The organism is Pseudomonas sp. NBRC 111143 (genome assembly GCF_001320965.1).
GTDB classification, from domain to species: Bacteria; Pseudomonadota; Gammaproteobacteria; order Pseudomonadales; family Pseudomonadaceae; genus Aquipseudomonas; species Aquipseudomonas machongensis.
The window spans coordinates 1-114480 of record NZ_BCBT01000004.1 but is presented as its reverse complement, the minus strand read 5'-3'; the positions used below and the strand labels follow the sequence as shown (position 1 = coordinate 114480).

The 114480-nt window shown below is 63.8% G+C and carries 101 protein-coding genes and 4 pseudogenes (1 of these 105 only partly in view); 51 read left to right on the top strand and 54 right to left on the bottom strand.

Translation table 11 applies throughout. From position 1 onward, the window contains the following. The 4 genes from doeA to APH44_RS03740 all read right to left on the bottom strand — a co-directional run. Positions 1-1169: the 5' portion of an ectoine hydrolase DoeA gene (gene doeA, locus APH44_RS03755; protein ID WP_054891358.1), read on the bottom strand. It extends 22 nt beyond the left edge of the window; the window shows 1169 of its 1191 coding nt (coding positions 1-1169); it begins with the start codon at positions 1167-1169; its stop codon lies beyond the left edge, outside the window. A 54-nt stretch (positions 1170-1223) separates the two neighbouring features. Next, on the bottom strand, positions 1224-2216 hold the full coding sequence (gene eutC, locus APH44_RS03750; RefSeq protein WP_054891357.1) for an ectoine utilization protein EutC: 993 nt from the start codon (positions 2214-2216) through the stop codon (positions 1224-1226). A gap of 36 nt (positions 2217-2252) precedes the next feature. Next, on the bottom strand, positions 2253-3224 hold the full coding sequence (gene eutB / locus APH44_RS03745) for a hydroxyectoine utilization dehydratase EutB (protein WP_054891356.1): 972 nt from the start codon (positions 3222-3224) through the stop codon (positions 2253-2255). A gap of 106 nt (positions 3225-3330) precedes the next feature. Next, positions 3331-4725, bottom strand: a complete 1395-nt coding sequence (locus APH44_RS03740; protein ID WP_054891355.1) for a PLP-dependent aminotransferase family protein — start codon at positions 4723-4725, stop codon at positions 3331-3333. Positions 4726-5005: 280 nt separating this feature from the next. On the opposite strand from APH44_RS03740, the gene ehuB reads away from it, so the two are divergent. The 9 genes and pseudogenes from ehuB (at position 5006) to APH44_RS03700 (ending at position 12945) form a co-directional block, all read left to right on the top strand. Beyond that, the gene (ehuB, locus tag APH44_RS03735) at positions 5006-5863 is read left to right on the top strand and encodes an ectoine/hydroxyectoine ABC transporter substrate-binding protein EhuB (RefSeq protein ID WP_054891354.1); all 858 of its coding nucleotides are present in this window, start codon (positions 5006-5008) and stop codon (positions 5861-5863) included. Between the two features lie 65 nt (positions 5864-5928). Then, the gene (ehuC, locus tag APH44_RS03730) at positions 5929-6588 is read left to right on the top strand and encodes an ectoine/hydroxyectoine ABC transporter permease subunit EhuC (RefSeq protein WP_054891353.1); all 660 of its coding nucleotides are present in this window, start codon (positions 5929-5931) and stop codon (positions 6586-6588) included. Further along, complete coding sequence (ehuD, locus tag APH44_RS03725) at positions 6585-7241, top strand: ectoine/hydroxyectoine ABC transporter permease subunit EhuD (RefSeq protein WP_054891352.1); 657 nt, start codon at positions 6585-6587, stop codon at positions 7239-7241. The genes ehuC and ehuD overlap by 4 nt, the downstream gene beginning before the upstream one ends. An 80-nt stretch (positions 7242-7321) precedes the next feature. After that, on the top strand, positions 7322-8116 hold the full coding sequence (gene ehuA / locus APH44_RS03720) for an ectoine/hydroxyectoine ABC transporter ATP-binding protein EhuA (RefSeq protein WP_054891351.1): 795 nt from the start codon (positions 7322-7324) through the stop codon (positions 8114-8116). A gap of 347 nt (positions 8117-8463) precedes the next feature. Beyond that, positions 8464-9990 (top strand): catalase, encoded by a 1527-nt coding sequence (locus APH44_RS03715; RefSeq protein ID WP_054891350.1) that lies wholly within the window; start codon positions 8464-8466, stop codon positions 9988-9990. 59 nt (positions 9991-10049) lie between these two features. Beyond that, positions 10050-10688, top strand: a complete 639-nt coding sequence (locus APH44_RS03710) for an ankyrin repeat domain-containing protein (RefSeq protein ID WP_054891349.1) — start codon at positions 10050-10052, stop codon at positions 10686-10688. Between the two features lie 95 nt (positions 10689-10783). Beyond that, positions 10784-11137 (top strand): gamma-glutamylcyclotransferase family protein, encoded by a 354-nt coding sequence (locus APH44_RS03705; RefSeq protein ID WP_054891348.1) that lies wholly within the window; start codon positions 10784-10786, stop codon positions 11135-11137. Between the two features lie 70 nt (positions 11138-11207). Continuing rightward, positions 11208-11324 (top strand): annotated as a pseudogene (locus APH44_RS30625) (integrase); the annotation flags it as partial. Between the two features lie 34 nt (positions 11325-11358). After that, positions 11359-12945 (top strand): ABC-F family ATPase, encoded by a 1587-nt coding sequence (locus APH44_RS03700; protein ID WP_054891347.1) that lies wholly within the window; start codon positions 11359-11361, stop codon positions 12943-12945. 116 nt (positions 12946-13061) lie between these two features. Here the strand turns inward: APH44_RS03700 and APH44_RS03695 are convergent, their stop codons facing one another. Both APH44_RS03695 and APH44_RS03690 read right to left on the bottom strand, forming a co-directional pair. Beyond that, complete coding sequence (locus tag APH44_RS03695; RefSeq protein WP_054891346.1) at positions 13062-14360, bottom strand: ATP-binding protein; 1299 nt, start codon at positions 14358-14360, stop codon at positions 13062-13064. 6 nt (positions 14361-14366) lie between these two features. Then, positions 14367-15068 carry a response regulator transcription factor gene (locus tag APH44_RS03690; RefSeq protein ID WP_054891345.1) on the bottom strand — a complete coding sequence of 234 codons (702 nt, stop codon included), beginning with the start codon at positions 15066-15068 and terminating at the stop codon, positions 14367-14369. A 260-nt stretch (positions 15069-15328) separates the two neighbouring features. Here APH44_RS03690 and APH44_RS03685 point away from each other — a divergent pair, with 260 nt between their 5' ends. From APH44_RS03685 to mobA, 3 genes are all read left to right on the top strand, one after another. Beyond that, on the top strand, positions 15329-16498 hold the full coding sequence (locus APH44_RS03685; RefSeq protein WP_054891344.1) for an efflux RND transporter periplasmic adaptor subunit: 1170 nt from the start codon (positions 15329-15331) through the stop codon (positions 16496-16498). A gap of 11 nt (positions 16499-16509) precedes the next feature. After that, positions 16510-19632 (top strand): efflux RND transporter permease subunit, encoded by a 3123-nt coding sequence (locus APH44_RS03680; RefSeq protein ID WP_054891343.1) that lies wholly within the window; start codon positions 16510-16512, stop codon positions 19630-19632. A gap of 61 nt (positions 19633-19693) precedes the next feature. Beyond that, the gene (mobA, locus tag APH44_RS03675; protein ID WP_054891342.1) at positions 19694-20266 is read left to right on the top strand and encodes a molybdenum cofactor guanylyltransferase MobA; all 573 of its coding nucleotides are present in this window, start codon (positions 19694-19696) and stop codon (positions 20264-20266) included. Here the strand turns inward: mobA and APH44_RS03670 are convergent. From APH44_RS03670 to peaA, 5 genes are all read right to left on the bottom strand, one after another. Then, positions 20263-21945: a fatty acid CoA ligase family protein gene (locus tag APH44_RS03670; RefSeq protein ID WP_054891341.1), complete on the bottom strand. Its 1683-nt coding sequence runs from the start codon at positions 21943-21945 to the stop codon at positions 20263-20265. The genes mobA and APH44_RS03670 overlap by 4 nt on opposite strands. Positions 21946-22083: 138 nt before the next feature. Beyond that, a complete protein-coding gene (peaD, locus tag APH44_RS03665) occupies positions 22084-23211 on the bottom strand; it encodes a quinohemoprotein amine dehydrogenase subunit beta (protein ID WP_054891340.1) in 1128 nt (375 codons plus the stop codon). A 32-nt stretch (positions 23212-23243) separates the two neighbouring features. Next, the gene (gene qhpC, locus APH44_RS03660; RefSeq protein WP_054891339.1) at positions 23244-23567 is read right to left on the bottom strand and encodes a quinohemoprotein amine dehydrogenase subunit gamma; all 324 of its coding nucleotides are present in this window, start codon (positions 23565-23567) and stop codon (positions 23244-23246) included. A gap of 1 nt (position 23568) precedes the next feature. Next, complete coding sequence (peaB, locus tag APH44_RS03655) at positions 23569-24999, bottom strand: quinohemoprotein amine dehydrogenase maturation protein (protein WP_054891338.1); 1431 nt, start codon at positions 24997-24999, stop codon at positions 23569-23571. Between the two features lie 48 nt (positions 25000-25047). Next, a complete protein-coding gene (gene peaA, locus APH44_RS03650; RefSeq protein WP_054891337.1) occupies positions 25048-26613 on the bottom strand; it encodes a quinohemoprotein amine dehydrogenase subunit alpha in 1566 nt (521 codons plus the stop codon). Between the two features lie 482 nt (positions 26614-27095). On the opposite strand from peaA, the gene APH44_RS03645 reads away from it, so the two are divergent. Further along, entirely contained in the window at positions 27096-28589 is a 1494-nt protein-coding gene (locus tag APH44_RS03645) for an aldehyde dehydrogenase (protein WP_054891336.1), read from the top strand. Between the two features lie 83 nt (positions 28590-28672). Then, positions 28673-29986: a hypothetical protein gene (locus APH44_RS03640; protein ID WP_054891335.1), complete on the top strand. Its 1314-nt coding sequence runs from the start codon at positions 28673-28675 to the stop codon at positions 29984-29986. A 55-nt stretch (positions 29987-30041) separates the two neighbouring features. Here APH44_RS03640 and APH44_RS03635 read toward each other — a convergent pair whose 3' ends face one another. Genes APH44_RS03635 through APH44_RS03620 form a run of 4 tightly spaced genes read right to left on the bottom strand, consistent with a single transcriptional unit; the run spans position 30042 to position 35650 of the window. Continuing rightward, positions 30042-31382: an NAD(P)/FAD-dependent oxidoreductase gene (locus APH44_RS03635; protein ID WP_054891334.1), complete on the bottom strand. Its 1341-nt coding sequence runs from the start codon at positions 31380-31382 to the stop codon at positions 30042-30044. Next, entirely contained in the window at positions 31336-32013 is a 678-nt protein-coding gene (locus APH44_RS03630; RefSeq protein WP_054891431.1) for a S8 family serine peptidase, read from the bottom strand. The genes APH44_RS03635 and APH44_RS03630 overlap by 47 nt, the downstream gene beginning before the upstream one ends. Continuing rightward, a complete protein-coding gene (locus APH44_RS03625; protein ID WP_054891333.1) occupies positions 32003-33736 on the bottom strand; it encodes an ABC transporter ATP-binding protein in 1734 nt (577 codons plus the stop codon). The genes APH44_RS03630 and APH44_RS03625 overlap by 11 nt, the downstream gene beginning before the upstream one ends. Positions 33737-33739: 3 nt before the next feature. Beyond that, positions 33740-35650: a sigma-54-dependent Fis family transcriptional regulator gene (locus APH44_RS03620; RefSeq protein ID WP_054891332.1), complete on the bottom strand. Its 1911-nt coding sequence runs from the start codon at positions 35648-35650 to the stop codon at positions 33740-33742. 284 nt (positions 35651-35934) lie between these two features. Here APH44_RS03620 and alkB point away from each other — a divergent pair, with 284 nt between their 5' ends. Next, a complete protein-coding gene (gene alkB / locus APH44_RS03615) occupies positions 35935-36579 on the top strand; it encodes a DNA oxidative demethylase AlkB (RefSeq protein ID WP_054891331.1) in 645 nt (214 codons plus the stop codon). Between the two features lie 44 nt (positions 36580-36623). On the opposite strand, the gene APH44_RS03610 is transcribed toward alkB, so the two are convergent. Together APH44_RS03610 and APH44_RS03605 are read right to left on the bottom strand one after the other, a co-directional pair. After that, the gene (locus tag APH44_RS03610; RefSeq protein ID WP_054891330.1) at positions 36624-37559 is read right to left on the bottom strand and encodes a peptidylprolyl isomerase; all 936 of its coding nucleotides are present in this window, start codon (positions 37557-37559) and stop codon (positions 36624-36626) included. Further along, positions 37556-38026 carry a YbjN domain-containing protein gene (locus APH44_RS03605; protein WP_054891329.1) on the bottom strand — a complete coding sequence of 157 codons (471 nt, stop codon included), beginning with the start codon at positions 38024-38026 and terminating at the stop codon, positions 37556-37558. Before APH44_RS03605 ends, APH44_RS03610 begins: the two co-directional genes overlap by 4 nt. 294 nt (positions 38027-38320) lie before the next feature. On the opposite strand from APH44_RS03605, the gene APH44_RS03600 reads away from it, so the two are divergent. Together APH44_RS03600 and APH44_RS03595 are read left to right on the top strand one after the other, a co-directional pair. Next, a complete protein-coding gene (locus APH44_RS03600; protein ID WP_054891328.1) occupies positions 38321-39328 on the top strand; it encodes an aldo/keto reductase in 1008 nt (335 codons plus the stop codon). Between the two features lie 236 nt (positions 39329-39564). Next, positions 39565-40671, top strand: a complete 1107-nt coding sequence (locus APH44_RS03595) for an alkene reductase (RefSeq protein ID WP_054891327.1) — start codon at positions 39565-39567, stop codon at positions 40669-40671. Positions 40672-40749: 78 nt separating this feature from the next. Here the strand turns inward: APH44_RS03595 and APH44_RS03590 are convergent, their stop codons facing one another. The 3 genes and pseudogenes from APH44_RS03590 to APH44_RS03580 form a co-directional block, all read right to left on the bottom strand. After that, positions 40750-41028: a DUF6555 family protein gene (locus tag APH44_RS03590; protein WP_054891326.1), complete on the bottom strand. Its 279-nt coding sequence runs from the start codon at positions 41026-41028 to the stop codon at positions 40750-40752. 128 nt (positions 41029-41156) lie between these two features. Beyond that, positions 41157-41312: pseudogene (locus APH44_RS03585) on the bottom strand (general stress protein); the annotation flags it as partial. A 231-nt stretch (positions 41313-41543) separates the two neighbouring features. Beyond that, a complete protein-coding gene (locus APH44_RS03580) occupies positions 41544-42095 on the bottom strand; it encodes an ATP-dependent Clp protease proteolytic subunit (RefSeq protein WP_054891324.1) in 552 nt (183 codons plus the stop codon). Positions 42096-42345: 250 nt separating this feature from the next. On the opposite strand from APH44_RS03580, the gene APH44_RS03575 reads away from it, so the two are divergent. After that, complete coding sequence (locus tag APH44_RS03575) at positions 42346-43257, top strand: LysR substrate-binding domain-containing protein (protein WP_054891430.1); 912 nt, start codon at positions 42346-42348, stop codon at positions 43255-43257. 22 nt (positions 43258-43279) lie between these two features. On the opposite strand, the gene madM is transcribed toward APH44_RS03575, so the two are convergent. Genes madM through mdcA form a run of 9 tightly spaced genes read right to left on the bottom strand, consistent with a single transcriptional unit; the run spans position 43280 to position 50498 of the window. Further along, the gene (gene madM / locus APH44_RS03570; RefSeq protein ID WP_054891323.1) at positions 43280-44044 is read right to left on the bottom strand and encodes a malonate transporter subunit MadM; all 765 of its coding nucleotides are present in this window, start codon (positions 44042-44044) and stop codon (positions 43280-43282) included. A 1-nt stretch (position 44045) separates the two neighbouring features. Beyond that, positions 44046-44468, bottom strand: coding sequence for a malonate transporter subunit MadL (gene madL / locus APH44_RS03565; RefSeq protein ID WP_054891322.1), 423 nt, complete (start codon positions 44466-44468; stop codon positions 44046-44048). Between the two features lie 60 nt (positions 44469-44528). Beyond that, positions 44529-45449, bottom strand: a complete 921-nt coding sequence (mdcH, locus tag APH44_RS03560) for a malonate decarboxylase subunit epsilon (protein WP_054891321.1) — start codon at positions 45447-45449, stop codon at positions 44529-44531. Next, positions 45446-46060, bottom strand: a complete 615-nt coding sequence (locus APH44_RS03555; protein WP_054891320.1) for a malonate decarboxylase holo-ACP synthase — start codon at positions 46058-46060, stop codon at positions 45446-45448. Before APH44_RS03555 ends, mdcH begins: the two co-directional genes overlap by 4 nt. Before the next feature lies 1 nt (position 46061). Next, positions 46062-46853 (bottom strand): biotin-independent malonate decarboxylase subunit gamma, encoded by a 792-nt coding sequence (mdcE, locus tag APH44_RS03550; RefSeq protein ID WP_054891319.1) that lies wholly within the window; start codon positions 46851-46853, stop codon positions 46062-46064. Further along, positions 46853-47698: a biotin-independent malonate decarboxylase subunit beta gene (locus APH44_RS03545; protein WP_054891318.1), complete on the bottom strand. Its 846-nt coding sequence runs from the start codon at positions 47696-47698 to the stop codon at positions 46853-46855. Before APH44_RS03545 ends, mdcE begins: the two co-directional genes overlap by 1 nt. Further along, positions 47691-47990 (bottom strand): malonate decarboxylase subunit delta, encoded by a 300-nt coding sequence (locus APH44_RS03540; protein ID WP_054891317.1) that lies wholly within the window; start codon positions 47988-47990, stop codon positions 47691-47693. Before APH44_RS03540 ends, APH44_RS03545 begins: the two co-directional genes overlap by 8 nt. 1 nt (position 47991) lies before the next feature. Then, positions 47992-48837, bottom strand: coding sequence for a triphosphoribosyl-dephospho-CoA synthase (locus tag APH44_RS03535; RefSeq protein ID WP_054891316.1), 846 nt, complete (start codon positions 48835-48837; stop codon positions 47992-47994). Then, a complete protein-coding gene (gene mdcA, locus APH44_RS03530; protein WP_054891315.1) occupies positions 48837-50498 on the bottom strand; it encodes a malonate decarboxylase subunit alpha in 1662 nt (553 codons plus the stop codon). The genes APH44_RS03535 and mdcA overlap by 1 nt, the downstream gene beginning before the upstream one ends. Before the next feature lie 322 nt (positions 50499-50820). Here mdcA and APH44_RS03525 point away from each other — a divergent pair, with 322 nt between their 5' ends. Continuing rightward, complete coding sequence (locus APH44_RS03525; RefSeq protein WP_054891314.1) at positions 50821-51576, top strand: PIG-L deacetylase family protein; 756 nt, start codon at positions 50821-50823, stop codon at positions 51574-51576. A 25-nt stretch (positions 51577-51601) separates the two neighbouring features. On the opposite strand, the gene APH44_RS03520 is transcribed toward APH44_RS03525, so the two are convergent. Continuing rightward, positions 51602-52501, bottom strand: a complete 900-nt coding sequence (locus APH44_RS03520) for a helix-turn-helix domain-containing protein (protein WP_054891313.1) — start codon at positions 52499-52501, stop codon at positions 51602-51604. A 199-nt stretch (positions 52502-52700) separates the two neighbouring features. Here APH44_RS03520 and APH44_RS03515 point away from each other — a divergent pair, with 199 nt between their 5' ends. From APH44_RS03515 to APH44_RS03500, 4 genes are all read left to right on the top strand, one after another. Next, positions 52701-54059, top strand: a complete 1359-nt coding sequence (locus APH44_RS03515) for a glutamine synthetase family protein (RefSeq protein ID WP_054891312.1) — start codon at positions 52701-52703, stop codon at positions 54057-54059. 105 nt (positions 54060-54164) lie between these two features. Beyond that, a complete protein-coding gene (locus APH44_RS03510; protein WP_054891311.1) occupies positions 54165-55253 on the top strand; it encodes a polyamine ABC transporter substrate-binding protein in 1089 nt (362 codons plus the stop codon). Positions 55254-55267: 14 nt separating this feature from the next. After that, positions 55268-56563 (top strand): FAD-binding oxidoreductase, encoded by a 1296-nt coding sequence (locus APH44_RS03505; RefSeq protein WP_054891310.1) that lies wholly within the window; start codon positions 55268-55270, stop codon positions 56561-56563. Positions 56564-56708: 145 nt separating this feature from the next. Next, positions 56709-57386: a DUF3313 domain-containing protein gene (locus APH44_RS03500; protein ID WP_054891309.1), complete on the top strand. Its 678-nt coding sequence runs from the start codon at positions 56709-56711 to the stop codon at positions 57384-57386. Between the two features lie 11 nt (positions 57387-57397). Here the strand turns inward: APH44_RS03500 and APH44_RS03495 are convergent. The 4 genes and pseudogenes from APH44_RS03495 to APH44_RS03480 form a co-directional block, all read right to left on the bottom strand. Continuing rightward, positions 57398-57673 (bottom strand): annotated as a pseudogene (locus APH44_RS03495) (C4-dicarboxylate transporter DctA); the annotation flags it as partial. An 8-nt stretch (positions 57674-57681) separates the two neighbouring features. Beyond that, positions 57682-58563 carry an alpha/beta fold hydrolase gene (locus APH44_RS03490; protein ID WP_054891307.1) on the bottom strand — a complete coding sequence of 294 codons (882 nt, stop codon included), beginning with the start codon at positions 58561-58563 and terminating at the stop codon, positions 57682-57684. Between the two features lie 127 nt (positions 58564-58690). Continuing rightward, positions 58691-59998, bottom strand: coding sequence for a serine/threonine transporter (locus tag APH44_RS03485; protein ID WP_054891306.1), 1308 nt, complete (start codon positions 59996-59998; stop codon positions 58691-58693). 107 nt (positions 59999-60105) lie between these two features. Further along, positions 60106-61482, bottom strand: a complete 1377-nt coding sequence (locus APH44_RS03480) for an L-serine ammonia-lyase (protein ID WP_054891305.1) — start codon at positions 61480-61482, stop codon at positions 60106-60108. 146 nt (positions 61483-61628) lie between these two features. Here APH44_RS03480 and APH44_RS03475 point away from each other — a divergent pair, with 146 nt between their 5' ends. Then, positions 61629-62564, top strand: coding sequence for a LysR substrate-binding domain-containing protein (locus APH44_RS03475; RefSeq protein ID WP_054891304.1), 936 nt, complete (start codon positions 61629-61631; stop codon positions 62562-62564). A gap of 67 nt (positions 62565-62631) precedes the next feature. Here the strand turns inward: APH44_RS03475 and APH44_RS03470 are convergent, their stop codons facing one another. The 5 genes from APH44_RS03470 to APH44_RS03450 form a co-directional block, all read right to left on the bottom strand. Continuing rightward, complete coding sequence (locus tag APH44_RS03470; RefSeq protein WP_054891303.1) at positions 62632-63966, bottom strand: LLM class flavin-dependent oxidoreductase; 1335 nt, start codon at positions 63964-63966, stop codon at positions 62632-62634. Between the two features lie 16 nt (positions 63967-63982). Further along, entirely contained in the window at positions 63983-66091 is a 2109-nt protein-coding gene (locus APH44_RS03465) for a TonB-dependent receptor domain-containing protein (RefSeq protein ID WP_054891302.1), read from the bottom strand. A 397-nt stretch (positions 66092-66488) separates the two neighbouring features. Beyond that, positions 66489-67904 (bottom strand): aspartate ammonia-lyase, encoded by a 1416-nt coding sequence (locus APH44_RS03460; protein WP_054891301.1) that lies wholly within the window; start codon positions 67902-67904, stop codon positions 66489-66491. After that, a complete protein-coding gene (locus APH44_RS03455; protein ID WP_054891300.1) occupies positions 67891-68880 on the bottom strand; it encodes a LysR family transcriptional regulator in 990 nt (329 codons plus the stop codon). Before APH44_RS03455 ends, APH44_RS03460 begins: the two co-directional genes overlap by 14 nt. Before the next feature lie 22 nt (positions 68881-68902). Next, positions 68903-70255, bottom strand: a complete 1353-nt coding sequence (locus APH44_RS03450) for an MFS transporter (RefSeq protein WP_065862813.1) — start codon at positions 70253-70255, stop codon at positions 68903-68905. Positions 70256-70523: 268 nt separating this feature from the next. Between APH44_RS03450 and APH44_RS03445 the strand changes: the two genes are divergently transcribed. Beyond that, positions 70524-70841 (top strand): DUF2388 domain-containing protein, encoded by a 318-nt coding sequence (locus APH44_RS03445; protein ID WP_054891299.1) that lies wholly within the window; start codon positions 70524-70526, stop codon positions 70839-70841. 81 nt (positions 70842-70922) lie between these two features. Here the strand turns inward: APH44_RS03445 and APH44_RS03440 are convergent, their stop codons facing one another. Beyond that, positions 70923-71741 carry an AraC family transcriptional regulator gene (locus tag APH44_RS03440; RefSeq protein WP_054891298.1) on the bottom strand — a complete coding sequence of 273 codons (819 nt, stop codon included), beginning with the start codon at positions 71739-71741 and terminating at the stop codon, positions 70923-70925. A 124-nt stretch (positions 71742-71865) separates the two neighbouring features. Here APH44_RS03440 and APH44_RS03435 point away from each other — a divergent pair, with 124 nt between their 5' ends. The 5 genes from APH44_RS03435 (at position 71866) to APH44_RS03415 (ending at position 79601) form a co-directional block, all read left to right on the top strand. Further along, positions 71866-72384 (top strand): carboxymuconolactone decarboxylase family protein, encoded by a 519-nt coding sequence (locus APH44_RS03435; RefSeq protein ID WP_054891297.1) that lies wholly within the window; start codon positions 71866-71868, stop codon positions 72382-72384. A gap of 166 nt (positions 72385-72550) precedes the next feature. Further along, positions 72551-73564, top strand: coding sequence for a zinc-binding alcohol dehydrogenase family protein (locus APH44_RS03430; RefSeq protein WP_054891296.1), 1014 nt, complete (start codon positions 72551-72553; stop codon positions 73562-73564). A gap of 191 nt (positions 73565-73755) precedes the next feature. Beyond that, positions 73756-74997, top strand: a complete 1242-nt coding sequence (gene mexE / locus APH44_RS03425; RefSeq protein ID WP_054891295.1) for a multidrug efflux RND transporter periplasmic adaptor subunit MexE — start codon at positions 73756-73758, stop codon at positions 74995-74997. Positions 74998-75009: 12 nt separating this feature from the next. After that, the gene (locus APH44_RS03420) at positions 75010-78189 is read left to right on the top strand and encodes an efflux RND transporter permease subunit (RefSeq protein ID WP_054891294.1); all 3180 of its coding nucleotides are present in this window, start codon (positions 75010-75012) and stop codon (positions 78187-78189) included. Next, positions 78186-79601 (top strand): efflux transporter outer membrane subunit, encoded by a 1416-nt coding sequence (locus APH44_RS03415; RefSeq protein ID WP_054891293.1) that lies wholly within the window; start codon positions 78186-78188, stop codon positions 79599-79601. The genes APH44_RS03420 and APH44_RS03415 overlap by 4 nt, the downstream gene beginning before the upstream one ends. Positions 79602-79721: 120 nt before the next feature. Here the strand turns inward: APH44_RS03415 and APH44_RS03410 are convergent, their stop codons facing one another. Continuing rightward, on the bottom strand, positions 79722-80270 hold the full coding sequence (locus APH44_RS03410) for a TetR/AcrR family transcriptional regulator (protein WP_054891292.1): 549 nt from the start codon (positions 80268-80270) through the stop codon (positions 79722-79724). Positions 80271-80455: 185 nt separating this feature from the next. Here APH44_RS03410 and leuC point away from each other — a divergent pair, with 185 nt between their 5' ends. The 3 genes from leuC (at position 80456) to APH44_RS03395 (ending at position 83903) form a co-directional block, all read left to right on the top strand. Beyond that, positions 80456-81880 carry a 3-isopropylmalate dehydratase large subunit gene (gene leuC / locus APH44_RS03405; RefSeq protein ID WP_054891291.1) on the top strand — a complete coding sequence of 475 codons (1425 nt, stop codon included), beginning with the start codon at positions 80456-80458 and terminating at the stop codon, positions 81878-81880. 3 nt (positions 81881-81883) lie between these two features. Beyond that, positions 81884-82492, top strand: coding sequence for a 3-isopropylmalate dehydratase small subunit (gene leuD / locus APH44_RS03400; RefSeq protein ID WP_054891290.1), 609 nt, complete (start codon positions 81884-81886; stop codon positions 82490-82492). A gap of 82 nt (positions 82493-82574) precedes the next feature. Then, entirely contained in the window at positions 82575-83903 is a 1329-nt protein-coding gene (locus APH44_RS03395; RefSeq protein WP_054891289.1) for a 2-hydroxycarboxylate transporter family protein, read from the top strand. Between the two features lie 32 nt (positions 83904-83935). On the opposite strand, the gene APH44_RS03390 is transcribed toward APH44_RS03395, so the two are convergent. Both APH44_RS03390 and APH44_RS03385 read right to left on the bottom strand, forming a co-directional pair. Beyond that, the gene (locus tag APH44_RS03390) at positions 83936-84850 is read right to left on the bottom strand and encodes a LysR substrate-binding domain-containing protein (RefSeq protein ID WP_054891288.1); all 915 of its coding nucleotides are present in this window, start codon (positions 84848-84850) and stop codon (positions 83936-83938) included. A gap of 82 nt (positions 84851-84932) precedes the next feature. Next, on the bottom strand, positions 84933-86252 hold the full coding sequence (locus tag APH44_RS03385) for a Na+/H+ antiporter family protein (RefSeq protein ID WP_054891287.1): 1320 nt from the start codon (positions 86250-86252) through the stop codon (positions 84933-84935). A 243-nt stretch (positions 86253-86495) separates the two neighbouring features. Here APH44_RS03385 and APH44_RS30620 point away from each other — a divergent pair. From APH44_RS30620 to APH44_RS03370, 4 genes and pseudogenes are all read left to right on the top strand, one after another. Continuing rightward, a pseudogene (locus tag APH44_RS30620) lies at positions 86496-87791 on the top strand (HAMP domain-containing protein); the annotation flags it as partial. Positions 87792-87893: 102 nt separating this feature from the next. Continuing rightward, positions 87894-88649: a methyl-accepting chemotaxis protein gene (locus APH44_RS30615; RefSeq protein ID WP_371105596.1), complete on the top strand. Its 756-nt coding sequence runs from the start codon at positions 87894-87896 to the stop codon at positions 88647-88649. A gap of 122 nt (positions 88650-88771) precedes the next feature. Beyond that, a complete protein-coding gene (locus APH44_RS03375; protein ID WP_054891285.1) occupies positions 88772-89797 on the top strand; it encodes an ABC transporter substrate-binding protein in 1026 nt (341 codons plus the stop codon). 150 nt (positions 89798-89947) lie between these two features. Next, complete coding sequence (locus APH44_RS03370) at positions 89948-91033, top strand: TerC family protein (protein WP_054891284.1); 1086 nt, start codon at positions 89948-89950, stop codon at positions 91031-91033. 23 nt (positions 91034-91056) lie between these two features. On the opposite strand, the gene APH44_RS03365 is transcribed toward APH44_RS03370, so the two are convergent. Continuing rightward, the gene (locus APH44_RS03365; protein WP_054891283.1) at positions 91057-92286 is read right to left on the bottom strand and encodes an acyl-CoA dehydrogenase; all 1230 of its coding nucleotides are present in this window, start codon (positions 92284-92286) and stop codon (positions 91057-91059) included. A gap of 142 nt (positions 92287-92428) precedes the next feature. On the opposite strand from APH44_RS03365, the gene APH44_RS03360 reads away from it, so the two are divergent. The 4 genes from APH44_RS03360 (at position 92429) to APH44_RS03345 (ending at position 96556) form a co-directional block, all read left to right on the top strand. Then, a complete protein-coding gene (locus tag APH44_RS03360; RefSeq protein WP_054891282.1) occupies positions 92429-93367 on the top strand; it encodes a LysR family transcriptional regulator in 939 nt (312 codons plus the stop codon). 93 nt (positions 93368-93460) lie between these two features. Beyond that, positions 93461-94504: a hypothetical protein gene (locus APH44_RS03355; RefSeq protein ID WP_054891281.1), complete on the top strand. Its 1044-nt coding sequence runs from the start codon at positions 93461-93463 to the stop codon at positions 94502-94504. A 159-nt stretch (positions 94505-94663) separates the two neighbouring features. Further along, positions 94664-95818: a cysteine desulfurase family protein gene (locus tag APH44_RS03350; RefSeq protein ID WP_054891280.1), complete on the top strand. Its 1155-nt coding sequence runs from the start codon at positions 94664-94666 to the stop codon at positions 95816-95818. 105 nt (positions 95819-95923) lie between these two features. Further along, positions 95924-96556, top strand: a complete 633-nt coding sequence (locus APH44_RS03345) for a LysE family translocator (protein ID WP_054891279.1) — start codon at positions 95924-95926, stop codon at positions 96554-96556. Positions 96557-96562: 6 nt separating this feature from the next. On the opposite strand, the gene APH44_RS03340 is transcribed toward APH44_RS03345, so the two are convergent. From APH44_RS03340 to APH44_RS03320, 5 genes are read right to left on the bottom strand one after another with little or no spacing between them, the layout of a single operon-like run. Continuing rightward, on the bottom strand, positions 96563-96940 hold the full coding sequence (locus APH44_RS03340) for a response regulator (protein WP_054891278.1): 378 nt from the start codon (positions 96938-96940) through the stop codon (positions 96563-96565). 44 nt (positions 96941-96984) lie between these two features. Next, a complete protein-coding gene (locus APH44_RS03335; RefSeq protein WP_054891277.1) occupies positions 96985-98211 on the bottom strand; it encodes a hybrid sensor histidine kinase/response regulator in 1227 nt (408 codons plus the stop codon). Further along, on the bottom strand, positions 98205-98780 hold the full coding sequence (locus tag APH44_RS03330) for a chemotaxis protein CheB (protein ID WP_054891276.1): 576 nt from the start codon (positions 98778-98780) through the stop codon (positions 98205-98207). Before APH44_RS03330 ends, APH44_RS03335 begins: the two co-directional genes overlap by 7 nt. After that, the gene (locus APH44_RS03325) at positions 98777-99598 is read right to left on the bottom strand and encodes a protein-glutamate O-methyltransferase CheR (protein ID WP_054891275.1); all 822 of its coding nucleotides are present in this window, start codon (positions 99596-99598) and stop codon (positions 98777-98779) included. The genes APH44_RS03330 and APH44_RS03325 overlap by 4 nt, the downstream gene beginning before the upstream one ends. Next, the gene (locus APH44_RS03320) at positions 99595-103062 is read right to left on the bottom strand and encodes a response regulator (RefSeq protein WP_054891274.1); all 3468 of its coding nucleotides are present in this window, start codon (positions 103060-103062) and stop codon (positions 99595-99597) included. Before APH44_RS03320 ends, APH44_RS03325 begins: the two co-directional genes overlap by 4 nt. Positions 103063-103322: 260 nt before the next feature. Between APH44_RS03320 and APH44_RS03315 the strand changes: the two genes are divergently transcribed. Beyond that, entirely contained in the window at positions 103323-103673 is a 351-nt protein-coding gene (locus tag APH44_RS03315) for a response regulator (protein ID WP_054891273.1), read from the top strand. Positions 103674-103681: 8 nt separating this feature from the next. On the opposite strand, the gene cobF is transcribed toward APH44_RS03315, so the two are convergent. Both cobF and APH44_RS03305 read right to left on the bottom strand, forming a co-directional pair. Beyond that, entirely contained in the window at positions 103682-104431 is a 750-nt protein-coding gene (cobF, locus tag APH44_RS03310; protein WP_054891272.1) for a precorrin-6A synthase (deacetylating), read from the bottom strand. A gap of 65 nt (positions 104432-104496) precedes the next feature. After that, on the bottom strand, positions 104497-105786 hold the full coding sequence (locus APH44_RS03305) for an OprD family porin (protein WP_054891271.1): 1290 nt from the start codon (positions 105784-105786) through the stop codon (positions 104497-104499). Between the two features lie 353 nt (positions 105787-106139). Between APH44_RS03305 and APH44_RS03300 the strand changes: the two genes are divergently transcribed. From APH44_RS03300 to APH44_RS03290, 3 genes are all read left to right on the top strand, one after another. Continuing rightward, entirely contained in the window at positions 106140-106508 is a 369-nt protein-coding gene (locus APH44_RS03300; protein WP_054891428.1) for a histone-like nucleoid-structuring protein, MvaT/MvaU family, read from the top strand. Between the two features lie 227 nt (positions 106509-106735). Further along, complete coding sequence (gloA, locus tag APH44_RS03295; RefSeq protein WP_054891270.1) at positions 106736-107263, top strand: lactoylglutathione lyase; 528 nt, start codon at positions 106736-106738, stop codon at positions 107261-107263. A 98-nt stretch (positions 107264-107361) separates the two neighbouring features. Further along, positions 107362-107604, top strand: a complete 243-nt coding sequence (locus APH44_RS03290; protein ID WP_054891269.1) for a hypothetical protein — start codon at positions 107362-107364, stop codon at positions 107602-107604. Between the two features lie 42 nt (positions 107605-107646). On the opposite strand, the gene APH44_RS03285 is transcribed toward APH44_RS03290, so the two are convergent. Continuing rightward, positions 107647-108468 (bottom strand): shikimate 5-dehydrogenase, encoded by an 822-nt coding sequence (locus APH44_RS03285; RefSeq protein WP_054891268.1) that lies wholly within the window; start codon positions 108466-108468, stop codon positions 107647-107649. Positions 108469-108629: 161 nt separating this feature from the next. On the opposite strand from APH44_RS03285, the gene APH44_RS03280 reads away from it, so the two are divergent. From APH44_RS03280 to pbpG, 3 genes are all read left to right on the top strand, one after another. Then, a complete protein-coding gene (locus APH44_RS03280; RefSeq protein WP_054891267.1) occupies positions 108630-108968 on the top strand; it encodes a hypothetical protein in 339 nt (112 codons plus the stop codon). A 105-nt stretch (positions 108969-109073) separates the two neighbouring features. Continuing rightward, the gene (locus APH44_RS03275) at positions 109074-109256 is read left to right on the top strand and encodes a hypothetical protein (RefSeq protein ID WP_054891266.1); all 183 of its coding nucleotides are present in this window, start codon (positions 109074-109076) and stop codon (positions 109254-109256) included. Between the two features lie 271 nt (positions 109257-109527). Further along, complete coding sequence (gene pbpG, locus APH44_RS03270; protein WP_226938311.1) at positions 109528-110454, top strand: D-alanyl-D-alanine endopeptidase; 927 nt, start codon at positions 109528-109530, stop codon at positions 110452-110454. 48 nt (positions 110455-110502) lie between these two features. Here pbpG and APH44_RS03265 read toward each other — a convergent pair whose 3' ends face one another. Then, complete coding sequence (locus APH44_RS03265; protein ID WP_054891264.1) at positions 110503-110934, bottom strand: hypothetical protein; 432 nt, start codon at positions 110932-110934, stop codon at positions 110503-110505. Between the two features lie 65 nt (positions 110935-110999). Further along, positions 111000-111701, bottom strand: coding sequence for an NUDIX domain-containing protein (locus APH44_RS03260; RefSeq protein WP_054891263.1), 702 nt, complete (start codon positions 111699-111701; stop codon positions 111000-111002). Between the two features lie 135 nt (positions 111702-111836). Here APH44_RS03260 and APH44_RS03255 point away from each other — a divergent pair, with 135 nt between their 5' ends. From APH44_RS03255 to APH44_RS03245, 3 genes are all read left to right on the top strand, one after another. Beyond that, entirely contained in the window at positions 111837-112487 is a 651-nt protein-coding gene (locus APH44_RS03255) for a nicotinamidase (protein WP_054891262.1), read from the top strand. Further along, positions 112484-113686: a nicotinate phosphoribosyltransferase gene (gene pncB / locus APH44_RS03250; protein ID WP_054891261.1), complete on the top strand. Its 1203-nt coding sequence runs from the start codon at positions 112484-112486 to the stop codon at positions 113684-113686. The genes APH44_RS03255 and pncB overlap by 4 nt, the downstream gene beginning before the upstream one ends. A gap of 121 nt (positions 113687-113807) precedes the next feature. Beyond that, positions 113808-114480: pyrimidine/purine nucleosidase domain-containing protein (locus APH44_RS03245; RefSeq protein WP_156343716.1), on the top strand; the 673-nt coding region annotated here is incomplete at its 3' end.

Here is a 114480-nt window from a genome sequence, read left to right as displayed (position 1 = left end):
CGTGGCACGTTGCACAGGGTTTCGACACCGGTGTCGGTGATCAGAATACTTTCGGTGATTTCCAGGCCCCAATCGTCCATCCACAGGCCCGGCATGAAGTGGAAGGTCATGCCCGGTTGCAACACGCTGGTGTCGCCAGGACGCAGGCTCATGGTGCGCTCGCCCCAATCCGGCGGATAACTGATACCGATCGGGTAGCCACAACGGCTGTCCTTGTGGATGCCGAATTTCTCCAGCACCTTGAAGAACGCTACGGCGATGTCACCGGTGGTGTTGCCCGGCTTGGCCGCTTCCAGGCCGGCGGCGATGCCTTCGACCACGGCTTTCTCGCCCTCGAGGAAATGCTGCGGCGGCTTGCCCAGGAATACCGTGCGCGACAGCGGGCAGTGGTAACGCTTGTAGCAACCGGCAATCTCGAAGAAGGTCCCCGCGCCCTTTTCGAACGGCGAATCATCCCAGGTCAGGTGCGGCGCACTGGCGTCGGCACCGGTCGGCAACAAGGGCACGATGGCTGGGTAATCACCGCCATGGCCATCGGCACCCTGGATGCCGCTGCTGTAGATTTCGGCCACCAATTCGTTCTTGCGCAGGCCCGGTTCGATCCGTTCAAGGATCCGCCCGTGCATGTTTTCCACGATGCGTGCGGCAATGCGCATGTAGGCGATTTCCTGCGGCGACTTGACTGCCCGCTGCCAGTTCACCAACCCGGCCGCATCGATCAGCCGGGCCTTGGGCAGATGTTTCTGCAACGACAGGAAGGCTGCGGCGCTGAAATAGTAGTTATCCATTTCGACGCCGATGGTCAGCGCGTCCCAACCACGGGCAGCGATCACTTCCCGCGACAGGTAGTCCATGGGATGCCGCTCCCGGGACTGCACGTAGATGTCCGGGTAACCGACGATGTTGTCCTGCTGCATGAACACCGTGCGCCTGGCGCCGTTGGCGTCCTGGCCGCGGCCGAACCAGACCGGCTCGCCATCCATCGCCAGCAGCACGCACTGGTGAACATAAAACGACCAACCGTCGTAGCCGGTCAGCCACGCCATGTTCGACGGATCGGTGACCAGCAACAGCTCGATGCCCTGGGCCTGCATGGCCATTCGCACCTTGGCCAGCCGCTGGGCGTATTCCTCCCGGCTGAACGGGAGATTGACGACTCTCTGAGACATGCACCTGCCCTCTTGTAGATGAAGCGGGGTAAATGACGCGCGGACAAAAAACCCTTAGCTGCCGAACTGGACGCCCTTGCCCGCCGAGCGCGCTCGCTTGAACGCGAGATTGGCCATGGCGGTATCCTGGGCGCCGGTACCGGTGAGGTCGCACAGGGTGACCTGCGAGGCGTCCGTGCGACCGGGGCGTTGACCGGCCAGCACCTGGCCCAATTCGGCGAAGTTCGATTCGTCGCTGACGACGCCCGCCGCGAGGGCGTGGTGCAACTCGCCGAGGATGCGGGTCTGGCTCAGTCGATCGGCCACGTAGCGGTCGACCTGTGCCAGCACCTGTGGGGAGATTTCGTTCTTGTGCTCGGCATCCGAGCCCATGGCGGTGATGTGCAGACCGGGATGCAGATGGCGCACATCGATCAACGGCTCGCGACTTGGCGTGCAGGTGATGGCGATATCCACCTCGACCATGGCTTCGTCGAGGGTAGCGCAGGGCTTGACCGCCAGACCGGTGTCACGGGTCAATTCCACGCTGAAGGCCTGCGCCTTGGCCAAGTCCCGCGCCCACACCCGCACGTTGTCGATGGGGCGCACCAGGCGCAGGGCCTGCAACTGCAACGCGGCTTGCTCGCCAGCGCCGATCAGCGCCACGCTGCGGCTGTCCGATCGCGACAATGCCCGCGCCGCCACCGCTCCGGCAGCGGCCGTACGCACCGCGGTCAGGTAACCGTTATCCAGCAACAAGGCATCCAGCAGACCGGTGCGCGCCGACAACAGCATCATCATGCCGTTGAGGCTGGGCAGACCGAGTTTCGGGTTGTCGAAAAAGCCCGGGCTGACCTTGATCGCAAAGCGCTCCAGCCCCGGCAGGTAAGCGGTCTTCACGTCCACTTCGCCGTTGTGCTCGGGGATGTCCAGACGCAGGATCGGTGGCATCGCCACGGCGGCAGTGGCCAGCAGCACGAAGGCCTGCTCGACGGCTTCGATACTGGGCAGATCAAGCGCCACACAGGCGCGCAGATCGGCTTCGCTCAACAGGGTGATTTCACTCATCAACGGGCGCTCCCATGACGTCGTTATTGTTCGGTTTCATGCCTCGGCTCCGGCAAGTACCCGCAGGTGCTGATCGGTGTCGACGTTACGTCCGCTGATCACCACCACCACAGGGCCACGAGGCTCGATCAGGCCTTCGAGCAGCGCGGCGATTCCCACAGCAGCCGCGCCTTCCAGCACCTGGCGCTCTTCGCGATAGGCGTGGCGGATAGCGTTGGCGATGGAGGTTTCGCTGAGCAAATGCAGGTGATCGCAGGTGTCACGGGTCATGCTGAAGGTGTATTGGTTGTCCAGACCGATACCTCCGCCGAGGGAATCGGCCAGCGTCGGGAGCTCTTCGACTTCCAGCGGTTGGCCGGCTGCCAGGCTGGCGTGCATCGCCGCGCCACGCTGCATGCTGATGCCGTGGGTGACGATCTGCGGGTTGGCGGTTTTCAGCGCCAGCGCCACGCCGGCGAACAGACCACCGCCGGACAACGGCACCAGGACCTGGGCGACGTCCGGTCGCTGCTCGAGGATCTCCAGCCCTAACGTGCCCTGGCCGGCGATGATCGCCGGATGATCGAACGGCGGCAGCAGGATCGCACCCTGCTCGGCGGCAAGGCGCTCGGCTTCGCGCTGGGCGTCATCCTGGGAGTTGCCGACGATGCATACGTGGGCCCCAAGATCGCGAATCGCCCGCACCTTGTTTGCCTGTACCCGTTGCGACAGGCAGATCGTCGCCTTCACGCCCTGGCGGGAAGCCGCGTAAGCCAATGCGCGACCGTGATTACCGGTCGACGCCGCCACAACACCTCGTTGTTTTTCTTCAGCACTGAGTTGCGCCACGGCATTGCTCGCACCGCGCAACTTGAAGCTGCCGGTGATCTGCTGGGACTCGAGCTTGAGGTAGACCGGCACGCCCACCAGCCGAGACAGGCTGGGCGAATGCTCCATGGGCGTGCGTCGCACCAGCGCTTCGATACGCTGGCGGGCGAGGTAGATATCGTTGAGCTGTGGCGTTGGCATGACCGCGTCCCGATAAGATATTGGGCGCAGTCTAAGAGGCCAGGATTGTCGCGCTGAATGTACTAGGTCAATTCAGGACAACTTTTTTCGGCGTCTGTTTTTCCGCTCAAAAGTCATGGATACGTGGGTACTGACCAAAGATTTCACGCATGTTGATCAAGGCTTCGCGCGCGTCCTCGTCGCTGCATTCGGCGCCAACACACACCCTCACCGCCCGTGCCCTGGGTGTGCCACGCACGGTGAACGGGTCAGGCGGCGTGACGGCAATATGCCGATGGCGCAGGGCCCGCACGAGGCTGTCGACCTCCCAATGCGGCGGGATACCGACCCAGGCATTCAAGGCATGGGGATGTTGGCCCAGCACGAACTCCCCCAGGTATTCGCTGACCATCGCCTGGCGCACCGAGAGCAACTGGCGCTGCAAGCGCAGCAGCGTGTCGGCGCGACCATCGCGAATCCAGCGCGTGGCAATCTCCGAGACCATCGGCGTGCCCATCCAGCTGTTGACCCGCAGGATGCTTTCGGTACGCAGTGCCAGGCGCTTGGGCATCACCAGATAACCCACGCGCAAACCGGTCAGCACCGACTTGGTCATGCTGGTGCAGTAGAAGGACAGCTCCGGCAGGTAATGACTGATCGGCGGAGCGTGGCGCTCTTCGAGCAACGGGCCGTACACATCATCCTCGATGATGTGCACGCCGAAGCGCCGGGCAATCTCGGCGATCTCCCGGCGGCGACTGTCCGGCATCAGCGTGGTGGTGGGGTTGTTCAGGTTCGGCGTGCACACCAGCGCAGTAATGCGCTCATTGCTGCACATGTCTTCGAAGTGCTCGGGATCGATGCCGTGGCGGTCCATTTCGAGCCCCTTGAGGGTGAACCCCAGCACTTGGGAATTGCCGATGACGCCGTGATCGGTTCTGCCTTCGCACAACACCACATCGTCGGGCCCGGCCAGTGAGGCCAGGGCGAGGAAGATCGCATGGGCCGCGCCGTTGGTGATCAGGATGTCGTCACGTTCGACCCGCAGGCCCAGGCGGCCAATCCATTGCATGGCCGCCTCGCGGTGGGATTCGAACCCGGCGATGGGGCGAAAGGCGTGAATCCACGGCTGATCTTCCTCGGTGCTGAGCTCCCGGCAGGTATCGCGCCAGACCTGGTCGTGCTCGCGGGTATGGAGGATGCGTGCGATGGAAAAATCCACCAGCGCTCGCTCGGGGCTGTCGAGAATATAAGTCGCGACCCGGTCGCTCATGCGCCGCGAAACGAAGCTGCCGCGCCCTACTTCACAACGCACCAGGCCCTGGCGCTCAAGCTCCTTGTAGGCATTGGTCACGGTCTGCACGCTGATGCCCATGGCATCGGCCACATTGCGCTGCGCAGGCAGGCGTTGATCGTTGGCCAACAAGCCCTGTTCGATGTCTTCGGCAATCGCCTGAACCAGAATCTTGTATTTCGACTCGCCACTGCGGGCGATTTCCAGTGCTGCTTTCCACTTGTCCATCGGCGTAGAACCCGCGTGTTCCCCAGTGCCGACAGCATCCCGCGAGAATCCGTGCAAAGCAATTGTCCTAGTGCAATGCAATGTCGTGTAGGGCTTTTGTATGCTCGTTCCTAGGTCGATGCCCGGACTTCTCAGCAAGCCCGAAAAATAAAACCAATCGATCTGTACGGCTGCAGTGCCCAAGCCCTGGTATCAGCTTTCGTGCGCTTTGCTCTTGTCACACTGCCTCCTAACACAGAGCCGTCATCGACGGGTCCACAAGAAACAGGAGATTTTATCGATGAGCAATTCCTTTCCCCGCAAGCCCAATGGTTTACGCCACCTGTTCGTGGCGTGCGCAATGTTCGGCCTCGCCGCCGGCGCCCACGCCGCCACGACGCTGGAAACCATCACCAAAAACAGCAAAATCCGGATCGGCTACGCCAACGAAACCCCGTTCGCCTTCACCGAAACCGACGGCCGGGTCACCGGTGAATCGCCGGAAATTGCCAAGGCCATCTTCGCCAAGATGGGCATCAAGCAGGTCGACGGCGTGTTGACCGAATGGGGCTCCCTGATCCCGGGCCTGCGTGCCGGGCGTTTCGATGTGATTGCCGCCGGTATGTACATCACCCCGGAACGCTGCAAACAGGTGATTTTCACCGACCCGCAATACCAGCTGCCCGATGCGCTTCTGACCGCCAAAGGCAACCCGAAGAATCTGCACAGCTATGAAGACATCGTGAAGAATCCGGAGGTGAAACTGGCGATCATGGCCGGTACCGTTAACCTGAAATATGCCCGGGATTCCGGCGTGAAAGAGGCTCAGATCCTCCAGGTACCGGACACCACTGCCCAGTTGCAAGCCGTGCGCGCCGGCCGCGCCGATGCCGCCGTGGGCACCCAGCTCACCATGAAGGGCCTCGCCGCCAAGGGCGGTGAAAAGGTCGAAGCGGTCACCGAGTTCAAGGACGATCCGTCACACACCGGCTACGGCGCCCTCGCCTTCCGCCCGGAAGACAAGGACCTGCGCGATGCGGTCAACGCCGAACTGAAAAAGTGGCTGGGCTCCGAAGAGCACCTCAAGGCGGTCGCGCCATTCGGTTTCGACAAATCCAACGTGACAAGCAAAACGGCTGCAGAGCTCTGCGCTCAATAGTCGAAACAGGCATGGCGCTGGCATGGCGCGATGCCTATTTCCCTGCTTAATCGGGATGCTGAACCATGGGTGAGTTACTTCCGCTGTTGATGCAGGGCGCCTGGGTCACTATCCAGGTGACGTTCTTCGGTTCGCTGCTCGCGATCGTCGCGGCCATTCTTGCGGCACTCGGGCGCATGTCGCCGTGGCGGCTGGTGAGCTGGTTCTCGGTCACTTACATCGAAGTGTTTCGCGGTACTTCGTTGCTGGTGCAACTGTTCTGGCTGTTTTTCGTGTTGCCGCTGCCGCCGTTCAACCTGGAGCTGAGCCCCTACGCCGTGGCGATTGTTGGACTCGGCCTGCACATCGGCGCTTACGGTGCGGAGGTGATGCGCGGTGCGATCAGCTCCGTGGCCAAGGGTCAATACGAAGCGGCGACCGCGTTGAACTTCAGTGCCTACAAGCGCTTTCGCCGGATCATTTTGCCCCAGGCGCTGCTGGCCGCGATTCCCCCCGGCACCAACCTGCTGATCGAGCTGCTGAAAAACACCTCGCTGGTGTCGCTGATTACCCTGTCCGACCTGAGCTTCCGCGCTCGGCAACTGGATCAGGCTACCTTCCAGACCCTGGAAATTTTCAGCCTGGCACTGGTGATGTATTTCATCCTCGCCCAGGCGATCAACCTCGGCATGCGCGCAATTGAGCGTCGCCTGGCACGTGGCCGGATGCGTGGAGGCCTGTCATGAATCTGTTCGACTGGACCTATGCCTGGCAGATCCTGCCCGATCTGCTGCGCGCCTCGCTCAACACCGTGGGCATTACCCTGATCGGCTTCCTCATCGCCATCGTGCTGGGGCTGTTCCTCGCCATCGGCCGGCGCAGCCGCCTGTACTGGCTGTCGTGGCCGATCGCCGGGACGATCGAGTTCATCCGCAGCACGCCGCTGCTGATCCAGGTGTATTTCCTCTACTACGTGCTGCCCAACTACGGGGTGAGCATGACCGCCATGCAGGTGGGAATCATCGGCATCGGCGTGCATTACGCCTGCTACATCGCCGAGGTTTACCGCGGTGGGCTGGACGCGGTGCCACGGGCGCAATGGGAAGCCGTCACCGCGCTGAACATCGCGCCGTACAGCGCCTACCGCAACATCATCCTGCCCCAGGCCCTGCGGCCGATTCTGCCGCCACTGGGCAACTATCTGGTGGCGATGCTCAAGGACACACCGGTGCTGTCGGCCATTACCGTGGTGGAAATCATGCAGCAGGCCAAGAACATCGGCTCCGAGAGCTTCCGATACCTGGAACCGATCACCATGGTCGGCCTGTTTTTCCTCGCCCTGAGCATCGCCCTGGCTTATCTGGTACGGCGCCTCGAACTGCGCCTGGAGCTACGCTAATGACTTCTCCACTCTCGACTTCCCATGACCTTTCCCGGCGCGGCAATCTGACACCGCTGCATTTGCAGGAGGCCACGGCCATGCATCAACCGAAGGCAGTCCAGCCGATCGTCAGCTTCCAGGATGTCACCAAGAGTTATGGCAGCTTCACGGTGCTCGACCACTTGAACCTGGATGTCACGCCGGGCGAGAAAGTCGCGATCATCGGCCCCAGCGGCTCGGGCAAATCCACGTTGTTGCGGGTGCTGATGACCCTGGAAGGCATCGATGACGGGGTGATCCGCATCGAAGACGACCTGCTGACCCACATGCCCAACCGCAATGGCGTGTTGGTGCCGGCCAATGACCGGCATATCCGTCGCGTGCGCGGCAAGGTCGGCATGGTGTTCCAGAGTTTCAACCTGTTTCCGCACATGACCGCGTTGCAGAACGTCATCGAGGCGCCGGTGCAGGTGCTGGGCATGAAGCCTGCCGAAGCCCGTGAGCGAGCAGCGGATCTGCTGGAGCTGGTGGGGCTGGGCAGCAAGCTGGGGCACTACCCTTCGCAGTTGTCCGGTGGACAGCAGCAGCGGGTGGCGATTGCGCGGGCTTTGGCGATGCGGCCGAAGGTCATGCTGTTCGACGAAGTGACTTCGGCGCTCGATCCTGAGTTGTGCGGTGAAGTGCTCAACGTGATCCGCAAGCTCGGCGCCGAGCACAACCTGACGATGCTGATGGTCACTCACCAGATGGGCTTCGCCCGGGAGTTCGCTGATCGCGTGTGCTTCTTCTACAAGGGGCAGATCCACGAACAGGGCACACCAGCGCAGGTCTTCGAGCATCCGCAACAGGAGCGTACGCGTGCGTTTCTCAGTGCGGTGAAAGAAGCTAACTAGGGCCTGTCGGGTTCTAGTCCATTTCCACGGACGGTTTGAAATCCGGCACTGACGGTCTGATCAGATAAACCCAGAACATGGCAAGCCCGTATATATCTGCCCGTAGACGAACTTGCCATGCACTGTCAATTAAATCCACATGAAAACCTAAACTACAAAGTGCGACAGGGGTCACAACTATCCAACCCATAAAAAATGCCGAAAACTTCCCGCCATTAACATGCGGCTCCCGCCCTTCGGCAACCCAATGATTTAGCACTATTAATACAATTGAAAGCTTATATTGGTGCACGTTCTGCGCAGCGATTCATCATTTTGATTCCAATCAAAAAAAGAAGGATCGTTGTATGCGTCATTCACGCTTGAGACTTCCCCTGTGCCTGTTATTTACCAGTTTGAGTGTCGGTGCATTCGCGGCCAATGAATTCACTCGCGATTCGGGTGCACCAGTGGGCGATAACCAGAACTCTCAGACAGCAGGTGCCGATGGCCCGGTACTTCTGCAAGATGCCCACCTGATCGAAAAACTTCAGCGTTTCGATCGCGAGCGAATCCCCGAACGCGTGGTTCATGCGCGCGGCACAGGTGCCTACGGCACCTTCGAACCCACCGCAGACATTACCGATCTGACCCGCGCCGAAGTGTTCAAGAGCGGCACGAGTACCCCGGTCTTCGTGCGGTTCAGCACCGTGATGGGGTATCGCGGCTCACCCGAGCAAGCCCGTGATCCGCGGGGCTTCGCCGTCAAGTTCTATACCACCCAGGGCAACTGGGACATGGTTGGCATCAACGTGCCGGTGTTCTTCATCCGTGACGCCATCAAGTTCCCGGACTTCGTTCATGCCAACAAGCCCAGTGCTGTCACCGGTGTGCAGGACCCCAACCTGGCCTTCGACTTCTTCGCCCACAGCCCCGAAGCGACCAACATGCTGACCCACATGTACTCGCTCGAAGGCATGCCGGACTCCTACCGGCACATGAACGGCTCGGCGGTGCATGCCTTCAAGTTCGTCAACGCCCAAGGCGAGGTGCACTACGTCAAGTTCGCCTGGAAGACCCAGCAAGGCCTGCACAGCCTGGAGCCCGGGCAGATCAGCGAGTCCATCGGCAAGGACCCGAACATGATGACCAACGACCTGTACGGCGCGATCAACAAAGGCGACTTCCCCAAGTGGGACCTGTACGTCCAGGTGCTCAAGCCCTCGGAACTTGGCCAGTTCGCGTTCAATGCACTGGATGACACCAAGGTCTGGACCGGCGTGGCCGAGCGCAAGGTCGGCACCATGACCTTGAACAAGGTTCCGGACAACTACTTCGAGTCCACCGAAGAGTCCGCGTTTGCCCCCTCCCGCCTGGTGCCAGGTATCGAGGCCTCCGAGGACCGCATGCTGCAAGGCCGCCTGTTCGCCTACGCCGACACCCAGATGTACCGCCTGGGCGCCAACTATCAGCAGATTCCGGTCAACCAGCCGCGTAACAAGGTGAGCAACAACTCGCAGGACGGCGCGATGAACAGCAGCGGTCGCAAGGGCGAGGTCAACTACGAGCCTTCCGGTATCGCCGAAATCCCGCAGGACCCGCAATACAAGTACGCCAGCACCCCGGTCAGTGGCGTCACGCAGCAGTTGGCAATCAAGAAACAGGCGAACTTCCTGCAGGCTGGCGAGTATTACCGCGCCCTCTCCTCCAAGGAAAAGGAGCTGCTGATCGAAGCCCTCAGTGGCGACCTGAACCATGTGACAAACGAAAGCAACAAGTACGCGATGCTCTCGTACTTCTACAAGGCCGACCCGGACTACGGCACTCGCCTGGCCAAGGCCACCCATGCCGATATCAAGCGCGTGGACACCGCCGCCAAGGCATTGGCGAACTGATCAGCCTGTGAGTGGCAAGCCTGCGCTGTCTGATGGCGCAGGCTTGCGGGAGAGTCCCGATGAGCATTGCACGAATCAAGACCAGCGTCGCCGCCGCCGCGGTGCTGCTGCTTCTGGTGATTGGATACCGGCTCTTGCATCTGTTCGTCCCCGGCCTGTGGCTACCTGCCGACACCGAACAGTTCCAGGCGCAGGCTGGAGTCCAGCGCGTCGATCCGCACCTGTACGACAGCCAGTGGTTCGATGCCGCGCGCGCCGGGCGCAGCGACATCACCGATGCGCTGCTCCAGGCTGGATATCCGGTCGACAGCCAGACCAGCCGAGGCCATACCGCGTTGATCCTGGCGACCTACCACGGCGACCTCGACGAAGTGAACGCGCTGTTGCGGGCCCATGCTGACCCCTGCCTTGCCGACAACAATGGCAACACCGCGCTGATGGGGGCCCTGTTCAAAGGTGAAATGGCCATTGCCCGGCGCTTGATCGACCTGTGCCCCATCGATGCAAGCAACAACGATGGCCAGACTGCACTTTCGTTCGCAGCCCTGTTCGGCCGCCTCGACATCCTTGCCGAGCTGGTACGCCGCGGTGCCGACCTGCAGCACAGGGATGCCAGGGGCAATACCGCGCTGATGATCAGCGAGTCCCAGGGTAACGATGCGGCGGTTGCGGCCTTGAAGGCCATTGCAGGTCATTGATGGAGTGATCAATTGCACAGGGTAGATGCCCATTTCGGCCCCACCTGTCAGAATTGACGCCTCTACCCTCGTGACGGACAACCCCAAGGACAGTCATGACCCAACACCAAGGCTTCGACATATTGCTGTTTTCTTACGGCACCCTGCAGGACAAGGCCGTCCAGTTGGCCAATTTCGGCCGTGAGCTGGTCGGGCTACCTGACCAGATGACCGGCTATACCACCGCCTATGTTGAAATCACCGACCCTGAGGTTATTGCCGCGAGCGGCAAGACCCACCATCCAATCGTCAGCCCAAGCGCGAATGCTGAAGATTCCGTTCCCTGCATGGTCTTCAAGATCACTGCACAAGAGCTGGCTGCGGCGGATGCCTATGAAGTTTCAGACTACAAACGTGTTGCCGTAGGGCTTGTTTCCGGGCTGACGGCCTGGGTGTATGTCAAAGCCTGACACCGCCGTTTGAGGTCGTTCGACATTTCCCGCAGCCCGTCCTTTTGTTTGCCAGCAGAACAAAGATGGGCTGTGGATCAACGAGCCAAGTGTTACACTGCGCCGCTTCAAATCAGCGCTCGATGCGCTGAACATCCGTGACCGCCGCCAGCGCGATACCCGCCTCAGCTTCGCAACCCTGTGCCTGAGGGCTGCGCCATACATTCCCGCAGGACAAGTACTTGATTTCTACAGCCAATATCACGATGCAGTTCGGCTCCAAGCCGCTCTTCGAGAACGTCTCGGTCAAATTCAACAACGGCAACCGCTACGGCCTGATCGGGGCCAACGGCTGCGGCAAGTCGACCTTCATGAAGATCCTCGGTGGCGACCTGGAGCCATCCGCCGGCCAGGTCATGCTCGAGCCCAACACCCGCCTGGGCAAGCTGCGCCAGGACCAGTTCGCCTACGAGCAGTTCAGCGTCATCGACACGGTGATCATGGGCCACGGCCAACTGTGGAAAGTCAAGGCCGAGCGCGACCGTATCTACTCGCTGCCGGAAATGACCGAAGAAGACGGCATGGCCGTCGCCGAGCTTGAAACCGAATTCGCCGAGATGGACGGCTACACCGCCGAATCACGCGCCGGCGAGCTGCTGCTGGGCCTGGGCATTCCGCTGGAGCAACACTTCGGGCCGATGAGCGAAGTGGCGCCAGGCTGGAAACTGCGGGTGCTGCTGGCACAGGCGCTGTTCTCCGATCCGGACGTGCTGCTGCTCGACGAACCGACCAACCACCTGGACATCAACACCATCCGCTGGCTGGAAAACGTGCTCACCGCGCGCAACAGCACCATGGTGATCATTTCCCACGACCGTCACTTCCTCAACAGCGTCTGCACCCACATGGCCGACCTGGACTACGGCGAGCTGCGCCTGTTCCCGGGCAACTATGACGAGTACATGACCGCCGCCACCCAGGCGCGCGAGCAGTTGCTGTCGGACAACGCCAAGAAAAAAGCCCAGATCGCCGAGCTGCAGACCTTCGTCAGCCGCTTCTCGGCCAACGCCTCCAAGGCCAAGCAGGCCACTTCGCGCGCCAAGCAGATCGACAAGATCCAGCTGGCCGAGGTCAAGCCGTCGAGCCGGGTCAGCCCGTTCATCCGCTTCGAGCAGACCAAGAAGCTGCACCGCCAGGCCGTGGTCGTGGAAAAGATGGCGAAAGCCTTCGACGACAAGGTGCTGTTCAAGAACTTCGACATTACCGTCGAAGCCGGCGAGCGCGTAGCGATCATCGGCCCCAACGGCATCGGCAAGACCACCTTGCTGCGCACCCTGGTCGGCGAGCTGCAGCCCGATGCAGGCTCGGTCAAGTGGACCGACAGCGCCGAAGTCGGCTACTACGCCCAGGACCACGCCCACGACTTCGAAGACGACGTCACCCTGTTCGACTGGATGGGCCAGTGGACCAGCGGCGAGCAGGTGATTCGCGGCACGCTGGGGCGCATGCTGTTCTCCAACGACGAGATCCTCAAGTCGGTGAAGGTGATTTCCGGGGGTGAACAGGGCCGCATGCTGTTCGGCAAGCTGACCCTGCAAAAGCCCAACGTGCTGGTGATGGACGAACCGACCAACCACCTGGACATGGAATCGATCGAAGCGCTGAACCTGGCGCTGGAGAACTATCCGGGCACCCTGCTGTTCGTCAGCCATGACCGTGAGTTCGTGTCGTCGCTGGCCACGCGGATCATCGAGCTGTCGGCCGATGGCGTGGTCGACTTCAGCGGCACCTATGACGACTACCTGCGTAGCCAGGGTGTGGTGATCTAAAGCGGCAAGCCTCATCGAGGCACCGTGCAATGCGGTGCCCGTGAGGCAGCGGTGGAATTGCGGTGAGAGCGGTTCCGCTGGTTACGGCCGGTCGCGCGACGATCCCTTACCTTTGATCATCCCGCCGGCAGACGAATCCTGAATTGCGCCCCACCCAATGACGACTGCGCCACGGTCAGCGTCCCGCCCTGCCCTTCGATCGCCCTGCGGCTGATCGCAAGCCCCAAGCCAAAACCACCGGTACTGCGGTCCCGACTGCGGTCCAGGCGGTAGAACGGCTGGAAGATCCGCTCGCGCTCCTCAGGCGGAATACCGATCCCGTCATCCTCTACCGTCAGCAGGCAAGCGCCATCCGCCTCGAGCTTGAGTCGCAGCAGCAGGCTTTCGTCGCAATAGCGCATGGCATTGCGTACCAGGTTCTGCACCGCCCGCGCGGTCAAGCGAGGATCGAGGACGAAACGTGGCAGCCTGTCGTCAGCGCGCACCTCCCATCTGATCCCGCGACCATCGAGTTCTTCGGCAAAGCTGCCCAGCACACTGTCGACCAGTTTCAGCAACGACACCTCGACCCGCTCGCGGACCTGGTCGGCGTTCTCCAGGCGGCTGTACGACAGCAGCTCAAGCACCAGCTCGTCCAGCTCCCGCACATGCCCCACCAGTTCCAACAAACGCTTGCGGCTGGCCGGCGGCACTTCATCGAACAGCAGCACCAGGCCGAAGTCCAGGCGCGTCAGGGGGGTACGCAGCTCATGCGAGACCGCATTGAGCAGCTCGCGTTGCTGGTTGACCTGGCGCTCCAGGTCGCCTGCCATGGTGTCGAACACTCCGGCCAGCTCGCCGATGTTCGAGCGCGGCGAGATCTGCGTACGCTCCGCCATCTCCCCGCGCCCCAGGCGCCGCGCGGTTTCCTTGAGCCGTTCCAGGTCGCGCCAGTGCGGCCAGACCCACAGCAGCAGGCAACCCAGCATGGCGGCACCGATCAGTACCGTGAAGCCCCACGACAACACGTTGATGTCGAGCGGATCCGGCGGCGAGTGCAGGCGCACCAGCCAGTCCTTGTCCAGCGGCGCCAGCACGGTTTCGTAATAGCCCCAGTCGGCGATGCGCACTGCATACAGCCCGTGCTCCAGCCGCGCACGCTCCTGCGGCGCAAGGTCGGCGGCGTCCATGCGCAGCAGTTGCACCTGCAGGGGCGCAAAGGCCGAGGCCAGGTCCTGCTCCACCGAAGGCCATTGCTCGCGCGGGGCCTGATGGAACTGGCGGACGATCAACGACTGCACGCCCTTGGCCTGATCGAGGTTGTACGCCATGAAGCGTTCATGGAACGCGCCGACGATAGCGTCGGGGATCAGCAGCAAGGCACCGGCATAGGCGACGATGATCACCAGGTACAGGCGCACCAGGATCTTGAGCATGGCGCGTCAGTACTCCCACTCGACCCGGCTGAACAGATAGCCCTTGCCCCACACGGTCTTGATCTTGCGGGCTTCGCCGGCATTGTCGTCGAATTTGCGCCGCAGCTTGGAGATGGCCACGTCTACCGAACGGTCGGTACCGTTGAACTCGATGCCGCGCAGTTGCTGGAGGATGCGGTCGCGGCTGAGCACTTCACCGGCATTGCGTGCCAGCACCACCAACAGGTTGTATTCGCCGCTGGACAGCTCCACCTCGCAGCCGCGCCAGCTCACGCTGCGCTCGGCCAGATTGATGCTCAGGCCACCGACCTGGATCAGCTCGCTATCGAGCCGTGGTTCGTTGACATTGCTGCGGCGCAGCAAGGTGCGGACCCGAGCCAGCAGTACGCGGGGCTCGCATGGCTTGGTGACGTAGTCGTCGGCGCCCATTTCCAGGCCCAGCACATGGTCATGGCTGTCATCACGGGCGGTCAGCATCAGGATTGGCAGGCTTTGCGACTCCTGGCGCAGCAGGCGGCACACCTGCAGGCCGTCAAGGCCGGGCAGCATCAGATCGAGCACCACCAGGTCGGGGCGCTGACGACGAAACTCGTCGAGCACATGATCGCCACGGGCGATGACCCGGACGTGGAAGTCGTTGCGCTGCAGGTAGCTGGCAATCAGTTCGGACAGCGCGCTGTCGTCTTCGACCAGAAGGTTGTTTGGCATGTGGGTCGTCATGAACAGATAGGCTTGAGACCTTACCGTCGTCATTGCCGGACAAGCCCGCGCCTACAGAGGCTGCGAACACCTGTGGAAGCGGGCTTGTCCGGCGATGGGGCCAGTGCAGTCAGTTGCTCGCAGGATATAGAATCCTACGCTCCACACGGCACGAGCCTTACACTTTTTCACACACGGCCTACACAGCTTAACAGCCCATGCGCGAGCGCCTGCCTTAGCATAGGGGCGATCCTATCCGGAAGATCCGTATGTCCATTCCCTTCTCCAAGCGCCCTTTGGCGATTCTCGCCTTGCTCACACTGGCCCTGACCGGCTGCAACGACGCCCCCGAACAGGACGCGCAGGCACCCGCCCCCCAGGTGCGGGTCGAAACCGTGCAGTTGCAAGCCATGGCGATCAGCACCGAACTCAGCGGGCGGATTCTCGCGCCACGCACCGCCGAAGTCCGCGCCCGGGTTGCCGGCGTGGTGCTCAAGCGGGTGTATCGCGAGGGCAGCGACGTCAAGCAGGGCGATGTGCTGTTCCTCATCGACCCGGCGCCGTTCAAGGCGGACCATGACAGTGCCCGCGCCGCGCTGGCCAAGGCCGAAGCCACCTTGTACCAGGCGCGCCTGCAGGAACAACGTTACCGCGAGCTGGTCGACGACAAGGCCGTGAGCCGCCAGGAATATGACAATGCCCGTGCCGCCTTCCTCCAGGCGGACGCCCAGGTTGCCGAAGCCCGGGCCGCACTCGAACGCGCGCGACTCAACCTGGGCTATGCCACGGTCACCGCACCAATCTCCGGACGGGTTGGCCGCGCGCTGGTCACCGAAGGGGCGCTGGTCGGACAGAACGAAACCACCGCGTTGGCCGTCATCCAGCAACTGGACCCGATCCACGCCGACGTCACCCAGTCGACCCGCGACCTCAACGCCCTGCGCCGCGCCATGCGCGCTGGCGAGCTGCAGCAGGTCGGCCAGGACCAGGCCCGCGCCACCCTGATCCAGGACGACGGCAGTGCCTATCCGCTGCCGGGCAAGCTGCTGTTCTCCGATATCAGCGTCGACCCGAGCACCAACCAGATCACCCTGCGCAGCGAATTCCCCAACCCCGACCTCGATCTGTTGCCCGGCAGCTACGTGCGTGTGCGCCTCGAACAGGCCCTGCAGCCCAAGGGCATCAGCGTGCCGCAGCGGGCGATCCTGCGTGACAGCGCAGGCGTGCCCAAGGTCCTGGTGGTCGACGCCCAGCAGCGCATCGAGGAACGCCAGGTGGTACTAGGCAATGCCCAGGGCGACCGCTGGATCGTCAGCGAAGGCCTGGCCCCCGGCGAACGGGTGGTGATCGAGGGGCTGCAGCACGTCAAGGTCGGCGATCAGGTCCGGGTCGATGCCGACAAGGCCGCCAACCCCATCGTCCAGCGCAACGGCCAGTGAGGGCCTGATCCATGCCGCAATTCTTCATCGACCGCCCGATCTTCGCCTGGGTGGTTGCGTTGTTCATCCTGCTCGCCGGTGCCTTGGCCATCCCGCAATTGCCCGTGGCGCAGTACCCCGATGTCGCGCCGCCGCAAGTGGAGGTGTACGCCGTCTACCCCGGTGCCTCGGCGCAGACCATGGACGAAAGCGTGGTCAGCGTGATCGAGCAGGAACTCAATGGTGCGGACAACCTGCTGTACTTCGAGTCCCAGAGCAGCCTGGGCAGCGCGACCATCACCGCCACCTTCGAGCCGGGCACCATCCCTGACCTGGCCCAGGTCGATGTACAGAACCGCCTCAAGGTGGTCGAGTCGCGCCTGCCGCGGCCCGTCACGCAGCAAGGCCTGCAGGTGGAAAAAGTCTCCACCGGCTTCCTGCTGCTGGGCACCCTCACCTCCGAAGACGGCAGCTACGACGAGATCGCCCTCAGCGATCTGTTGGCGCGCAACGTGATGAACGAGATTCGCCGCCTCAAAGGCGTCGGCAAGGCACAGCTGTATGGTTCGGAGCGGGCCATGCGCATCTGGATCGACCCGGCGAAGCTGGTCGGCTTCAAGCTCACGCCCCAGGACGTCGCCGACGCCATCGCCGCGCAGAACGCCCAGGTTGCACCCGGCAGCATCGGAGACCTGCCCGCCCGTGCGACCCAGGAAATCACCGCCAACGTGGTGGTCAAGGGCCAACTGAGCACGCCAGAGGAGTTCGCGGCCATCGTGCTGCGGGCCAACCCGGATGGCTCGGTGGTCACCGTGGGTGACGTGGCGCGGGTCGAGATCGGTGCCCAGGAATACCAGTACGGCACACGCCTGAACGGCAAGCCCACCAGTGCCTTCAGCGTCAAGCTGTCGCCGGGGGCCAACGCCATGGAAACCGCGACCCTGGTACGCCAGAAGATGGATGAGCTGGCACGCTACTTCCCGGCCGGCGTGAAGTACGACATCCCCTACGACACCTCGCCGTTCGTCAAGGTCTCGATCCAGCTGGTCATCAGCACGCTGTTCGAAGCCATGCTGCTGGTGTTTGCGGTGATGTTCCTGTTCCTGCAGAACATCCGCTACACGCTGATCCCTACGCTGGTGGTTCCGGTGGCGCTGATGGGCACCTTCGCGGTGATGCTGGCGTTGGGTTTCTCGATCAACGTGCTGACCCTGTTTGGCATGGTGCTGGCCATCGGCATCCTGGTGGACGACGCCATCGTCGTGGTGGAGAACGTCGAACGGATCATGGCCGAGGAAGGCCTGTCGCCGAAGGCCGCGACGCGCAAGGCCATGGGCCAGATCAGCGGGGCTATCGTCGGCATCACGCTGGTGCTGGTCGCGGTGTTCCTGCCGATGGCCTTCATGAAAGGCTCGGTGGGCGTCATCTACCAGCAGTTCTCGTTGTCGATGGCGGTGTCGATCCTGTTCTCGGCCTTCCTCGCCCTGAGCCTCACCCCGGCACTGTGCGCCACGCTGCTCAAGCCAGTGGCCAAGGGCGAGCATCACGTACGCAAAGGCTTCTTTGGCTGGTTCAACCGCCGCTTCGAGGGCATGAGCAATGGCTACCAACGCTGGGTTGCCCACGCCTTGGCACGTAGCGGGCGCTACCTGTTGCTCTACGGGCTGCTGGTGGCGGTGCTGGCCTATGGCTTCAGCCAGCTACCTAGCGCTTTCCTGCCGACCGAAGACCAAGGCTACACCATCACCGATATCCAGCTTCCGCCAGGCGCCAGTCGCATGCGTACCGAGCAGGTGGCGGCGCAGATCGAGGCGCACAATGCCGCAGAACCCGGGGTGGGTAATACCACGCTGATTCTCGGTTTCAGCTTCTCAGGCAGCGGGCAGAACGCCGCGCTGGCGTTCACCACGCTGAAGGACTGGTCAGAACGCGGCGCCGACGACAGCGCACAATCGATCGCCGACCGTGCCACCATGGCCTTCGCCGCGCTCAAGGATGCCGTGGCCTATGCCGTGCTGCCGCCGCCAGTCGATGGCCTGGGCGAGTCCACGGGTTTTGAGTTCCGCCTGCAGGATCGCGGAGGCCTGGGTCATGCCGGGCTGATGGCCGCCCGTGACGAACTGCTGGCCAACGCACGCACGAGCAAGGTGCTGGCCAACGTGCGCGAGGCATCGTTGGCCGAAAGCCCGCAGGTGCAACTGGAAATCGACCGACGCCAGGCCAACGCCCTCGGGGTTTCCTTTGCCGACATCGGCGCCGTGCTCAACACCGCGGTGGGCTCGAACTATGTCAACGACTTCCCTAACCTGGGCCGCATGCAGCGCGTGGTGGTGCAGGCCGAGGGTGACCAGCGCAGCCAGGTCGAGGACTTGTTGAAGATCCACGTGCGCAACAGCAGCGGCAAGATGGTGCCACTGGGGGCATTCGTCCAGGCCCGCTGGCTCAGCGGCCCGGTGCAACTGACCCGCTACAACGGCTACCCGGCAGTGTCTATTTCCGGGGAACCGGCAAGCGGCTACAGCTCTGGCGAGGCAATGGCGGAAATCCAGCGCCTGGTCGATCGACTGCCAACCGGCAGCGCACTGGAATGGACCGGTCTGTCGTTGCAGGAGCGTCTCTCGGGTAGCCAGGCGCCCTTGCTGCTGGGCCTGTCGCTGCTGGTGGTGTTCCTGTGCCTGGCAGCGCTCTACGAGAGTTGGTCGATCCCTACCGCAGTGTTGCTGGTGGTTCCGCTGGGTGTGCTCGGTGCCGTGCTTGCGGTAACCCTGCGCGGCATGCCTAACGACGTGTTCTTCAAGGTCGGCCTGATCACCCTGATTGGCCTGTCGGCAAAGAACGCGATCCTGATCATCGAATTCGCCAAGAGCCTGGTGGATCAGGGGGTCGACGCTGCGGATGCGGCGATGCAGGCCGCCCGCCTGCGCCTGCGCCCGATCGTCATGACATCGTTGGCGTTCATCCTCGGCGTCGTGCCGCTGGCCATCGCACGCGGCGCAAGCTCAGCCAGCCAGCAGGCGATCGGCACCGGCGTGATCGGCGGGATGCTCAGCGCGACACTGGCGGTGGTGTTCGTACCGGTGTTCTTCGTGGTGGTGATGCGGTTGGCCGGCAAGCGTCGCGCTGAACCGGATCATGCAGTACCCCACGACGCCTGACTGGACAAGCCAGGCGTTGAATGAGAGGGTTCCGGGCATCGACTGCCCGGGACCCTTTTTCATGCCTGCCGCCCTGCCCCCCTGCTCCATCCTCATCCTCGCCGGTGGCCGTGGCCAACGCATGGGCGGGCGCGACAAGGGCCTGGTGCCATGGCGGGGCGAACCACTGATCGCACACATCCATCGGGTGGTGCGGGGGTTGAGCGACGACCTGGTGATTTCCTGCAACCGCAACCAGGAGGCCTATGCCGCCTATGCCGACCAATGCGTGGGCGATGCCGAGGCGGATTATCCCGGGCCTCTGGCTGGTGTCATCGCCGGGCTCAAGGTGGCCAGACACCCATGGGTGGTGGTGCTGGCCTGCGATTCACCGCGGGTCGACCAGGCGCTGATCGATGGGCTGCGCGGATTGGCTGCCCGCCATGACAGCGCTGCGATGGTGCGCCAGGGAGGCTATTGGCAGCCGATGTTCAGCGTATTGCCGACGCGTCTGTTGCCACGGCTGGAACAGGCCTGGCAGGCCGGTGAGCGCAGCCTGCAGCGGGCCTTGTCGCGTGATTCGCTGGAGGGGCTGGAATGTGCCGTCGACGATGAGCGGCTCGGCAACTTCAACAGCCCGGAGTGGTTACGCTAACCGGCTGACACCCCACTCAGTTCTTCGATACTGATCTCGCGCATCCGAAACTTCTGCACCTTGCCGGTCACCGTCATCGGAAACTCGTCGACGAAACGGAAATGCCGCGGCACCTTGAAGTGCGCGACACGCGCCTTCGCCCATTCGCGCAACGTCTCGGCGCTGGCGCTGTGCCCCGGATGCAGCCGCACCCAGGCGACGATCTCTTCGCCGTACTTGCTGCACGGAATGCCGATCACCTGCACGTCGGCCACCGCCGGGTGAGTAAAGAAGAACTCCTCCAGCTCACGCGGATAGATGTTCTCCCCGCCGCGAATGATCATATCCTTGCTCCGCCCGACGATACGCACGAACCCGGCCTCGTCCATCTGCGCCAGGTCGCCGGTGTGCATCCAGCCCTCCTCGTCGATACTCTCGGCGGTAGCCTTTGGATTGTTCCAGTAGCCGAGCATGACGCTGTAGCCACGCGTGCACAGCTCGCCGATCTCGCCGCGTGGCAGGGTGTTGCCCTCGGAGTCGATGACCTTGCTTTCCAGGCGCGGCTGGGTACGACCCACGCTGGTCACGCGCACTTCCAGTTCGTCCTCCGGGCCGGTCTGCAACGACACCGGACTGGTCTCGGTCATGCCATAGGCGATCTGTATCTCGGCCATGTGCATCTCGTCGATCACCCTTCGCATCACTTCGATCGGGCAGGTGGCGCCAGCCATGATCCCCGTGCGCAGGCTGGAGAGGTCGAATTCGCTGCGACGCGGGTGGTCCAGTTCGGCAATGAACATGGTCGGTACGCCATACAGCGCAGTGGCGCGTTCCTCGGCCACGGCTTGCAGGGTGAGCAAGGGGTCGAAGGCATCGTTGGGGTAGATCAGCGTGCTGCCATGGGTCATGCAGCCGAGGTTGGCCATGACCATGCCGAAGCAGTGGTAGAGCGGCACCGGCACCACCAGGCGGTCATGCTCGGTCAGGCGCAGGCTCTCGCCGACCATGTAACCGTTGTTGAGGATATTGTGGTGGCTGAGCGTCGCGCCCTTGGGGAAGCCAGTGGTGCCGGAGGTGTACTGGATATTGATCGGCTCGCACGGGCGTAGACTTGCCTGACGGCGACCCAGAGCCTCGACACTGACCTCAACGGCGCGAGCCTGCAGGTCGCACCAGGCGAGAAAGCCTGGCGGCGGCTTTACCGCCAGGCTGATCACCCCGCGCAGCTCCGGCAGGCGCTCGCAGTGCACAGCCCCGGGCTTGCAGGCCGACAATCCGGGCACCAGGTCGCAGAGCATGGCGTGATAGTCGCTGGTCTTGAACGCATCTGCGCAGATCACCCAGCGGCAGCCCGACTGGCTCAGGGCGTAGTCCAGCTCACTGCTGCGGTAGGCCGGGTTGATGTTGACCAGGATCGCACCGATCTTGGCGCTGGCGAACTGGGTGATGCACCACTCGGCGCAGTTGGGAGCCCAGATGCCCAGGCGATCGCCCGCTTGCACGCCGAGCGCCATCAGCGCGCGGGCATGCTGGTCGACGGCATCGGCCAACTGGCGCCAGGTGTAGCGCAGTTGCTGGTGACGCACCACCAGGGCCTCGCGGTCGGGGAAACGGACCACGGTGGCGTCGAAGGCGTCACCGATGCAGTGGTCGAGCAAGGGCTTGTCCGGGTTGCCCTGGGTGTGACTGGAGTGGGTCATGGAGGGGCCTGATATTTATTGTGTTGTTTAGGCGGGCCCTATCGCGGGGCAAGCCCGCTCCCACAGTTACCCCTCAGCCTACAGGGGATACCTGTGGGAGCGGGCTTGCCCCGCGATAGGGCCGTCACAGACGACCGATTACCTGACGAACACCTGCGGCGTGGTGGTCGACATGTCACCCCCTGGCAGCTTGATGTTCTTCACCTTCTCCAGCGTGTTCGGGTCGAACACCGCCAGGTCGTTGAAGGTCCCGCCCAGGTACAGCTTGTCGCCCGCCTTGTCGAAGGTCACGCAGTAGTAGGTATGGTCCAGGTTCGCCGCCTTGACCAGCTTGCGCTGCTTGATGTCGTAGCGAGCCAGGCGGTTGAGCACACCATAGATCTGGTTCGGATCCTTGGGCGAGCGCAGCCCGGTGAAGTACAGCTCGGTCAGGTCGGCGAACTCCTGGGTGTGGGTCTTGCCGGTCTTGAGGTCCACGCTCAGGTAGCCGTACAGCAGCTCGGCGGTTGCCGGATCCTGTTTTTCATCCTTGAACCTGGCGATGGTATACAGCATCGAGAACTCGTGGCGCGGGCTCTGGTGCGGCCAGAAGTACAGCACGTCCGGCGCGCTGTAGCCCTTGCGGTTCCAGTTGCGCAGCGGCAGCGCCACTTCGTAATGACCGGTCTTGACGTCCATCTTGTAGATATCCGGCCCGGCGACGAACAGGCTGCCATCGTCGGCGGCACGCATCAGGTAGACCTGGCGCGGCATGGGGAAGGTCCGCACCGGCTTGGCGCCCACCCCGTCGGCTGTGCTGAACACCTCCAGGCGTGGCGGCTTGACCACGTAGTGGTCGTTCAATCGCTGGGTCGGATTGACCGTGGCATAGACCTCCTTGCCGTCGGGGCTGATGGCGAAGGAGTACATCGACTTGCCCACCTCACCCGGCACACTCGACAGGTTGGCGTGGAAGGTGGTCTTGCAGGTGTCCAGGTCGATGCCATAGATATCGGCATAGTGATTGTTGAGGATGTAGGCGGTGCGGTTGTCCGGCGCCATCATCGCCGTGCCCGGGCCGAAGGCGTCCGGCAGGCGACAGCTCTTGAACAGAGTATCGCTGGCCACATCCACCACGTGCAGGTTGTTCGGGTAGTTGGTGGCGATCAGGTACTCATGGCCAGGCTTGAGGGCCGGCCCGGCGTCGCCGTCAGTGGCGTGCACGGCCAGTGTTGCGGCGCAGGTGGCGACGCTCAGCGCCAGTTGCGCGCAGAATCCAGGTTTCATGCGGTTTCCCCTTGTCGTTCTTGTCGGGCCGGTCACTTGTCTTTCGGGAATACGGTGCCGAGGTTGCGCCAATCGTCCTGCGAATTGCTCGCCTGGGCGTTCCAATCCTGGTAGGTGCTCATCATGTCGGGCACCTGGGCCGGCCACCAGCAAGGGTCGGAGCAGCCGTACAGGTCAGCCTCCATGGGCTGGCACAGCGAGCTGACGCCACCAAAGGCGTCCACTTCCCAGCCTGGGTCGGTGGTGGCGGTACAACCGGCCACTGCGCTCATGGCCATGACTTCTTCGACGCGGTCTTCGGCGGCAGCCTGTTCAAGAATGCGCGCCTTGTTGTTCAGGGGCTTCAAGTGCTTCATGTCAGTGCGCCTTGCGAGGAGTGATGTAGCGATCGATGAAGGCCGGGTTGGCGGCCATGATGCGGCTGTAGACCTCGATGCCGAAGTCGACCCAGTCGCGCATCAGTTCGCAGTAGTGGTAGGTCGGGTGCTGCGGGTCGCCGTAGCGCGCATAGCTCTCGTGATAGCAGCCACCGGAGCACAGGTTGCGGATGCGGCAGCTGTCGCATCCGGTGCCGCTGCGGTCCAGGCGCTGGGACAGGAAATCGTTGAGCTCGACCTGCTTGACCGCCGTGTGCACGTTGCCGAAGGTCGGCAGGCTGGAGCCGGTGAAGCGGTGGCACAGGTTCAGCTCGCCCTCGTGATCGACCGCCAGCATTTTCAGGCCTGCGCCGCAGGGCAGCGCTTTCTTGTGCCCCTCGTGGATGTCGGTGATCAGTTGGTGCAGGTTGGAGAAACCGATGTTGCGGTGCTGCAACGCCGCCTCTAGGTACTGGCGCCCCAACGCCTTCATGTTGGCGAACACCTGCACCAGCTCTTCGCCAGTGAGGTTGAAGTCGGCCATGTCGCCCGATGTCACCGGGGCGAAGCCCACTTCGGCAAAGCCCAGCTCGTTGAACAAGTGGTTCCAGATGGTCTCGACATCGGTAATGCCCCGGGTAAGCGTCACCCTGGCGCCGACCGGGCGGCTGTCATAGCGCGACAGCAGCATGTCGGCCTTGCGCCTTACCACATCGTAGGTGCCCTGCCCGCCCACGGTGATACGGTTGCGGTCATGCACGGTCTTCGGCCCGTCGATGCTCACCGACAGCCCGAAGCGATGGGCATTGAGCCAGTCGACGATCTCTTCGGTGAGCAGCGTGGCGTTGGTGGTCATGATGAACTCCACCTGCTTGCCGGCCTCGGCGAAACGTCGCTCGCAATAGCCGACCATGTGCTCGATCAGCGGCCGGTTGGACAGCGGCTCGCCGCCGAAGAACACCACGCTGTAGCGGGTTTCGTCGGGGGACTCCTTGAGCAGCATCTCCACCGAAGCCTCGGCGGTGGCGGCGCTCATCTTGCGCCCTGCCGAAGGTTTGTCGAGGTCTTCCTTGTAGCAATAGGTGCAACTCAGGTTGCAGCCCGTATTGACGTTGAGCACCACCGTATTGAGCGCGGTGCGCTCGACCTGCTTGAGGGCGATTTCAGGGGTCAGCGGCGAACCGTCGCTGACCAGCTCCAGTGCGATCAACTCGCGCAGGGTGTCCTGGATATCGTCGCCCGCAAACTGCTGGCCGAGACGCTGCATCAGCTCTTCGGCCGAGCAGCCTTGCTGGCGCAGGGTGTCGATGATGCCGCCAGTCACCGCGTCAGCGGTGAACAGCGAACTGCTGGGGATATGGAACAGCATGCGGTCGGCATCGACCTGCACTTCATGCAGGTTGCGTTCGACCAGATTCAGTAGTGCGCCCATGGTGATCTCCCGATAATCGATCCGTTGGAAAAACCGTGCCTGCTGCCCTCAGGGCAGCGGCGGGTTGTTCCAGCGCTGGACGGTGACGATCATGTGGCCTTCACCGGTCTGTCCACCGTCAGCCAGCGTGGCGATGACTTTCAGGTTGCCGGCGTTGTTGGTCATCATCTTGCGCGCCGGGTTCGGGCCGGCACCGCCGGGTACGAACACACCGTCGGCCTGCATCTGCCCGGCGAACTTGACGTCTTCGTCCTCGACGGCGCGCTCGTTGAACGGCTCGACCTTCCAGGTGGCCGGCAGATAACCGATGCGCAACGGTTGGCCATTGGCGTCCTTGCCCCAGGCCTCGGCCTCGAAGCGCCCCTGGACCTTGGGTACCGAAGCACCGTTCTCGCCGATGCGGGCAATGGAGAACGCCGGCACCACCTTGACCTCCTCGACCTTGTCGTAGACCGCAAGATTCACGCCCTTGAGCGTGCCCAGCGTCACCTCGCGCTGGCCAGGTGCTGCATCGGCTGCGGCGCGGGCCTTGAGCCGAACCAGGGTTGGGGTCTGTTCCAGAATCTCGGTCACCTGCACACCGGCACCCAGCTCGGGTTTGCCGGACAAGCCGCTGCCCACCAAGGTGATCTCGCGCTCGTCCCCGGCCTTGATGAAGGCCGGTTGCACCGCCAGCAGGCGAGCCTTGCCCTCCTTCGCTGCGGTGAAATCGAGGCCGCGCTCGTCGTGCTCGGCTTCGAACATCCGTCCTTTCATCTCGCCATCGAGGGCCGCGAAGACCTGGCGCAGGTTGCTGTCGCCGATCCTCACGTTACCGCGCCACTCGTAGCCGTTGTAGAGGATCGCCGAGCCGCTGCCGTTGAACGGCGTGCCGTCGGCGTACTGCCCCTTGACCTCGACCTTGAAACTGTCGCCCTGGTCGGCACTGACCGTCATCACGCCCCGGACATCGCCTTTGGCAAGCATATGACCACTGAACGCCCACTGCCCCGGCAACGCGTCAGCCTTGGGCTTGGCCTTCTGCCACGCGCTCCAGGCGGGGCTATCGAGCGGGAAGCGCTTGGCCAGGTCCGGCACCACCTGCTTGAGGGCGATTTCCAGCCAGTCACGGTCACGTGCCTGGGCCTGGTATTCGAGGGACGGCCACTGGCCAAGGTGGAAGTTGACCAGGTGCTCCCATTCCTGCGCAGGGCGCCGCTGCAATGCGACACGGGCACCGGAATGGCAGCGGCCGCAGGTTTCGGCCAGTTGCGTATCGAAGTGTTCGACGGTATTGAGCCGGCGTTCCATGGCATAGCGCACGCCATCGGTCTCGCTCGGCGCCAGACCCTGTTTGTCGGCCAGGTACTTGACCAGGGTGCGGCGCTCGTCGTCGCTGATCTGCAGGCCGTGCATCACCTGCATGCGGGCGATGCTCATCAACCAGCCTTCAGGGGTCTTGCGCTGGTGGCTGATCCGACTGTAGGCATCGTTGCCCTCGGGGATGTGGCACCCCATGCACTTGTTCTGCAAAATCGCCGGGCCCGGTTCGGCCGCCATGGCCTGGGCGCTCAGCAGTGCGGCGGCGACCAGCGCCCATGTGCCCGCCTGCTGCCGGAGTCGAGTCGTCTTCAAGATCAGACCTCCACGGTGTTGTTCTTATCGTTATCGCACGCTTGGGTACCGCCGGTGCATGTGACAGTGGCAATACAGGAAGCGTGCCAGGTGTTTGAAAGTGGCGTTTTTTCAGTGACTTGAGCTGTTTTTAGCGGTCTGCCCCGGTCAGCGGCGGCGGGTCGGAACGTCCCAATTCGCGACAGGTTGTTTCAGGTTGAGACAGGGGTATCGGTGGTGGGCTTTTCGCGGGCAAGCCCGCTCCCACTGGTTGGTGCAGGATTCAATACCTGTGGGAGCGGGCTTGCCCGCGAAAAGGCCGCCTCGGCCTACCTGTTTCACCACCGTCTCACACCGTCTCAATGTGCAACAGCACAGCCCCGCAACCCACCCTGTGCGTCAGAACAAAAATCAGCCTGATCAACGAGTTAAGCCCGCAAGCCCACCTTGGCACGGCCATTGCGCCGCCCTTGCCACATTCCAATGACAAGAGGCACCGCCCCATGTTTTCCGACCTGCCCATCCTGCCCGCCACCCAAGCGTTCCTCGCGCGCAAGCTGAAGATGCGCATCGGCGCCGACTGGCAGGACGCTGCCAGTGGCCGCACTTTGAGCTTTCGCAACCCGGCCACCGGCGAAATACTCGGCGAGGTCCCCTCGGCCGACAGCGAGGACGTCGACCGTGCCGTGCGCGCAGCCCGCCAGGCCTTCGACGACTCGCCCTGGAGCCGGATGCGACCTCGCGAACGGCAGAACCTGCTGTGGCGCCTGGCCGACCTGATGGCCCGTGATGCCCGCGAACTGGCCGAGCTCGAATGCCTGAACAATGGCAAGAGCGCCAACGTCGCCCAGGTCATGGACGTGCAATTGGCCATCGATTTCCTGCGCTACATGGCCGGCTGGGCCACCAAGATCGAGGGCAGCACCGTCGAAGCGTCGATGCCGCTGATGCCCGACGAGCAGTTCCACGGCTTCATCCGCCGCGAAGCAGTGGGCGTAGTCGGTGCGATCGTCGCCTGGAACTTCCCGCTGCTGCTTGCCTGCTGGAAACTCGGGCCGGCGCTGGCCACCGGCTGCACCATGGTGCTCAAGCCTGCCGACGAAACCCCACTGACGGCGCTCAAGCTCGCCGAGTTGGTCGATGAAGCCGGTTATCCGGCTGGCGTGTTCAACGTGGTCACAGGCACCGGGCTCAACGCTGGCGCGGCGCTCAGCCGCCATCCGGGCGTGGACAAGCTCACCTTCACCGGCTCCACCGAAGTCGGCAAGCTGATCGGCAAGGCCGCGATGGACAACATGACCCGCGTCACCCTGGAGCTGGGCGGCAAGTCGCCGACCATCGTCATGCCCGACGCCAACCTGCAGGAAGCCGCCGCTGGCGCGGCCACGGCGATCTTCTTCAACCAGGGCCAGGTGTGTTGTGCAGGGTCGCGCCTGTATGTGCACCGCAAGCATTTCGACAATGTGGTGGCCGACATCGCCGGCATCGCCAACGGCATGAAGCTCGGCAGCGGCCTGGACCCGGCGGTGCAGATGGGGCCACTGATCTCCGCCAAGCAGCAGGATCGGGTCAGCAGCTACATCGCCTTGGGACGCGAGCTCGGCGCGACCATCGCCTGCGGCGGTGAGCGCTACGGGCCGGGCTACTTCGTCAAGCCGACGGTGATCGTCGATGTCGACCAGCGCCATCGCCTGGTCCAGGAAGAAATCTTCGGCCCGGTGTTGGTGGCGATGCCCTTCGACGATATCGACGAGGTCGTGCGCATGGCCAATGACAACCCTTACGGGCTGGGCGCGAGCATCTGGTCGAACGACCTGGGCGCCGTGCACCGCATGATTCCGCGCATCAAGTCCGGTTCGGTCTGGGTCAACTGCCACAGTGCGCTGGACCCGGCCCTGCCTTTCGGTGGCTACAAACAGTCGGGCGTCGGCCGGGAGATGGGTGCCGCGGCGATCGACTACTACACCGAGCTCAAGTCGGTACTGATCAAGCTCTGAACCTGAGCTGTCCCGGCCTCTTCGCAGCTTTGCCGGCAAAGAGGCCGACTTCCTGAAAACAACAAGAAAACATGGAGCACACCATGAGGCATCCGCTCGTCTGCACGCTGGCCCTTCTGCTGGCCACTCCCCTCACCCAGGCCCACGAGCTCTACAACCAGGATGGCACTGTATTCAACGCCAACCTCGAGGCCTTGTTCGGCATCTTTCACAGTGACGAAAGCTTCAACCAGGCCGGCAACCGCACGCCTGGCAGCAGCAACTGGCGCGAGGGCTACGTCAAATATGGCCTGAGCGCGAGCCAGACCTTGGCCGACACCGGCTCACTGTACGGCGCCTTCAGCCTGCTCAGCTCCGCCACCTGGGGTGACGGCGATGCCGCGGGCCTGACCCTGGGGGACGAACGCCGCACGGCCGTCGAGGATGCTTATCTTGGCTGGCGCTCGGGCACGCTGTTCCCGCTGCTGGGTGACGACGGCATCGATATTTCCGGCGGCCGCCAGGTGGTCACTTTGGGGGACGGCTTCCTGATCCAGGGCGATCCCGTCAACCTTGGCAAGGTCGACCTCGGTGCCAATTTCAATCGCGGCGGCGCCTACTACCTGGCGGCGCGCAAGGCCTTCGACCGTACCGCCGTGCTGCGCCTGGGCGGCAGCCAGGGCTGGCGTGGCGACCTGATGTGGCTCAAGTCCGATAACCACTATCAAGCCGACAGTTCCATGGCTGTCGCCAACCTGGAGCACGTCGGCGACGCGGGTACCGTTGGCCTGAGCTGGATTCACGGTCTGGATGTGGACCGTCGCTATGCCCAGATCATGGGCCTGGAGCACCGCGATGGCATGGACACCGTCAGTCTGCGCGGGCGCGGCAGCCTTGGCGTCCAGGACCTGGAAGTCGCGGGCGAATATGTCACCCAGGACCAACGAGGCACCCGTGAGAACGCCTGGTACCTGGAAGGCAGCTGGACCTTCTCGCAGCTGCCATGGACACCCACCGCCACCTATCGCTACAGCCGCTTCTCCAAGGACTTCGACCCATTGTTCTACGGGCTCAGCCGGGGTTACGGGACCTGGTTCCAGGGTGAGGTCGCCGCCAATTATGCCGGCCCGTTCAATACCAACACCCAGGTCCATCATGTGGGCTTGAAGGCCAAGCCGCGCGACAACCTGACCCTTGGCGCGCTGTACTTCGATTTCGACACGCTGGACACCGACCAGGGCAACGTCGGCGGGCGGGAGCTGGACCTGTATGTGGAATGGATGGTCAACGATCACCTGCTGGTCAGCCCGGTGCTAGGCTTCTACAAGCCTGAGCGCAGTGCCGACAATGGCGGCATGCAGCTGGGTAGTCGGGATACCGGGACCTATCTGCAACTGGTGATCGGGACTTTCTTCTGAGCCTTCGCCAAGCGTCGTGCAGACGCTTGGTTACTCGCAAAAGCATACCCGGCCCTCAGCGATAACCCTGCTCCAGCAACCAGCGCCGCACCATGGCTTGTGCCTGTTCAGGCTTGTCTGCCAGCGCCTCGACCAGACCCGAACCCGCCTGCAGGGCCCGTACAACCGGCGCCAGTTCGATGCCCTGCAGGTGCCATACCCCCAGCGGCTGGTCGGCCGTCACCACCACCTCGGCCTCGTCCACCCAGCCTTCGCGCAACACTGGCCTGCGTTCAACTCGAACCGCCTGCCAGTTTGCGGCCTGGTGCATGGCCTGGTCATCAGGCCATCTCTGGCGCGGTACCCAGAACCACGCGTCGGCATGCCTTTGTTCCAGTCGATAGAAATCCCGCCCTGTGCGGGCAAAACGCAGGAACAACTGCTCGACCCGCTGCTGATGGAAGCGTTGCGCCAACGCCGACCGCTCCGGTCGCCTCAACAAGGTGTTGATCACCACCGGCGCCTGCAAAGCCGACGACAGTGACTGGAAAATCCCATTGCCCGACAAAGGATCGACGGCCATCGCCGCATCTCCCACCCGCAGCCAGTCCGCGCCGGCACACTCGCCGGCAAGAATCGCCGTGCTGCTGCGTGCATGCACCTGAGCGGGCTCCAACGCCTGGACATCGAACAACTGCGCAACTCCTGCCGACTGCCGCCGCCGGGTCGCGCAATACTCAGCCAGGGCGGCCTTGCCCGGCAGCGAGGCCGCGCTGGCATCGAGGGTGATCTGCCAGTAGCAACGCCCGTCTGCCAGGCGCGCCATCCATGCCCAGCCATCATCGAGGCTTTCCACTGCAGAGGCAGGCGCGCCGCCTGCTGTCGATTGCCAGAGGTTGAGCAGGCTGACGGTTTCCGGACCGCGCAGGCGGCTGGCAGGCAGGGGCGCCTGGCGACCACGGGCTTCGACCAGAAAATCGCCGTGCAACACCTGGCCGTCGTCGAGCTGCGCCTGGTATCGCCCGTTCTGCGTCAGCTCGCGGACACGCCCGTGAATGACATTCACCCCGGCGCACAGCAGATCCTCGCGCAGCGCTCGATCGAAGCGCGCACGATCGAGCAGGAATTCCTGATTCATCTGCATCCGTTCGCCGTTCCATTGCACCTGGCGCGCGGCAGCAACCGTCGCCACCCCCAACGCCAAGCCAAGCCCTGCATGGCGCAGGCCGTCCAGCACCCGCTGCGATACCCCTTCGACGGCATCGAAACGGCGCCAGTCCGACACCAGCGTGACCGCATAGCCCATGCGGCGCAGGCCTATGGCGGTTGCGGCCCCGGCAGGGCCTGCACCAAGCACGAGGATCTGCGGGTCACGGCTCATCGACACCTCGACGCTCAGGCCCGACGAAGGCCGCATGCGCCTGCAGCCAGGCACATAGCTGTGCAGGTTGCAGCTCGGGATGCTCGCGTAACAGTGCGCACATCCGCCCGGTCAAGGCGGCGCATGCCAGGCTGGCCCCTGCCTGGGCATTCCCCCCCACCGGCGCGCCGAAGTCGGCCTGCGCCGTGCCCAGCCATGACCACTGGCCTGCGCGGCAACGGGCGTCGCCCGTGATGCGCAGCACGTTCGGGTAGCTGGCCGGATACACCGCAGCGCCATGGGCTGGGCTGGCCGCGCACAACACGACGCCGGCAGCCTGGGCGGCGGCGCAGGCCTGGCGCAGCACAGGACGGTCCTGCTGCAGCCCCAGGCTCAGATTGACCAAAGTGGCGCCCTGCTCCACCAGCCACAGCAATGCTGCAGCCACCTGCAAGGCGCTGGTCCGTCCTTGGTCGCTGAACACCTGGGCTACCAGCACCGGTACATCACCGGCCCCCTCGCGCAGACACTCCAGGACCGCACGTCCGTGGCCAAGGGCATCAGGCTGCGCCTCGCCCTCCTGGAGCAGTCCGTCTTGCAGCCAGAAGCGCCGCGCGGCCACCACTGTCGACATTTGCGACAACGTGCAGCCGCTGTCGATCACCCCCAAACGCAATTCAGTGGCCATGATCGACCCGTACCTGCTGCAGAGCCCGCAACTGGCCGCCCTGCAACTGCAGATGCAGGTCTGCATCGGCGAGGGTCGACGGCCTATGGCTGATGAGAATGCGCGTGCGCCCGGCAAACAACTGATCGATGGCGGCAATCACTTCGCGTTCGGTCGCCTCGTCCACGGCCGAGGTGGCTTCGTCCAGTACCAGGATCGCCGGATCCTGTAGCAAGGCGCGGGCGATGGCGATACGTTGTTTCTGCCCGCCGGACAGCTGCTGGCCGCGCTCGCCGAGGGCGCCATCGAGCCCCATCGGCAGGCTGTGCACCAGGCCCTCCAGGCGGGTCAGGCGCACCACCTGCTCCAGTGCGCTGCGGCTGGCGTCAGGTGTGCTGTAGGCGAGGTTCTGAGCCAGGGTGCCACGAAACAGTACGATGTCCTGGCTGACCACCGCGATGCGACGGCGCAGTGCAGCCAGGTCGAGTTGGCGCAGGTCGACACCGTCGAGCAGGATACGCCCACGATCCGGGTCGTAAAAACGCTGCAGCAGGTCGATCAGGGTCGACTTGCCCACCCCCGAGGCTCCGCTGATGGCCACCTTCAGCCCAGCCGCGACGATGATATCGACCTGATCGAGCACCGCTCCTTGGCGGCCATCATGGGCGAAGCCAACGCCTTCCAGGCGCAACTCACCCGGCCCGTCGGGCATCGGCGTGGGCACCTGTGGCTCGCTGACCGCCACCGGTTCGCGCTTGAGCTCCATGACCCGGCCCAGGCTCACCGCCATCCGCTGCACCGCGACATACAGGCCAAGCAAGCTCTGCACCGGCCCCACGGCCATGCCCAGGTAGGTCGAGAAGGCGATCAGGGCGCCCAGCTGCCAGGTGCCCTGGATTACCCACCAGCCGCCTACCAGAAAGGCACAGGCGCGGCACCACGAGGTCAGGGTGCCGGGCACGGCCTGGGTGAAGAATTCGGTGATCTGTACCTTGAGCAGTTGCTTCATGTAGCCCTGCCCCAGCTGATCCAGGCGCCCCGCTTCACGCCCCTGTTGCCCGGCGGCCTGGATGAACTTCATCGCGGGCAGCGTCTCGACCAGGAACGACGACACGTCTGCCGAACGCTCACGCAGGCTGCGCACTTCGCGTTCGACCTTGCGCCGCATCCAACGCAACCACAGCACTTCGATCGGTACGAGCAAGGCCAGCAACAACGACAGTTGCCACGACAACATCAGCATCAAGGCCACCGCGCCAAGCAGGCCGATGACGCTGGAGACGGCCGCGAACAGCGAATCCACGGCAAAGCGCTGGATCTCGGCCACATCACCGTCCAGGCGCGAAAGGATATCGCCCGTACGGCGTCGCCCATAGAACGTCGGCGACAGTTGCTGCAAGTGTCGGTAGAGGTCATCGCGCAAGGCGAACAGGATGCGCCCCGACAAGCGCGTATGCAGGTAGCGGTTGACCCCCGACAGCACGGTACCCAGCACCCCGGCACCGATCATCAACGCCGCCATGTGCCAGAGCGTCTGGTAATCACGTGCCAGCAGGCCCTCGTCGATCAGCGTCTTGACCAGCCAGGGCTGGGCCAGGGCCAGCAGCGAAGCGACCAGCGACAACCCCAGCAACACGGCGATGGCCCGGCGCTGGGGTCGCACGAAACCGTACAGCCAGGCCAGGGCCTGGCGCATGAGCACGGGGTCGCCAGACTCGATCAGGCGCGAGAACACTCCGCCCATGGTCTATCCGCGCAACTGCTTGAGCTTGCGGTACAGCGTCGCGCGACTGATGCCCAGCGCCTCGGCGGCGGCCGATACATTGCCCTGGTGGCGCGCCAGGGCGCCACGAATCAATTCCAGTTCATTCTCGCGCAGGCTACCGGCAGCAGGCGTACCACTGGACAACTCGTCGAGCAGGCAATCGGTCAGGTGATCGAGCCCGAGCACCTGCTCACCCGTCTCGCGCATGGCCAGCGCGGTGCGCAATACCATCTCCAGTTGGCGGATATTGCCCGGCCAGTCGAAGCCTTCAAGCAGGGAGGTCAATGCCGGATCCAGGGTGACGCCGCGGGCGCCGAGCTTGTCCAGCACCCCGTCGATCAGGGCACCGAGGTCATCACGCTCGCGCAGGGCCGGCAGGCGCAGGGACACGCCGTTGACCCGGTAGTACAGGTCCTCGCGAAAGCGCTGTTCGGCTACCTGCCGCTTGAGATCACGGTGCGTGGCGCAGATGATCGCCACGTCGATGTCCTGCTCCTCGCCGGCCCCCAGCGGTGCCACACGGCGCTCCTGCAGCACGCGCAGCAGCCGGGCCTGCAGGGCCAGTGGCATGTCGCCAATTTCGTCGAGGAACAAGGTACCGCCATGGGCCTGCATCAGCCGACCGACCATGCCGCCGCGGCGCGAGCCGGTAAACGCGCCGTCGCGGTAGCCGAACAGCTCGGACTCGATCAGCCCTTCGGGAATCGCTGCGCAGTTGACTGCAACGAACGGCTTCTCCGCGCGCGGGCTGGCTTGGTGCAGGGCACGCGCCACCACTTCCTTGCCTGTCCCGGTTTCGCCCAGCAGCAGCACCGGCAGCCCGTTGACCAGGCCCTGGCGAGCCATGCGCAAACCCCGCGCCAGACGGCTGTCGCCACCGCCCAGTGCATCGAGCGCCGACCACTTGACCGCCGCAACAGGCTTTGTCGCGACGGTCGCCCCCAGGTTGCCATGGCGCGGCAGTTGCAGCACCCGAACGAAGAATTCCCCTTTGGCGGTCTGCACACTGCTCATCCCGCCCTGCAACAGGCGGTTGAGAAAGGCCGGCGAACGCTCGCCGAGCAAGTCGCTGCAACGTCGGCCGATCAAGCCAGGGCGTGGCAGCCCGAGCAACTGGCAGGCATTTTCGTTGGCCGCCATCACCTCACCATCAAGGCTCAGGGCCAGTAGCCCATGCCAGGCACTGCCCAGGTACTGCGGGCGACTGTGAAACGCCAGCACCAACTGCTCGGGGTGGTACAGGCCGAACAGCCGACTCTCGATGTTGCCGGCGGCAAGCATCAGGGTCGAAAGGCTGTCCTGCGGCTGGCTCATCACCCCTTCGCGGGTGATGTCGAGCACGCCGATCACTTCGCCGCGTGGATCGCGCAGGGGCACGGAGGTGCAGGAGAACGGACTGAGGCGATCGAGGTAGTGTTCACCGCAGTTGATCAGGGTGGGCCGCCCTTCGACCACGGCGGTGCCGATGGCATTGGTGCCGCGCAGCGCCTCGCTCCAGCAACTGCCGGGGTGCAGGTCGCGCAGGCCATTGCGATTGAGCACATGGGTCTGCCCTTCGATGGCCAGCACATTGGCCTGGGCATCGCCGAGAATGATGATTCCGCCCTTGCCCTGGCGCTCGACCAGGTAGTCGAGTTCGGGGGTGACGGCGTCAATCAGCGTGCGGTTGAGCTCGAGCAGGGTCTGCAGGTTCTGGCCGTGCTCGACGCCAAGGCCGACCTGTTCGCCTTGCAGGCAGTCCAGGCCATGGCCGTGGCTGCGCCGCCATGAGGCATCGATCTCTTCGCGCAGCATGCCGGAAGGCAGCTCGCCCTCGTTGGCCAGGTGCAGGCGGACCTGGCGGGATTGCTGCATCGGGTCGTGGGCGTCTGTTATGGGTGATTGTCGCGCCATCGTTTACTCCAGCTGTACCCCGGAACTCTGCGCAGTGTGCGTCAGCCTGACGCGTACGTAAAGCGGGCTGCGGCTGTGGGTGGCGCAGGCTGTGCCGGTGTCTGCGGGCAAGCCCGCTCGCACGACGAAAGCGCCCGGCCACAGCGTCTTTTTCGATCCGCGGGTGCACAGGGTCGCTTGCTCGGACCGACCGAACCTGCGCTCAGGGCGCCCTCCGACCATTTGCCATGGGCTGGACGAATCAACAGCGATACAATCCAGGCTTACCCACGCCAGTGCCCGCCATGATCCAGTCAGACCTCGACCTCTTCGGTTCTCAGCCGCAATCGCTGGCCAGCCAGGTCATGCTGCTGCCAGGCTTTGCCCTGCCCGAGGTCGAAGCCCTGCTCGATGCCCTGCGCCCAGTGTTGCGCGCGGCACCCTTTCGACACATGCAGACGCCCGGCGGGCTGCACATGGCCGTCGCGCTGAGCAATTGCGGCAGCCTGGGCTGGGTCAGCGACGCGCGTGGCTACCGCTACAGCCCGCTGGATCCGCTGAGCGGCAAGCCCTGGCCGGCGCTGCCCGAGGTGCTGCTGACGCTGGCTGCGCGAGCCGCCTCCCAAGCTGGCTTCGAGGGGTTCGTGCCGGATGCGTGCCTGGTCAACCACTACCTGCCCGGTACACGCCTGAGCCTCCACCAGGATCGCAACGAGCAGGATTTCAGCCAGCCTATCGTGTCGATCTCGCTGGGGTTGCCCGCCGTCTTTCTGCTCGGCGGCATGCAACGCAGCGACCGGCCGCAGCATGTGCCGCTCAGTCATGGCGATGTCATGGTATGGGGTGGCGAGGATCGCCTGCGCTTTCATGGCGTGCTGCCGATCAAGCCGGGCAAGCATGAGCGGATGGGGGAACGACGGATCAACCTGACCCTGCGCAAGGCAGGTTGAGTGACCGTACCGAATGCAGATTCGGCACGATCATCCAAGGAGCATCAGCGACTGGCCTCCAGCACCTGGTTCAATGCCGCCCCGTCGATACTCAAGGTCGCCGAATCGAACATGCCGTTGACGTAATTGCGCACCAGTTGCTCCTGGCGTTGTGCCCTGAGCAGTTGGGTCAGTTGCGGTGTCACCTCCTCCAGGGTCGCCGCCCGCGCCGGTTGCTGTTCGACCAACTTGATGATGTGCAGGCCCGCCGCCGTGCGCACCGGTTCACTCACTCCGTCGACCTTGAGCCGCGTCACCACCTCGCGCACTTCAGGTAGCAACTGGTCGAGCGCCTGCAGCCCGCTGTCGCCGCCTTGGGCGGCAGTGCCGGTGTCCTGGGAGTGCTCGCGGGCGAGCGTGGCGAAATTGCCGTCGCGTGCCTGCTTGGCCAGGGCCTGGGCCTGCTTGACCACTGCCTCGTCGTCCTTGGGATTTTCAACCCGCAGGAAAATCTGGCTCAAGCGATAGCGTACCGGCAGGCGCAGTTCGTCCTTGTTGGCTTGGTACGCCTGCTCAAGCTCTGCCTGGCTCGGGTAATCGTCAGGCACTTGCGTGACCGAAGCGAGGTAGTCGCGCAATACGATCTGTTCGCTCACCGCACGGGTCTGCGCCTCGACATCTGGACGCTGCGGCCAACCCTTGGCTTCGGCCTGGCGATACAGCGCCTTTTCTGCCAGGCGTGCGCGAATCCATGCCTCCAGTGCCGGACGATCGCCACGCAGGTGCTCGCGGGTCGGCTCCGGTAACTGCGCCAGCAGCGTCTTCAGCTCGTCGCTGCCGACCTTCTGTTCGCCCAGGCTGGCCAACACCGGCCCTTTGACCTCGGTCGCCGCCGGGCGCGCTGCGGCGACCGGCTCGTCCCCTGGACGCAGCACCAAGGCGACAGCCACGGCAATGACGGCCAGCGCACCCGCGCCGGCCCAGAAGGTACGGGAAGTCACGAAGCAGTCGCCGCGCCGGCCACCTGTTCGGTCTGGTCGGCGACATTGCGGCTGTAGTCGCGCAGGTAGACGATGAACTCCTGCAGCAGGCGATCCCACAGCACCAGACTACCCAGCAGATGCTTCTCGCTGACGCCATCGGCCACCACCACGTCCTTTTCCATCACCAGGAACTCGCCCTGCACCGACAGCCGGGCGAAACGACGGCTGGCGTTCCAGCGCTCGGCCAGCCCGACCGGCAGCTCGCCCTGGATGCGCAACGCGCAACTGAAGGTAAAGTCGAGGAACTCGCCCTCCTGGTCCTTGGCTCGATTGCCGAACCGTACTGCGTAACCCACGCCCTGGCTGGCGCTGAGCAGCTGCACGACAGCATTCTGCTCGCTACGATTGACCCGGCAGCCGGCATCCTGCAGCAGCTTGGTCAGGGAATCGGCGCTCACGGTTTCGATCAGGGTGACTTCGGTCATGTGTAGCCTTCCTTGTGGTGATGAAACAGCTCGGATTCATTCACGCGCAGCAGGAAGACGGCTATAGCGGGGGCTGGCAAGACATCAGCGCTGGCGAATTCCCTGCCTCTGCGACCGTCCATCTGCAATCGCGCGTGTCGATATCAAGTAGTAGCACAAGGATTGCGCTCGGCCAGAAATTCTCTTTGCCCTTGCACCGGCACAGCGTAGCTAACCCTATCCTCCGCCCTTTCAAAGCCCGGTGCTTGTGTGTAAAACGGTCCAACCATCTTCTTCGACGCAAGGACCTCCAGCATGCGCTACCGCCCTCTCGGCCGCTCCGGCCTGCAAGTCTCAGCCCTGACCCTGGGCAGCATGATGTTCGGCGAACAGACCGATACCGAGGCTTCGCTGCGCATCATCGACCGCGCCTGGGACCAGGGCATCAACTTCATCGACACCGCCGATGTCTACAACGCCGGGCGCTCCGAGGAGATCGTCGGCGAAGCGGTGGCACGCCATCGCCAGGACTGGATCGTTGCCTCCAAGGCCGGCTACGGTCCGGCAGACGGCCTGCCCAACCGCAGCGGGCTGTCACGCAAGCACCTGTTCAATGCGCTGGAGGCAACACTGACGCGCATGGACACCGACTACCTGGACATCTACTACTTGCACCGCGAAGACCACAAGGTACCGCTGGAAGAGACCGTGCGAGCCATCGGTGATCTGCTGCAGCAAGGCAAGATCCGCTATTGGGGCGTGTCCAACTTCCGCGGCTGGCGCATCGCCGAGATCTGCAACCTGGCCGAACGCCTCGGGGTGCCCAAGCCTGTGGTGAGCCAGCCGCTGTACAACATCGTCAACCGCCAGGCCGAGCCCGAGCAACTGACCGCCGCGGCCTACCACGGGCTGGGCGTGGTGCCGTTCAGCCCCCTGGCCCGTGGCGTGCTCAGCGGCAAGTACGCGCCAGGCTCGACCCCTGACGCCGGCAGCCGCGCCGGGCGCCAGGACAAGCGGATCATGGAGGTGGAGTGGCGTCAGGAATCGCTGGCCATCGCCCAGAAGATCCACGCCTACACCGACGCCAAGGGCGTAGGTATCGTCGAATTCGCCATCGCCTGGGTGCTCAACAACCAGTTGGTCAGTTCGGCCATCGTCGGGCCGCGTACCGAAGCGCAGTGGGAAACCTACGCCGGCGCGCTGGAGGTCAACATCACCGCCGAGGACGAAGCCTTCATCGACTCGCTGGTAACACCGGGGCATGCCTCGACGCCGGGGTTCAATGACGTCGCGCACTTTGTCAGCGGACGCTTGGCGCGCTGAAGTGCGCCGCCGTTCCTCCCGAACGAAATCGATGATCGCCCGTGACGCCGTCGACACTCGTCGGCGGCTCAGGTACTACAGATAGCCTCCCGGATAGGCGACTTCTGCTACTGGATACGCCCGAAACGCTCTATTGCAGGCCATTGGGGAGCGACAAGCGGGGATACCGGTCCCCCCTTTCCCCAATGGGACAGGTATGGTGCAGCCCATCGTATTTACTGCACCCAGAGGCTTCAATGACACTCGAGCACCTGTTCCGCCCCGTTCAAGTCGGCCCCCTCACCCTGCCAAACCGCGTTTTCATGGCGCCCCTGACACGCCTGCGCAGCCTGGAACCGGGCGATGTACCCACGCCGCTGATGGCCGAGTACTACAGCCAGCGTGCCAGTGCCGGGTTGATCATCAGCGAAGCGACGCAGATTTCCTTCCAGGCCAAAGGCTATTCGGGATCACCCGGTATCCACACCGACGAGCAGATCGCCGGTTGGCGCCTGGTCAACGAACGCATCCATGCAGCAGGTGGGCACAGCGCGGTACAGGTCTGGCATACCGGACGTATTTCCCACACCTCGCTACAGCCCGGCCAAGCCGCGCCGGTCGCGCCGTCGGCATTGCCCGCGGATGCCCGCACCTCGCTGCGCGACGCACAGGGCAATGTCATTCGCGTCGAAACCTCCGCGCCGCGGGCCTTGAGCGAAGCCGAAATCGCCGACATCGTCGCTGACTTCGGCCAGGCCGCCCACAATGCGCAGCACGCGGGCTTCGACCTGATCGAACTGCACGCCGCCCATGGTTACCTGCTGCACCAGTTCCTCTCGCCCAGCGCCAACGTGCGTGAAGACCGCTACGGCGGCAGCGTCGAGAATCGCGCACGGATCGTGCTGGAAGCGGTGGACGCCGCCATCGCCGCCTGGAGCGCCGACCGCGTGGCGATCCGCATTTTCCCGCTGGGGCCGTTCAATGGGGTCGACAACGGTGAGGATCAGGAAGCCGCAGCGCTGTACCTGATCGAAGAACTGGCCAAGCGCAACCTGGCTTACCTGCATCTCTCGGAGCCGGATTGGGCCGGTGGCAAGCCGCTGCGTGACGAATTCCGCGAGGCGATTCGCGCCGTGTATCCGGGGGTGATCGTAGCGGCTGGCGGCTACACCCCGGAAAAAGCCGAGGCGCTGATTGCGCGAGGGCTGATCGATGCGGTGGCCTTCGGGCGCAGCTATATCGCCAACCCGGATCTGGTGGAACGCCTGCAGCAGCAAGCGCCTTTGAACGAGCACCGCGCACAGTTCGATTACGCCAATGGCGCCGAAGGCTACACGGACTACCCCGCGTTGCGCCTGGCTTGATACCGGAGCTATGCAGGCGCGGACTTGACCGCGCCTGCAGGTGATAACTTTGTGAAAGCAGGTTCAGCTGCGAAGCCGTTATCCCGCTGCGTGATCGGGTTTGCGTTCGCCTTGAGCAGGTGCAGGCTTGCTCCCAGACAACCGCCAGCTCACCCCGGTCACCCCATAACGCTCGGCCATGGGTCGACTCACCTTCTTGATCTTCTCTCGTCCGAACTTCGGAATGATCCCGACCCCTGCATCACAACTGGCCCAATGCCAAGCCTCGGCATTGTCCATTCGCTCCGATCGAATGATGAAGCTGCGCGCCTCGTCGTGCAGCGTGTATTCGATGATGTACAACTGTGGGGCTGGCATCACGGGCCTCCTCTTCTCCATGGATGACTACTGATTGATCAGGGTTTTCCGTGAAGATTCAAAAGATTATCGAACCCGCTGAAAAACCCTGCCAAGGCTGCACCGTCTGCAGCTGAGCAGCCGCTTGCTCATTGACTGCGACCACCGCCGTGGCTGTTCTGGCCACCCCGGCGCCCGGCTTCGGAAGCACGAGCTCGATCATTGGCGAAGTTGCCCCCCGAATTCTTGCCGCCCTTGTGGCCTGCACGGGAAGCCCGCTCGCGGTCGTTGGCGAAGTTGCCAGGGTTGGTTTCCTTGGTGCCACCACGTTGGCTTGGGCGATCCTGGTCGTGTGCCATGTCATTTCTCCTTTACGGGTCTGTGGCGTAAGGCACGAATACGCGCCCCACAAGAGTTCCGAGCGGATGTGCGACCATCTGCTCCATCACATTGCAGACGGACTGACCGGCGGCGCTAAAAGGCGGCGATAGCGAACGCTTGCGCACCAACCTCTTGGCCGCCCTCCAGCGCAGGCTTCAGGCATGCACGCTCCACTGCACCACATCGGCCGCCACCGGCAGTTCATCGATCGCATGGATCATTCCGCTGGCCAGGGCCTCACGTGGCCCCAGGATGCGTGGATAGGCCATCAGGTAGCGCACCACATCCAGGTCTTCGGCCGAGCCTTGCGTACGTTCGGCGACGATCTCGGCATACAGACGCAGGTCGTAGTCCAGGCTCATGGCGTACTCGGCCATGCGCGAGTGGTCCACCGAGCCGTGCAGGGTCCAGTGGAACGGGTGAAAGAGGAACTTGCTGTACTGGCAAGCCGTACGATGGCTGCCGGCAAGAAACAGGATATTGCCCATCGACTCGACGGTGCCGAGGTTATGGGTGTGCACCGGCACCGGTTGGCCAAGCAGGAAGTTGTACAGCGTGAAGCCATAGCTGCACTCGCCGCCCATGGTGGCGATGTTGATCTGCAACACCTCGGCGCCCTGCTGCACGGCACGTGAACAGGTACTGATCAGGTTGCCACAGGTCGAGGAATTGATCGGGCCGGTGAAGTGAATGATATGTCGGGCCATGCATACCTCCAGGGTCGTCCATCGAAGACGATGGTTCAGTCGGTCGGGCTGGCGATACCGGAGGCAGCGTGCAGCCGCTGCAGAAGGTCCGGCATTCGGTGGAATCGTCTGGCCCGGCAAAGTTCCCCCGCAACACCCAGCCCCGCGCTTGCCGGTGGACACGGACGGCGGCGCGCCCCTGTGCAAGGCTGCCTGGGCCGCGCCGTGCTGTGGCATCATCGACGCTCCGACCGCCCGCGAGCGCCTGTGCATGCTGATCGACGAAGAACTGACCCTGAAGAAGCTCGAGACCTTTCTCGCCTTCATGCGCAGCGGCAACCTGGGCCGTGCCGCCAGCGAACTGTCGACCAGCGCGGTCAGCGTGCACCGGGCGATCCACTCGCTGGAAAACGCCCTGCGCTGCCCGCTGTTCAAGCACGAAGGCCGCCAGCTGATCCCGCTGGAAAGCGCCTATGTGCTAGAGAAAAAGGCCCGACAACTGCTGCAGGACGCCGAGCAGATGGTGCGCCAGACCCGCGAGGCCGCAGGTTTCTATGCCGAACGCTTTCGCCTCGGGGCGCTGTACTCGCTCACGGTCAAGACCGTGCCCAAGCTGGTCATGGGCCTGAAGCTGCGCCGCAGCGAGCTGAACATCGACCTCACGCTCGGCTCGAACGTCGACTTGCTGCACCGTCTCAAGAACCATGAACTGGACGCCATCCTGGTCTCGCTCGACGACAGCATCAACGATCCGGCCTGCGAACACCTGGCGCTGTTTTCCGACGATATCTTCCTGGCCGTACCGACCGACTCGCCGTTCGCCGAGCAGGCCGAAGTCGACCTGGCGGACCTGGCCGACTCCACCTTCATCACCCTCACCCAGGGTTTCGCCACCCACCGTGACGGCGCGCGGGTGTTCGAGCAGGCCGGCTTCGAACCGAAAGTGGCGATGCAGGTCAACGATATCTTCACCCTGCTGAGCATGGTCAGTTCCGGGGTGGGCTATGCGCTGCTGCCGGGACGTATCGCCGCGGTGTACGAGAACCGCGTGCGCTTGATCGCGCTGCAACCGCGCTACCGGTTGCAGCAGCACATCGGTGCGGTGTTTCTCAAGGCCCGCGAGCGCGAGCCGAACCTGCTGGCGCTACTGGCTGAATGCAGGATGTACAGTCGCGAAGGGTGACAGCCCAGGCCGACTGTCCTCCTCATCCCACCAGGCCGCGTACACAGAAATACAGGATCGACGGCCCCATCAGGCACCCCAGCCCGGTATGGAAAGTGGCGGTCAGCGCACCATAAGGCACCAAGCGCCGATCCGTTGCAGCCAGCCCGGCCGTCACACCGGAAACGGTCCCGGCCAGGCCGCCGAACACCATCGCCGAGCGCGGGTTGTCCAGGGCCAGCATACGTGCCGACACTGGCGTGAACACCATCACCAGGATCGCCTTGATCAGGCCTGTTGCAATCGACAAGGCCATCACATCGGAGCTTGCCCCGAGCGCCGCCCCGGTCACCGGTCCGACGATATAGGTCACAGCGCCCGCGCCGATGGTGGTGATACTGACCGCATCGCGATAACCAAAGGCCCAGGCCACCGCCGCACCGACGATAAACGGCAGCACAGTGCCCAGCAACAGCGCCACCGCGCCAATCATCCCGGCCTTGCGCGCTTCGGTGGCCTGCACTTCGAAGGCGGTGGCGACGATCGCAAAATCGCGCAGCATCGCTCCCCCCATCAGCCCGATCCCGGAAAACAGCGTCACGTCCGCCAGGCCTTTCTGGCCGCCGGTCAAGTTGCCGCCGATCCAGGCCAGCACCAGGCCGATGACGATGGCGATGGCAGAGCCGTGCACACGGCCGAAGGTGAGGTACTTGGAGAGCATCACTGATACCCACATCACCGCACCGACGACGGCGAAAGCGGTGATCAGGTCATTGTGTTCCAGGGCTTTCTCAATGAGTGGCCACATATCAACGACCTCCCGCAGCTGCAGGCTGCACCGAGGCTGGCGGTGTCGCATCGAGCGCCGGCAGCGGCTCGCCGCGATGACTGCGGCTGATCAGCGCGATGGTCGCGCCGCACACCAGCACCGCACCGACCGCGGCCACCACGGCCACAGGCCCGCCGTGCAGGGCAGTGACCACATTCTGCTGGGCGGCCATGGCCACCACCACCGGGATGTACATCGCGCCCCAGAAACCGACACCGAACTCGCACTCTTTGCTCATGCCACCCTTGCGGTGCATGTACAGCCGCGCACAGATCAGCAGGATCATGGCGATGCCGACCCCGCCCACATTGGATTTGACGCCCAGCAGCACGCCCAGGAAGTCGCCGACGATAACGCCGGCCAGCGTGCACACCGCCAGCAGAGCCACACCATAGATGATCATTGTTGTTGTCCTCAGGTTGTATCGAAGTTGTTTGTTGTTGTCCTTCGAGCTACAGCGCGGTCATCGGTTGTCGGCCACCTCCTGACGCAACAGTGCATCGATGCTGTCGGCACGGGTGGACTCCACGCTCAGCACCTTTCCAGGCTCGAAGACTCGCCTGGCAAGACCCGTGAGTACGCTGCCCGGCGGCAATTCGAGGTGCAGGCGCACACCGCGCTCCCAGGCGCCGCGCAGGGTCGCGCGCCAGTCGACGATGCGAGCCATGTTGCCGGCCAGGTCGCCGCGCAGGCGTGCCGGATCGAAAATCGGTCGTGCCGTGCTGCCGCTGAGGTAGGTGATGCGTGGGCGACGCAATTGCACTTCGCAGAACGCTGCGGCCAGGGTAGCCGCAGGCGCCGCCAACAGAGGGCAATGCGACGGCACGCTGACCGCCAGGCGCCGGGCCACGCCCTGCCCCAGGCTGCGTGCGCGCGCGGCGACCGCTGTCATCGCTGCATCGCTGCCGGCGATGACGATCTGGTTGTCGCTGTTGAGGTTGGCGAGGTACACCTCACCCCCGACCGCCTCCAGCAAACGCTCGACACTGGGCAGGTCCAGGCCGCTCAAGGCCGTCATGCCGTAACCTGTCGGATAGGCCTGCTGCATCAGCTCGCCGCGCAGCGACACCAGGCGTACGGCGTCCTCCAGTGCCAGCGCATCGGCGGTGACCGCCGCGGCATAGGCACCGATCGACAGCCCGGCCACATACTCCGGCGCCGGGCTGCGTCGCATCAGCCAACGCGCCCATGCCACGCCGGTCAACAGCAGGCACAGCTGCACGGCGCGGGTATGGCGCAACGCCTCGGCGCTGTCGAGCGTCAGCACCTGCTCGCCCAGCGCCTCGCTGGCCGCTTCGAGCAGATCCGAACTGCCCTCCGGCAGGCAATGAAGCATCCCCACCTGCTGGGCGCCCTGCCCAGGGAACGCGAACAGGCTGCTCATGCCGCATCCTCCTGCAGTTGCCATGGATCACTCACCAGACGCACGCCAGCCGCCGACTTGAGCAGCACCCGACGCGCCCCGCTGGCCCATTCGCGCAAGGCAACCGCGCCCTGGGGCGTTTCCAGTTGCGCATCGACGCGACAGGCCGCGCCTTCCAACTGTTTCAGCAGTCCAGCGGCCTGCTCACGAGGTATCGACACAGGGGCGCGCAGCAGCAGATCAAGATCGCTGCCAGCGTGCAGCACCTCGATCCCCGTCGCGAGCTGGAAACCCGTGCTGCCGGTAGGTCCCCACAGCCACTCGCGATCGTTCAACCAAGCGCTGACCTGCGATAACGCACGCAAGGCTGGCGACGACAACTCGCCCTCCCCGCGCAGCGCTTCGGGGCTAACCCAGCGCTCGATGTCCAGCAGGCGCATCTGCCAGGCAAAACGCTGCTCGCGCCCTCTGCCGCGTACCCCGACCGCCACCTGGTCCGGTGCCACCAGCGCCCGGCGCACTACCACCGGCTCGCCGGCTGCCAGCACCGAGTGCACCCAGGCAGGCGCATCGGCAGGCAGCATGGCCGGAGTCATGCCCCAGAGCAGGTCATGTGGGCGCGGGGCGTACATCTCAGGCCTCCTGCCATTGGCTGCGCAGGCGCTGACGCACCTCGCGGGAGGCGCTGCGATGCTCGCCGTTCAGGCGACTACGCAGGTCGGTGGTATCGCCAATGTCGCGCACGGCATTGATCAGGCTGGCACGGACCTGTGCCAGATCCCGGGCGGTCGGCACCTGCGCGTTATCCACGGCAAGACGCGTGTGCAGCAGCCCCAGTGAGGCGTAGCTTTTCAGGTCGTAGGCCATCGGTGGCACTTCGGCGGCCAAGGCTTCCAGGTCCTCGACACTGCGGAGGGTGATCCGCGCCGCTGCCGCCTTGCCCATCGCATGCACCATGACGCCACTGTCATCCAGCGCGATCAGGCGCTGCGCCTGGTAGCCGTGGGCAAGAAACGCCCCGGACATCGCCTTGCCCACCAGCAGCCCGATCACCGGATGCCCGGCCAGGCGCGCCTGGGCATACGCTTCCACCGCACCGGCCAGGGCCTGGTGGATACCCAGCGCTTCCTCACGCCGCCCGTAGGCCTGGCTGGGTACATCGATCAGCGCAACCAGCACGCGTTTCTCACTGTCGCGGTCGGCCTCCACCGCCTCGGCGACCGCCTTGGCCAGGCCCCAGCCTTCAAGCAGGCCAACCTCGCCGCTACGGGCGCGTACAAAGGGATTGCGCGCATCGGGCACCACGGCGATAAAGCGCGCCAGGCGATTGTCCAGCTCGCCATCGACCACCTGCACCGAGGCCGGGAAGCCTGGCAGCGACTCGCCGCTGGCAAGGCCCTGCAACCAGTTCTGGGCACGGTTCATCAGGCATCTCCTTGATACAGGGCACGCACGGCGGCGGCATCGAGTTGCGGGCAGTCATCGCCCAGTTGCGCCAGGCGCTCGAGAAACCACTGATGGCGGCTGGCACGCTGCGCAGAAGGTGCGTCCAGCAACGCCAGCAACTGGCTGCGAACAGCCTCGACGTCATCGGCGACGTAGCCGTCCGCCAAGCCGCTGGCGTGGCGCTGCTCGCCACCGGTAAGGCTCCAGATGAAAGGCCGGTCACGCGAGTCGTACTCACCGATCCCCGCTTCCTGCTCGATCACCTGTGGGCCATTGAGGCCCAGGCGTGCTTCGCGGGTTACCAGCAGATGGCTGCACAGCCCGGCGGCAATAGACATGCCGCCGAAGCAGCCGACTGAGCCTGCGATCACGCCGATGACCGGTTGGTAGGCACGCAGTTCGACGATCGCGGCCTGGATCTCGGCAATCGCCGCCAGGCCCAGGTTGGCCTCCTGCAGGCGCACGCCCCCGGTCTCCAGCAACAGCACGGCGCAGGTGGGGATGCCGTTACGGTTGTCTTCGGCGGCCAGTTCCAAGGCGCCGGCGATCTTCGCGCCCCCCACCTCGCCCATGCTGCCGCCCTGGAACCCGCCTTCGATGGCTGCGACCACGGCGGGACGGCCGTCAAGCGTGCCCTTGGCGATGACCACGCCGTCATCGGCCTGCGGCACGATGCCTTGGCGTGGCAGCCAGGGCGACATCAGGCGGTCGAAGGGGCCAAGCAACTCGCGGAAACTGCCCGCATCGAGCAAGGCCCTGGCACGCTGGCGGGCCCCCAGTTCGACGAAACTGCGGCTGTGCAACAGGCGTTCGTTATCAGTCATGGCCGATCTCCTCGAAGCCTTGTTCCAGGCGCAGGCGCACCACGCCGGGCGTGGCGCCGAAATCATGGATGTCGATCTTCAGCGCGGGCAAGCTGCGGCCGTCGAACAGGCGCTGGAACAGCTGGCTCCAGCGTGCCTGGCTGCCGTTGACCGAGGTCACGACCTGGATATCGAGGCTGCCGGCCTGGCCGGGCTCGATCAGCACCTCCAGGTCGCCGGAGCTGACGCAGCCGACCAGGGCACGGCCACGGCCGGGTTGCGCAGCGGGGAATTGAAAGTTCAGGGTTTCCATGTCACAGGCTCCCGGCTTTGTCGAGGAACAGGCAGGCGGCCAGCAGATCGGCAGCACCGCCTGGAGAGGCATTGAGTTGCAGCAGGCGCGCATCCAGGGCGCGCAGTTGACGGCGACCCGCCAAGCTCGCGCTGCCGCCTGCATCGAGCACAGCACGGGCCCCTTGCTGCAGGGCATCCAGGCCTTGCTGACCGGCACGCCACAGCACGCAGGTGTCGCTCAGCGAAGCCATGATCGCCAGCAGCGCATCCAGGCGTGCATGGGTCTCGCTGGCGCCAGCGGCGCGGCTGCGCCAGAGTTGCGGCAGAGCGTGACCGGTGATCGCCGGAAAGCCTTGCTGGGCCTGCTCGCGCGCACCACCTGCGCCATAGCGGCGGCGCACCTGGATGCCGTGACTGTCCTGTGCGGGGGCGGCAGGATCATCGATCAGCGCAAGGCGCCCGGCACGTGCGGCAAGGGTATGCGGGTCGCTGCTCAGCGGGCTCAGCGCCCGCGCCGCAACCAGCAGCCCCAGCGCCCAGATAGCACCACGGTGGGTATTCACTCCGGCTGTGGTGGCGAGCATTGTCGCCTCGCCTTCGCGCCCAAGGCGTCCCAGCTCGGCGCGCAGCGGCGCAGCGATCTCGCCATGGCGTTGCGCCGCTTCGGCCATCTGTCGCAGGCACGGCCACAGCGACAGCGCCGAGGCGTGCATCAAGGCCAGGTTCATGTCGCCATGGGCGCCGCTGCCGCGCCGGTCCACCAGCCCAGGCTTGGGCGAGAGGTCGGCCTCATCGATCAGGGCTTCGACGGCCAGGTCCGCCAATTGGTCGGGCAAGGCCAGGGGCTGTAGGCAAAGTGCTTTCATCACCAGCTCCTGAAGCGTGCGGGCGGGTTGTACAGGCCACCGGACCACTCCACGAGGTCGGCGATGCTGCGTGCGGCGAGCAACTCACGGGTGGCGTCGGTACGGCGGATGCCCAGGTCTTCGGGCAAGGCCACCAACCCTTCGCGGCGCAGGCGCTCGGTATCCTTGGGGTCATGGCGCAGGCCAATGGCGGTGACCCCGGCCACCGCCGCGATCATCTGCTGGCGTTCCTGCAGGCTGCGCGCCTTGTACAGGTAGGCGATGCCCTCTTCGGTGAGCAGGTGGGTGACGTCATCGCCGTAGATCATCACCGGCGCCAGCGGCATGCCGGCCTTCTTCGCCACCTCGACCGCATCCAGGGTTTCGACGAAGGTAGGTTTACCGCCCTCCTGGTAGGTCTCGACCATCTGCACCACCAGCTTGCGCCCGCGCTCGAGCAGGGTGTCGGGCACGGTCATGTCCAGCCAGGCCGGCGTCGCGTGGCGTCGCCCGCGTGGATCGTGGCCCATGTTCGGTGCCCCGCCGAAACCGGCCAGGCGGCCACGGGTGACCGTCGAAGAATGCCCGTCGCCATCGACCTGCAAGGTGGCGCCGATGAACAGGTCCACCGCGTACTGCCCTGCCAGCTGGCACATCAGCCGGTTGGAGCGCATCGAACCGTCGCGCCCGGTGAAGAACACGTCCGGACGCTGGGCGATGTAGTCTTCCATGCCCAGCTCGGTGCCGAAGCAGTGCACGCTCTGTACCCAGCCGGTCTCGATGGCCGGGATCAGCGTCGGGTGAGGGTTGAGGGTCCAGTTGCGGCAGATCTTGCCCTTGAGCCCCAGCGACTCGCCGTAGGTCGGCAGGATCAGCTCGATGGCGGCGGTATTGAAGCCGATGCCGTGGTTGAGCGACTGCACCTGGTGTTTTTCATAGATGCCGCGGATCGCCATCATCGCCATCAGCACATGCACCGGCTTGATATGGCGCGGGTCGCGGGTGAACAACGGTTCGATGTAGAACGGCTGGTCGGCGACTACCACGAAGTCGATCCACGAGGCAGGAATGTCCACCCTGGGCAGGTCGTCGACACGGTCAACCAACTGGTTGACCTGAGCGATGACGATGCCATCGCTGAACGCGGTGGGCTCGACCAGCGCCGGAGTGTCCTCGGTGCTGGGGCCGGTGTAGAGGTTGCCATCGCGGTCGGCAGTGAAGCCTGCGACCAGCGTGACGTTGGGGATCAGGTCCACCAGCAGGCGCGAGTAGAGCTCGATGTAGGTGTGGATGGCGCCGACTTCGAGCAGGCCGTCTTCGAGCAACTGGCCGATGCGCTGGCTCTGGGGGCCGGCGAAGGAGAAGTCGAGCTTGCGGGCGATGCCGCGTTCGAACAGGTCCAGGTGCTCGGCGCGGCTGACGCTGGGCATGATCAGGTGCAGGTCGTGGAGACGGCCAGGGTCGGCCTTGGCCAGCGAGCGCGAAAGAAAGTCCGCCTGCTTCTGGTTGTTGCCTTCGAGCACCACTCGATCACCCGGGGCGATCAGCAGTTCGAGGGCCTCGACGATCCGCTCGGTGGGCAGTACCACGCCATCGGCGAGGTGACTCACCCGCTCGAGACGACGCTGCTTTTCGGCGCGCCTTCTCGACCATTGCGGCGGTGGATTCTTCGTTGTGGTCATTGGTGACTCCACGGGTTCGCTGTCGTGGGGTCACCTTAGGCCTGGGGGGTGGGAGGCATCAATCAAGCACGGTGGTTGATCGTTACGGTGAGCGTAATGTTTTCGATGTAAGGATTTGAGCCGTTGTCGTTCGCAGCAATGTCTTGTTCGCGGCTAAATCCACTCCCCCGTCCTCGCCAGCTTTTTTGAACTCTCCCTCACCTACTCCCTCAATTCTTCAGAGACCCGGGAGTCGTCCCGAAACCCGCCATGACCAAGCCGCCGCAGCATTACCAGCGCCAGGATTGGTTTGAGTTCGACTGACAGCAGGAGCTTGGCAACGATGAACGAGCACATGATCCAGGCTGACGCGGGAACCCCTTGGAGCGAATGGCAGAAATCCGCGCACCTGGCCCGGGCCGCCTGGATCACCCCCGAACAACTGTGCCCGCCGGGCCGGCGCCTGGTGTTGGTAGCGCCGCATCCGGATGACGAGGTGCTCATGGCGGGCGGATTACTGAGTTACTTCCATGGCCGCGAGCAGGACCTCGTGCTGATCTCTGCCACCGATGGCGAAGGCAGCCACCCAGGCTCGGCACAATGGACTGAACGGCGCCTGCGCCACCAGCGCCCACTGGAGAGCCGCCATGCCTTGCAGCAGCTCGATCTGCGGGTCGGCGATCTGGATTGGCGACGGCTGAACCTCAAGGACGGCGCCTTGCCCCGGGACGAGGCCTTCCTGGTCAATTACCTGAACCAGTTACTGCAACCCGGCGATCTATTGATGTGTCCCTGGCGCCACGACGGTCATTGCGACCATGACGCGGTGGGCCGTGCCTGCGCACAGGCTGCCCAGGCGCGTGGTGCAACGCTGGCCGAAGCGCCGATATGGGCGTGGCGCTGGTCGACGCCGGACGATCCTCGGCTACCTTGGCAACGCGCGCGTCGTATCCAGCTCGACGAAGCGAGCCTCGCGCGCAAGCGCCAGGCCATCGCTGCCCATGTCAGTCAGATGGAGGCGGATGCGGACACGCCGCCCGTGGTGCCGCAACAGCTGCTGGAATGTCTGCTGCAGCCTTTTGAACTGGTCTTCATCTGACAGCCAACCCCTCGCAGATGCGCCTTCAGCGCCCGCGCTTGAGCGTCTCGCTCGGCAATTCGCGGAACAACTGGCGATAGCTCTCGGAAAACCGCCCCAGGTGCCAGAATGACCAACGCATCGCCACTTCCGCTACCGTCACGTCGCTGGCGCGGCGCAGCAGGTCGCGGCGCGCACCGTTGAGTCGGCGCAGACGCAACCAATGCGCCGGGGGCATGCCGGTAAAGGCCTTGAAGGCCTCCTGCAATTGACGCAACGACACCCCGGCCACCTGCGCCAGCTCCATGAGATTGAGCGTCTCTTCCGGGCAGTCCGCCGCCCATTCGCTGACCCGCTGCATGATCGCCCGCTCTTCACCGCGCTTGCCCAGTGCCTGGCCTTGCAGGCGCTGGCAGGCGTTGTCGAGGATGAACAGGCAGTCATCGAGCAGTTGCTCGGCCAAGGCCTGCCCTTCGAGTGGGCAGTCAGCCTGCGCCAGACGTGTCAGGGTCGCGCTCAGCCAGCTGCCGAACAGCGCATTCTGGCCGCTGCCCAGCGGCACCATGAACAGCCCCTGCAAACGCTCCAGATCCAGGCCGTGCCGCTGCAGGAACGGCTGGTCGAACACTACCGCCACTTCCTGGTAGTTCTCCGGGGTTATCCAGATGTTGCGGCTTTGTTCATTGAGCAGGTACAGGCTGTTCTCGACCTGGTCGAAGCAAAAGGTCAGCGAGCCGCTCGGGGCGCGGAAGAACTGCTCGACTCGGGTATTCAGGCGCTCTTCGTACACCTCGACGCCATCGAGCCCCAGGCAGCGCAGCTGGCCGCTGAAATGCCCGGGTGACATCTGCCGGTACTGCTGCTGCCAGCCAGGGGTGGCACGCACCTGCTCGGTGACATCGGTGGTGTTGAAAGCCTGGACCTGCAAGGCGGTTTGCGTATTCACGCGACGTCCTATATGCACTCTTTTGGTGCATTGATTGACGGAGAAAACGGATAGATCACCCCGAGGGGCAGCGCCCAAGATAGTCCTCAGCGTGACCTGTGGGAAGTGGCGCCGTGAAAAGGTTTGTAATACCTCCTGGAGGTCGACGGCCTTCACGCGCTGCACATGCCCACCACCAAAACCCAACCAAGAGGTCTGTATGAACGCCCCCTTCGATCAGCTGTCCGCCTGGCTGAAAGAACACCGGATCACCGAAGTCGAATGCGTGGTCAGTGACCTGACCGGCATTGCCCGCGGCAAGATCGCCCCGACCAACAAGTTCCTCAACGAGCGTGGCATGCGCCTGCCCGAGAGTGTGCTGCTGCAGACCGTCACCGGCGACTTCGTCGATGACGACATCTACTACGGCCTGCTCGATCCAGCCGACATCGACATGATCTGCCGCCCTGACCCGGCAGCGGTGTACCAGATCCCTTGGGCGATCGAACCGACCGCCATCGTCATCCACGACACCTTCGACAAGCACGGCAACCCCATCGAGCTGTCGCCGCGCAACGTCCTGAAGAAAGTCCTCAAGCTCTACGCCGACAAGGGCTGGCAGCCGATCGTTGCGCCCGAAATGGAGTTCTACCTCACCCAGCGCTGCGAAGACCCGGACCTGCCGCTGCAGGCGCCATTGGGCCGTTCGGGCCGTGCCGAGAGCGGCCGGCAGTCGTTCTCCATCGATGCCGCGAACGAATTCGATCCGCTGTTCGAGGACGTCTACGACTGGTGCGAAATCCAGTGCCTGGACCTGGACACGCTGATCCACGAAGACGGCCCGGCGCAGATGGAGATCAACTTCCGTCACGGCGACGCCCTGGACCTGGCCGACCAGATCACCGTATTCAAGCGCACCATGCGCGAGGCGGCGCTCAAGCACAATGTCACCGCCACCTTCATGGCCAAGCCGATCACCGACGAGCCGGGCAGTGCCATGCACCTGCACCAGAGCGTGGTCGACATCGCCACCGGCAAGCCGGTGTTCGCCAATGAAGACGGCAGCATGAGCGAGCTTTTCCTGCACCACATCGGCGGCCTGCAGAAGTACATCCCCAAGGTACTGCCGATGTTCGCGCCGAACGTCAACTCGTTCCGCCGCTTCCTGCCGGACACCTCGGCTCCGGTGAACGTGGAATGGGGCGAGGAAAACCGCACCGCCGGCCTGCGCGTCCCGACCTCCAGCCCCGAGGCGATGCGCGTGGAGAACCGCCTGCCGGGCGCCGATGCCAACCCTTACCTGGCGATCGCCGCGAGCCTGCTGTGCGGTTACCTGGGCATGATCGAGAAGATCGAGCCGAGCGCGCCTGTACAGGGCCGCGCCTACGAGCGCCGCAACCTGCGTCTGCCGATCACCATCGAGGATGCGCTGCAGCACATGGAAGACTGCAAGGTCCTGGAAGACTACCTGGGGCGCCAGTTCGTCCAGGGCTACGTCGCGGTCAAACGCGCCGAGCATGAAAACTTCAAGCGGGTGATCAGCTCCTGGGAGCGCGAGTTCCTGCTGCTGAGCGTGTGACCCCATGGAGGGCTTCTGTGGGAGCGGGTCGATCCGCCCCCACAGGCAACGCGCTGCCCCTGCTTCCGTTTCGAACCCGAAGAACAAGTCCAACGAGGTGCCGACATGCGTCATTTGCAAACCCTGATTCCCGCAGCCTTCGCCCTGATGTTCGGCGCGGCCGCCCAGGCCGAGCCCACGGTCAGCGTGTACAACTGGACCGACTACATTGGCGAGACCACCCTGGCCGACTTCCAGGCCAGTACCGGGATCAAGGTGGTCTATGACGTCTTCGACTCCAACGAAACCCTCGAGGGCAAGCTGCTCGCCGGCCGCACCGGCTACGATGTGGTGGTGCCCTCGAACCACTTCCTCGCCCGCCAGGCCAAGGCCGGCGCGTTCCTGCCACTGGATCGCAGCAAGTTGCCGAACTGGCAGCACCTGGACCCGAAACTGCTCAAGCAACTGGAGCAGAACGATCCGGGCAACAAATACGCTGTGCCTTACCTGTGGGGTACCAATGGCATCGGCTACAACGTCGAGAAGGTCAAGGCTGCGCTGGGCATCGACAAGGTTGACTCGTGGGCCGTGCTGTTCGAGCCAGAGAACCTGAAGAAACTCAAGCAATGCGGCGTGGCCTTCATGGACTCGCCCGACGAGCTGTTCCCGGCCATGCTCAACTACCTGGGCATGAACCCACGCAGCGAAGACCCGAAAGACTACGCCAAGGCCGAAGCACGGCTGATGGAGCTGCGCCCGTACATCACCTACTTCCACTCCTCCAAGTACGTCTCGGACCTGGCCAACGGTGACGTGTGCGTGGCCTTCGGCTACTCCGGCGACGTGTTCCAGGCGGCCAACCGCGCCGTGGAAGCCAAGAACGGCGTGAAGATCGCCTACAGCATTCCCAAGGAAGGCAGCAACCTGTGGTTCGACCTGCTGGCCATCCCGAAAGACGCCAGCAATCCTGACCAGGCCCTGGCCTTCATCAACTACCTGCTCGACCCGAAAGTGATCGCCAAGGTCAGCGCCACGGTCGGCTATGCCAATGCCAACCCTGATGCCAAGGCGTTCATGGACAAGTCGCTGGTGGAGAATCCCGAGATCTATCCGTCCCAGGAGGTTCTGGAAAAGCTCTACGTCTCCAGCACCCCCAGCCCGCAGATCATGCGGGTGATGACCCGCTCCTGGAGCAAGATCAAGTCCAACCGCTGATTCGAGTGTTTCCAATGCCTCATCAAACCGAACACACCGCCTCCTACTACGCCGCCACGGCCCGTGCCACGGCGCCCTACCCCGAACTCGAAGGCGAGTTGAGCGCCGACGTGTGCGTGGTCGGCGGCGGCCTGACTGGCGTCAACACCGCGCTGGAGCTGGCCGAGCGTGGCCTGTCGGTGATTCTCCTGGAGGCCCGCCGCATCGGCTGGGGCGCCAGTGGGCGCAATGGCGGGCAACTGATCCGCGGTATCGGCCATGACGTCTCGGGCTTTGCTCGCTACGTGGGCCAGGACGGCGTGCGTTACCTCAAGCAGGCAGGGCTGGACTCGGTCGAGCTGGTGGCCAGGCGCATCGAGCAATACGGCATCGAGTGCGACCTGCGCTGGGGCTTCTGCGAGCTGGCCAACACCCCGGCGCAGTTTGCGGCGTTCAACGACGAACTGCAGGACCTGGCCGAACTGGGCTATCGCCATGAAACCCGGCTGGTCGCCCCAGCGCGCATCCACGACATCGTCGCCAGCGACCAGTACGCCGGCGGTCTGGTGGACATGGGCTCCGGCCACCTGCACCCACTGGACCTGGTACAGGGCGAGGCCCGCGCCGCCAGCAGCCTTGGCGTGCGAATCTTCGAGCAGAGCGCTGTGCAACGCATCGAACACGGGCCCACCGTCACCCTGCACTGCGCACGCGGCAAGGTACGGGCCAAGAGCCTGGTGCTGGGGTGCAATGCGCACCTGGACGAGCTGGAGCCGCGCTTGACCGGCAAGGTGCTGCCCGCCGGCAGCTACGTGGTGGCGACCGAACCGTTGCCCGAGGCTCTGGCGCGCAGCCTGATTCCGCAGAACATGGCGCTGTGCGACCAGAAGGTCGGCCTTGACTACTACCGCCTGACCGCCGACCGCCGCCTGCTGTTCGGTGGCGCCTGCCACTACTCCGGTCGCGACCCGAAGGACATCGCCGCCTACATGCGCCCGAAAGTGCTGAAGGTGTTCCCGCAACTGGCCGATGTGCGCATCGACTTCCAGTGGGGCGGCATGATCGGCATCACCGCCAACCGCTTCCCCCAGGTCGGCCGCCTGAGCCAGCATCCGAACGTGTATTACGCCCAGGGTTACTCCGGGCATGGCCTGAACGTGACCCACTGGACCGCCAAGCTGTTGGCCGAGGCCATCGCCGTCGGCCACAGCCAGGGCCTGGATATCTTCAGTGCCGTACCGCACCTGACCTTCCCCGGCGGCAAGGCCCTGCGCTCGCCGCTGCTGGCCCTGGGGATGTTGTGGTATCGCGTGCGGGAGGTGCTGGGATGATTAAAGGATGGTTTGCAGGCCCTGATTTCATGTGGGAATTCACATCACAGAACCAAGGACGCCTACCAACCCATCTGCAAACTGGCCAATCGCCAAGCACCTGCTAGCGTTGATCTGGCCTCCCCCTCAATGGACGCTACCGATCATGAAACCGCTGCCTCGCGCCACCCTGCTGTGCGCTGCCGTGCTTGCCCTGGCCGCCTGTTCCAGCAACCGCGTCGATCCGAGCCAGTATTCCGGGTTTCTCAAGGACTACAGCCGGCTCAAGCCGGCGGAAAGTGCTTCCGGGGCACCGGTAATGCGCTGGATCGACCCCGGGATCAAGGCCAGCCAGTATCGACAGGTCTATATCGAGCCCAGCCAGTTCTACCCCAGACCACAACCCACAGCGGTGATCTCGGCGCAGACCCTGCAAGCGATCACCCGCTACTTCGACGACGCCATGCGCAGGGAACTGGGCAGCGTGCTGACGGTGGTCAGCGCTCCAGGCCCGGGAACGATCGTGGTACGCCCGGCGATCACCGCGGTGTCAACCAAGACCGAGGGGCTCAAGCCCTATGAAGTGGTGCCCATCGCCCTGGTGGCCGCAGCGGTGAACACTGCGGCCGGTGGTCGTGACCAGGAAGTGGACATCGCCGTGGAGGCGGCCTTCCTCGACGGCGCCAACCAGAAGGTGCTGGCCCAGGTGGTGCGCAAGGGCACCGGCGAGGCGCTGGAGAACGACACCGCACAGCTCAAGCTGGAGAACGTCAAGCCGGTGCTCGATGGCTGGGCCAGCGACATGCGTCGTAGCGTCGTGGAACTGCGCAAGAAGGGCCAGTAAACGGCGTCGGATCAGTCTTTCGCCACAGGCATGCCCGAGGTTTCAGTCGTGGTCTGGGCGGTGGCAACCGCGCCCGGGCTGCGGCTGATCACCGCCAGCCGGTCCCTGTCGAGCTCGCCCTCCCAGGCTGCAACAGCCAGGGGCGCGACCGCATTGCCGATGATGTTGGTCAGCGACCGGCATTCGGCCATGAAGCGGTCGCCGCCCAGGATCAGCACCATTGCCGCGACCGGTACGGCCGGCACCACCGCAAGGCTTGCGGCCAGCGCAACGAAACCCGCGCCGACAGGCCGTATCAGGCGTGCAGCAGGAACGGCAGGGCGTGCTCGAGCAAGGCTTGCGGGGCTTCTTCAGGAATGTAGTGACCACAGGGCAACTCGCTGCCGCGCACGTCCTCGGCACAGGCGCGCCATTCCTTGAGCGGTTCGAAGCACTTGCCGATGACGCCGTCACGACCCCACATCACCAGCAGCGGGGTCTTGAGCGTGTTCCCGGCATCGATATCGGCCTGGTCATGCTCCAGGTCGATGCCTGCAGCCGCCCGATAGTCTTCGCACACGCCACGCGCTGCGCCCGGTAGCGACAGGCAACGACGGTACTCGGCGAACGCCTCGTCGGTGAAAGGCGCAAGGCCGGCACTGCGTCCGCCCATGACACTGCGCAGGTAGCCTTCCGGGTTGGCTTCGATGAGGGTTTCAGGCAGTGGCGCCGGGCGAATGAGGAAGAACCAGTGCCAGTAGGCACGGGCGAAGGCTTCGTTGGTCTGGCGATACATTGTCAGGGTTGGCGCGATGTCCAGCAGCACCAGGCGGGACAGGCGCTGGGGATGGTCGAGCGCCAGGCGGTGCGCGACCCGCGCGCCGCGGTCGTGGGCCATCAGGGCGAATTGCTCGAACCCCAGGGCATGCATGAGCCCGACCATATCTGCGGCCATGCGGCGCTTGGAATACGCCTCATGCCGGTCGTCGGCCTCAGGCTTGGCCGAATCGCCGTAACCGCGCAGGTCGGCAGCGACCACAGTGAACTGCTCGGCCAGCTTTTCGGCCACCTTGTGCCAGATCACATGGGTCTGAGGGTGGCCGTGCAACAGCAGCAACGCCGGCCCCTTGCCGCCGATACGGTAGGCGATCTCGATACCTTCGACGTGCTGGAAGGCTTTCTTGAAACCCTGGAACATGCCAATCACTCCGTTCGTGTGCACTCAGGTCGCAAGGCGACCCTTCAGGTGCCGAGCATAGCTGCGGCACCGAAGGCATCAAGAACACAAATGCAGAGCGAAGCAACACGAATCGTGAAGCATGGCCTCAGGCAAAGAAGCCGTAGAAAATCGCAGACAAGGTGATCAACCCCACCAGCACGACGAACACGTTCGACAGCGCGCCCGAATACTTGCGCAGCGAAGGCACCTTGCGCACGGCATACATCGGCATCAGGAACAGCAGGCACGCCAGCACTGGGCCACCGAGGCTTTCGATCAGGCCGAGGATGCTCGGATTGAGGGTCGCCACGATCCAGCAGCCCAGCACCATGAACAGCGCGGTCACCCGCTCCAGGCGTTTGGCCGACCAGCTTTTACCGCGGCTGCGCAGGCTCTTGACGATCATGCCCTGGAAGCCTTCGCTGGCACCGATGTAATGACCCAGGAACGACTTGGTGATCGCCACCAGGGCAATCAGGGGTGCGACGAAGGCGATGACCGGCGTCTGGAAGTGGTTGGCCAGGTACGACAGGATCGAGATGTTCTGCACCTTGGCCGCTGCCAGGTCGGCAGGGCTCAGGGCCAGTACGCAACTGAAGCAGAAGAACATCACCGTCAGCACCATCATCACGTGGGCGCTGGCCAGGGTACGGCCGCTCTTGCGGTCGGCATCGGCGCCGTAGCGATGCTTCTGGTCAACGGCGAAGGCCGAGATGATCGGCGAGTGGTTGAACGAGAACACCATCACCGGAATCGCCAGCCACAGGGTCAGCAGCAGCTTGGAGGTGCTCAGGCCTTCGCTGGCCTGGGCGAAGAAGGCGCCGTTCCAGTTGGGGATCAGGCTCACGGCCAGCAGCAGGAGCGAGGCGACGAAGGGGTAGACCAGCACGCTCATGACTTTGACGATGATCTGCTGGCCGCAACGCACCACCACCATCAGGCCGGCGATCAACAGCAGCGACAACAGCGCACGCGGCGGCGCGGTCACATGCAGTTGGTGCTCGAGGAAGCTGGTCAGGGTGTTGGTCAGGGCCACGCTGTAGACCAGCAGGATGGGGAAGATCGCCAGGAAGTAGAGCAAGGTGATGAGCTTGCCGGCACCCACGCCGAAATGCTCCTCGACCACCTCGGTGATGTCTTCGTTGCCGCCACGGCGCCCGGAAAGCACGAAGCGGGTCAGCGCACGGTGCGCATAGAAGGTCATCGGGAAGGCCAGCAGCGCGAGGATCAGCAGCGGCCAGAAGCCCCCTACGCCGGCGTTGATCGGCAGGAACAGGGTACCGGCACCGATGGCAGTGCCGTAAAGGCCCAGGGCCCAGGTGGTGTCGTGGCGGTTCCAGCTGCGCGTGGCTGTGGTCGAAGCCGGCGCAGCCGAATCCGCACGAACGGTCGTGGTGTTGTGTACATCAGTCATGGGTTTCGCCTTTGTAGTTGTTTTTGTTGCTCGGTGCAGCGGGTGTTGCAAATCGATTCAGGCTTGTTGAGTCGAATGCCTACAGCAGCGGGTTTGAACCCGCGAACTCAGCACTCGACAAAGGCAACGGCCAGGCCGCCGCGGGAGGTTTCCTTGTAGTTGGCGTGCATGTCCGCGCCGGTGTCGCGCATGGTGCGGATCACCCGGTCGAGGGAGATGAAATGCTCGCCATCACCCCGCAAGGCCATCTGCACGGCATTGATCGCCTTCACGGCGGCGATGGCGTTGCGCTCGATGCACGGCACCTGGACCAGACCGCCGACCGGATCGCAGGTCAGGCCGAGGTTGTGCTCCAGGGCGATTTCAGCGGCGTTTTCCAGTTGCGGCGGGGTGGCGCCGAGCACTTCGGCAAGGCCTGCAGCGGCCATGGAGCAGGCCGAACCGACCTCACCCTGGCAACCCACTTCGGCGCCGGAGATCGATGCGTTTTTCTTGCACAGGATGCCGACCGCCGCAGCGGCCAGCAGGAACGCCACCACGTCGTCGTCGCAGGCCGCGGGGTTGAACTTCATGTAGTAGTGCAGCACCGCCGGGATGATGCCGGCCGCGCCATTGGTCGGTGCCGTGACCATGCGCCCGCCAGCGGCGTTCTCTTCGTTGACCGCCAGCGCGAACAGGTTGACCCACTCCATCGCGCTCAGGGTCGAGCCGATCACGTTGGGCTTGCCCAACTCCTGAAGGCTGCGGTGCAGGCGCGCAGCGCGGCGCTTGACCTTGAGCCCGCCCGGCAGGATGCCTTCGTTGCGCAGGCCGTTATCGACGCATTCGCGCATGGCGGCCCAGATGCCCAGCAGGCCGCTGCGGATCTCGTGTTCGCTGCGCCAGGCGCGCTCGTTGGCCATCATCAACTGGCCAACGGTCAAGCCATGGGTCTTGCACAGCGCCAGCAGCTCGGCGCCTGAGGAAAACTCGTACGGCAGCTCGACGTGCACGTCGGCACTGGCCGGCGCATCGATTTCGGCCTGCTCGATGATGAAGCCGCCGCCAACGGAGTAGTAGGTCTGGGTCAGCAGGCTGCCCTGCCCGCCCAGTGCTTCCAGGCTCATGGCGTTGGGGTGGTAGTCCAGGCTCTCGTCGAGCAGGCGCATGTCGCGGCTGTACTGGAACGCCACCGGATGCGAGCCATCGAGCATCAGGAACTGCTCCTGCATCAACTGGTCGATGCGCGGCTCGATGCTGTGCGGGTCGATGCGGTCCGGCCACTCGCCCATCAGGCCCAGCAGGCAGGCGCGGTCGGTGGCGTGACCGATGCCGGTGGCCGACAGCGAGCCATACAGGCGCACCTCCACCCGCTGCACCTGGGCCAGCAGGCCATGTTCGCGCAGCCGTTGGGCAAAGGTGGCGGCGGCACGCATGGGCCCCACGGTGTGGGAGCTGGACGGCCCGATGCCGATCTTGAAGAGGTCGAAAACACTGATAGCCATGCTAATGCCTGACCGCTGCGACGTTGTTTGCCGCTGCGCGGCCCTCCGGAAAAATTGATGGGTGCTGCGAATTTGCGCGATACTGCCGCGCTCGCCTGGCGATGACCAACGAAAATTCCTAAGCAAGCCTTTAGCAGGACTAAACAATGAAAGGGCAACTCAACGGTCAGGTATTCGTCTGGCTGCATGTGTTCTCCTGTGCGGCACGGCATCTGTCGTTCACCCGCTGTGCCGAAGAACTGCACATCACCCCCGGGGCGGTCAGCCAGCAGATGCGCCAGCTTGAAGAGCGCCTGGGCTTCGCCCTGTTCCTGCGCCGCGCCCGTGGTGTGGAGCTGACCGCCGAGGGGCAGCGCCTGGCGCAGACTGTCGCCGAGGCCTATGGCAGCATCGAAGCCGAATTGCTGCGCCTGGACGCGGGTGAAATTCGCGGCACCTTGCGCCTGCGCTCGATCCCTTCGTTCCTCGCCAAATGGCTGACCCCGCGCCTGCCTCGCTTCCAGCAGCGCTACCCGGACATCGAGCTGCGCCTGGTGGCCGAAGACAGCAAGCAAGCCCTGCATGACGGCGACTTCGACCTGGCGATCGACCTCAATGACGGCAGCTACCCCGGAATGCTCTCGACGCCGCTGCTGGACGAGCAGATCTTTCCGGTCTGCTCCCCCGCTCTGCTGCGCGGCCGCCCGCCGCTACACGGCCCAGCCGACCTGGTCCACTACCCGCTGCTGCACGACATCACGGCCTGGCGCGGCAGTTCGGAATACGCAGAGTGGGAGTTCTACCTGGAGGGCATCGGCGCGGGTGGCCTGAACGTGCGCCGCGGCCACACCTTCAACCGCAATCACCTGACCATCGAGGCGGCGATTGCTGGTATCGGCGTCGCGATTGCGCGCCGTACCTTGCTCAACGATGAACTGGAACGCGGCACCCTGATCGTGCCTTTCGGGGTGTCGATCCCCAATCACAAACGCTATGTGTTGCTCTATCCCCCCGGCGGCCTGACCCAACCCGGCGCCCGCGCGGTGCACGATTGGCTGGTGGAAGAAGCGCAGACCTTCCGGGCCCTGCATCCGCTGATGTAATACCTTGGAAGTTCACAAGCGTCGCAGTGGGGGCGCTTCCCCACTGCGCCCCCCCCTTTATCGGGGATCACCTGCGCAGCGCGTACTGGTTCACCGCCTTGGGCAGGCCAAGGTGCTCGCGCAGCGTGCTGCCCTGGTATTCGCGCCGAAACAACCCGCGCCGCTGCAGCAACGGCACCACTTCCTCGACGAACACCCGCGCGCCTGAAGGAAACATGTCAGGCATGATGTTGAAGCCATCTCCCGCCCCGGCCAGGAACCACTCGGCCAGGGTGTCGGCAACGTGCTCGGGCGTACCGACTGCCAGCCGGTGACCCACCAGTATGCGTCGCGACAACTGGCGAATGGTCAGGTTTTCGCGCCGGGCCAGGTTCAGTTGTGCCTCGAGAAAGCCATGGGAACCCTGCTCGAACGCAGCCACCGGGCCGATCCTGGCCCAGGGCAAGGGCGCATCCGGGTCCAGCTCGCGCGCATCGATACCGATGCGTCCGGCCACTTGCTGCAACAGGCCATGCTCGCCATGCCAGGCGTTGAGCTCGTCGAAACGCGCATGGGCCTCAGCCTCGGTGCTGCCGATCACCGTCGACAGGCCGGGCATGATCTTCAGGTGCCTCGGGTCTCGCCCCCAGGCCTTGGCGCGGGCTTTCATCTCCCGGTAGAAGGCCTGCCCGTCAGGTAAGGTGGTCTGGGTGGTGAAGATCGCATCGGCATAGCGCGACCCCAGCGCCTTGCCGCCTTCGGAAGAACCGGCCTGGACCAGGACCGGACGCCCCTGGGGCGAGCGCGGCAGGTTCAGCGGACCCTTGACCTGAAAGTGCCGGCCCTTGAAGTCGACGGTATGGACCTTGTCCGGTTCGGCGAAGCGCCCCCCTGCCCGGTCCCCGATCACTGCATCCTCTTCCCAGCTGTCCCACAGCTTGAGCGTCACCTCGAGAAATTCCTCGGCGCGGCCATAGCGATCGACATGCAGCGGCGCACCCGCCAGGCCAAAATTCTGCGCGGCCGCGTCGCTGGCGTTGGTGACCACGTTCCATGCGGCGCGCCCACCACTGATGTGGTCCAGAGAGGCGATGCGCCGGGCCAGGTTGAACGGTTCGTTGTAGGTGCTCGAACAGGTGGCGATCACCCCAATGCGCTCGGTGGCAGCGGCCACGGCGGTCAGCAGCAGGGTCGGCTCCAGCCGCCCGCCCGGCTGGCTGGCGACATCGCCGGGCAGTGCCGGGCCATCAGCGAGAAAGATCGCATCCAGGCAGCCCTTTTCCGAAAGCCGGGCGATATCACGGTAGTAGGCGACATCGACATACGCGTCGATGGCCGCCTCGCCCTGGCGCCAGGCCGCAGCATGGGCGCCGAACCCGAGGATGTTCATGCCCAGGCTCATCTGCGCTTGATCTGTGCTCATGAGGCTCTCCCCGCACTCAGAATCGGAAGGCAACGCCAGTGGTCACGTTGAACGCGTCCCCTGGGTAGAAATTCGCAGAGTCGCGCCCGCCCGCGTCATAGGCGGTGTTGGTGGCGCTGGCATAGCGCTGGTTGGTGAGGTTGCGCAGGTCGGCGAACACCTCCCACTTGCGGCTCGGCGCCTGGTAGCCGAACTTGGCGCCCCACAGCAGGTACGACGGCGTCTGCCAGGTGTTGGCGTAGTCGATGTAGTAGCTGGACGCGGCACGCAGATTGAGCGAGGCGTAGAACCCGCTTGCCTGGCGATAGGCGAGCTCGGCCTGGTAGACCTGACGCGGCAGGCCGGGCAGTTGGTTGTCGCCGAAGCGTTCGTCGTGGCGGTACTTGAAGTCGTTGAGGGTGTAGGCCTGGCGCAGGTCGAGGGTGTCGCCGTTGGCACCGGTCCACAGCAAGGCATTGAGCCCCGCTTCGATGCCTTGATGAAGGGTCGGGCTGGCATTGGAGGTGGCCGTGAGCTGGTCCTGGGTGGCGGTTGCCTGTTGCACGACCACGGTCAACAGCTCTTTCTGCACCCAGGAGCGGTACAGGGTCAGGCTGCCATCGAAGATCCCATGGCTGCCGCGTACCCCCACCTCGAAGGTCGTGGCCTTCTGCGGCCGGACATCGTAGAGGAATGGATTGCTGGTGCTGCCCAATTGCCAGGTCACCGGCGGGTCGATGCTGCGGCTGACGTTGCTGAACAGCTGGAATTCGGGATTGATCTGGTAGCGCAGTCCCAGCCGCGGCGCCAGGTCGTTCTCGACGTATTCGACGCGGGTGGGGAAGTTGCTGGGGTTGGCCGCGGTCAGGGTACTCGCCTCGATCTCGCCCTTGCGACGGATGTTGACGAACGACAGCCCCGACGACAACCACAGGTCATCGGCCAGTTGCAGCTCGTTGGCCAGTGTCAGCACGGTATCGCGCGAGCCGGTGTAGTTGGTTTCCTGGGTCTTGAGCCCGGTGGCGCGGCTGTGCGCCTTGACATCGGCCAGGTAGGCGCGGGTGTTGCTGAAGATCACGCTGCTGTCACTGGGCAGCCCGAGGAAGGTGTCGCCGGTACGCAGGTAGCGCAGGGTCAGGTTGATATCCTTCGAGCGCCAATCCTGCGGCGCCAGGGCATAGCGCCAGCCATTGAGCAGCGGGTAGTTGTTGTACGACGCGCCGACTTCGAGCCTGGCGCCATCGTCGAAGGTGTAGGTGGTCTTGTTGCCGATGAAAGTGGTGCCGTCCTTGCGCCGCCCGGTGGGCACCAGGTTGCTGCGCGGGTCATGCTTGAGCTGTGCGCGGGTCAGGGTGTTGCCGTTGATCAACTGCTCTTCGCGGTACTTGAAGAACATGCGGGTCTGCAGCTTGGGGCTGAACACGTGGCCGAAGTTGGCGGCTATGCCGCGACCTTCGTTACTGGCGTGATCCTGGTAACCGTCGCGCTCGTTGTGCAGCACGTTGATGTAGTAGTCGCTGTCGCCCACCACACCGCCCGTGCTCAGCTGCTGCTTGCGGTAGCCATAGCTGCCGACCTCGAAGCGTGCATAGTTGCCAGGGTCGGTACGGCCGGTCTTGCTGACCATGTTGATCGCCCCGCCCAGTGCCAACGCGCCGTACTCGTAAGCGTTGGCGCCGTAGAGCACCTCGGTGTGATCCACCGCCTGCATGTCGAGGAAGTCTTCCTGGGTGCCACCGGGGCCGGTGATCGGCAGGCCGTCGAAGAGAAACTTGGTGCCCAGTACATAGCCTTGGTAGAAGGTGTTGAGCCCCGAGCCGCGGATCGAGATCTTGTTCGCAGCCGTGCCGCTGGTGCCCTGGGCGAACACACCGGGCTGCAGCGCCAGTACGTCCTCGGCGTTGGCCGCACGGCCCTGCTCGACTTTGCGGTTGTCGACCACCGCCGTATTGCCAGCAACCTTGTGCAGGCGCTTCTGGTCCTGCTGGGCGCCGGTTGCCGCGGCGCCGGTGACCGTCACCGTGCCCAAGGTGGATTCCTCGGCGGCCAGCGTTGCCGGGCTGAAGGCAGCCAGTAACAACGGCAGGCTGGCGGCGGTCACCAGACTGAAACGCGGCTGAGTGGAAAATCGAACTTTCGCACGCACTACTGATACTCCCCATTTATATATAAGGCCGTGTTTCGCTGTTGTTCACGAAGTACGGTCGGGCATTCAAATGGGGTTATTGCAGTTGTTGTGCCAAGGCACTGAATATACTATTTCAGCGATTCACGTGTTGGAGGACAGGCTATTTGTGCAACCCACTGTTCAATAAACAACAGTTCAAGGCCACACCAGGAACTTCAGCTGTGATTCGGGTATTTCGATATAACGACCGCTGTTCGAAACTCAACAACCGGTCAACAGAAGTTCTCTGGGAACACACAACGTTCAATCCTTCGCGCGCTGTATTGGGCGTTCCGGCGCTTTCGCGGGCAGTCGAGGCGCCAAACCGCCGCCCCTGCAGCAGGTGGTGACCTGTCTGCAGGGGCGGGTTCATCAATCAACGCTGCTCGAACACCGGATACGACGCCTGCTCGATCGCTGCCATGGCCTGCGCCTCGGTCATCACACCGGACTCGGCCAGGATCGCCAGCAGCGAGCGCCCTTCACGCACCGACTGACGCGCCAGCTTGCTGACCTGGGCATAACCCAGGCGCGGCACCAGGGCCGTCGCCACCGCCATCGAATCGGTCAAATGCGCCAGGTTGCGGGCTTCGTCAGCCTGGATGCCGGCCACGCACTTCTCACGAAAACGCTGGATGCCCTGAGTGAGCAAGGTGATGCTGTCGAACACCCGCGAGGCCACCACCGGCTCGAAATGGTTGATCTCGAGCTCGCCGTACTGCACTGCCTGAGCCACTGCCACATCGTTGCCAATGATCGCGAAGCTCAGCTGGATCATCGCCATCGGCAGCACCGGATTGACCTTGCCGGGCATGATCGAGGAGCCGGCCTGGGCTTCGGGCAGCTTGAGCTCGCCCATGCCGCCCACCGGCCCCGACGACAGCTTGGTCAGGTCGGCGGCGATTTTCGCCAGCGAGGCGGCGCAGGTACGCAGCTCACCAGATACGCGGCCGAACACATCCATGTTCTGCATCGCATCGAAGGGGTTGGCTGGCGCCTGGTAGGCGACACCGGTGATCGTCACCAGATGCCGGTAGACCGCCGCGCGGTAAGCCTTCGGCGCGCCGAAACCGGTGCCGATAGCGGTGCCGCCCAAAGGCAGTGTGTGCAGCTTTTCACGCACGGCGACCAGTTCGTCGGCCAGGCGGTGAGTCAGCGCGGCGTACCCCCCGAACAACTGCCCCAGGCGCATGGGCTGAGCGTCCTGCAGGCAGGTGCGGCCCAAGTGAAGGATATCGGCGAACTGCAGCGCCTTGGCATCGAACACCTGGGCCAGCAAGCGCACCTGCTCGATCAGCCCGGCAAGCATGGCGTGGGTGGCGATCTTCAACGCCGCCGGGTACACGTCGTTGGTGGACTGCGAGATGTTGACGTGGTCATTGGGGTGCACCACCTCGTAGCTGCCTGGCGCATGGCCGAGGAACTGTTGGGCGCGGTTGGCGATGACTTCGTTGAAGTTCATGTTGGTCGAGGTGCCGCCTGAGCCTTCCAGCAGATCGACGATCAGCGAGTCGTCACATGCACCGGCGATCACCGCCTGGCAGGCTTGGGCAATGGCGTCGGCCTGGGCCTGGGCGATCACCCCGCATTCATGGTTGGCCAGCGCTGCGGCCCACTTGCACTGGGCAAAGGCATCGCGAAAGGCCGGGTAATGGGCGATGCTCAGCGGCGACACGCTCAGGTTGTCGAAGCCGCGCAGCGAATTCACGCCATAGAGCTTGTCGGCAGCAATCCGCACTTCGCCCACATAATCCTGCTCGACGCGTGCATCGAGGCGATCAAAAGTACTCACGGGTATTTCCCTCATCGAATTTGACTAATGCCTCGACGCCCTTGCCCAGCGCCGCCAGGCGCGGCAGGAAGCCATCGAGGATGACAGCACGCGCCGACTCGCAGGCATCTGCGAAGAAGGCGCCGTATTCGTTGCGCCGCGCCACCAGGTAGAGCGAGCGCTCCAGGCTCAGCTCAGGGGTCAGGTGCGCGGTGACGTTGTCGACCCAGGGCATGGCCTGCAAAAAGCACATCGGGCTGGTCACCGCCCAGCCGATGCCTTCGGCGACCATCGCGGTCAGGGCGTCGGCGTTGTCCAGCTCCAGGCGGTTGGGCACCCGCACATTGAGGCCGCGCAGGTGCCGCTCGATCTGCAGGCCGACCTGCGACAGGCGATTGAAACGCACCACCGGCAGCACATTGGCCAGCGCCCGCACATCGTCGAGGCTGTGCAGCGCTCGCCCCAGCGCCTTGGGCGTAATCACGAAATAGCGCTCGGTGAACAAGCGATAGCGGATCACGTCGTTGGCGTCCATCAGCGGATCGCTGGTGACGATCAGGTCCAGGTCGCGGCGCAGCAACGACTCGCCCTGCTGCGGGCTGAGGCCGGTACGCACCGACAACTGCGTGACCTGGCCAAGCATCTGCCGGGTGAACATCGAGCCACAGGTAGCGGCGAAGGAATCGACCAGGCCAATGCGCAGGTCGGGTTTGACCCCGCGCCCGGCATCGAGCACCTGCGCCTTGAGGTTGGACAGCTCCTCGCTGAGCAGCGCGCCTCGGTTGCGCAGGGCCAGGCCGAACGTAGTCAGGGTCAGCGGCCGCGTGGTGCGGTCCACCAGCACCACGCCAAGATCGTCCTCCAGCTGGCGTACCAGCTGCGATACCCCGGATTGGGAGATGCCCATGCGACTGGCCGCACCGGACATGCTGCCCTCCTCGGCCACAGCGATGAACACCTGGACCGCGTACATGTCGATGAGTCTGTTGCCAGGCATGCTCAAGCTCCCGTGTGGGTGATCAATGGGCGTTCAACGGCCGCTCTTCAGGTTTGCCGTCGCCCTCCTCCGGCGTGACCGCCGCCAGGCGCTCCTGGCTGGTTTCCGGGGCGAACAGGTGGCAGAACACACCGCCAAACAGCAGCACCCCGACGCACACGCCCAGCGCCGTATGCACCCCCAGATGCTGCACGGCGATCGGCAACAGGAAGGTGGCGAACGCCGAGCCGAAGCGGCTGGCGGCCACGGCCAGGCCGATGCCCGAAGCACGCAGGTGGGTGGGGAACAGCTCCGGCGGGTAGACGAACTCCAGGTTGACCGCTGCCGCCAGCACGCACGCGAAGAAGCCGAACGCAATAATGGTGCCCAGCGCCCCGAAGTTGGCCCAGGCCAGTACGGCCAGGCCCACGGCGCTCAGGTAGAAGGTGCCGATCAGGAAGCTGCGGCGCGAAATGCGGTCGATGATCAGCAGGCCGAACAGTGCGCCCAGCATCAGCAACACGTTGTAGACCAGCCCGCCGACGAACTTGTCCTGCACGTTCAATGCTTCGAGCACACGCGGCGAGAAGGTGCCCAGGGCGAAGAAGGGAATCACCTGGCAGGTGTAGAACACGCAACCGACCAGGGTGTTCTTGCGCCAGCGGCGGCTGAACAGCTCGCTGAAGCTGCCGCGTTGCTGCGCCGCTGCCGGTGGCGCGACGGGCAAGGTCACGTGCGCACCGAACTTGGCCTGGACGATGGCCAGCGCCTCTGCACTGCGACCGCGCGCCATCAGCCAGATCGGCGATTCCGGCACACCCAGGCGCAACGGCAGGATCAACAAGGCCGGCACACCGCTCAAGGCCAGCATCAGGCGCCAGGCGTCCGGGCCGATATCACGGATGGCGAAGCCCACCAGGTACGCGGCGACGTAACCTGCGGCCCAGGCGGCGGCCAGTACACTCAGTAAACGCCCGCGATAACGGCGTGGGGCGAACTCGGTGACCAGCGACTTGCTCACCACATAGTCGAACCCCAGCACCAGCCCGAGCAGCAGGCGCAGGGCCAGAAGTTGCTCGGGAGAAGTAACGAAGAACTGCGAAGCTGAAATAACCGCGAACAGCAACATGTCCCAGGCAAAGATACGGCGCCTGCCGAACTTATCGGCCAAGGGCCCTGCAAACAAACTGCCGAGAAACAGACCGGCCAGTGACGCCGCGCCGAGCAAACCCATCCATAGCGCATTCAATTGCAACGGCCCCGCTGCCATGCTGACCGCGATGCCGATAATCCCTAGCACGAATCCGTCACTGAATTGACCGCCCGTACCACTGAACACCGTCTTGATATGAAAACGGCTGAGTGGGAGGTCTTCGAACGAAACTTGGCTACTCATTCGTGTCTCCACTTGCTTCTTGTAGTTGTGAGCCGGCTCGGAGGGCCGGTTACGAATAAGTCTACGGTCACAACTTCAGCAAAACAGCAGGTGCACTGACAGTATCAAGAATGCTGATAGTGTAAGCCGCAATTGTTGATGAAGTCAGGCGGCCGATATGCGGTCGCTCGTCTGGCAATTGCTCGCAGGGGGAACTCTGGCCAATGGCCGCACCTCTTAATTGCATGCACGAGATCCCTTGGGCTGTGATGCTTCTGGAGGACTGATCATGCGTTATTCACTGCTTGTTCCGGCACTGCTGCTGTGCATTCCCGCAGGGTCCGCCCTGGCCCGTGTCGACGCGGGCGATGTGGCCACCTCGGCAGGGGTTTCTGCTTCGCTCTACTCCACATTCAAGGATGACAAACGGATCATTCCGGCGCGCGACGAGCTTTCTGCGTTCGTGGCCAGTGGCGGTGCGATTCGCGGGGCGTATGTGGAGTCGGCGCTGGAGCAGGTACGCCAGAGCCATCCAGGATTGCAGGCCAGTGATGAAGAACTGGCCAAGGCGCTGCTGTCGCAGGATGAGGTTGTCGCGGATCATTGATGACTGTGGTGTTCATTTCGCGGGCAAGTCGCAGCGGCGGTTCACAGCTGCGACGTGCCCGCGAAAAGGATACCCGTGGTCTCAGGCTTCTCCACGCCACTGCGAAGGGCTCACCCCAGTCTTGCGCCTGAACACTCTCGCCAATGCCGAAGGGCTCTGGTATCCCACCTCATCCGCCACCAGCGCCAGCGGCCTGCCCTCGCGGATACGCTTCTGCGCAAGCCCGATGCGCCAATCTGCCAGGTAATCCCCCGGGGTACTGCCCACCACCGCGCGAAAGTGCGCGGCAAAGCTCGCCCGCGACATCCCCGCCAAGGATGCCAGCGCCTCCACGCTCCAGTTGTGCGCAGGGGCGTCATGCATCGCCACCAGCGCCCGCGACAGGCGCTTGTCGGCCAGCCCGGCCAACATGCCCGAGGCCATCTGGCCATCGCCGAGCAACTGTCGCAACAGCTGGATCACCATCAGCTCGAACAACCGGTTGAGCACCAGTTCGCGTCCGCAATCATCGCCGAAGGCTTCGGTGAACAGCCAGTCGCTGCTGGCCTGCAACCCGGTCAGGGCGCTCAGCGGGCTGACCAGCGCGTCCGGCAATGCACGGGTCAGCGGATTGTCCGGGCCACCGGTGAACGCCAAGGTGGCGCAGACCAGTTCGGCATCGTCCGACTCGCTGGCCAGCAGTTGGTGGGTCTGCGGACGTATCAGCAAAATCAGGCTGGGTTCTTCCAGCACCTGCTCGTGCCCGGCCGGGCCTCTGAAGCGCAGGCGCCCGGCGCGCAGCAGATGCACATGACCACTGCGCTGCTCGCCATCGAAACGCGAGAGGCCGCAGAAGCCGCCCTGATGGAACGTCGAGGCGTTGAAGTCGAAATGGTTGAGCAGCGTGGCGAGGCGGTCCATGGCAGATCCATATTTAGACGATCAGTCGCATAAGCTGGACGATATGAACCCGAAAGGCAATTCCTGCTGGGTAATCTGTACCCAAGCTTGAACAGCAAGCTCCCACTCAGACAGGAGATTCACCATGACTCGCATTGCCGCCCTGACCATCGAACAAGCCCCTGAAGCCGCCCGCCCAGCCCTGCAAGGCGTGGAAAAAGGCCTGGGCTTCCTGCCCAACGCCTTCGCCACCATGGCCCACTCCCCAGCCGCACTCAACGGCTACATGGCCTTGGCCCAGGCCATGGGCAAGAACAGCCTGACCCCGGCCGAACGCGAGGTCGTGGCCCTGGCGGCATCCCAGGTCAATGGTTGTGAGTACTGCGTGGCTGCGCACAGCTTCTTCGGCGGTAAGTCGGGGCTGAGCGAGGCTGATATACAGGCAGCACGCGCCGGCACCCTGAATCCGGTAGCCGTGCTTGCCCGCGCGGTGACGCTGAATCGCGGCCAGGTGCCCGACGGTGTGCTGGCCGAGGTACGCGCCGGTGGGCTGGACAATGCGCGGATCGTCGATGTGATTGCCCAGGTGACGCTGCTGACCTTGACCAACTACCTGAACAATGTGGCGCGGACCGAAGTGGACTTCCCACCACGCGGCGCATGATCGGCCAAGAGCAGCAGCCCTCTCGCGGGACAAGCCGCGAGGGGGCTGCTCTGTCAGCGCACACTTTCAAAGAAAAGCCGAAAGTCTAACTTCCATAACGATGTTTTTCAGCCAAACCGCGTTAGCTAAGGTATCCCCATCGCCCATCGATACCCAAGGAACCCCCATGAAAGCCATCGTCTTCACCGAACACGGTCTGCCCATCGACAGCGCCCAAGCCCTGTTCGACAGCGAACTGCCCCGCCCCACCCCAGGCCCACGCGACCTGCTGGTGGAGGTCCAGGCCATTTCAGTCAACCCGGTCGACACCAAGATCCGCGCCGGCGCCGGCAAGACGGCCCCGCGGGTGCTGGGTTGGGATGCGGTCGGCACCGTCCGTGAAATCGGCACCGAAGTCACCCTGTTCCAGCCCGGTGACCAGGTCTATTACGCCGGAGCCATCGATCGCCCCGGCAGCAACAGCCAATTGCACCTGGTCGACGAACGCATCGTCGGCCACAAGCCACGCAGCCTGGACAACGCCAGCGCCGCAGCATTGCCGCTGACCTCGATCACCGCCTGGGAATTGCTGTTCGACCGATTGGGTGTCGTTGAAAACGCAGGCCACGGCCAGAGCTTGCTGATCATCGGCGCGGCCGGTGGCGTGGGTTCGATCCTGCTTCAATTGGCACGCCAGCTCACCGGCCTCACCGTGATCGGCACCGCCTCTCGCCCCGAAACCCGTCAGTGGGTGAGCGAGCAGGGCGCGCACCATGTGATCGACCACAGCCAGCCGCTGGTCGAGCAACTGAACGCCATCGGCTACCCCGAGGTCGACCTGGTGATCAGCCTGACCCACACCGACAGTCACTTTGCGCAACTGATCGCGGCGCTGCGCCCGCAGGGCAAGCTGGCGCTGATCGACGATCCGGCCAGCCTCGACGTGGTGCCGCTCAAGCGCAAGTCGCTGTCGCTGCACTGGGAACTGATGTTCACCCGTTCGCTCTATCAGACCAGCGACATGATCAAGCAGCACGAGTTGCTGGAGCGGGTGGCGAAGCTGATCGACGATGGTGTGCTCAAGACCACGCTGGGTGAGCATTTCGGCACCATCAATGCCGCCAACCTGCGCCGAGCCCACGCGCTGATCGAAAGTGGCCGGGCCAAGGGCAAGATCGTGCTGGAGGGGTTCGGGGACTGATTTCAGTCATGCGGTGAGGGGGTCGCGAGCACGTCGCAACGCCGCTGCCCTCCACTGCCACATGTGTCGCCATCGATAAACAGGCTCGACATATCATTCCGCGTGATAATGACCTTCGCGCCATTCGATTCGTTCCTGTAACGCAACACACTCATGATCCGCCCACTATCAATACAGTGGCGGAGTTCTCCATGGAATATTCATTCAAGGCCCTGCGCTATCCCCTCGCTGCCCTGGCAGTGGCGGTGATCAGCGCTTGCGGTAAAACCCCCGACGCCATGCAGGCTCCCGCCGCCCCCAAGGTGAGCGTGGCCAAGGTGATCGAGCAGCCGATCAACGAATGGGATGAGTTCACCGGACGCCTGGAAGCCCCGGAAACCGTGGAAGTCCGCCCGCGCGTCTCCGGCCAGATCGACCTGGTGGCCTTCACCGAAGGCGCTCAGGTCAAGAAAGGCGACCTGCTGTTCCAGATCGACCCGCGCCCGTTCCAGGCTGAAGTCCGTCGCCTCGAAGCCCAATTGCAACAGGCCAAGGCCACCGCCATCCGCAGCGCCAACGAAGCCCGCCGTGGCGAGCGCCTGCGCGACAGCAACGCCATCTCCGCCGAGCTTGCCGAATCGCGCACCAGCGCCGCCGCCGAGGCCCGCGCCGGGGTGGATGCGATCCAGGCCCAGCTCGACCTTGCCCGCCTGAACCTGAGCTTCACCCGCGTCACCTCGCCGATCAGTGGCCGCGTCAGCCGTGCCGACTTCACCGCTGGCAACATCGTCACCGCCGACGTCACCCCGCTGACCAGCGTGGTCTCCACCGACAAGGTCTACGCCTACTTCGACGCCGACGAGCGCGTGTACCTCAAGTACACCCAGCTTGCCCGCCAGGGCCAGCGCGGCCAGACCACCCCGGTGTACCTGGGCCTGACCAACGAGACCGGCAACCCGCACCTGGGCCAGATGAACTTCGTCGACAACCAGGTCAACCCGCGCACCGGCACCATCCGTGGTCGCGCCGTGTTCGACAACCGCGATGGCCAGTTCACCCCAGGCCTCTACGCCCGCCTCAAGCTGGTCGGCAGCGCCAAGTACGACGCCATGCTGATCAATGACGAAGCGGTCGGCACCGACCTTGGCAAGAAGTTCGTGCTGGTCATGGACAAGGACAACAAGGCCGCCTACCGCGCGGTGGAACTGGGTCCGAAGCTCGAAGGCCTGCGTATCGTGCGCAGCGGCCTGAGCAAGGACGACCGCATCGTGGTCAAGGGCCTGCAGCGTGTGCGCCCAGGCTCGCCGGTCACCCCGGAGGAAACCCCGATGGCCAGTGAAGAAACCCTCGCTACCCTCGCCCGTCAGCGCCAGGCGCTGGAAGCCAGCAATCCGGCACCGGCGGTGGCAGGTTCGAATGTGAAAGTCGCCAGTGCCCAGGCACCGCGCGGTTAAGGGACAACATCGATGAACTTCTCGAAATTCTTCATCACCCGCCCGATCTTCGCCGCCGTGCTCTCGCTCGTGCTGCTGATCGCCGGTGGCATCTCGCTGTTCCAGTTGCCGATCAGCGAATACCCTGAAGTGGTGCCACCGACCGTGGTCGTGCGCGCCAACTTCCCGGGCGCCAACCCCAAGGTAATCGGCGAAACCGTCGCCGCACCGCTTGAACAAGCCATTACCGGTGTCGAGAACATGCTCTACATGTCCTCGCAGTCCACCGCCGATGGCAAGCTGACCCTGACCATCACCTTCGCCCTGGGCACCGACCTGGACAACGCGCAGGTGCAGGTACAGAACCGCGTGACCCGGACCCAGCCCAAGCTGCCCGAGGAAGTGACGCGCATCGGTATCACCGTCGACAAGGCCTCGCCCGACCTGACCATGGTCGTGCACCTGACCTCGCCGGACCAGCGCTACGACATGCTCTACCTGTCCAACTACGCCATCCTCAACATCAAGGATGAGCTGGCGCGCCTGGGCGGTGTCGGTGACGTGCAGCTGTTCGGCATGGGCGACTACTCCCTGCGTGTGTGGCTGGACCCGAACAAGACCGCTTCGCGCAACCTGACTGCCAGTGACGTGGTCGCGGCGATCCGCGAACAGAACCGCCAGGTCGCCGCCGGTCAGTTGGGCGCACCGCCCGCCCCCGGCTCGACCAGCTTCCAGTTGTCGATCAACACCCAGGGCCGTCTGGTCAGTGAGGAAGAGTTCGAGAACATCATCATCCGCGCCGGCGCCGACGGCGAGATCACCCGCCTGAAAGACATTGCACGCGTCGAGCTGGGCTCCAGCCAGTACGCCCTCCGCTCGCTGCTGAACAACCAGCCGGCGGTAGCGATCCCGATCTTCCAGCGCCCTGGCTCCAACGCCATCGAGATCTCCGACGAAGTGCGGGCGAAGATGGCCGAGCTGAAGAAGGACTTCCCGGAAGGGATGGACTACAGCATCGTCTATGACCCGACCGTGTTCGTCCGCGGCTCGATCGAAGCGGTAGTGCACACCCTGTTCGAAGCCCTGGTGCTGGTCGTGCTGGTCGTGATCCTGTTCCTGCAGACCTGGCGCGCCTCGATCATCCCGCTGATGGCCGTACCGGTCTCGCTGATCGGTACCTTCGCGGTGATGCATCTGTTCGGCTTCTCGCTCAACGCCTTGTCGCTATTCGGCCTGGTCCTGGCGATCGGGATCGTGGTGGACGACGCGATCGTCGTGGTGGAGAACGTCGAGCGCAACATCGGCCTGGGCCTGCAGCCCATGGAGGCCACGCAAAAAGCCATGAGCGAGGTGACCGGCCCGATCATCGCCACCGCCCTGGTACTGTGCGCGGTATTCGTACCGGCGGCGTTCATCTCCGGCCTCACCGGGCAGTTCTACAAGCAGTTCGCCTTGACCATCGCCATCTCGACCGTGATCTCGGCGTTCAACTCGCTGACCCTGTCGCCGGCCCTGGCCGCGGTACTGCTCAAGGACCACCACGCGCCCAAGGACCGTTTCTCGCGGTTCCTGGAAAAACTGCTGGGCAGCTGGCTGTTCGCGCCGTTCAACCGCTTCTTCGACCGTGCCAGCAACAGCTACGTCGGTGGCGTACGCCGGGTCATTCGTTCCAGCGGCATCGCCCTGTTCGTGTATGCCGGCCTGATGGGCCTGACCTACCTGGGCTTCTCGTCCACCCCGACCGGCTTCGTCCCGGCGCAGGACAAGCAATACCTGGTGGCTTTCGCCCAGTTGCCTGACGCCGCAAGCCTCGACCGCACGGAGGCAGTGATCAAGCGCATGAGCGAAATCGCCCTCAAGCAACCAGGCGTTGCCGACTCGGTGGCCTTCCCGGGCCTGTCGATCAACGGCTTCACCAACAGCCCCAACAGCGGCATCGTGTTCACCCCGCTCAAGCCGTTCGATGAGCGCAAGGACCCGAGCCAGTCGGCACAAGCCATCGCCGCAGCGCTGAACGCGCAGTTCGCCGATATCCAGGACGCCTACATCGCGATCTTCCCACCGCCGCCGGTACAGGGCCTGGGCACCATTGGCGGCTTCCGTCTGCAGATCGAGGACCGCGGCAACCTGGGCTACGAGGCGCTGTACAAGGAAACCCAGAACGTCATCGCCAAGAGCCGCAGCGTGCCTGAGCTCGCCGGGTTGTTCACCAGCTACCAGGTCAACGTGCCGCAGGTCGATGCTGCCATCGACCGGGAAAAGGCCAAGACCCATGGCGTGGCGATCACCGACATCTTCGACACCCTGCAGGTCTACCTGGGCTCGCTGTACACCAACGACTTCAACCGCTTTGGCCGGACTTACCAGGTCAACGTCCAGGCTGAACAGCAGTTCCGTCTCGACGCCGAGCAGATTGGCCAGTTGAAGGTGCGCAACAACCTGGGCGAGATGATCCCGCTGGCGACCTTCCTCAAGGTCAGCGACACCTCCGGTCCCGACCGCGTGATGCACTACAACGGCTTCATCACTGCCGAAATCAACGGTGCCGCAGCCCCAGGCTACAGCTCTGGCCAGGCCGAGGCGGCGATCGAGAAGCTGCTGAAGGAGGAACTGCCCAACGGCATGACCTACGAGTGGACCGACCTGACCTACCAGCAGATCCTCTCGGGCAACACCGCGCTGTTCGTGTTCCCGCTCTGCGTACTGCTGGCCTTCCTGGTGCTGGCTGCCCAATACGAAAGCTGGAGCCTGCCACTGGCGGTGATCCTGATCGTACCGATGACCCTGCTGTCGGCCATCACCGGCGTGATCATTTCCGGGGGTGACAACAACATCTTCACCCAGATCGGCCTGATCGTACTGGTGGGCCTGGCGTGCAAGAACGCGATCCTCATCGTCGAGTTCGCCAAGGACAAGCAGGCCGAGGGCCTGGATCCGCTGGCCGCCGTGCTGGAAGCCTGCCGCCTGCGTCTGCGTCCGATTCTGATGACCTCGATCGCCTTCATCATGGGTGTGGTGCCGCTGGTGTTCTCCTCCGGTGCCGGTGCCGAGATGCGTCATGCCATGGGCGTGGCGGTGTTCTCGGGGATGATCGGGGTGACCGTGTTCGGCCTGTTCCTGACGCCGGTGTTCTTCAACCTGATCCGCCGTCACGTCGAACGTCGCCAGGCCCGCAAGGCCGAGCGAGTGCAAGCGCTGGAGAATCATGCATGAACCTGCTCAAACCCCTGACTCCTAGCCTTCTGGCGCTGGCCCTGGCGGCCTGCGCGGTGGGCCCGGACTACAAGACCCCAGACACCCAGCCTGCGCGTTTCGATACCGAAACGCCGGCCAAGGCGCTGGACCGCAGCCGCTTCGAAAGCAGCTGGTGGAAGCAGTTCGACGACCCGACCCTGAACCAGCTGGTGCAGGCATCGCTGCAGGGCAACCGTGACCTGCGCGTGGCCTTCGCCCGCCTCAAGGCCGCGCGCTCGATCCGCGAGGACGTCTCCAACGACGACCTGCCGGTGGTCACCAGCCGTGCCAGCAGCGACATCGGCAAGGGCCAGGTACCCGGCCAGACCGATCGCCGAGTGAACACCGAGCGCTACGACCTGGGCCTGGACATGGCCTGGGAGGTCGACCTGTTCGGCCGCATCCAGCGTCAGATCGAGGCCAGCAAGGCTCAGGAGGACGCCGCCGAAGCCGACCTGCAACAACTGCAGGTCAGCCTGATCGCCGAGCTGGTCGATGCCTACGGCCAACTGCGTGGCGCCCAGTTGCGCGAAAAGATCGCCCTGGCCAACCTCAAGACCCAGCAAGACTCGCGCAGCATCACCGTGACCCTGCGCGACACCGGGGTCGGCAACGAGCTGGATGTGGTGCGTGCCGATGCCCGCCTGGCGGCGGTCGAGGCCACCGTGCCGCAACTGCAGGCCGAGCAGGTGCGGGCACGCAACCGTATCGCCACCCTGCTGGGTGAGCGCCCGGACGCACTGAGCGTGGACCTGTCGCCCAAGCAACTGCCTGCAATCGCCAAGGCGCTGCCGGTGGGTGATCCGGGTGAACTGCTGCGCCGCCGTCCGGACATCCGCAGCGCCGAGCGTCAACTCGCCGCCGCCACCGCCAATGTGGGCGTCGCCACCGCCGACCTGTTCCCACGGGTCAGCCTGAGCGGCTTCCTGGGCTTCACCGCTGGGCGTGGGTCGCAGATCGGTTCGTCCGCTGCCAATGCCTGGGCACTGGGCCCGACCATCAGCTGGGCCGCCTTCGACCTGGGCAGCGTGCGTGCCCGCCTGCGCGGCGCCAAGGCCGACGCCGAAGGCGCGCTGGCGACCTATGAGCAACAGGTACTGCTGGCACTGGAAGAGTCCTCCAATGCGTTCAGCGACTACGGCAAGCGCCAGCAGCGCCTGCTGTCGCTGATCCGCCAGAGCGATGCCAGCGGCAAGGCGGCAGAACTGGCCTCGGTGCGCTACCGCGAAGGCACGGTGGATTACCTGGTGTTGCTCGATGCCGAGCGCGAAAAGCTTGCCGCCGAGGATGCCCAGGCCCAGGGCGAAGTCGAGCTGTATCGCGGCATCGTCTCGATCTACAAGGCCTTGGGTGGCGGCTGGCAGCCAGACACCGTGGCCAGCGTGAAGTAACCCTCACGCGATCCGTTGCAACGACTCCTTTGGTTGGTCCCTCCCCCAACCCTTTGCCCCGCCGACCTTGGTCCGCGGGGCTTTTTTTTGCAGCCCTGGCCGTGCGCACCGGCGTCAGGCTCATGACACCGCGCGGATCAATGCCAGGATGTCGTCCCGGCTTACCACCGTGCGGCTCAGCGCATTGTGAATGGTGAAGCCTTCGATCAGCGCATCCAGCGCCCGCGCGGTCTTCTCGTCGAAATGCACCTGCAGCGCCGCCCGCGAGCGGGCCATCCAGTCGTCCATGATGTAGGTGTAGTCGGGGTGGCGCGAGACGAAGGCATAGAGTTCGAAGATCAGCAGCATCTGCCCGGAAGCTTTCCACAGCTCGCCACAGATCAGGTCGGCCAGCAGTTCGCGGGCATGCTCGGCATCACGCGCATCGCCCAGGCGGGTGAAGTACTGATCGGCGATGCGGTTGGTCATCTTGACGAAGGCTGCCGCGACGATCTCCTGGATGGTGCTGAAGTGGTAGGTCATGGTCCCTGGCGAAACCCCGGCCTCGCTGGCGATGCGCCGGTAGGTGGCGCACACCGAACCGTCGCGCTGGAGCACCCGCAATGCAGCATCGATGATCTGTGCCTTGACGTCGCTGTCGCTGCTGTCCTGTTTACGCGGCCTTGCCATGGTGGTCTCTTGAGGTGGGTTCGCTGCAGAGCATACCAGTCAGGACGCTCGCCCGGCATGCTGCACGATCCGTGCAGCACAGCATTACGTTGGCTGCGTTGTTCCACGATTCGAACGGAATAAGCTGGACCCAGGCGCTTACCGTGACGCCTACGCCCATGACCATTCGATCGCGAGTGACAGCCATGCATCGCCCCAGAACGCTCTACGACAAGCACCTCGACGCCCACACCGTCTGCACCCTGGACGACCAGGGCCATGTGCTGCTGTACATCGACCGCCAAGTCGCCAACGAATACACCAGCCCCCAGGCATTCAGCGGCCTGCGCGAAGCCGGGCGGCAGGTCTGGCGCCCGGCCTGTACGCTGGCGGTGGTCGACCACGTCAACCCCACCGCCCCCGAACGCATCGCCACCATGCCTGACGCTGGCGGCGCACTGCAGGTCTCCTACTTCGAGCAGAACTGCCACGACTTCGGCATCGAACTGTTCGATGTGCTGGACAAGCGCCAAGGCATCGAGCACGTGGTGGCGCCCGAGCAAGGTTTCATCCTGCCCGGCATGGTGGTCGCTGCCGGCGACAGCCACACCACCACCTACGGCGCGCTGGGCGCCTTCGGTTTCGGCATCGGCACCTCGGAGATCGAGCACCTGCTGGCCACCCAGACCCTGGTCTACAAGCGCCTGAAGACCCTGCGCGTCACGGTGACCGGCGAGCTGGGCGCAGGCCTGGTCTCCAAGGACATCATCATGCAACTGATCCGCCGCATCGGTGCCTCCGGTGCGACCGGCTATGCCATCGAGTTCACCGGCCCGACCATCAGCGCCCTGAGCGTCGAGGCGCGCATGACCATCTGCAACATGGCCGTGGAAGCCGGTGCCCGAGGTGCCTTCATGGCGCCCGACCAGAAGGTCTACGACTACCTTGCCGACAAGCCCCGCGCGCCCAAGGGCGAACGCTGGGAGCAGGCAGTGCAGCGCTGGCGCGACACGCTGTTCAGCGACCCGGGCGCGCAGTTCGATCTTGAGGTTGCCCTCGATGTCGGCGAGCTGGCGCCCATGGTGACCTGGGGCACCAGCCCCGACCAGGCCGCCCCTATCGACCAGCAGGTGCCCGACCCGCTGCACGAACCTGACCTGATCCGCCGCCAGGACCTGCAACGCGCCTTGCGCTACATGGACCTGACACCCGGCATGCAGCTTGACCAGATCCCCATCAGCCATGCCTTCATCGGCTCGTGCACCAACGCCCGCATCGAAGATCTGCGCGATGCCGCCCGCGTGGTGCGCGGACGCCAGGTGGCGGCAGGGGTGCGCGCAATGATCGTGCCCGGCTCCACCCAGGTGCGTGAACAGGCCGAGCGCGAGGGCCTGGCGCAGCTGTTCGTCGATGCCGGTTTCGAATGGCGCCAGTCGGGCTGCTCCATGTGCCTGGCAATGAATGACGACGTACTCAGCCCCGGTGACCGCTGCGCGTCGAGCACCAACCGCAACTTCGAGGGCCGCCAGGGCGCCGGTGCACGTACGCACCTGATGAGCCCAGCGATGGTCGCCGCCGCAGCCGTCAGCGGCCACCTGGTCGATGTCCGCACTTTTTCCCTGGAGGCCTGAGCCATGCAACCCTTCCTCACCGAAACGGGCATCGCCGCCCCATTCCTGGCCGCCAACGTCGACACCGACGTGATCATGCCCAAGCAGTTTCTCAAGGGCATCGATCGCAATGGCCTGGACCGTGGGGTGTTCTTCGACCTGCGCTTTGCCGCGGGCGCCGCGCCGAACCCTGAGTTCGTGCTCAACCAGGCACCCTGGCAGGACGCGCGCTTTCTGGTGGTCGGCCCCAACTTCGGCTGCGGCTCGAGCCGCGAACACGCGGTATGGGGCCTCAAGCAACTGGGGATCCGCGCGTTGATCGGCAGCAGCTTTGCCGGAATTTTCTTCGACAACTGCCAGCGCAACGGCGTGCTGCTGATCCAGCTCGAGGAGGCCCAAGTCAAAGAGATCGGGCAATGGGTCAGCGAGCCCGGCAGCGCTGAACTGAGCATCGACCTGGAGCGACAACGGATCGCGCTGCACGACGGTCGCAGCATCGACTTTGAGATCGATCAGTTGCGCAAGCAGGCGTTGCTGCTGGGGCTCGATGCCATCGGCAGCACGCTGCAACGTACCGAACAGATCCGCGCCTTCGAAGCACGGCATCTGCAGGCTAATCCGTGGCTGGCCTGAGCCGCCAGGGACGACACAAGCCCGCCCGGACACGGGCGGCGCTTCACGGCTCCTCGTACAACAACAAATAGAGGACATGCACATGAACAAGACCCTGGCGCCCAGCGCCGAACACACGCCCGTCCAGCGCCGGCTCAACGCGCTGCTCACCTACCCGATCGGTGTGATTCCCCTGCCCTATTTCATCGGCATCGCCCTGATCGTGTTCTGCTCGGCACACTTCGGTTACCTGCCCAAGACAATGATCGGCGGCCTGGCGGTGATCATGACCATGGGCGTGTTCTTCGGCCAGCTCGGCCAGCGCCTGCCACTGCTCAAGGAAATTGGTGGCGGCGCGATCCTCTGCCTGCTGTTGCCCTCGGTGCTGGTGTTCCATGGCTTCTTCGGCAGTGCCACGCTGGATGCGACGAAGATGCTGATGAAGGATGCCAACTTCCTTTATTTCGTCATCGCAAGCCTGGTGGTGGGCAGCATCCTGGGCATGAACCGCTTCATCCTGGTCCAGGGCATGATGCGCATGTTCGTGCCGCTGGTGGCCGGCACCCTGGCGGCGATCGCGGCGGGAATACTGGTGGGCGTGCTGTTCGGCTATTCGGTCCACCACACCTTCTTCTACATCATCGTGCCGATCATCGGCGGCGGCATCGGCGAAGGCATCCTGCCCTTGTCGCTGGCCTATGCACACATTCTCGGCGGCAGCCCCGAGCAGTACGTGGCGCAACTGGTGCCAGCAGCCGTGGTGGGCAACATCGTCGCGATCATCTGCGCCGGCGCCCTCGCGCGCCTGGCCGGCAAGCGCCCGCAGCTCAGCGGTGACGGCATGCTGATCCGCGCTCGCGAAGAAAACGACAAGTTCAAGGAGCAGGCCGACGACGAGGCCATCGACTTCCGCTACATGGGCGCTGGTGTGCTGCTGATCTGTACCTTCTTCGTCCTCGGCGGCCTGCTGGAGAAGCTGGTGCACATTCCGGGGCCGGTGATGATGATCGTGGTCGCGGTCCTGTTCAAATACCTGCGCGTACTGCCCACGCACCTGGAAAAAGGCAGCAAGCAGTTCTACAAGCTAGTGTCGACAGCCTTCATCTGGCCGGTGATGATCGGCCTGGGCATGCTCTATGTACCCCTGGAAAGCGTGATGGGCGTGTTCTCCATCGGCTATGTACTGGTCTGTGCCTCGGTGGTACTGGCCATGACCCTGGCAGGATTCCTGATCGGCAATCTGCTGAAGATGTATCCGGTCGAGTCGGCCATCGTCACCTGCTGCCACAGTGGGCTGGGCGGCACCGGCGATGTGGCGATTCTTTCGGCATGCAACCGCATGGGGCTGATGCCCTTCGCGCAGATCTCCACGCGCCTGGGCGGCGCCGCGACGGTGATCGGCGCAACCCTGCTGCTGGGCTTGTTCAGCTGAACGAAACAGGGGCCACGCCGTGGCCCCTGGCTTCACCCCAGCAACACCTTGAAGTGCCGTTCGAGAAACTCCACGCACACGCGCAGTTTCGCCGAGTCCGCCAAGCGCGTCGGGTATACCGCCCAGACGTTGGCACTCTGGGTGTAGTCGTGCAGCACCTGCACCAGCCGACCGCTCTCCAGCAGTGGCCGTACATCCCAGTACGAACGCAGCAGGATGCCCCGCCCGCCCAGCGCCCACTGCAGAACGATCTCACCATTGTTCGACGACAGCGGCCCGCTGACACGCACCGTTTCTTCGCGACCGGCATGCTGCAACTGCCACACACCGAACGGGTTGTTGCGCTCCTTGAGCACCAGGCAGTCGTGATTGTCGAGATCCTTGAGGCTCAGCGGCGTTCCACGCTGGGCAAGGTATTCGGGCGTGGCGCACAGCACCCGCTGGTTGCTCGCAAGCTTGCGCCCGATGTGCTGCGCCGGCAGGTCATCGCCGATACGGATTTCAAGGTCGAAGCCTTCGGCGACGATATCCACCACGCGGTCGAACACATCCAGGCGAATCTCCAGGGCCGGATACGCCGCCGACAACTGCGCCACCGCAGGTGCGACATGGTTGCGGCCGAAGCCGAAGCTGCTGCACAGGTGCAGCACGCCGCGCGGCTCCTGGCGCACCTGTTTCATCTCGCCGACGAAGTCGTCCATGTCACCGAGAATGCGGATGGCCCAGCGCTGGGCACGCTCTCCGGCGTCGGTGAGGGCAATGCTGCGGGCGTTGCGGTGCAGCAGCCGCGTGCCCAGCGCCACCTCCAGCAAGCGGATGCGCTTGCTGACATAGGCTGGCGACAAGCCCAGTTCGTCCGCCGCCGCTGCAAAACCTGACTTGCGGATCACCGTGAGGAAGACCCGCAGGTCTTCCGGCAGCGGCGATTCGGCACGAGGTGTGTTCATTGGAGGTGCTCCCGAAGCGATTGATTCACGCTTCGGGCATGATGCCAGCCCTACCGGTTAGCGACAATCGATCCGATCGGGCCTAAAGCACCATCGCCGCTACCCAGCCAAATGCCAGCAGCGGCAGGTTGTAATGAATGAAGGTCGGCACCACCGTGTCCCAGATATGGTGATGCTGGCCATCGACGTTCAGGCCCGAGGTCGGCCCCAAGGTCGAGTCCGAGGCAGGCGAGCCAGCGTCGCCCAACGCACCGGCCGTGCCGACGATGCACACCGTGGCCAGCGGGTCGAAGCCCAACTGCACACACAGCGGCACGAAGATCGCGGCAAGAATCGGCACGGTGGAGAAGGACGAGCCGATGCCCATGGTCACCAGCAACCCCACCAGCAGCATCAGCAAGGCACCGATACCCTTGCTGTGGTCGATCCACTGCGCCGAGGTCTCGACCAGGCTCTTCACCTCGCCGGTGGCCTTCATCACTTCGGCAAAGCCCGAGGCCGCGATCATGATGAAGCCGATCATGGCCATCATCTTCATGCCCTCGGTGAACAGATCGTCGGTCTCGCGCCAGCGCACGATGCCCGACAGCGAGAAGATCAGGAAACCGACCATCGCACCGATGATCATCGAATCAAGCCACAACTGGATGATGAACGCCGCCGCGATGGCTGCGCCGGCCACCAGCAACGTCAGTGGGTTGTACTGCACACTGACCTGCTCGACCTCTTCGATGCGCGCCAGGTCGTAGTCACGCTTGCGCCGGTAGCTGATGAACACCGCCACCAGCAGGCCAACGAGCATGCCCGCCGCCGGGATGGCCATGGCGTGGGTGACGTTGACGCCGCTGATGTCCACGCCCGCGCGGCTGACGTTGGCCAGCAGGATCTGGTTGAGGAAGATGTTGCCAAAACCCACGGGCAGGAAGATGTACGGAGTAATCAGGCCGAAGGTGATCACGCAGGCGATCAGGCGCCGGTCGATGCGCAGGCGTGTCAGCACGTACAAGAGCGGCGGCACCAACAGTGGGATGAAGGCGATGTGAATCGGCAGAACGTTCTGCGACGACACCGCAACCACCAGCATCAGGCCGATCAACAGCCATTTGAGCTTACCGCCCTGTCCTTGCCCCTGGCGGTCGATCATCGCCAGGGCACGGTCAGCCAGGGCGTGGGCCAGGCCTGACTTGGCGATGGCCACGGCGAAGGCGCCGAGCAACGCGTACGACAACGCCACCGTCGCGCCGCCGCCCAGGCCGCCATTGAAGGCCGCGAGCGTGCCCTCGATCCCCAGGCCACCGACCAGGCCCCCGGTCAGGGCGCCAACGATCAGGGCGATGACCACATGCACGCGGGACAGGCTCAGTACCAGCATGATACCGACCGCGGCGATCACTGCATTCATGGTGTGCAATACCTCATTACGACAGACAAAAAGCGGGCGCTCCGGCGACAAGCTGCGCTGGGCAGCGGCCGGACCAGGGGTGTTGTTATGGAGGGCGCACACTCTGAAGCACTGGGGGGAGGATGTCAAAACTGCCGAGGGATGGCGTTTGTATAGGCGCTTTTATCTTTATTGAACGTTCATATAAAGAAAAAACCGGTCCCGCCGACACAGTCGTCAGCCCCAGCTCTACTATTACAAGGGATGTACACCATGCCGTTGCGTCAACTTTCCATCCAATGGAAGATCACCCTGCTCGCCGGGCTGTGCCTGGCCAGCATCGTCACATTGCTCGTCGGCCTCTCGTTGTATCGCATGGACCACAGCTCGGATCTGGTCAAAGCCAGCAGCTCGCAGATGCTCACTGAATCCGCCCAGGCCCGCATCGAATCTCAAGGCGAGGTCCAGGCGCTGAGCATTCGCCGTCAGTTCATGGACGCCTACCAGTACGGTGCTGGCTTCGCCCGTCAGGTTCTGTTCCTGCGCGAACAGGCCGAAAAGCGCTTCATCGACGCCCACGACCTGCGCCAGGACATGACCGCCCAAGTCCGCGCCGCCCTGCAGGCCAACCCCGACCTGCTCGGTCTTTCGCTGGTATTCGAAGCCAACGCCCTGGACGGCAAGGACAAACTGTTCAGCGGCCTCGCCGAGCTTGGCAGCAACGAAACCGGGCGCTTCGCCCTGTACTGGTCGCAGCCGCGCGCGGGCCAGCTGACCGCCATGGCGTTGCCCGAGCGTGATATGGCCAACACCCAGATCGGCCCCAGCGGCGAGGCGGCCAATACCTGGTGGGCCTGCCCGCGCAGCACCGGCAAGGTCTGCGTGATCGAGCCCTACTTCTATGAGATCGCTGGCCAGCAAGTGCTGATGACCAGCATCGTCTTCCCGCTGATGGTGGACGGCAAGGTGATCGGTACCCTGTCCATCGACACCAACCTGAACAGCTTGCAGGCCCTGAGCGAAGACGCCAGCCGCAGCCTGTACGAAGGTCGCACCAAGGTCGGCATCCTCAGCCCCGCGGGCCTGCTGGCCGGCTACAGCCCGGACGCCGGCAAGCTGGCCGAGCGCTTCGACCAGGTCGATACCCGCCAGGGCGCCGAGCTGGTGCGCAAGCTGACCGCCGGCAAGCTGCAGGTGCTCCACGACCAGCAACGCCTGAAGGTACTGGCCGCGTTCGCACCGATTCCCGGCGGCAAGCCTTGGGGTGTGCTGCTCGACGTACCGGAAAGCGCCCTGACCGGCCCTGCCGACGCGCTAAAGCGCGAACTCGACGTGCTCAACACCAGCGGCACCCTGCTCGAGCTGGGCCTGGGCCTGGCTGCGGCGATCGCCGGCCTGCTGGCGGTGTGGCTGATGGCGCGCGGGGTAACCCGGCCGATCCTCGGTGTGGCAGCGATGCTCAAGGATATCGCCAGCGGCGAAGGTGACCTGACCCGTCGCCTGAACTACGACAAGCGCGACGAACTGGGTGAGCTGGCCGGCTGGTTCAACCGCTTCCTCGACAAACTGCAACCCACCATCGCCGAGGTCAAACGCTCGGTGCAGGCAGCACGCGGCACGGCCGACCAGTCTGCTGCCATCGCCAGCGAAACCAGTGCGGGCATGGAGCAGCAGTACCGCCAGGTCGACCAGGTCGCGACCGCCTCCCACGAAATGAGCGCCACCGCCCAGGACGTCGCCCGCAGCGCGGCCCAGGCAGCGCAAGCCGCGCGCGATGCCGACCAGGCCACCCGCGAAGGCCTGGCCGTGATCGATCGGACCACTGACAGCATCGATGCGCTGGCCGCCGACATGAGCAGCGCCATGGCCCAGGTCGAGGGGCTGGCGCAAAACAGCGAGAAGATTGGTTCGGTGCTGGAGGTGATTCGCTCCATCGCCGAACAGACCAACCTGTTGGCCCTCAATGCGGCCATCGAGGCCGCGCGCGCCGGGGAAGCCGGGCGTGGTTTCGCAGTGGTCGCCGACGAAGTCCGCAACCTCGCGCGGCGTACCCAGGAGTCGGTGGAAGAGACCCGCCAGGTAATCGAGTCGCTGCAGGCCGGCACCCGTGAAGTGGTCGGCGCCATGGACAGCAGTCATCGCCAGGCCCAGGGCGGCGTGGAGCAGGTCGGCCAAGCGGTCACCGCGCTGCAGCGCATCGGCCAGGCGGTCACCGTGATCAGCGACATGAACCTGCAGATCGCCTCGGCCGCCGAGGAGCAGAGCGCAGTGGCCGAAGAGATCAACAGTAACGTGGCCACCATCCGCGACGTGACCGAATCGCTGTCAGGTCAGGCCAATGAGTCGGCGCGGGTCAGCCAGTCGCTGAACAGCCTGGCCAACCAGCAGCAGGGGCTGATGGACCAGTTCCGGGTCTGAACACGCCTGCGCGGTGCCAGCCTGGCATCGCGCAGGGATCGGCGCCAGCCGCCGAACCAGGCCACTGCCCTCGTCGTCTACACTTTGCCCGACCCCACGAATTGGCAATCGACGAGGCCATCATGAAGAAAATTCCAACCTTGCTGGCCGGCCTGATGCTTGCGCTTGGCCTGGCCAGTACCGACAGCGCCGCACGCGCCGAGTCAGCCAAACCCATCCAGTTCGGCGCCATTGGCTGGGAAAGCGGCGCCCTGACCACCGAAATCCTGCGCCTGATCGTCGAGAACGGTTACGGCTACCCCACCGATACCCTCCCCGGCAGCACCGTCAGCATGGAAGTCGCGCTGGCGAAAAACGACCTGCAAGTGATCGCCGAGGAATGGGCCGGACGCAGCCCGGCCTGGGTCGAGGCCGAGAAAAAGGGCGAGGTGTTCGCCTTGGGCGACACCGTGAAGAACGCAGTCGAAGGCTGGTATGTGCCGGCATACGTAATCGAAGGCGACCCGGCGCGCAACCTGAAGCCGCTGGCGCCAGAACTCAAGAGTGTCGCCGACCTCAAGCGCTATGCGCAGGTATTCAAAGATCCCGAGGCGCCGACCAAGGGTCGCTTCCTCAACAGCCCAAGCGGCTGGACTTCAGAGATCGTCAACAGCCAGAAGCTCAAGGCCTACGGGCTCGATGGGCTCTACAGCAATTTCCGCACCGGCTCAGGCGCCGCCCTCGACGCTGAGGTCAGCTCGGCTGTTCGCCGTGGCCAACCGGTACTGTTCTATTACTGGAGCCCGACGCCACTGATGGGCCGCTTCGATTTCGTGCGCCTGGAAGAGCCCCCTTATGACCCCCAGGCCTGGGCCACCTTGACCGACCCGGCCAACCCCGCCCCACGTGGCAGCAGTTCGCTGCCCGCCAAACTGTCGATTGGTGTATCGAAGGCCTTCAAGACCCAATACCCGGACCTGGTGGCCTTGTTCGAAAAGGTCGACTTGCCGATCGACACCCTCAACCAGGCCCTGGCCATCATGAGCGAGAAACGCCAGGACCCGCGGGAGGCGGCCAAGGTATTCCTGCGCGAGCATCCGCAGGTCTGGAAAGCCTGGATGCCGCCCGCAGTGGCGCAGAAAGTCGGCGACACGCTCGGGAAACCGTGATCAGGCAAAGAAATGTAACATCCCTCCCCCTTGGCCCCGGCACTCCATGGACTAGGCTTACACCCATGTGATGCCGGGCCCCTCTGACGGTTTGCGCCGCCATGTCGGAATCACTGTTGCCATGCAACGTCGACAATCAAGGAGGGGCTCATGACAGCTCTGCAGACATTCCTCACAACACCCCTGCTCGGCACCAGCACCTGGCTGTGGCTGGTATTCGTCACCATCGTCGTCGCCCTGCTGGTCCTCGACCTGGGCGTGCTGCACCGCCAGGAGCGCGAAATCGAAATGCGCGAAAGCCTGCTGCTGTACTCGGGCTACTTCAGCGTGGGCGTACTGTTCGGGGTATGGGTGTGGTACGAGCTAGGCGCCCAGTCGGCACTGGAGTTCTACACGGGCTTCCTGGTCGAGCAGTCGCTGTCGATGGACAACGTGTTCGTCATGGCGATGATCTTCAGCTTCTTCGCCATCCCTCGCCGTTACCAGCACCGCGTGCTGTTCTGGGGCATCCTCGGCGTGGTAGTCCTGCGTGCGATCATGATTGGCGTGGGCGCCGCGCTGGTACAGAACTTCGCCTGGGTACTCTATCTGTTCGGTGCGTTCCTGCTGTTCACCGGGGTGAAGATGGCGCTTTCCAGGGAAGACAGCCATCCGGACCTGGCCAATAACCCGGTGCTGCGCTTCGTGCGCAGGCACATGCGGGTCACTGACCAGATCCACGGCAAGCACTTCTTCGTCCGTCTCACACCACCCGGCCAGAGCAAGGCGTTACGTTACGCCACCCCACTTTTCCTCGCCCTGGTGCTGATCGAGCTGGCCGACCTGGTATTTGCCGTCGACAGCGTGCCGGCGATCTTCGCCATCACCCAGGACCCGTTCATCGTCTACACCTCGAACATCTTCGCCATCCTCGGCCTGCGCTCGCTGTACTTCGCCCTGTCAGCCTTGATGCACCGCTTCGTCTACCTCAAGTACGCCCTGGCGTTGGTGCTGATCTTCATCGGTTGCAAGATCTTCTACCACGGGTTGGTGGGCAAGGTGCCGGCGCTGCTGTCGCTGGGCGTGACATTCGGGTTGCTGCTGGGCGGCGTGGTGCTGTCGCTGTTCAAGACCCGAGGCAGCGAAGGGCAAGAACCTGCCTTGGCCCAGGACAGCCCGAGCAAGGCCGAAGCGACCGCTGGCGACGCCGCGCCAGGATCATCCACGGCCCCTACCACGAACCACACCGGCCCTTGACGGCAAGTACCTGCCCAGCGGGCTTACTGCCCGCTGCGCAGCATCTCCTTGGGCACATACTTGCCGATCTCGTACTTGCCGATCGCCGCCCGATGCACTTCGTCGGGCCCGTCGGCCAGGCGCAGGGTGCGCTGCATGGCATACATGTAGGCCAGCGGGAAGTCGCCGCTGACACCGGCACCACCATGAATCTGGATAGCGCGGTCGATTACCTTGAGCGCGACGTTCGGCGCCACCACCTTGATCTGGGCGATCTCGCTACGCGCCACCTTGTTGCCGGCGGTGTCCATCATGTACGCCGCCTTGAGGGTCAGCAGGCGCGCCATATCGATTTCCATCCGCGAGTCGGCGATCTTGTCGACGTTGCCGCCCAGCCGGGCCAGCGGCCGACCGAACGCGGTGCGGCTTACCGCACGCTTGCACATCAGCTCCAGGGCACGTTCGGCCATGCCGATCGAACGCATGCAATGGTGGATACGTCCCGGCCCCAGGCGCCCCTGGGCAATCTCGAAACCACGCCCTTCGCCAAGGATGACGTTCTCGTAAGGCACGCGCACGTTATCGAACAGCACCTCGGCATGACCATGGGGCGCGTCGTCGTAACCGAACACCGGCAGCGGGCGAACGATCTTCACCCCGGGCGCATCGGTAGGCACCAGCACCATCGAATGCTGCTGGTGGCGCGGGCCATCGGGGTTGGACAGCCCCATGAAGATCATCACCTTGCAGCGCGGGTCGCAGGCGCCGGAGGTCCACCACTTGCGTCCGTTGATCACCCACTCGTCACCATCGCGCACGGCGGTGGCAGCCATGTTGGTGGCATCGGAGGAAGCCACATCAGGTTCGGTCATGGCAAAGGCCGAGCGGATCTCGCCACGCAGCAGCGGTTCGAGCCACTGCTGCTTCTGCGCCTCGCTGCCATAACGCACCAGCACTTCCATGTTGCCGGTATCCGGCGCCGAGCAGTTGAACGGCTCTGGCCCCAGCAGCGAGCGCCCCATGATCTCGGCCAGCGGTGCGTACTCCAGGTTGGTCAGCCCCGCGCCGTACTCGGACTCAGGCAGAAACAGGTTCCACAGCCCTTCAGTCCGGGCCTTGGCCTTGAGCTCTTCCATGATCGCGGTGGGCTGCCAGCGGTCACCCTCGGCAACCTGGCGCTCGAACACCGCTTCGGCGGGATAGACATAGGCGTCCATGAACGCTGTGACGCGCTCGCGCAGAGCCTGGACCTTGGGCGTATAGGCGAAATCCATCTGGGCTACCTTTGCGGAATGAAGAACATGCAGCAGAGCCTAGAGCAGTGCAGGTCAATCCACCTAGTCTATTTTCGGCGTGTATTAACATTCATAACCGATATATGATCGGCGAATAACATCAACAACACGTGGCGCCCTTATGAACCTCAGCAAGGTCGATCTCAACCTGTTCATCGTCTTCGACGCCATCTACACCGAAGCCAACCTGACCCGTGCCGGGCAGATCGTCGGCATCACTCAGCCTGCCGTATCCAATGCCCTGTCACGCCTGCGCGAAACCTTCAACGACCCGCTGTTCGTGCGCACCGCCCAAGGCATGGTGCCGACACCGATGGCACAGAACATCATCGGCCCGGTGCGTAATGCCCTGGCCCTGCTGCGTACCTCGGTGCAGGAAAGCCGGATCTTCAATCCGCAGCAGGCCAGCAAGACCTTCCGCATCAGCATGACCGACCTCACCGAAGCGGTGGTCCTGCCGCTGCTGTTCCAGCGTTTGCGCCGCCTGGCGCCGGGCGTGGTGATCGAGAGCTTCCTGTGCAAGCGGCGCGAGACCACCAAGGAGCTGGCCGCAGGTCGCCTGGACTTCGCCGTCGATGCCCCGCTGAACACCGATCCACAGGTGCGCCACGTCAAGCTGATGCAGGACCGCTATGTTTGTGCCTTGCGCCAAGGCCACCCCTTGGGCGAGGCCAAGCTGACCCTCGACAGCTACCTGGGCATGACCCATATCCATATTTCCAGCCGTCGCAACGGCCTGGGCTACGTCGATCTGGCACTGGGCAAGATGGGCGTGCAGCGCAAGATCGCGCTGCGCTCCCAGCACTACCTGATGGCCTCGCAGGTGCTGCAGCAGACCGACATGGTGATGACCGTCCCTGAGCGTTTCGCACGCCGCCATCAGTTGCGCTACCTGACGCTGCCGGTAGAAGTCCCGCCACTGGAAACGCACCTGTACTGGCATGAAAGCACTGATCAGGACCCGGCCAACCGCTGGATGCGCGAGCAGATCATCGAACTGTGCCAGCAGGTGGTGGCGCAGGATGAGCGGGAGATTGCCGCGCAGGCCGCTGCCGACTGAGCTAAGGCGGTGCATTCGATGATGGCACACTGGACGAACGGTGCCATCACCTCTAGCATCTGCGCCGCCCTCACCCAACGCTCAAGGACGATCATGCTCGCCACCGCAGCACGCTCCATCACTCTGGTTGCCGCTTGCGCACTGCTCGGCGCCTGCAGCTTCAACGGCACCTACCAGGACAGCAGCCGCACTGACGCGGCAAAACTGCGCTACGTCTCCAACACCTCCAACTCGACGCTGGATGTCTACCGGGGTCCCCGATGCGAGGGCAGCACCACCGGCCTGCTCAACAACTTCCTGGCCAGAGACACTCGCCGTCGCGCCGACATGCGCGTGCCGCCCACCGCCGACACCCGTGGCTACCTGGAGATCCGCCTGGAGCCCGACCAACCACTCTATCTGTTTGTCAACACCTTGAGCACCGGTGGCGCGCCCTGCTCGATCGGGGTCACCTTCACCCCCGCCGCCGGTTCGGAGTACGAAGTGAGCGTCGACCGCAGCGACGGTTACTGCATGCTTCAACTCACCCGCCTGCAACGCATCGACGGCAAGGATGTACGCATCCCCTACCCGCTGAACGATGAGCCCTTGGCAAGCTGTAGCGGCACCTCGCCGCTGTTCCCGCTACCGCCCACTCCGCTGGCTGCCTCCGTGCAACGCAGCGCGATGATCGAAAGCCTCATCAATGACAGCCTGACCTCGTCCGGCGCAGTGATCGACATACTGCAAGCCGGCAACCTGCAGCAACCTCCGGCCGATCAGCAGATCGCCGAACGTCGCAAGGCCTTGGGCAATGCCACGCTGCCCGATGCCTACTGGGACCAGTACCGCGCCAATCTGCAGCATTTCGAGCAAGCCCTTGGCCAGGTCAAGCCCCTCGCCCAGGCCAGATTCCGCGACAATAACCGCAAGTACCTCAACAGCGTGCAGGACCAGCAGTTGCAGATCTGGGCGGGTCTGGAGTTGGGTAACCGCTACAATAGCCGCGAGGTTCGCATGCGCGACATGAGCCGTTACTACGCGCGGGTTTACCGCCAGATCACCGCTGAAGCGAAGCTCGAACACCTGCGGGCCATGGCGCAGCTTGACCGGCAATACGGCGTTTGCGAACGCTTCGAAGGGTGCTGGAGGCTTTGATGCAACGGTCAGCCAGAATAGTTTTCTTCTGGCTGACCTCAAGGAGAAAAATATTTCTACTGAACACTGAGAAAAGCGAAAACAAGAAAAACTTCTTCCCTCGCGGCTCCCCTAGCATGCTCACATCATTCTTCAGCCTCTGCTCGCACGGACCCACCCATGCACAACTCGCCGCTGTACCTCGACTACGCCGCCACCACCCCAGTCGATGACCGGGTCATCGAAAGCATGCTGGCCTGCATGGGCCGCCAGGCGCATTTCGGCAATCCTGCGTCCAGCGGTCACGCCTTCGGCCAGGCCGCCCGCGAGTTGGTGGAACAGGCCCGTCGCCAGGTCGCCGAACAGGTCGGCGCGGCGCCCGAATCGCTGGTATGGACGTCCGGTGCCACCGAGTCGAACAACCTCGCCCTCAAGGGCATCGCCCAGGGCGCCGGCCAGCCCGGTCACTTGATCACCAGCCAGTTGGAACACAAGGCCGTGCTCGACACGGCCGCCGAACTGGAGCGCCAGGGCTGGGTGGTCACAAGGCTGGCGCCGGATGCACAGGGGCTGATACAGCCCGAAGCCGTCCAGGCCGCCCTGCGAGCCGACACCCGCCTGGTATCGCTGATGGCGGTCAACAACGAGCTGGGCACCACCACCGACTTCGGCCGGATCGGCGAATGCGTACGCGCACATGGCGCACTGTTGCATGTGGATGCCGCCCAGGCCGTGGGCAAGGTCAGCATCGATCTGGCGCGCCAAGCCGTCGACCTGATGTCGTTTTCCGCACACAAGGCCTATGGCCCCAAGGGCATTGGCGCACTGTACGTCGGCAGCCGCGCGCGCCCCTGCCTGCAGGCGCAGATGCATGGTGGCGGCCATGAAGGCGGGCTGCGCTCCGGAACGCTGCCGGGGCATCAGATCGTCGGCATGGGAAGTGCCTTCGCCCTGGCTGGCGCCCTGGCCGCAAGCGAGCACGAGCGGATCAAGGCACTGTCGCAACGCCTGCGTGACGGCCTGCTGGCCTTGCCGGGTGTGAGCCTCAACGGTTGTGCCGAACAACGCATCCCGCACACCTTGAACCTGTGCATCGAGGCCAAGGGCTTCAGCAGTGCGGCATTGGCGAGCGAACTGGCCATTTCCACGACCTCGGCGTGCAACTCGGCCAGTAACGCTGCATCCCACGTGCTGCTGGCCCTGGGGCTGAGCGAGCAGCAGGCACGCAGCAGCGTACGCATCAGCCTGGGGCGCTACAGCACCGAGGCTGATGTGGACAAGGCGCTCGAGGTGTTCGGGCGGGTCATTGCAGCAGGCGCCGTGGCGCTCTGGTAGCGACGCCTTCTGTCAGGTACGGACAGTGAAGAAAAACCCATTGCCATGGCATCCGGCCCCGATTACTGGCATCTTGGCGCTTTCCCCTGCGAAGGACCGCGTTCCATGGCATTGCATCTCTGGCTGACGTTTTCCCTGGCCTACCTGATCACCTCGCTCACCCCGGGCCCCAACGTCCTGCTGACCGTACGCAACGCGCTGCGTTACGGCCCATCGGGCATGGGCATGACGCTGCTGGGCAACCTCAGTGCGCAGTTGCTGCTGATCAGCGGTGTGGCGATGGGCGTCGGTGCGTTGTTGATCTCGCTGCCGGCGGCATTTCTGGCGTTGAAGCTGGTGGGTGCGGGGTATCTGATCTATCTGGGCCTGCGTCAGTTGCTGTCACGGGACAAGCCCAAGCTGCCCGCAGGCGAGATCCCCCCGGTAGCGCCGCGCGCGAAATGGCGGATCGGTGTCGAAGCCTTCCTGGTGTCGGCGAGCAACCCCAAGACCTTGGTGTTCTTCTGCGCCTTCCTGCCGCAGTTCCTTGAACCTGGCCGGCCAATTTTCGGCCAGTTCGCAGCAATGTTCATCAGTATCGCGGCCATCGTCGGGCTGGTACATTCGTTCTACTGCTTCACCGCATACCGCTTCGGCCAGCGCCTGAAGGCCTCGCGCCTGGCAGCCTGGTTCAAACGCGCCACCGGTGCGCTGTTCATCGGGCTGGGTGTGCGATTGCTCAGCACCAAGGCGGTGTAAGGCGCGTTATCTGAGCAATGCCTGGATCTGTTCATGCAGGGTGTCGAGGTCGAACGGTTTGGCCAGGATCGGCGCCTTGCGCGCGATCGGGCTGCCAGACTCGAGGATCTCCGCGGGATAGCCGCTGATGAAGATCACCTTGAGGTCCGGGCGCAGCTTGACCGCAGGCTCGGCGATATCAACCCCGGAAATCCCGCCTGGCAGGCGAAAGTCCGTGACCATCAGGTCCAGGTGCGGCTTGCTCGCCAGAATCGCGAACGCCTGCTCACCATTCTCGGCCACCAGCACGTGATAGCCCTCCCCCGCCAAGTAGTCGCGCAGGATCATCCGGATGACCGGTTCGTCCTCGACCACCAGCACCACATCTTGTGCATCTTCGCTCATGACAACGCCTTGAATTTCAAATAGTTGGCCATCTGACCACCAGGTCACACAGAGGTTGCCTGCGCCTGGTCACTTTGTTGATCGGCCGTCGCCAGCGGCAGCAGGATGCTGAACGTCGCACCCTGCCCCTCTTGGCTCTCGACCTGGATTCGTCCACCGTGGGCCTGCACGATCTGCTCGGAAATATACAAGCCAAGCCCCAATCCACCACTGGCCTGGTGCGCCGCAACCCGCTCGAACTGCTGGAAGATCCGCTGCTGGTTGGCGGCACTGATGCCAATGCCGTGATCCTGGACCTGCACACAGGCCATGCCGGTTTGTTCGAACACCCGCACCTGGACTGGGCGTCGCTCGCCATAGCGCAAGGCATTGGACAGCAAGTTGGCGAGCACCTGCTCGATACGGAACTCGTCCCACTCCCCCTGCAGCGCGTCGCAGCGTTGCAGCTCGATGTGGGTGTCCAACGCCGTTGCCTGGGCCGAGAAGTTCTCCACCAGGCCGCGCACCAACTGCGACAGGTCGAACAGCCGCGGGCGGATCGACAGTTTGCCGGTGCGGATGCGCGACACGTCGAGCATGTCCTCGATCAGCCGAATCAAGCTGTTGATCTGCCGTTCGTCACGCTCGACCATCGCATGCAGGTGGCTTTCGCTGAACGCCGCGAGGTTGCCCCGCGACAAATGCATCTTGCGCAGCTGGGTCTCCAGGATCAGGCCGTTGAGTGGCGTGCGCACTTCGTGGGAAACGATCGACATGAAGTCATCGCGCATGCGCACCGCACGCTCCAGCTCGCTGCGTGCCACCTGCAGCTGGGCAAGCAGTTGCTCCTGTTCCTGCCGGCTGCGCTCGAGCGCTTCCAACTGACGCCCGAGCACCTGGCGCTGGCGATAAAGGTCGACGAACACCGACACCTTGCTCTTGACCGCCTGGGTGTCCAACGGCTTGTGCAGGAAGTCCACCGCGCCGCTCTCGTAGCCCTTGAAGGCGTAGTTCATCTCGCGGCCAGCAGCGCTGACGAAGACGATCGGAATGTTCTTGGTCTTCTCCATGCCGCGCATCAGCTCGGCCAGCTCGAAACCATTCATGCCCGGCATCTGCACATCGAGGATGGCCAGGGCGAACTCGTGCTCGAGCAGCAGCGACAAGGCCTGCTCGGCCGACTGGGCGCGGTGCACCTCACGGTCCTCACCCTGGATCAGGGCATCGAGGGCCAGCAGGTTTTCCGGCAGATCGTCGACGATCAGCAGTTTGGCGATGATGTGGCTTAGCATGCGCTGGGTTCCAGGGTGGCGAGCAACTGCCCGATACCGCTCAGAGAAAGAATATGGTCGGGGCGATGCAGGGCCAGTGCGGCCTCCGGCATCAGCGCAACCTGTGCGTCGCGGGGGTCCTGGACCACGGTCCGGCCTCCGCACTTCTTTATGTAGGCAAGGCCCTCGGCGCCGTCTTCGTTGGCACCGGTGAGCAGCACGCCGAGCAGCCCTTCGCCATAGGCATCGGCAGCCGAGGCGAAAAGGAAGTCGATCGCCGGGCGCGAAAAGTGTACCGGTGCCTCCTGGCTCAGCGACAGGCTAAGGTCGCGCTCCACCGACAGGTGATAACCGGGCGCTGCAACATAGATCTGCCCGGCCTCTATCCGTTCCTTGTCACGAGCCTCGCGCACCGGGCGATGCAAACGGCGATGCAGCACCTCGGCCAGTTGGCTGTGGCGGTCATCCGGCAGGTGCAGCACACACAGCACAGGCTGGGCGAAGCCCTCTGGCAAGCCGCCAAGCACTTCGAACAAGGCCGCGACGCCGCCGGCCGAGGCGCCGATGACCACTGCGCGCACGCCGTTCATGTCTTGCGGTAGATCCGCTCGGGCCTGACCAAAGGCTCGAAGCGGTCGCTATAGGCCGAAAAATCCACCGATTCCTTGCTGCCCAGGAACAGGAAGCCGCGATGGCACAACGACTCGTGGAACAGCCCCAGGGCACGGTCCTGCAAGTCTTTGTTGAAGTAGATCAGCACATTGCGGCATGACACCAACTGGGTTTCGGAAAACACGCTGTCGGTGGCCAGGCTGTGGTCGGCGAAAGTCACGTTGTCGCGCAGGCTGCTGTCCATGATGGCGTTGCCGTAGGCGGCAGTGTAGTACTCGGAGAAGTCGCGCCGCCCTCCGGCCTTGCGGTAGTTCTCCTCGTACTCGCGCAGGCTCTGCATGGAGTAGATGCCCTGCTTGGCCTTCTCCAGCGAGCTGGGGTTGATGTCGGTGGCGTAGATGATGGTGCGCTGCAGCAACCCTTCCTCGCGCAGCAGGATGGCCATGGAGTACACCTCCTCTCCCGTGCTGCAACCGGCGATCCAGATCTTCAGTGAGGGCCAGGTGCGCAACAGCGGCACCACTTCCTCGCGCAAGGCGAGGAAGTGGTCAGGGTCGCGGAACATCTCGCTGACCGGGATCGTCAGGTACTGCAGCAACTGCATGAACATGCCCGGGTCGTGCAGTACCCGCTCCTGCAACGCAGTCACGGTACGGCAGTCGAACTGTCGCAGGGCATGGAGGATCCGGCGCTTGATCGATGCGCCTGAGTAGTCACGGAAGTCGTAGCTGTACTTGAGGTAGATCGCCTCGATCAGCAGCCGGATCTCGATATCGGTGTTGCGTTCGCTAGTCAAATTCGCTCCAGTTGCGGCAGCCAGACGCGGATCAGGGAGAACAGGCGATCAAGGTCGATCGGCTTGGCCAGGTAATCGTTGGCGCCCGCCTGCAGGCAACGCTGCTGGTCATCCTTCATGGCCTTGGCCGTCACGGCGATGATCGGCAGCTTGCGCCAGCGTGGCTGCTGGCGGATCAGCCGGGTCGCTTCATAGCCGTCCATTTCCGGCATCATCACGTCCATCAGCACCAGGTCGATATCCTCGTGCTGTTCAAGGCGCTCCAGCGCTTCACGGCCGTTGCGCCCGATCTCGACGATAGCGCCCTTGTGCTCCAGGGCACTGGTCAGGGCGAAGATGTTACGCACATCGTCGTCCACCAGCAGGATCTTGCGCCCCTCGAACACCTTGTCGCGGCTGCGCGCGGTCTTGAGCATGCGCTGGCGCTCGTGGGACAGTTGCGACTCGACCTTGTGCAGGAACAGCGTCACTTCGTCGAGCAGGCGCTCCGGCGAGCGCGCGCCCTTGATGATGATCGAACGCGAGTACTTGAGCAGGTCGGCTTCTTCTTCGCGGGTGAGGTTCCGCCCGGTGTAGACGATCACTGGCGGGAAGCTGCGGATGTCTTCGGCCGTCATGCGCTTGAGCAACTCGTTGCCGAGCATGTCGGGCAGCTTGAGATCGATGATCATGCAGTCGTAGATGTTCTCGCGCAGCAGCTCCAGGGCCTCCTGGGCCATGGCCACGGCGGTGATCTCGATGTCGTCGTCGCCGATCAGGCGGGCGATGCTCTCGCGCTGCAGGTCGTCGTCTTCCACCAACAGGATGTGCTTGAGCTTCTGCGTCAGCTTGGCTTCCAGGCGGTTGAACACCTCCTTGAGCTCCTCGCGGCTGGCCGGCTTGACCGCGTAGCCCACCGCGCCCATGTGCATGGCGGCCTCGACGCGGTCTTCCACCGAGATGATGTGCACGGGGATGTGCCGGGTGTTGGCCTGTTCCTTGAGGCGCTGTAGGACAGTGAGCCCGGAATGGTCGGGCAGACGCATGTCCAGCAGCACGGCATCAGGCACGTACTGTGCCGCCAGGGCGAAGCCTTCGTCGGCGCCATGGGCGACCAGGCAGTTGTAGCCCAGTTCATGGGCCAGGTCGTAGAGGATCCGGGCGAAATTCGGCTCGTCCTCGATCACCAGAATGCAGCGATTGGCGAACGGCGCCTGCTCGCGATCGTCGGCAAATTCGGGAATCGGCAGCGGCTGTTGAGGTGCAGCCAGCGCGCGCGGTGGCGGCGGCAACTGATCGAGGGTCGGGCGCAGGCTGTGGGCCTCTTCCTGTCCATCCACCGATTCGTAGCGCTCGGGAATGATCAGGCTGAACACGCTGCCCTGGCCGGGACTGCTGTCGACGCTGATCTGGCCACCGAGCAAGTGCGCCAGGTCGCGTGAGATCGACAGGCCCAGACCGGTGCCACCATAGCGGCGGTTGCTGGTGCCGTCGACCTGATGGAAAGCACCGAAGATTGCCTGTTGCTGGTCGGCGGCGATACCGATGCCGCTGTCACGCACGGCAAAGACGATGCCCATGCCGACCTGATGACTGATGTTCAGGCTTACCTGACCACGCTCGGTGAACTTGATGGCGTTGGACAACAGGTTCTTGAGGATCTGCTCCAGACGCTGTCGGTCGGTGAACAGGGTCGCCGGCACCTGCGACTCCAGCTTCACCTCGAAACTCAGGCCCTTGTCATCGGCCAGCGGCTGGAACATGCCGCGCAGTCCTTCGACCAGGCGCACCACCTGGGTGGTCTCAGGACGCACTTCGAGCTTGCCCGCCTCGACCTTGGCGATGTCGAGAATATCGTTGATCAGGTTGAGCAGATCGTTGCCAGCCGAATAGATCGACTCGGCAAACTTGACCTGTTCCTGGCTGAGGTTGCCTTCGCCATTCTCGGCCAGCAGTTTGGCCAGGATCAGCGAACTGTTGAGCGGCGTGCGCAGCTCGTGGGACATATTGGCGAGGAATTCGGACTTGTACTTGCTGGAACGCTGCAAGTCCTCGGCACGCGCCTGCAGTTCCACTTGCGCAGCATTGAGCTCGCTGTTCTTGCGGTCCAGGGCGACGGTGCGCTCGGCCAGTTGCTCGTTGGTCTGCTCGAGCTCGGCCTGCTGGGTCTCCAGGTGGGCCTGGGACTCCTTGAGCACACGCGACTGCTCTTCGAGCTCCTCGTTCGCCGTCTTGAGCTCCTCTTGCTGGACCTGCAGTTCTTCATTCAATTGTTGAGTTTCGGCAAGCACTTCCTGCAGGCGCTGACGATAGCGCGCGCTCTCCAGGGAGATGCCGAGGTTTTCGCTGATCCGTTCCAGCAACTCGACATCACGCTCCTGCAGCGGCCGCAGGAAGCCCAGCTCGAGTACGCCATTGACCTGGTTGTTGTCACTGGCCGGCGCCAGCAAGGCACTGCGCGGTAGCCCGCTGCCCAGGCCGGAGCTCAGCCGATAGTAATCCTGCGGCAGGTCATCCAGACGCAGCACGCGACGCTCGCGCACCACCTGGGCCAGCAGGCCATCGTGCTCGGCCATTACCTGCTCGCGCCCCTGCTGTTCGGCATCGAGCCCATAGCTGGCCACGCGCACCAGGCGCCCATGACTGTCACGGATATACAGTGCACCGACCACACTACCCAAGTAGCCGGCGAAGAAGCGCAAGATGTTGTCCCCCAGCATGGTCAGCGTCAGTTGCCCAATGACCTCCTGCCCCAACTGGGTCTGCCCGTTGCGCAACCAGGCCTGGTGTTCCAGACGCTCGGCCGAACGCTGCTGAGCCTGCAGGTTGCTGACATAGCTTTCGGACAGCGCCAACAGGTCACGCCGCCCCAGGTAGGCCAGCAGCGCACTGAGGCCGACGATGAACAGCACGAATGCGCTGATCGCGGTGACGGTGACCGTGCTGACCTTCTCGTTGCGCGCCATGCGCAGCTGCTGCTCGGTGGCAACGAAGTCGTCGAATTCCTTGCGGATCTCGTCAGTGATGCGCTTGCCGCGACCACTGCCGATCACGCCGCGAAAATCGCCCTGGTCGCGGCGCACCTTGATCAGTTCGCTACCGAACTCGTTCCAGGCACGCTGAAGGGCCACCAGGCGGTCGATACGATCGACCTGCGGTGGGTTGTCCAGGACCATGCCACGCAGGCTGTCCAGACTGCTGAAGATTCTCGGCTTGGCCACCTCGTAGGGGTCGAGGAAGCGCTCGTCGCCGGTGATCAGGAAACCGCGCATGCCGGTTTCCATGTCGATCGACAGCTTGACCGTTTCGTTGGCATTGCCAATCACCCGATCGGTGTGCTCGACCCACTGCATGGCCGAGAGCAAATAGTTGATCACCGCAACGAAGGCGACGGCGCCCAGCAGGCCGACACCCAACGGGAGGCCGACGTTACGGCTCAGCAGCTTGCGAAAACTGCGTTGATCCATGGAGGCTGCTTGAATCATCTGATAACGCCCGAGCGAAATAAGTCCATTGAACAGTGTGTGGCCACTACATTCAGTCATTGTTGTATGCCGCTGCCACGCCCGCACCTGGTGCGAGTCTAACCAGCTTTGCCTGATCTGGCAGGGCATTTAGCCAGTATTTGAAGCTATCCGCAGCCAATCGTTCCATCCGATTGCAGGGGCCGCTATCCTGACGGAACTTCTGCCTGTGCGACAGGCACAGAGTAAAGACATTTCCCTTACGCGACAGGATTCAAACCATGCACCTTCTGGTAGTCGAAGACGACGACATCGTTCGTATGCTGATGGTCGACGTGCTCGACGAATTTGGCTACACCACCATCGAGGCGCAGGACGCCACCACAGCCTTGAGGATTCTCGAGGATGGCACACAACCCCTGTCGCTGCTGATGACCGATGTCGGCCTTCCTGACATGCGCGGCGAAGCGCTGGCCGCCAAGGCCCGGGAAATCCGGCCGCTGCTGCCGGTGCTGTTCGCCAGTGGCTACGCCGAGAACGTCAATGTCCCCGAGGGCATGCACCTGATCGGCAAGCCATTCAGCATCGACCAACTGCGCGACAAGGTCGTGGAAATCCTCGGGACGCCCTGACGCGGGCCTCACCCCTCACGGCGCAAAAGGTAGGTATCCATGATCCAGCCCTTGCGCCGCCGCGCGTCCTCGCGCACTTGCACGATCTGTGACTTGACCTCCACCAGCTTGCCGGCCACCAGGATCTCGTCTGCCGTTCCCAGATAAGCCCCCCAGTAGATCGTCAGGCCCGGGTCGTCCAGCGCGGTGAACGCGCACTGTCCATCGAGCATCACCACGACGTTGTCGATCACTGCCTGCTCGGCCAGGCGCCGCGCCGGCAGTACGATCAGGGGTTCGCCAATGCGGTTCAGCGCGATCCGGTGTCGCGCGGCCAAGGCCTGGACACTGCTGATCCCAGGGATGATTTCAAGCTGCAGCGCCACCCCGCGCTCGCGCACCAGGTCAAGAATGCGCAAGGTGCTGTCATACAGCCCCGGCTCGCCCCACAACAGGAAGGCGCCGATATCGTCGGCTGCCAGTTCATCCTCGAGCATGCGGGCGTACAGGGCTGCGCGCGCGCGGTGCCAGTCCTGCACCGCACCGACATAGTCCTGGTGCTGCCCGTCCCGCCGCGGATCCTCCAGTTGCACCAGGCGATACCCACCCTCGGGGACATAGCGCTCGAGCATGAGTTTACGCAGTTGCAACAGCTCATGCTTGTCGCCACCTTTATCGAGCACGAAGAACACCGTGGCGCGGCGCAACGCGTCGACGGCCTCGAAAGTGACCTGACGGGGGTCGCCCGGGCCTATACCGATCAACAGAAGTTGCTTCATGGCATTGCCTCGCTGCCCGTACCGCCGATCATTGTTCATCGCCCAGGGGTATTTGGCAAAGTGCTTCAGAACACCGAGAAGTTGTAACTGACGATGACCCGTGTCTCGTCCATGTCACGCGCCCATCGTTCGTAGTTGCTGCGATACGTGGAGTTGCGCAGACGCACGCTGAGATCTTTGAAGGTGCCGCTCTGGACCTGGTACTTGAGTTCGCTGTCACGTTCCCATTCCTTGCCTTGGGCGCTGCTGCCCGGCACCTGGATATGATCACCGTTGATATAGCGAGTGAAGAAGCTCAAGCCAGGAATGCCCAACGCCTTGAAGTCGTAGTCATAGCGCAATTGCCAGGAACGCTCACCGGCGGCTGCGAAGTCGTTGACCTGAGCGTAATTGACCAGATAAGGGTTGCTGCCATCCAGATAAGGCATGGCGCTGTCGCCATACATGCGTTGCCAGCCGGCACTGAACTTGTGCCCGCCCAGGCTGTAGCCGAGCATGCCGCTGAACGCTCGGTGCTCGATCTCACCGGCGCGTGCGTTGCCGATATCGTCGCTCTTGATCAGGCGCACGTCCGCAGAAAGCGCGCCCACCGCCAAAGTTTGCGTGGCGACCAGCCCGAGGAAGTGCTGGCGGTAGATATTCTCGAGCTTCGACACCTGGTACTGGGCACTGAGGCGATCATTGACGCGGTAATCGACGCCCGCCAGATCGAAGTGGTCGGCCTGGATATCGCAGGCGTAACGCTTGTTCTTGCAGTGCACGCGAATATCCTGGCGATCACTGGAGTCTCGCGCGGTGTACTTGTCCAGACGGGCCACGGTGAACTTCAGGTCGCGCAACTCTTCGGACGTCAGCATTGCACCATGGAACATGGTGGGCAGCAGACGACCATCGTTGTACTTGAGCAGCGGCACGTCCGGCATCATCGCGCCATAACGCAGTACCGTCCGGGACACCTTCATCTTTGCCGCCACGCCCAGCTTGGCGTATTGATCGGCAGAATGGCGCGGGTCATGCCCACTTGAGGGCAGCAGGCCACTGTTGCTGTCGGCGGGGCTGGAATCGAGCTTGAAACCTAGCATGCCCAGCGCATCGACACCGAACCCGAGCGTGCCGTCGGTGTAGCCGGAACGGGCATCGAGAATGAAACCCTGCGCCCATTCCTCGCGCTTGGAAGCACCCTGGGCGGAACTGCTGTGGCCGTCACGAAAGTCCCGGTTGAAATAGACATTGCGCGCCTCGACCTTGGCGTGACTGTCTTCGAAAAAACCATCGGCCTGCGCACCGGCTGCCGCGCACAACAAGGACAGGCCGGCAATACTGCGGCCAGGGGCGAGAGGAAAGGGAGAGCACATGCAGGGGAACATCCAGAAGAGGCGAGAAACATGCCGATGCACTATCGGGCACACATGCCGCGAGGCACTCGACATTAAACGAAGACGACGCGCCATTTTCACGCGGGCGCTCTAGTCGGGCCATTGGACCATGGTATGAAAGCTGTTGCAGAGGTTTGGAAAGCGCACTGAGTTTGCGGTTCGTGACGCGCAGAAAGTTCCTTACTTGCCGCTAAAAGTTTGAGGTTTACCGAACACTGGGCCACGTCTACACTCTTGTTCAGCGAACAGTTTCACCCATCCGCGTGGCCGGCGTTTATTAGTGTTGCATGTTCGTCACGCCATGCCACGGCCGACTGACAGGAGTGATGAAAGTGTCCAGACTTGCAGAGTTTCGTGCGGCCGAAAAAGCACTTCAGGAGCAAATCGCGCAACTGGAGACAATGAAAAAGGACGCCAGCCTCAAACGCGAGATCGAATTCGAGCAGAAACTACTCGGGCTGATGAAAAGCTATGACAAGGGCTTGCGCGACATTGTCGCGATCCTCGACCCCAAGGGCCTGAAAGCCAGCGCGAAAACCTCGACCAGCCCCGTCAAGCAGCAACGCCGTCCGCGCGTGGTCAAGGTCTACGAGAACCCGCACACCGGCGAGCTGATCGAGACCAAGGGTGGCAACCACCGTGGCCTGAAAGCGTGGAAGGAACAGTACGGTGCGGCCACGGTGGAATCCTGGGTACGCTGATGAAACATCCACGCCTGCTTCACAGTTTTTTCACATCGGCTGGGCGAGTATCGAACCAGCTAAAGGACTAGCGACCCCATCACGCGCCCGCACATGCGGGCCTCTAATTCCAGCGCCCTGCCTTCGTGCAGGGCGCTTTCATTTGCGCAATCGCTTCACTGCCGTATCATGGCCGTCCTGTTTTCACCGTCGGCGCGGTCTGCGCCGGCCTTGTCTCTGGAGCCCCCATGAGCCTGAACGATCTGCAAACCCTGCCCGGCGTCACCGCCCAGCCCGACACCGCCACCGCAAAATTCGTCTTCAATCACACCATGCTGCGGGTCAAGGATATCGAGAAGTCGCTGGACTTCTACACCCGCGTGCTGGGCTTTCGCCTGGTAGACAAGCGCGATTTCCCCGAAGCGAAGTTCAGCCTGTACTTCCTGGCCCTGGTCGACCCGGCGCAGATTCCTGCCGATGACGCCGCACGCCACCAGTGGATGAAATCCATTCCAGGCGTGCTGGAGCTGACCCACAACCACGGCACCGAGAGCGATGCCGAGTTCGCCTACCACAACGGCAACACCGATCCGCGCGGTTTTGGCCACATCTGCATCTCGGTGCCGGACGTACGCGAGGCCTGTGCACGCTTCGAAGCGCTGGAGGTGCCCTTCCAGAAACGCCTGCAGGATGGCCGCATGAACCACCTGGCGTTCGTCAAGGATCCGGATGGCTACTGGGTCGAAGTCATCCAGCCGACCGAACTGAAGGGCTGACCGACGCAGGTCACGCTCGTCGGGGCCGGGAACTTCCGGCCCCACGCTGTGGTACATAGAGGTGAGCGCTTCCAAACCAGCACAGCGAGGTAAGGACGATGCAAACCCTTCACTGTGAGTACCGTGAGCACACCATCACCGCCAGTGTGATGCCCCACCCCGATTCTCCCCTGCCCTACGCCGCCGGCTGCCTGATCACCGACCCCGAAGGCCATACCAGCAGGCGCCTGTCGATGCCCATGAAGTTCTTCTCCGACCTGGAAAACGCCCAGCACGTTTCTCTGGCGCACGGCCGCGCCCTGGTGGACGAGCGACTGGACAAAGGGCAAAAGGTTTTCTGAGCGCACTCAAGCCATCACGGGGATCCCCGTGATGGCAACCGTTCAGGCTTCACGCGCGTAAGCGACCGCGGCCTCCACCTGCTCCACGGTCGGTCTGATGCCGGTGTACAGCACGAACTGCTCCAGCGCCTGCAGCGCAATCACGTCGAGCCCGGTGATCACCGGCTTGCCCAGTTCCTGGGCGAGAACGATCAGCGGGGTCATGGCCGGCATGGCCACCACGTCAAATACGAGTTGCGCAGCCTCGACCGCCTCATGTGGGAAGGCCAGCGCCTGCGCCTGCGGCCCGCCGGCCATGCCAATGGGGGTCACGTTGACCAGCATCGGCGGGCACAGGTCGCCCAGCTCGCGCTGCCAGCGATACCCGCAGGTGTCCGCCAGCTGCCGCCCGGCCTGCTCGTTGCGGGCAATGATCAGGCCCTCGCGGAAACCTGCGTCACGCAGCGCACTGGCCACCGCCTTGGCCATGCCGCCGCTGCCGCGCAGGGCAAAGGCGGTGGCCGGATCGACCTGGTGCGACTCCAGCAGTTGGCGCACAGCCAGGTAATCGGTGTTGTAGGCCTTCAAGTGACCGTTGGTGTTGACCAGCGTGTTCACCGACTCGATGGCTGCCGCGGAGGGATCGATCTCGTCCACCAGGGCCATGCACGCCTCTTTGTAGGGCATGGACACACCGCATCCGCGGATACCCAGGGCGCGGATGCCACCCACTGCCGCAGGCAGGTCCTGGGTGGTCATGGCCTTGTAGTAGTAGTCCAGCCCCAACTGTTGATAGAGGTGGTTGTGGAAACGCACGCCGAAAGTGCCCGGACGTCCGGCAAGGGAAATGCACAGTGTCGTGTCCCTGCTGGGTGCAATCGCCATATCTGCTCCTGTCGTTGATGACTGAATCGTTTCTGCGAGCGTACCAGACCTGACCGTCAATCGCCCCTTACACAACCTTTACCTTGCACCTGTGCTCTCTTTACCGATTTCGCGGTCTTATTGATAAGCCCCAAGTGTGGGGTTATCGCGAGGATTCATTCATGAACCGTCTCATCCCCGGAATCGCCCTGCTGGTCGGCGCACTGGCCGTCAGCGGGCAAGCAGCCGCCCATGGCGGCGGTTGGGGCCCAGGCCCTGTACTCGGTGCAGCCGTGGTCGGTGCCGTGGTCGGGGCAGCAGTATCCGGCGGCCATGACCGCACCGTCTATGTGGAGCGCCAACCGGCCTATTATCCGCCGCCTCCGGTCTATGTGCAGGCGCCACCGCCGCCGGTGTATTACCAGCCCTATGTCGTCGAGCGCTATGTACCCGCGCCGCCGCCAGTGTATCGCCGCTACTACGGCCCGCCGCCGGTGTACTACGGCCCGCCGCGCTGGTGACCTGCTCTTATCGTTGAAAAAAGTAATGACCACTATCGAGCAAGTTGATTTCAAACAGCGTCGGCTGCTGCGTAAGGTAGGGCCATGTTTCACAGGAGGTCCAACATGGCCACTATCCACATCATGTCTGTCGTCGGCAGTGCTGTCCCTGCTCCCTTGCGCGCTCAAGGCCTGCTGGCCTGCTGGTACCTGATGCGCAACGGCGAGCCGGTCAGCGGCCCTCTGGATTCCCGCGCCAAGGCTCAGGCCATGGCCGAACAGCTGCAGGCCGGCACCCTTACCGCCTGACCACCGTTTTTGTTGTCCGTTTCATGTGTTGTGCGTTGCTCCTTACGCTTCTTTCTGCCCGCCTCTGGCGGGCTTTTTTTCGCCTGTGCGAAAGCGCGGGGACCATTTGTCGCAACAGGCGGAAAAACCGATACAGCATGAAGGTTTTTTCATTTCGACGCTGGGCCTGGACGAGCAATCGACAGCCGCTGAGCCATACTCCACAATGCAGCGGTTTTCGGGGGAAACCCTTGCACAGCCAACGACATACCAACTATTAGTGAGCCTCAACGTGAAAACTTCCCTGTCCATCCTCAGCCTGCTGCTGGCGCTCACAGGAACCGCGATCCTTCCGTCGACCGCTGCTGCACAATCCCCGGCCCCGGCACAACGCGATCCTTCCAAACTGCACCTGGCTTCCGGCAGCGCCTTGCTGATCGACCTGAATACCAACAAAGAGCTGTACTCCAGCCACGCCGACCGCGTGGTGCCCATCGCCTCGGTCACCAAGCTGATGACCGCCATGGTAGTGCTCGACGCCAAGCTGCCGATGGACGAGATGCTCACCATGACCATCGCCAACAACCCTGACCTCAAGGGTGTCTTTTCCCGCGTCCGCCCCGGCAGCGAGCTGAACCGCCGCGAGACCCTGTTGATTACCCTGATGTCGTCGGAGAACCGCGCGGCCAACACCCTGGCCAACCACTATCCCGGCGGCTATGGCGCGTTCATCAAGGCGATGAACGCCAAGGCCCGCAGCCTGGGCATGACCCAGACCCGCTACGTCGAGCCGACCGGCCTGTCGACGCACAACGTCTCCACTGCCCATGACCTGGCCAAGCTGCTGATCGCCTCGCGCAACTACCCGATGCTCAGCGAGCTCTCGACCACCCGCGAGAAGACCGTAGCCTTCCGCAAACCCAATTACACCTTGGGCTTTCGCAACACCGATCATCTGGTGAACAAGAGCAACTGGGATATCAAGCTGACCAAGACCGGCTTCACCAACGAGGCGGGGCACTGCCTGGTACTGCTGACCAGGATGGACAACCGCCCGGTGGCGATGGTGATTCTCGACGCCTACGGCAAGTTCACCCACTTCGCCGATGCCGGGCGCCTGCGTCAATGGCTGGAAACCGGCTCGGCCAAGGCGGCGCCGGCGGTGGCGATGCAGTACAAGTCAGACCGCCAGAACCGCTCGCGCGTGGCGTCCGAGTAAGTCATCAGGTTCAGGGCGGCCCGTTGCGGGTCCGCCCTGCCCTCACCCTCAGGCAATGGTGCTGATCAAGTTGCCGGAGCTACTGCTGTTCAGCTTGCTCAAGGCCTGCAGCAACTGCGCGGTCGCCTGTTGGATCTGACCGCTGATGGTCGCGATTTGCGCCTGGACACCCGCCACCGCAGCCAGCTTGGCCTTCTCGTCCATCGGTTGCGCCTGAACCTCGGACAGCCGCTTCTGGGCGTCGGCCAGTTGCTTCTGCATTTGCTTGATCAGCTCACGCAACTGGCGGATGTGTGACGGCTCGCTGCTGTTGTCGCTGCTCTTGGCCTTGTCGGCCTTGTCAGACGGTGCCGGCATGGCGACCTGGGCGCCGCCAGCCGCGCTGCTGCTCTTTTCAGTGTCGCTGGCCTGGGCGGCCGTCTGCAGCGCAGACGACTGCCCATTCACGCCGGTGACATTGACACTTGTGATCCCTACCATTTCCCTTCTCCGCAAGGATTTTGACCTGACCGTTGTATCGGCCGCCAAACGCCATGCTTGAGGCTTCATGATTCCGGCAACAGGCTGCGCTCGAACAGAAAGGGGCCCACGCCTTGCGGCAGGTGCTCGTAAAGCTGTTGCGGCCGGCCCAGTCGCGGCTGATTGCGTTCGCCTGTATCACGCACCCAGCCTGCCTCCCTCAGACGCTCCAGGCGCTTGCGCAACGACGTGTTGTTCACCGGCCGCCCCAGGCACGCCTGCGCCGCACTCAACGCATCGAGCACCGTGAAACGCGTCGGCAGCAAGTACAGCGGCAGGCTGCTGTACAGGCTCTTGGCCGCCAGCCGCTCGCAGGTGCGCTGCACCAGCAGCCCGTGATCGAACGGCAACAGCACTTTGCGGGTCGACAGACTGTCGAGGTCGAAAAAGGCCAATTGCTCTGCCTCGATGGACTGCGCCGGGTCGAGCAATGCCAGGTAGTAGGTACTCAACGACCACCCGCGCGGATCACGAAAAGCGTTGCCTTCTGTACCGACCTGCTCCATGTGCCGAGGCAGAACCTGTGCCTTCTCTCGCAGCGCCCGCTCGGCCGCCGCATCCAGGCTATTGTCCGGTGTGCTGCCGTTGACGATGACACCCGGCAAGGCCCACTGGCCTCGATGCGGCTCTCGCTCGCGGCGGTGCAACAACACCTGCAACCCCTGTAAGTCCGGGGCAAGGCGCAATGCAACGATGTCCACGCTGGCCAAGACTTCAACTGCACTCATGTCGACTCCTTGTTCAATACGCCATATTCCACCAGGTGTTTTTTGTGATGCAAGCCCTAATCCCGGGAAAAGGCTGCTTGACACACTTATAATACCAGGTGAAATATATAGGCATTCCAGTGGAGGAACCTCCTGATGAAGATCGCCAGTTTCGACGTCGATGCCCAGAACGGCTTTACCGCTAACGCCCCGCAGGAGCTACCGGTACCCGGCGGCCACCTGATTGCACCGGCGCTCAATGCCATGGCCCGTCGTGCCGACCTGCGCCTGGGCAGCAAGGATGCTCACCCTGCCAATGCCGCCTGGGTGGTGAGCGATGCCGCACAGATGCTTCAGCCACTGGCATTGACCAACGCCGACCTCACCTGGGTCAGCCACTGCGTGCCCGGCACACCCGGTTTCGAACTGCTGCCCGGCCTGCCTGCCCCGATCGATTACGACTATTTCGTCTGGAAAGGCGTGGAGCCTGACTTGCACCCCTACGGCGCCTGCTACCACGACCTGGCCGAGCACCGCTCCACCGGGGTCATCGAGTACCTCAAGGTTCACGCCGTCGAGGTCGTGCTGGTCGGCGGCCTGGCTTTGGATTACTGCGTGCGCACCACCGCGCTGCAACTGAACCGCGCCGGATTCCAGGTGCTGCTCTACCTGCCCGCCTGCCGGGCACTGAGCGACGCCGGCGCCAAAGCTGCCTGCAGCGAACTGGCTGCCGCCGGGGTAGTACTGTGCGCCAATGAGGAAGAGCTGGACCGCCAGCTCGCACTGTTCAAGGAGCTTCGCCCATGAGCGACGACGTTTTTGCCCCACGGATCATCCAGAACCTGCTGGATACCGACTTCTACAAGATCACCATGATGCAGGCGGTGCTGCACAACTACCCCAACGCCGAGGTGGAGTGGGAGCTGCGCTGCCGCAACGACGAAGACCTGTCGCCCTACCTTGCCGAAATCCGCTACCAGATCGAACAGTTGGCCGAGGTCTCGGTGACCCACGACCAGCTCGCCTACCTGGAAAAAATCCCCTTCATCAAGCCGGACTTCATCCGTTTCCTCAGCCTGTTTCGCTTCAACCTGCGTTATGTCCAGGTCGGACTGGACGATGCCGGACAACTGGCGATCCGTATTCGCGGCCCCTGGCTGCACGTGATCCTCTATGAAATCCCGTTACTGGCAATCATTTGCGAGGTGCGTAATCGCTACCGCTATCGCGAAGTGACGATGGCACAGGTGGGCGAGCGCCTGTACCAGAAACTCGACTGGCTCAAGGCGCACGCCAGCAGCGATGAGCTGGCGGGGTTCCAGCTCGCTGACTTCGGTACCCGCCGACGCTTCTCCTATCCCGTACAGGATCAGGTGGTGCATATCCTCAAACGCGACTTCCCCGGGCGTTTCGTCGGCACCAGCAATGTCCACCTGGCCCGAGAATACGAACTCAAACCCATCGGTACCATGGCCCACGAATGGTTCATGGCCCACCAGCAGCTCGGCCCGCGCCTGGTCGATAGCCAGGTTGCAGCGCTGGAGTGCTGGGTGCGTGAATACCGAGGGTTGCTCGGCATCGCCCTGACCGACTGCATCGGCATGGACGCCTTCGTGAAGGACTTCGACCTGTATTTCGGCAAGCTCTTCGATGGCCTTCGCCACGACTCCGGCGATCCACTGGCCTGGGCGGAAAAAGCCATTGCCCACTATGAGCGCCTGGGCATCGACCCGCTGAGCAAGACCTTGATCTTCTCCGACGGCCTGGATTTCGCCAAGGCACTGCAGCTCTACCGCGCGCTGCACGGGCGGATCAACGTCAGCTTCGGCATCGGCACGAACTTGACCTGTGACATTCCTGGGGTGACGCCGATGAACGTGGTGATCAAGATGACCGCCTGCAACGGAGCCCCTGTCGCGAAGATCTCCGACAGCCCTGGCAAGACGCAGTGCCGGGACGAAAATTTCGTCGCCTACCTGCGCCATGTGTTCAAGGTCCCCGCCTGAGCCATCGTGCACTGGCAATTGCCCAAGCGCCGAATCTTTGCCTCTCCCCCTCGTTGCCGCGCGCAATTGTCGGTATGGTGTTGTCAAAGAAGGATGTTTTACCCGCACAGGAAAGACTTAGATGCCCCAACGCAATGTCATCAACGCCTCCGTCAGCCCCAAAGGCAGCCTGGAGACGCTGTCGCAACGTGAAGTCCAGCAACTGAGCGAAGTCGGTACCGGCAGTCTCTACACCCTGTTCCGCCAGTGCGCCCTGGCAATCCTCAACACCGGCGCCCATGTCGACAATGCCAAGACCATCCTCGAGGCCTACAAGGACTTCGAGGTGCGCATCCACCAGCAAGATCGCGGCGTGCGCCTGGAATTGCTCAATGCCCCGGCCGACGCCTTCGTCGATGGCGAAATGATCGCCAGCACCCGCGAAATGCTGTTCAGCGCCCTGCGTGACATCGTCTACACCGAAAGCGAGCTGGCCAGCCAACGCATCGACCTGGAAAGCTCCCAGGGCATCACCGACTACGTATTCCACCTGCTGCGCAACGCACGCACCCTGCGTCCGGGCGTGGAGCCGAAGATGGTGGTGTGCTGGGGCGGTCACTCGATCAGCAGCGAGGAATACCAGTACACCAAGAAAGTCGGCCATGAACTGGGCCTGCGCAAGCTGGACGTCTGCACTGGTTGCGGCCCGGGCGTCATGAAGGGCCCGATGAAGGGCGCCACCATCGCCCACGCCAAGCAGCGCATGCACGGCAGCCGCTACCTGGGCCTGACCGAACCGGGCATCATCGCTGCCG

Excerpts from the sequence above, each read along its gene's own strand:
- madL (WP_054891322.1), bottom strand. The coding sequence starts at position 44,468 with ATGATCATCTATGGTGTGGCTCTGCTGGCGGTGTGCACGCTGGCCGGC.
- pncB (WP_054891261.1), top strand. The coding sequence starts at position 112,484 with ATGAGCGACGACGTTTTTGCCCCACGGATCATCCAGAACCTGCTGGAT.
- APH44_RS03695 (WP_054891346.1), bottom strand. The coding sequence starts at position 14,360 with ATGCTCAAGATCCTGGTGCGCCTGTACCTGGTGATCATCGTCGCCTAT.
- APH44_RS03415 (WP_054891293.1), top strand. The coding sequence starts at position 78,186 with ATGAACCTGCTCAAACCCCTGACTCCTAGCCTTCTGGCGCTGGCCCTG.
- APH44_RS03575 (WP_054891430.1), top strand. The coding sequence starts at position 42,346 with ATGCTGATCGACGAAGAACTGACCCTGAAGAAGCTCGAGACCTTTCTC.
- APH44_RS03490 (WP_054891307.1), bottom strand. The coding sequence starts at position 58,563 with ATGTTCCAGGGTTTCAAGAAAGCCTTCCAGCACGTCGAAGGTATCGAG.
- APH44_RS03630 (WP_054891431.1), bottom strand. The coding sequence starts at position 32,013 with ATGGCCACTGAATTGCGTTTGGGGGTGATCGACAGCGGCTGCACGTTG.
- APH44_RS03620 (WP_054891332.1), bottom strand. The coding sequence starts at position 35,650 with ATGGCGCGACAATCACCCATAACAGACGCCCACGACCCGATGCAGCAA.
- cobF (WP_054891272.1), bottom strand. The coding sequence starts at position 104,431 with ATGAAGCAACTTCTGTTGATCGGTATAGGCCCGGGCGACCCCCGTCAG.
- APH44_RS03305 (WP_054891271.1), bottom strand. The coding sequence starts at position 105,786 with ATGTGCTCTCCCTTTCCTCTCGCCCCTGGCCGCAGTATTGCCGGCCTG.
- peaD (WP_054891340.1), bottom strand. The coding sequence starts at position 23,211 with ATGAAACCTGGATTCTGCGCGCAACTGGCGCTGAGCGTCGCCACCTGC.
- ehuD (WP_054891352.1), top strand. The coding sequence starts at position 6,585 with ATGAATCTGTTCGACTGGACCTATGCCTGGCAGATCCTGCCCGATCTG.
- APH44_RS03275 (WP_054891266.1), top strand. The coding sequence starts at position 109,074 with ATGGCCACTATCCACATCATGTCTGTCGTCGGCAGTGCTGTCCCTGCT.
- APH44_RS03420 (WP_054891294.1), top strand. The coding sequence starts at position 75,010 with ATGAACTTCTCGAAATTCTTCATCACCCGCCCGATCTTCGCCGCCGTG.
- APH44_RS03390 (WP_054891288.1), bottom strand. The coding sequence starts at position 84,850 with ATGAACACACCTCGTGCCGAATCGCCGCTGCCGGAAGACCTGCGGGTC.
- alkB (WP_054891331.1), top strand. The coding sequence starts at position 35,935 with ATGATCCAGTCAGACCTCGACCTCTTCGGTTCTCAGCCGCAATCGCTG.
- peaB (WP_054891338.1), bottom strand. The coding sequence starts at position 24,999 with ATGGGCGCACTACTGAATCTGGTCGAACGCAACCTGCATGAAGTGCAG.
- APH44_RS03635 (WP_054891334.1), bottom strand. The coding sequence starts at position 31,382 with ATGCGGCCTTCGTCGGGCCTGAGCGTCGAGGTGTCGATGAGCCGTGAC.
- APH44_RS03440 (WP_054891298.1), bottom strand. The coding sequence starts at position 71,741 with ATGGACCGCCTCGCCACGCTGCTCAACCATTTCGACTTCAACGCCTCG.
- APH44_RS03505 (WP_054891310.1), top strand. The coding sequence starts at position 55,268 with ATGCCTCATCAAACCGAACACACCGCCTCCTACTACGCCGCCACGGCC.
- APH44_RS03455 (WP_054891300.1), bottom strand. The coding sequence starts at position 68,880 with ATGCCTGGCAACAGACTCATCGACATGTACGCGGTCCAGGTGTTCATC.
- gloA (WP_054891270.1), top strand. The coding sequence starts at position 106,736 with ATGAGCCTGAACGATCTGCAAACCCTGCCCGGCGTCACCGCCCAGCCC.
- APH44_RS03595 (WP_054891327.1), top strand. The coding sequence starts at position 39,565 with ATGACACTCGAGCACCTGTTCCGCCCCGTTCAAGTCGGCCCCCTCACC.
- APH44_RS03280 (WP_054891267.1), top strand. The coding sequence starts at position 108,630 with ATGAACCGTCTCATCCCCGGAATCGCCCTGCTGGTCGGCGCACTGGCC.
- APH44_RS03625 (WP_054891333.1), bottom strand. The coding sequence starts at position 33,736 with ATGGGCGGAGTGTTCTCGCGCCTGATCGAGTCTGGCGACCCCGTGCTC.
- APH44_RS03685 (WP_054891344.1), top strand. The coding sequence starts at position 15,329 with ATGTCCATTCCCTTCTCCAAGCGCCCTTTGGCGATTCTCGCCTTGCTC.
- APH44_RS03515 (WP_054891312.1), top strand. The coding sequence starts at position 52,701 with ATGAACGCCCCCTTCGATCAGCTGTCCGCCTGGCTGAAAGAACACCGG.
- APH44_RS03470 (WP_054891303.1), bottom strand. The coding sequence starts at position 63,966 with ATGAGCACAGATCAAGCGCAGATGAGCCTGGGCATGAACATCCTCGGG.
- APH44_RS03680 (WP_054891343.1), top strand. The coding sequence starts at position 16,510 with ATGCCGCAATTCTTCATCGACCGCCCGATCTTCGCCTGGGTGGTTGCG.
- APH44_RS03445 (WP_054891299.1), top strand. The coding sequence starts at position 70,524 with ATGCGTTATTCACTGCTTGTTCCGGCACTGCTGCTGTGCATTCCCGCA.
- APH44_RS03600 (WP_054891328.1), top strand. The coding sequence starts at position 38,321 with ATGCGCTACCGCCCTCTCGGCCGCTCCGGCCTGCAAGTCTCAGCCCTG.
- APH44_RS03410 (WP_054891292.1), bottom strand. The coding sequence starts at position 80,270 with ATGGCAAGGCCGCGTAAACAGGACAGCAGCGACAGCGACGTCAAGGCA.
- eutC (WP_054891357.1), bottom strand. The coding sequence starts at position 2,216 with ATGAGTGAAATCACCCTGTTGAGCGAAGCCGATCTGCGCGCCTGTGTG.
- APH44_RS03540 (WP_054891317.1), bottom strand. The coding sequence starts at position 47,990 with ATGGAAACCCTGAACTTTCAATTCCCCGCTGCGCAACCCGGCCGTGGC.
- APH44_RS03360 (WP_054891282.1), top strand. The coding sequence starts at position 92,429 with ATGAACCTCAGCAAGGTCGATCTCAACCTGTTCATCGTCTTCGACGCC.
- APH44_RS03590 (WP_054891326.1), bottom strand. The coding sequence starts at position 41,028 with ATGCCAGCCCCACAGTTGTACATCATCGAATACACGCTGCACGACGAG.
- APH44_RS03510 (WP_054891311.1), top strand. The coding sequence starts at position 54,165 with ATGCGTCATTTGCAAACCCTGATTCCCGCAGCCTTCGCCCTGATGTTC.
- APH44_RS03555 (WP_054891320.1), bottom strand. The coding sequence starts at position 46,060 with ATGTACGCCCCGCGCCCACATGACCTGCTCTGGGGCATGACTCCGGCC.
- leuD (WP_054891290.1), top strand. The coding sequence starts at position 81,884 with ATGCAACCCTTCCTCACCGAAACGGGCATCGCCGCCCCATTCCTGGCC.
- APH44_RS03535 (WP_054891316.1), bottom strand. The coding sequence starts at position 48,837 with ATGAAAGCACTTTGCCTACAGCCCCTGGCCTTGCCCGACCAATTGGCG.
- ehuA (WP_054891351.1), top strand. The coding sequence starts at position 7,322 with ATGCATCAACCGAAGGCAGTCCAGCCGATCGTCAGCTTCCAGGATGTC.
- APH44_RS03335 (WP_054891277.1), bottom strand. The coding sequence starts at position 98,211 with ATGCTAAGCCACATCATCGCCAAACTGCTGATCGTCGACGATCTGCCG.
- qhpC (WP_054891339.1), bottom strand. The coding sequence starts at position 23,567 with ATGAAGCACTTGAAGCCCCTGAACAACAAGGCGCGCATTCTTGAACAG.
- APH44_RS03640 (WP_054891335.1), top strand. The coding sequence starts at position 28,673 with ATGAGGCATCCGCTCGTCTGCACGCTGGCCCTTCTGCTGGCCACTCCC.
- APH44_RS03330 (WP_054891276.1), bottom strand. The coding sequence starts at position 98,780 with ATGAACGGCGTGCGCGCAGTGGTCATCGGCGCCTCGGCCGGCGGCGTC.
- APH44_RS03285 (WP_054891268.1), bottom strand. The coding sequence starts at position 108,468 with ATGGCGATTGCACCCAGCAGGGACACGACACTGTGCATTTCCCTTGCC.
- APH44_RS03670 (WP_054891341.1), bottom strand. The coding sequence starts at position 21,945 with ATGACCCACTCCAGTCACACCCAGGGCAACCCGGACAAGCCCTTGCTC.
- mdcE (WP_054891319.1), bottom strand. The coding sequence starts at position 46,853 with ATGAACCGTGCCCAGAACTGGTTGCAGGGCCTTGCCAGCGGCGAGTCG.
- ehuC (WP_054891353.1), top strand. The coding sequence starts at position 5,929 with ATGGGTGAGTTACTTCCGCTGTTGATGCAGGGCGCCTGGGTCACTATC.
- leuC (WP_054891291.1), top strand. The coding sequence starts at position 80,456 with ATGCATCGCCCCAGAACGCTCTACGACAAGCACCTCGACGCCCACACC.
- APH44_RS03365 (WP_054891283.1), bottom strand. The coding sequence starts at position 92,286 with ATGGATTTCGCCTATACGCCCAAGGTCCAGGCTCTGCGCGAGCGCGTC.
- APH44_RS03340 (WP_054891278.1), bottom strand. The coding sequence starts at position 96,940 with ATGAGCGAAGATGCACAAGATGTGGTGCTGGTGGTCGAGGACGAACCG.
- mexE (WP_054891295.1), top strand. The coding sequence starts at position 73,756 with ATGGAATATTCATTCAAGGCCCTGCGCTATCCCCTCGCTGCCCTGGCA.
- APH44_RS03385 (WP_054891287.1), bottom strand. The coding sequence starts at position 86,252 with ATGAATGCAGTGATCGCCGCGGTCGGTATCATGCTGGTACTGAGCCTG.
- APH44_RS30615 (WP_371105596.1), top strand. The coding sequence starts at position 87,894 with ATGGAGCAGCAGTACCGCCAGGTCGACCAGGTCGCGACCGCCTCCCAC.
- APH44_RS03260 (WP_054891263.1), bottom strand. The coding sequence starts at position 111,701 with ATGAGTGCAGTTGAAGTCTTGGCCAGCGTGGACATCGTTGCATTGCGC.
- APH44_RS03645 (WP_054891336.1), top strand. The coding sequence starts at position 27,096 with ATGTTTTCCGACCTGCCCATCCTGCCCGCCACCCAAGCGTTCCTCGCG.
- APH44_RS03345 (WP_054891279.1), top strand. The coding sequence starts at position 95,924 with ATGGCATTGCATCTCTGGCTGACGTTTTCCCTGGCCTACCTGATCACC.
- APH44_RS03395 (WP_054891289.1), top strand. The coding sequence starts at position 82,575 with ATGAACAAGACCCTGGCGCCCAGCGCCGAACACACGCCCGTCCAGCGC.
- APH44_RS03370 (WP_054891284.1), top strand. The coding sequence starts at position 89,948 with ATGACAGCTCTGCAGACATTCCTCACAACACCCCTGCTCGGCACCAGC.
- APH44_RS03605 (WP_054891329.1), bottom strand. The coding sequence starts at position 38,026 with ATGACCGAAGTCACCCTGATCGAAACCGTGAGCGCCGATTCCCTGACC.
- APH44_RS03435 (WP_054891297.1), top strand. The coding sequence starts at position 71,866 with ATGACTCGCATTGCCGCCCTGACCATCGAACAAGCCCCTGAAGCCGCC.
- APH44_RS03475 (WP_054891304.1), top strand. The coding sequence starts at position 61,629 with ATGAAAGGGCAACTCAACGGTCAGGTATTCGTCTGGCTGCATGTGTTC.
- APH44_RS03485 (WP_054891306.1), bottom strand. The coding sequence starts at position 59,998 with ATGACTGATGTACACAACACCACGACCGTTCGTGCGGATTCGGCTGCG.
- mobA (WP_054891342.1), top strand. The coding sequence starts at position 19,694 with ATGCCTGCCGCCCTGCCCCCCTGCTCCATCCTCATCCTCGCCGGTGGC.
- APH44_RS03715 (WP_054891350.1), top strand. The coding sequence starts at position 8,464 with ATGCGTCATTCACGCTTGAGACTTCCCCTGTGCCTGTTATTTACCAGT.
- APH44_RS03580 (WP_054891324.1), bottom strand. The coding sequence starts at position 42,095 with ATGGCCCGACATATCATTCACTTCACCGGCCCGATCAATTCCTCGACC.
- mdcA (WP_054891315.1), bottom strand. The coding sequence starts at position 50,498 with ATGACCACAACGAAGAATCCACCGCCGCAATGGTCGAGAAGGCGCGCC.
- APH44_RS03740 (WP_054891355.1), bottom strand. The coding sequence starts at position 4,725 with ATGGACAAGTGGAAAGCAGCACTGGAAATCGCCCGCAGTGGCGAGTCG.
- APH44_RS03355 (WP_054891281.1), top strand. The coding sequence starts at position 93,461 with ATGCTCGCCACCGCAGCACGCTCCATCACTCTGGTTGCCGCTTGCGCA.
- APH44_RS03350 (WP_054891280.1), top strand. The coding sequence starts at position 94,664 with ATGCACAACTCGCCGCTGTACCTCGACTACGCCGCCACCACCCCAGTC.
- APH44_RS03545 (WP_054891318.1), bottom strand. The coding sequence starts at position 47,698 with ATGACTGATAACGAACGCCTGTTGCACAGCCGCAGTTTCGTCGAACTG.
- APH44_RS03255 (WP_054891262.1), top strand. The coding sequence starts at position 111,837 with ATGAAGATCGCCAGTTTCGACGTCGATGCCCAGAACGGCTTTACCGCT.
- APH44_RS03690 (WP_054891345.1), bottom strand. The coding sequence starts at position 15,068 with ATGCCAAACAACCTTCTGGTCGAAGACGACAGCGCGCTGTCCGAACTG.
- APH44_RS03315 (WP_054891273.1), top strand. The coding sequence starts at position 103,323 with ATGCACCTTCTGGTAGTCGAAGACGACGACATCGTTCGTATGCTGATG.
- APH44_RS03430 (WP_054891296.1), top strand. The coding sequence starts at position 72,551 with ATGAAAGCCATCGTCTTCACCGAACACGGTCTGCCCATCGACAGCGCC.
- APH44_RS03710 (WP_054891349.1), top strand. The coding sequence starts at position 10,050 with ATGAGCATTGCACGAATCAAGACCAGCGTCGCCGCCGCCGCGGTGCTG.
- mdcH (WP_054891321.1), bottom strand. The coding sequence starts at position 45,449 with ATGAGCAGCCTGTTCGCGTTCCCTGGGCAGGGCGCCCAGCAGGTGGGG.
- APH44_RS03525 (WP_054891314.1), top strand. The coding sequence starts at position 50,821 with ATGAACGAGCACATGATCCAGGCTGACGCGGGAACCCCTTGGAGCGAA.
- eutB (WP_054891356.1), bottom strand. The coding sequence starts at position 3,224 with ATGCCAACGCCACAGCTCAACGATATCTACCTCGCCCGCCAGCGTATC.
- APH44_RS03290 (WP_054891269.1), top strand. The coding sequence starts at position 107,362 with ATGCAAACCCTTCACTGTGAGTACCGTGAGCACACCATCACCGCCAGT.
- madM (WP_054891323.1), bottom strand. The coding sequence starts at position 44,044 with ATGTGGCCACTCATTGAGAAAGCCCTGGAACACAATGACCTGATCACC.
- APH44_RS03375 (WP_054891285.1), top strand. The coding sequence starts at position 88,772 with ATGAAGAAAATTCCAACCTTGCTGGCCGGCCTGATGCTTGCGCTTGGC.
- APH44_RS03450 (WP_065862813.1), bottom strand. The coding sequence starts at position 70,255 with ATGAGTAGCCAAGTTTCGTTCGAAGACCTCCCACTCAGCCGTTTTCAT.
- APH44_RS03705 (WP_054891348.1), top strand. The coding sequence starts at position 10,784 with ATGACCCAACACCAAGGCTTCGACATATTGCTGTTTTCTTACGGCACC.
- ehuB (WP_054891354.1), top strand. The coding sequence starts at position 5,006 with ATGAGCAATTCCTTTCCCCGCAAGCCCAATGGTTTACGCCACCTGTTC.
- APH44_RS03500 (WP_054891309.1), top strand. The coding sequence starts at position 56,709 with ATGAAACCGCTGCCTCGCGCCACCCTGCTGTGCGCTGCCGTGCTTGCC.
- APH44_RS03480 (WP_054891305.1), bottom strand. The coding sequence starts at position 61,482 with ATGGCTATCAGTGTTTTCGACCTCTTCAAGATCGGCATCGGGCCGTCC.
- APH44_RS03265 (WP_054891264.1), bottom strand. The coding sequence starts at position 110,934 with ATGGTAGGGATCACAAGTGTCAATGTCACCGGCGTGAATGGGCAGTCG.
- APH44_RS03320 (WP_054891274.1), bottom strand. The coding sequence starts at position 103,062 with ATGATTCAAGCAGCCTCCATGGATCAACGCAGTTTTCGCAAGCTGCTG.